At 64.2% G+C, this 109,730-nt stretch carries 111 protein-coding genes (2 of these 111 running past the window's edge); 57 read left to right on the forward strand and 54 right to left on the reverse strand.

The features are described from left to right. Both CAG11_RS08145 and CAG11_RS08150 read right to left on the reverse strand, forming a co-directional pair. On the reverse strand, nt 1–119 hold the start of the coding sequence (locus CAG11_RS08145; RefSeq protein ID WP_085595919.1) for a flagellar basal body rod protein FlgF. The gene continues 622 nt to the left of window position 1, outside the view; only the first 119 of its 741 coding nucleotides appear in the window; it begins with the start codon at nt 117–119; its stop codon lies beyond the left edge, outside the window. A 226-nt stretch (nt 120–345) separates the two neighbouring features. Beyond that, nucleotides 346–1,914, reverse strand: a complete 1,569-nt coding sequence (locus CAG11_RS08150) for a sigma-54-dependent transcriptional regulator (protein ID WP_085595921.1) — start codon at nt 1,912–1,914, stop codon at nt 346–348. Nucleotides 1,915–2,220: 306 nt separating this feature from the next. Between CAG11_RS08150 and phhA the strand changes: the two genes are divergently transcribed. The 6 genes from phhA (at nt 2,221) to CAG11_RS08175 (ending at nt 6,658) form a co-directional block, all read left to right on the forward strand. Next, nucleotides 2,221–3,012 carry a phenylalanine 4-monooxygenase gene (gene phhA / locus CAG11_RS08155; RefSeq protein WP_085595923.1) on the forward strand — a complete coding sequence of 264 codons (792 nt, stop codon included), beginning with the start codon at nt 2,221–2,223 and terminating at the stop codon, nt 3,010–3,012. A gap of 210 nt (nt 3,013–3,222) precedes the next feature. Next, entirely contained in the window at nt 3,223–3,579 is a 357-nt protein-coding gene (locus tag CAG11_RS08160; protein WP_007930096.1) for a 4a-hydroxytetrahydrobiopterin dehydratase, read from the forward strand. Next, on the forward strand, nt 3,579–4,769 hold the full coding sequence (locus CAG11_RS08165) for an amino acid aminotransferase (RefSeq protein WP_085595925.1): 1,191 nt from the start codon (nt 3,579–3,581) through the stop codon (nt 4,767–4,769). Before CAG11_RS08160 ends, CAG11_RS08165 begins: the two co-directional genes overlap by 1 nt. Before the next feature lie 190 nt (nt 4,770–4,959). Continuing rightward, nucleotides 4,960–5,091 carry a hypothetical protein gene (locus CAG11_RS34000; protein WP_022643005.1) on the forward strand — a complete coding sequence of 44 codons (132 nt, stop codon included), beginning with the start codon at nt 4,960–4,962 and terminating at the stop codon, nt 5,089–5,091. 77 nt (nt 5,092–5,168) lie between these two features. Continuing rightward, a complete protein-coding gene (locus tag CAG11_RS08170; protein WP_022643004.1) occupies nt 5,169–5,351 on the forward strand; it encodes a hypothetical protein in 183 nt (60 codons plus the stop codon). A 107-nt stretch (nt 5,352–5,458) separates the two neighbouring features. Next, on the forward strand, nt 5,459–6,658 hold the full coding sequence (locus CAG11_RS08175) for an MFS transporter (protein WP_085595927.1): 1,200 nt from the start codon (nt 5,459–5,461) through the stop codon (nt 6,656–6,658). Here CAG11_RS08175 and arfB read toward each other — a convergent pair. After that, complete coding sequence (gene arfB / locus CAG11_RS08180; RefSeq protein WP_085595929.1) at nt 6,655–7,068, reverse strand: alternative ribosome rescue aminoacyl-tRNA hydrolase ArfB; 414 nt, start codon at nt 7,066–7,068, stop codon at nt 6,655–6,657. The genes CAG11_RS08175 and arfB overlap by 4 nt on opposite strands. 114 nt (nt 7,069–7,182) lie before the next feature. After that, the gene (locus CAG11_RS08185; protein WP_085595931.1) at nt 7,183–8,604 is read right to left on the reverse strand and encodes an amino acid permease; all 1,422 of its coding nucleotides are present in this window, start codon (nt 8,602–8,604) and stop codon (nt 7,183–7,185) included. 1,024 nt (nt 8,605–9,628) lie between these two features. Here CAG11_RS08185 and CAG11_RS33775 point away from each other — a divergent pair. Both CAG11_RS33775 and CAG11_RS08195 read left to right on the forward strand, forming a co-directional pair. Next, on the forward strand, nt 9,629–9,766 hold the full coding sequence (locus tag CAG11_RS33775) for a hypothetical protein (protein WP_022643000.1): 138 nt from the start codon (nt 9,629–9,631) through the stop codon (nt 9,764–9,766). 63 nt (nt 9,767–9,829) lie between these two features. Beyond that, nucleotides 9,830–10,795, forward strand: a complete 966-nt coding sequence (locus CAG11_RS08195; protein WP_085595933.1) for a leucyl aminopeptidase — start codon at nt 9,830–9,832, stop codon at nt 10,793–10,795. 76 nt (nt 10,796–10,871) lie between these two features. On the opposite strand, the gene rluB is transcribed toward CAG11_RS08195, so the two are convergent. The 5 genes from rluB to CAG11_RS08220 form a co-directional block, all read right to left on the reverse strand. Then, entirely contained in the window at nt 10,872–12,053 is a 1,182-nt protein-coding gene (rluB, locus tag CAG11_RS08200; protein WP_022642998.1) for a 23S rRNA pseudouridine(2605) synthase RluB, read from the reverse strand. Nucleotides 12,054–12,230: 177 nt separating this feature from the next. Then, entirely contained in the window at nt 12,231–13,226 is a 996-nt protein-coding gene (scpB, locus tag CAG11_RS08205) for an SMC-Scp complex subunit ScpB (RefSeq protein ID WP_085595935.1), read from the reverse strand. 12 nt (nt 13,227–13,238) lie between these two features. Then, the gene (locus CAG11_RS08210) at nt 13,239–13,937 is read right to left on the reverse strand and encodes a ScpA family protein (RefSeq protein ID WP_174435383.1); all 699 of its coding nucleotides are present in this window, start codon (nt 13,935–13,937) and stop codon (nt 13,239–13,241) included. Nucleotides 13,938–14,057: 120 nt separating this feature from the next. Continuing rightward, the gene (locus CAG11_RS08215; RefSeq protein WP_031321142.1) at nt 14,058–14,687 is read right to left on the reverse strand and encodes an L-threonylcarbamoyladenylate synthase; all 630 of its coding nucleotides are present in this window, start codon (nt 14,685–14,687) and stop codon (nt 14,058–14,060) included. A gap of 13 nt (nt 14,688–14,700) precedes the next feature. After that, nucleotides 14,701–15,561 (reverse strand): PHP domain-containing protein, encoded by an 861-nt coding sequence (locus CAG11_RS08220; protein ID WP_031321141.1) that lies wholly within the window; start codon nt 15,559–15,561, stop codon nt 14,701–14,703. Between the two features lie 87 nt (nt 15,562–15,648). Here CAG11_RS08220 and CAG11_RS08225 point away from each other — a divergent pair, with 87 nt between their 5' ends. The 6 genes from CAG11_RS08225 to CAG11_RS08250 all read left to right on the forward strand — a co-directional run bounded on the left by CAG11_RS08225 (nt 15,649) and on the right by CAG11_RS08250 (nt 19,787). After that, nucleotides 15,649–16,245 (forward strand): septation protein A, encoded by a 597-nt coding sequence (locus tag CAG11_RS08225; RefSeq protein WP_022642993.1) that lies wholly within the window; start codon nt 15,649–15,651, stop codon nt 16,243–16,245. 1 nt (nt 16,246) lies between these two features. Continuing rightward, the gene (locus tag CAG11_RS08230) at nt 16,247–16,546 is read left to right on the forward strand and encodes a YciI family protein (protein ID WP_022642992.1); all 300 of its coding nucleotides are present in this window, start codon (nt 16,247–16,249) and stop codon (nt 16,544–16,546) included. A 109-nt stretch (nt 16,547–16,655) separates the two neighbouring features. Further along, complete coding sequence (locus CAG11_RS08235; protein ID WP_022642991.1) at nt 16,656–17,066, forward strand: translation initiation factor 2; 411 nt, start codon at nt 16,656–16,658, stop codon at nt 17,064–17,066. A 7-nt stretch (nt 17,067–17,073) separates the two neighbouring features. Continuing rightward, nucleotides 17,074–17,751: a response regulator transcription factor gene (locus CAG11_RS08240; RefSeq protein ID WP_085595937.1), complete on the forward strand. Its 678-nt coding sequence runs from the start codon at nt 17,074–17,076 to the stop codon at nt 17,749–17,751. Between the two features lie 193 nt (nt 17,752–17,944). Continuing rightward, the gene (locus tag CAG11_RS08245; RefSeq protein ID WP_053135142.1) at nt 17,945–18,382 is read left to right on the forward strand and encodes a Spy/CpxP family protein refolding chaperone; all 438 of its coding nucleotides are present in this window, start codon (nt 17,945–17,947) and stop codon (nt 18,380–18,382) included. A 64-nt stretch (nt 18,383–18,446) separates the two neighbouring features. Next, nucleotides 18,447–19,787, forward strand: a complete 1,341-nt coding sequence (locus CAG11_RS08250) for a HAMP domain-containing sensor histidine kinase (protein ID WP_085595939.1) — start codon at nt 18,447–18,449, stop codon at nt 19,785–19,787. An 80-nt stretch (nt 19,788–19,867) separates the two neighbouring features. Here CAG11_RS08250 and CAG11_RS08255 read toward each other — a convergent pair whose 3' ends face one another. After that, the gene (locus CAG11_RS08255) at nt 19,868–20,434 is read right to left on the reverse strand and encodes a nitroreductase family protein (protein WP_085595941.1); all 567 of its coding nucleotides are present in this window, start codon (nt 20,432–20,434) and stop codon (nt 19,868–19,870) included. 123 nt (nt 20,435–20,557) lie between these two features. Between CAG11_RS08255 and CAG11_RS08260 the strand changes: the two genes are divergently transcribed. After that, the gene (locus CAG11_RS08260; protein ID WP_053135149.1) at nt 20,558–22,012 is read left to right on the forward strand and encodes a TrkH family potassium uptake protein; all 1,455 of its coding nucleotides are present in this window, start codon (nt 20,558–20,560) and stop codon (nt 22,010–22,012) included. Here CAG11_RS08260 and CAG11_RS08265 read toward each other — a convergent pair. Beyond that, nucleotides 21,969–23,030, reverse strand: a complete 1,062-nt coding sequence (locus tag CAG11_RS08265; RefSeq protein ID WP_085595943.1) for an AraC family transcriptional regulator — start codon at nt 23,028–23,030, stop codon at nt 21,969–21,971. The two genes, CAG11_RS08260 and CAG11_RS08265, sit on opposite strands and share 44 nt — an antisense overlap. Before the next feature lie 159 nt (nt 23,031–23,189). Between CAG11_RS08265 and CAG11_RS08270 the strand changes: the two genes are divergently transcribed. Beyond that, nucleotides 23,190–23,501: a DUF962 domain-containing protein gene (locus CAG11_RS08270; RefSeq protein WP_022642985.1), complete on the forward strand. Its 312-nt coding sequence runs from the start codon at nt 23,190–23,192 to the stop codon at nt 23,499–23,501. 138 nt (nt 23,502–23,639) lie between these two features. Here the strand turns inward: CAG11_RS08270 and CAG11_RS08275 are convergent, their stop codons facing one another. After that, on the reverse strand, nt 23,640–24,461 hold the full coding sequence (locus tag CAG11_RS08275) for a UDP-2,3-diacylglucosamine diphosphatase (protein WP_022642984.1): 822 nt from the start codon (nt 24,459–24,461) through the stop codon (nt 23,640–23,642). Between the two features lie 132 nt (nt 24,462–24,593). Here CAG11_RS08275 and CAG11_RS08280 point away from each other — a divergent pair, with 132 nt between their 5' ends. After that, nucleotides 24,594–25,409, forward strand: coding sequence for an AraC family transcriptional regulator (locus CAG11_RS08280; RefSeq protein WP_085595945.1), 816 nt, complete (start codon nt 24,594–24,596; stop codon nt 25,407–25,409). A gap of 46 nt (nt 25,410–25,455) precedes the next feature. After that, nucleotides 25,456–26,349: a DMT family transporter gene (locus tag CAG11_RS08285; protein WP_085595947.1), complete on the forward strand. Its 894-nt coding sequence runs from the start codon at nt 25,456–25,458 to the stop codon at nt 26,347–26,349. Here the strand turns inward: CAG11_RS08285 and CAG11_RS08290 are convergent. Then, nucleotides 26,343–26,630, reverse strand: a complete 288-nt coding sequence (locus CAG11_RS08290) for a SelT/SelW/SelH family protein (RefSeq protein WP_022642980.1) — start codon at nt 26,628–26,630, stop codon at nt 26,343–26,345. The two genes, CAG11_RS08285 and CAG11_RS08290, sit on opposite strands and share 7 nt — an antisense overlap. A 71-nt stretch (nt 26,631–26,701) precedes the next feature. On the opposite strand from CAG11_RS08290, the gene CAG11_RS08295 reads away from it, so the two are divergent. Then, on the forward strand, nt 26,702–28,891 hold the full coding sequence (locus CAG11_RS08295) for a patatin-like phospholipase family protein (RefSeq protein WP_085595949.1): 2,190 nt from the start codon (nt 26,702–26,704) through the stop codon (nt 28,889–28,891). Between the two features lie 100 nt (nt 28,892–28,991). On the opposite strand, the gene CAG11_RS08300 is transcribed toward CAG11_RS08295, so the two are convergent. Together CAG11_RS08300 and recQ are read right to left on the reverse strand one after the other, a co-directional pair. After that, on the reverse strand, nt 28,992–29,426 hold the full coding sequence (locus CAG11_RS08300; RefSeq protein WP_085595951.1) for a MarR family transcriptional regulator: 435 nt from the start codon (nt 29,424–29,426) through the stop codon (nt 28,992–28,994). 121 nt (nt 29,427–29,547) lie between these two features. After that, entirely contained in the window at nt 29,548–31,671 is a 2,124-nt protein-coding gene (gene recQ / locus CAG11_RS08305; protein ID WP_085595953.1) for a DNA helicase RecQ, read from the reverse strand. 332 nt (nt 31,672–32,003) lie between these two features. On the opposite strand from recQ, the gene CAG11_RS08310 reads away from it, so the two are divergent. Together CAG11_RS08310 and CAG11_RS08315 are read left to right on the forward strand one after the other, a co-directional pair. Further along, nucleotides 32,004–32,591, forward strand: coding sequence for a YecA family protein (locus CAG11_RS08310; RefSeq protein WP_053135167.1), 588 nt, complete (start codon nt 32,004–32,006; stop codon nt 32,589–32,591). Between the two features lie 10 nt (nt 32,592–32,601). Continuing rightward, nucleotides 32,602–32,997, forward strand: a complete 396-nt coding sequence (locus CAG11_RS08315; RefSeq protein ID WP_022642976.1) for a YbaN family protein — start codon at nt 32,602–32,604, stop codon at nt 32,995–32,997. 15 nt (nt 32,998–33,012) lie between these two features. Here the strand turns inward: CAG11_RS08315 and CAG11_RS08320 are convergent, their stop codons facing one another. Both CAG11_RS08320 and CAG11_RS08325 read right to left on the reverse strand, forming a co-directional pair. After that, a complete protein-coding gene (locus tag CAG11_RS08320) occupies nt 33,013–33,609 on the reverse strand; it encodes a tRNA-uridine aminocarboxypropyltransferase (protein ID WP_085595956.1) in 597 nt (198 codons plus the stop codon). A gap of 172 nt (nt 33,610–33,781) precedes the next feature. Then, nucleotides 33,782–34,675: a LysR family transcriptional regulator gene (locus CAG11_RS08325; RefSeq protein WP_031321135.1), complete on the reverse strand. Its 894-nt coding sequence runs from the start codon at nt 34,673–34,675 to the stop codon at nt 33,782–33,784. A gap of 357 nt (nt 34,676–35,032) precedes the next feature. On the opposite strand from CAG11_RS08325, the gene speB reads away from it, so the two are divergent. The 5 genes from speB to CAG11_RS08350 all read left to right on the forward strand — a co-directional run bounded on the left by speB (nt 35,033) and on the right by CAG11_RS08350 (nt 38,997). Further along, on the forward strand, nt 35,033–35,983 hold the full coding sequence (gene speB, locus CAG11_RS08330) for an agmatinase (protein ID WP_022642973.1): 951 nt from the start codon (nt 35,033–35,035) through the stop codon (nt 35,981–35,983). A 10-nt stretch (nt 35,984–35,993) separates the two neighbouring features. Beyond that, a complete protein-coding gene (locus tag CAG11_RS08335) occupies nt 35,994–36,362 on the forward strand; it encodes a hypothetical protein (protein WP_085595958.1) in 369 nt (122 codons plus the stop codon). A gap of 423 nt (nt 36,363–36,785) precedes the next feature. Further along, on the forward strand, nt 36,786–38,165 hold the full coding sequence (locus CAG11_RS08340; protein ID WP_085595960.1) for a sodium:solute symporter: 1,380 nt from the start codon (nt 36,786–36,788) through the stop codon (nt 38,163–38,165). A 280-nt stretch (nt 38,166–38,445) separates the two neighbouring features. Next, the gene (locus CAG11_RS08345; protein WP_022642971.1) at nt 38,446–38,709 is read left to right on the forward strand and encodes a hypothetical protein; all 264 of its coding nucleotides are present in this window, start codon (nt 38,446–38,448) and stop codon (nt 38,707–38,709) included. Nucleotides 38,710–38,736: 27 nt separating this feature from the next. Further along, on the forward strand, nt 38,737–38,997 hold the full coding sequence (locus tag CAG11_RS08350) for a hypothetical protein (RefSeq protein ID WP_085595962.1): 261 nt from the start codon (nt 38,737–38,739) through the stop codon (nt 38,995–38,997). Nucleotides 38,998–39,075: 78 nt separating this feature from the next. On the opposite strand, the gene CAG11_RS34005 is transcribed toward CAG11_RS08350, so the two are convergent. After that, nucleotides 39,076–39,204: a PA1414 family protein gene (locus CAG11_RS34005; RefSeq protein WP_022642969.1), complete on the reverse strand. Its 129-nt coding sequence runs from the start codon at nt 39,202–39,204 to the stop codon at nt 39,076–39,078. Between the two features lie 134 nt (nt 39,205–39,338). Next, a complete protein-coding gene (locus tag CAG11_RS08355) occupies nt 39,339–40,232 on the reverse strand; it encodes a LysR family transcriptional regulator (protein ID WP_085595964.1) in 894 nt (297 codons plus the stop codon). A gap of 104 nt (nt 40,233–40,336) precedes the next feature. On the opposite strand from CAG11_RS08355, the gene CAG11_RS08360 reads away from it, so the two are divergent. Further along, entirely contained in the window at nt 40,337–41,497 is a 1,161-nt protein-coding gene (locus tag CAG11_RS08360; protein ID WP_085595966.1) for an MFS transporter, read from the forward strand. A gap of 6 nt (nt 41,498–41,503) precedes the next feature. On the opposite strand, the gene CAG11_RS08365 is transcribed toward CAG11_RS08360, so the two are convergent. Then, nucleotides 41,504–42,349, reverse strand: a complete 846-nt coding sequence (locus CAG11_RS08365; protein WP_085595968.1) for an SDR family NAD(P)-dependent oxidoreductase — start codon at nt 42,347–42,349, stop codon at nt 41,504–41,506. Between the two features lie 175 nt (nt 42,350–42,524). On the opposite strand from CAG11_RS08365, the gene CAG11_RS08370 reads away from it, so the two are divergent. Continuing rightward, nucleotides 42,525–43,445 carry a LysR family transcriptional regulator gene (locus CAG11_RS08370; protein ID WP_085595970.1) on the forward strand — a complete coding sequence of 307 codons (921 nt, stop codon included), beginning with the start codon at nt 42,525–42,527 and terminating at the stop codon, nt 43,443–43,445. A gap of 47 nt (nt 43,446–43,492) precedes the next feature. On the opposite strand, the gene CAG11_RS08375 is transcribed toward CAG11_RS08370, so the two are convergent. After that, nucleotides 43,493–44,329, reverse strand: a complete 837-nt coding sequence (locus CAG11_RS08375; RefSeq protein WP_085595972.1) for a S1 RNA-binding domain-containing protein — start codon at nt 44,327–44,329, stop codon at nt 43,493–43,495. A 349-nt stretch (nt 44,330–44,678) separates the two neighbouring features. On the opposite strand from CAG11_RS08375, the gene CAG11_RS08380 reads away from it, so the two are divergent. The 3 genes from CAG11_RS08380 to CAG11_RS08390 all read left to right on the forward strand — a co-directional run bounded on the left by CAG11_RS08380 (nt 44,679) and on the right by CAG11_RS08390 (nt 46,716). Next, entirely contained in the window at nt 44,679–44,867 is a 189-nt protein-coding gene (locus CAG11_RS08380) for a hypothetical protein (protein WP_022642963.1), read from the forward strand. Nucleotides 44,868–45,060: 193 nt separating this feature from the next. Further along, nucleotides 45,061–45,780 (forward strand): TorF family putative porin, encoded by a 720-nt coding sequence (locus CAG11_RS08385; protein WP_085595974.1) that lies wholly within the window; start codon nt 45,061–45,063, stop codon nt 45,778–45,780. A 66-nt stretch (nt 45,781–45,846) separates the two neighbouring features. After that, the gene (locus CAG11_RS08390; protein WP_085595976.1) at nt 45,847–46,716 is read left to right on the forward strand and encodes a DUF6279 family lipoprotein; all 870 of its coding nucleotides are present in this window, start codon (nt 45,847–45,849) and stop codon (nt 46,714–46,716) included. A 1-nt stretch (nt 46,717) separates the two neighbouring features. Here CAG11_RS08390 and CAG11_RS08395 read toward each other — a convergent pair whose 3' ends face one another. Beyond that, a complete protein-coding gene (locus tag CAG11_RS08395) occupies nt 46,718–47,110 on the reverse strand; it encodes a transcriptional regulator (protein ID WP_085595978.1) in 393 nt (130 codons plus the stop codon). 159 nt (nt 47,111–47,269) lie between these two features. Here CAG11_RS08395 and CAG11_RS08400 point away from each other — a divergent pair, with 159 nt between their 5' ends. Beyond that, nucleotides 47,270–48,016: a thioredoxin family protein gene (locus tag CAG11_RS08400; RefSeq protein WP_085595980.1), complete on the forward strand. Its 747-nt coding sequence runs from the start codon at nt 47,270–47,272 to the stop codon at nt 48,014–48,016. Nucleotides 48,017–48,083: 67 nt separating this feature from the next. Further along, nucleotides 48,084–49,028: a GyrI-like domain-containing protein gene (locus CAG11_RS08405; protein ID WP_085595982.1), complete on the forward strand. Its 945-nt coding sequence runs from the start codon at nt 48,084–48,086 to the stop codon at nt 49,026–49,028. A 210-nt stretch (nt 49,029–49,238) separates the two neighbouring features. Here the strand turns inward: CAG11_RS08405 and CAG11_RS08410 are convergent, their stop codons facing one another. Then, nucleotides 49,239–49,820, reverse strand: a complete 582-nt coding sequence (locus tag CAG11_RS08410) for a hypothetical protein (protein WP_085595984.1) — start codon at nt 49,818–49,820, stop codon at nt 49,239–49,241. 292 nt (nt 49,821–50,112) lie between these two features. Between CAG11_RS08410 and CAG11_RS08415 the strand changes: the two genes are divergently transcribed. Next, nucleotides 50,113–50,388 (forward strand): hypothetical protein, encoded by a 276-nt coding sequence (locus CAG11_RS08415; protein ID WP_085595986.1) that lies wholly within the window; start codon nt 50,113–50,115, stop codon nt 50,386–50,388. Nucleotides 50,389–50,452: 64 nt separating this feature from the next. Here the strand turns inward: CAG11_RS08415 and CAG11_RS08420 are convergent, their stop codons facing one another. Then, entirely contained in the window at nt 50,453–51,796 is a 1,344-nt protein-coding gene (locus CAG11_RS08420) for a DEAD/DEAH box helicase (RefSeq protein WP_031321130.1), read from the reverse strand. Between the two features lie 193 nt (nt 51,797–51,989). Here CAG11_RS08420 and CAG11_RS08425 point away from each other — a divergent pair, with 193 nt between their 5' ends. Further along, nucleotides 51,990–53,288 carry a mechanosensitive ion channel family protein gene (locus CAG11_RS08425; RefSeq protein WP_085595988.1) on the forward strand — a complete coding sequence of 433 codons (1,299 nt, stop codon included), beginning with the start codon at nt 51,990–51,992 and terminating at the stop codon, nt 53,286–53,288. Nucleotides 53,289–53,505: 217 nt separating this feature from the next. Here CAG11_RS08425 and CAG11_RS08430 read toward each other — a convergent pair whose 3' ends face one another. Together CAG11_RS08430 and CAG11_RS08435 are read right to left on the reverse strand one after the other, a co-directional pair. Then, nucleotides 53,506–54,750 carry an MFS transporter gene (locus tag CAG11_RS08430; RefSeq protein ID WP_085596129.1) on the reverse strand — a complete coding sequence of 415 codons (1,245 nt, stop codon included), beginning with the start codon at nt 54,748–54,750 and terminating at the stop codon, nt 53,506–53,508. 275 nt (nt 54,751–55,025) lie between these two features. Then, nucleotides 55,026–55,889 carry a carboxylate/amino acid/amine transporter gene (locus tag CAG11_RS08435; protein ID WP_085595990.1) on the reverse strand — a complete coding sequence of 288 codons (864 nt, stop codon included), beginning with the start codon at nt 55,887–55,889 and terminating at the stop codon, nt 55,026–55,028. Here CAG11_RS08435 and CAG11_RS33600 point away from each other — a divergent pair. Next, nucleotides 55,888–56,046 (forward strand): hypothetical protein, encoded by a 159-nt coding sequence (locus tag CAG11_RS33600; protein WP_158091410.1) that lies wholly within the window; start codon nt 55,888–55,890, stop codon nt 56,044–56,046. The genes CAG11_RS08435 and CAG11_RS33600 overlap by 2 nt on opposite strands. 54 nt (nt 56,047–56,100) lie before the next feature. Here the strand turns inward: CAG11_RS33600 and CAG11_RS08440 are convergent, their stop codons facing one another. Further along, the gene (locus tag CAG11_RS08440; RefSeq protein ID WP_022642949.1) at nt 56,101–56,700 is read right to left on the reverse strand and encodes an FMN-dependent NADH-azoreductase; all 600 of its coding nucleotides are present in this window, start codon (nt 56,698–56,700) and stop codon (nt 56,101–56,103) included. A 158-nt stretch (nt 56,701–56,858) separates the two neighbouring features. Then, nucleotides 56,859–57,173 carry a hypothetical protein gene (locus tag CAG11_RS08445; RefSeq protein ID WP_031321127.1) on the reverse strand — a complete coding sequence of 105 codons (315 nt, stop codon included), beginning with the start codon at nt 57,171–57,173 and terminating at the stop codon, nt 56,859–56,861. A gap of 50 nt (nt 57,174–57,223) precedes the next feature. Between CAG11_RS08445 and CAG11_RS08450 the strand changes: the two genes are divergently transcribed. The 5 genes from CAG11_RS08450 (at nt 57,224) to aqpZ (ending at nt 62,651) form a co-directional block, all read left to right on the forward strand. Further along, complete coding sequence (locus CAG11_RS08450; protein WP_022642947.1) at nt 57,224–58,147, forward strand: LysR family transcriptional regulator; 924 nt, start codon at nt 57,224–57,226, stop codon at nt 58,145–58,147. Nucleotides 58,148–58,178: 31 nt separating this feature from the next. Continuing rightward, nucleotides 58,179–58,982 (forward strand): alpha/beta fold hydrolase, encoded by an 804-nt coding sequence (locus CAG11_RS08455; protein WP_022642946.1) that lies wholly within the window; start codon nt 58,179–58,181, stop codon nt 58,980–58,982. A gap of 3 nt (nt 58,983–58,985) precedes the next feature. After that, nucleotides 58,986–59,549 (forward strand): peptidylprolyl isomerase, encoded by a 564-nt coding sequence (locus CAG11_RS08460; protein ID WP_022642945.1) that lies wholly within the window; start codon nt 58,986–58,988, stop codon nt 59,547–59,549. A 232-nt stretch (nt 59,550–59,781) separates the two neighbouring features. Next, nucleotides 59,782–61,614, forward strand: coding sequence for an ABC transporter ATP-binding protein (locus CAG11_RS08465; RefSeq protein ID WP_085595992.1), 1,833 nt, complete (start codon nt 59,782–59,784; stop codon nt 61,612–61,614). A 338-nt stretch (nt 61,615–61,952) separates the two neighbouring features. Further along, nucleotides 61,953–62,651 (forward strand): aquaporin Z, encoded by a 699-nt coding sequence (gene aqpZ / locus CAG11_RS08470; RefSeq protein ID WP_085595993.1) that lies wholly within the window; start codon nt 61,953–61,955, stop codon nt 62,649–62,651. Between the two features lie 3 nt (nt 62,652–62,654). Here the strand turns inward: aqpZ and CAG11_RS08475 are convergent, their stop codons facing one another. Together CAG11_RS08475 and CAG11_RS08480 are read right to left on the reverse strand one after the other, a co-directional pair. Further along, nucleotides 62,655–63,779, reverse strand: a complete 1,125-nt coding sequence (locus CAG11_RS08475; RefSeq protein ID WP_085595994.1) for a GNAT family N-acetyltransferase — start codon at nt 63,777–63,779, stop codon at nt 62,655–62,657. A gap of 70 nt (nt 63,780–63,849) precedes the next feature. Further along, on the reverse strand, nt 63,850–64,758 hold the full coding sequence (locus tag CAG11_RS08480; RefSeq protein ID WP_083456953.1) for a LysR family transcriptional regulator: 909 nt from the start codon (nt 64,756–64,758) through the stop codon (nt 63,850–63,852). A gap of 84 nt (nt 64,759–64,842) precedes the next feature. Between CAG11_RS08480 and CAG11_RS08485 the strand changes: the two genes are divergently transcribed. Together CAG11_RS08485 and CAG11_RS08490 are read left to right on the forward strand one after the other, a co-directional pair. Further along, a complete protein-coding gene (locus CAG11_RS08485) occupies nt 64,843–66,213 on the forward strand; it encodes an MFS transporter (protein ID WP_085595995.1) in 1,371 nt (456 codons plus the stop codon). Continuing rightward, nucleotides 66,194–66,595, forward strand: coding sequence for a nuclear transport factor 2 family protein (locus CAG11_RS08490; RefSeq protein WP_085595996.1), 402 nt, complete (start codon nt 66,194–66,196; stop codon nt 66,593–66,595). The genes CAG11_RS08485 and CAG11_RS08490 overlap by 20 nt, the downstream gene beginning before the upstream one ends. Before the next feature lie 95 nt (nt 66,596–66,690). Here the strand turns inward: CAG11_RS08490 and CAG11_RS08495 are convergent, their stop codons facing one another. The 6 genes from CAG11_RS08495 to aceK form a co-directional block, all read right to left on the reverse strand. Then, nucleotides 66,691–68,025, reverse strand: a complete 1,335-nt coding sequence (locus CAG11_RS08495; RefSeq protein WP_085595997.1) for an OprO/OprP family phosphate-selective porin — start codon at nt 68,023–68,025, stop codon at nt 66,691–66,693. 350 nt (nt 68,026–68,375) lie between these two features. Then, nucleotides 68,376–68,609 (reverse strand): anti-sigma factor, encoded by a 234-nt coding sequence (locus CAG11_RS08500; protein ID WP_022642937.1) that lies wholly within the window; start codon nt 68,607–68,609, stop codon nt 68,376–68,378. Further along, nucleotides 68,603–69,217 carry an RNA polymerase sigma factor gene (locus CAG11_RS08505; protein ID WP_085595998.1) on the reverse strand — a complete coding sequence of 205 codons (615 nt, stop codon included), beginning with the start codon at nt 69,215–69,217 and terminating at the stop codon, nt 68,603–68,605. The genes CAG11_RS08500 and CAG11_RS08505 overlap by 7 nt, the downstream gene beginning before the upstream one ends. A gap of 79 nt (nt 69,218–69,296) precedes the next feature. Further along, entirely contained in the window at nt 69,297–70,418 is a 1,122-nt protein-coding gene (locus CAG11_RS08510; protein ID WP_022642935.1) for a beta-ketoacyl-ACP synthase III, read from the reverse strand. A 252-nt stretch (nt 70,419–70,670) separates the two neighbouring features. Then, on the reverse strand, nt 70,671–74,582 hold the full coding sequence (gene hrpA / locus CAG11_RS08515; RefSeq protein ID WP_085595999.1) for an ATP-dependent RNA helicase HrpA: 3,912 nt from the start codon (nt 74,580–74,582) through the stop codon (nt 70,671–70,673). Between the two features lie 91 nt (nt 74,583–74,673). Beyond that, nucleotides 74,674–76,395, reverse strand: coding sequence for a bifunctional isocitrate dehydrogenase kinase/phosphatase (gene aceK / locus CAG11_RS08520; RefSeq protein WP_053135220.1), 1,722 nt, complete (start codon nt 76,393–76,395; stop codon nt 74,674–74,676). A 251-nt stretch (nt 76,396–76,646) separates the two neighbouring features. On the opposite strand from aceK, the gene CAG11_RS08525 reads away from it, so the two are divergent. Next, nucleotides 76,647–77,540 (forward strand): DMT family transporter, encoded by an 894-nt coding sequence (locus tag CAG11_RS08525; protein ID WP_085596000.1) that lies wholly within the window; start codon nt 76,647–76,649, stop codon nt 77,538–77,540. 19 nt (nt 77,541–77,559) lie between these two features. On the opposite strand, the gene CAG11_RS08530 is transcribed toward CAG11_RS08525, so the two are convergent. The 7 genes from CAG11_RS08530 to CAG11_RS08560 all read right to left on the reverse strand — a co-directional run bounded on the left by CAG11_RS08530 (nt 77,560) and on the right by CAG11_RS08560 (nt 86,511). Further along, nucleotides 77,560–79,140, reverse strand: coding sequence for an aldehyde dehydrogenase (NADP(+)) (locus CAG11_RS08530; protein WP_085596001.1), 1,581 nt, complete (start codon nt 79,138–79,140; stop codon nt 77,560–77,562). Between the two features lie 40 nt (nt 79,141–79,180). Next, nucleotides 79,181–80,176, reverse strand: a complete 996-nt coding sequence (araD1, locus tag CAG11_RS08535) for an AraD1 family protein (protein ID WP_085596002.1) — start codon at nt 80,174–80,176, stop codon at nt 79,181–79,183. 53 nt (nt 80,177–80,229) lie between these two features. Then, on the reverse strand, nt 80,230–81,405 hold the full coding sequence (locus CAG11_RS08540) for an L-rhamnonate dehydratase (protein WP_085596003.1): 1,176 nt from the start codon (nt 81,403–81,405) through the stop codon (nt 80,230–80,232). Nucleotides 81,406–81,436: 31 nt separating this feature from the next. Beyond that, entirely contained in the window at nt 81,437–82,762 is a 1,326-nt protein-coding gene (locus CAG11_RS08545) for an MFS transporter (protein WP_085596004.1), read from the reverse strand. A gap of 446 nt (nt 82,763–83,208) precedes the next feature. Then, nucleotides 83,209–84,213: a 4-hydroxythreonine-4-phosphate dehydrogenase PdxA gene (locus tag CAG11_RS08550; RefSeq protein ID WP_085596005.1), complete on the reverse strand. Its 1,005-nt coding sequence runs from the start codon at nt 84,211–84,213 to the stop codon at nt 83,209–83,211. After that, nucleotides 84,210–85,175 (reverse strand): amidohydrolase, encoded by a 966-nt coding sequence (locus tag CAG11_RS08555; RefSeq protein ID WP_085596006.1) that lies wholly within the window; start codon nt 85,173–85,175, stop codon nt 84,210–84,212. The genes CAG11_RS08550 and CAG11_RS08555 overlap by 4 nt, the downstream gene beginning before the upstream one ends. Continuing rightward, the gene (locus tag CAG11_RS08560; RefSeq protein WP_085596007.1) at nt 85,168–86,511 is read right to left on the reverse strand and encodes an MFS transporter; all 1,344 of its coding nucleotides are present in this window, start codon (nt 86,509–86,511) and stop codon (nt 85,168–85,170) included. Before CAG11_RS08560 ends, CAG11_RS08555 begins: the two co-directional genes overlap by 8 nt. Nucleotides 86,512–86,994: 483 nt before the next feature. Between CAG11_RS08560 and CAG11_RS08565 the strand changes: the two genes are divergently transcribed. The 4 genes from CAG11_RS08565 (at nt 86,995) to CAG11_RS08580 (ending at nt 91,145) form a co-directional block, all read left to right on the forward strand. Further along, complete coding sequence (locus tag CAG11_RS08565; protein WP_085596008.1) at nt 86,995–88,008, forward strand: tripartite tricarboxylate transporter substrate binding protein; 1,014 nt, start codon at nt 86,995–86,997, stop codon at nt 88,006–88,008. Nucleotides 88,009–88,072: 64 nt separating this feature from the next. Next, a complete protein-coding gene (locus CAG11_RS08570) occupies nt 88,073–88,606 on the forward strand; it encodes a tripartite tricarboxylate transporter TctB family protein (RefSeq protein ID WP_085596009.1) in 534 nt (177 codons plus the stop codon). Continuing rightward, on the forward strand, nt 88,603–90,132 hold the full coding sequence (locus CAG11_RS08575) for a tripartite tricarboxylate transporter permease (RefSeq protein WP_085596010.1): 1,530 nt from the start codon (nt 88,603–88,605) through the stop codon (nt 90,130–90,132). Before CAG11_RS08570 ends, CAG11_RS08575 begins: the two co-directional genes overlap by 4 nt. 68 nt (nt 90,133–90,200) lie before the next feature. Next, nucleotides 90,201–91,145: a LysR family transcriptional regulator gene (locus tag CAG11_RS08580; RefSeq protein WP_085596011.1), complete on the forward strand. Its 945-nt coding sequence runs from the start codon at nt 90,201–90,203 to the stop codon at nt 91,143–91,145. A 76-nt stretch (nt 91,146–91,221) separates the two neighbouring features. Here CAG11_RS08580 and CAG11_RS08585 read toward each other — a convergent pair whose 3' ends face one another. From CAG11_RS08585 to cysK, 3 genes are all read right to left on the reverse strand, one after another. After that, complete coding sequence (locus CAG11_RS08585) at nt 91,222–92,085, reverse strand: DMT family transporter (RefSeq protein ID WP_053135243.1); 864 nt, start codon at nt 92,083–92,085, stop codon at nt 91,222–91,224. A gap of 351 nt (nt 92,086–92,436) precedes the next feature. Further along, complete coding sequence (locus CAG11_RS08590) at nt 92,437–93,375, reverse strand: aspartyl/asparaginyl beta-hydroxylase domain-containing protein (protein ID WP_022642926.1); 939 nt, start codon at nt 93,373–93,375, stop codon at nt 92,437–92,439. 226 nt (nt 93,376–93,601) lie between these two features. Further along, entirely contained in the window at nt 93,602–94,576 is a 975-nt protein-coding gene (gene cysK, locus CAG11_RS08595) for a cysteine synthase A (protein WP_022642925.1), read from the reverse strand. Between the two features lie 125 nt (nt 94,577–94,701). Between cysK and CAG11_RS08600 the strand changes: the two genes are divergently transcribed. From CAG11_RS08600 to CAG11_RS08610, 3 genes are all read left to right on the forward strand, one after another. Continuing rightward, the gene (locus CAG11_RS08600) at nt 94,702–95,778 is read left to right on the forward strand and encodes a DUF748 domain-containing protein (protein WP_022642924.1); all 1,077 of its coding nucleotides are present in this window, start codon (nt 94,702–94,704) and stop codon (nt 95,776–95,778) included. A 143-nt stretch (nt 95,779–95,921) separates the two neighbouring features. Beyond that, complete coding sequence (locus CAG11_RS08605; RefSeq protein ID WP_085596012.1) at nt 95,922–96,767, forward strand: MoxR family ATPase; 846 nt, start codon at nt 95,922–95,924, stop codon at nt 96,765–96,767. 164 nt (nt 96,768–96,931) lie between these two features. Further along, on the forward strand, nt 96,932–98,110 hold the full coding sequence (locus CAG11_RS08610) for a VWA domain-containing protein (protein WP_085596013.1): 1,179 nt from the start codon (nt 96,932–96,934) through the stop codon (nt 98,108–98,110). 131 nt (nt 98,111–98,241) lie between these two features. Here the strand turns inward: CAG11_RS08610 and CAG11_RS08615 are convergent, their stop codons facing one another. From CAG11_RS08615 to CAG11_RS08630, 4 genes are all read right to left on the reverse strand, one after another. Continuing rightward, a complete protein-coding gene (locus CAG11_RS08615; protein WP_085596014.1) occupies nt 98,242–99,159 on the reverse strand; it encodes a biotin-dependent carboxyltransferase family protein in 918 nt (305 codons plus the stop codon). After that, nucleotides 99,156–99,860: an allophanate hydrolase subunit 1 gene (locus tag CAG11_RS08620; RefSeq protein ID WP_085596015.1), complete on the reverse strand. Its 705-nt coding sequence runs from the start codon at nt 99,858–99,860 to the stop codon at nt 99,156–99,158. The genes CAG11_RS08615 and CAG11_RS08620 overlap by 4 nt, the downstream gene beginning before the upstream one ends. Next, the gene (locus tag CAG11_RS08625; RefSeq protein ID WP_085596016.1) at nt 99,857–100,609 is read right to left on the reverse strand and encodes a 5-oxoprolinase subunit PxpA; all 753 of its coding nucleotides are present in this window, start codon (nt 100,607–100,609) and stop codon (nt 99,857–99,859) included. Before CAG11_RS08625 ends, CAG11_RS08620 begins: the two co-directional genes overlap by 4 nt. A 66-nt stretch (nt 100,610–100,675) precedes the next feature. Continuing rightward, a complete protein-coding gene (locus CAG11_RS08630) occupies nt 100,676–101,959 on the reverse strand; it encodes an MFS transporter (protein WP_022642918.1) in 1,284 nt (427 codons plus the stop codon). 133 nt (nt 101,960–102,092) lie between these two features. Between CAG11_RS08630 and CAG11_RS08635 the strand changes: the two genes are divergently transcribed. Continuing rightward, the gene (locus CAG11_RS08635) at nt 102,093–103,013 is read left to right on the forward strand and encodes a LysR family transcriptional regulator (protein ID WP_085596017.1); all 921 of its coding nucleotides are present in this window, start codon (nt 102,093–102,095) and stop codon (nt 103,011–103,013) included. A 16-nt stretch (nt 103,014–103,029) separates the two neighbouring features. On the opposite strand, the gene CAG11_RS08640 is transcribed toward CAG11_RS08635, so the two are convergent. The 3 genes from CAG11_RS08640 to CAG11_RS08650 are packed head-to-tail and all read right to left on the reverse strand — an operon-like array spanning nt 103,030 to nt 104,869. Beyond that, on the reverse strand, nt 103,030–103,572 hold the full coding sequence (locus CAG11_RS08640) for a DUF2937 family protein (RefSeq protein ID WP_053135249.1): 543 nt from the start codon (nt 103,570–103,572) through the stop codon (nt 103,030–103,032). 10 nt (nt 103,573–103,582) lie between these two features. Then, nucleotides 103,583–104,359 carry a class II glutamine amidotransferase gene (locus CAG11_RS08645; RefSeq protein WP_085596018.1) on the reverse strand — a complete coding sequence of 259 codons (777 nt, stop codon included), beginning with the start codon at nt 104,357–104,359 and terminating at the stop codon, nt 103,583–103,585. Between the two features lie 33 nt (nt 104,360–104,392). Beyond that, nucleotides 104,393–104,869: a hypothetical protein gene (locus tag CAG11_RS08650; protein ID WP_022642915.1), complete on the reverse strand. Its 477-nt coding sequence runs from the start codon at nt 104,867–104,869 to the stop codon at nt 104,393–104,395. A 109-nt stretch (nt 104,870–104,978) separates the two neighbouring features. Here CAG11_RS08650 and CAG11_RS08655 point away from each other — a divergent pair, with 109 nt between their 5' ends. Both CAG11_RS08655 and CAG11_RS08660 read left to right on the forward strand, forming a co-directional pair. Beyond that, nucleotides 104,979–107,033 carry a S9 family peptidase gene (locus tag CAG11_RS08655; RefSeq protein WP_085596019.1) on the forward strand — a complete coding sequence of 685 codons (2,055 nt, stop codon included), beginning with the start codon at nt 104,979–104,981 and terminating at the stop codon, nt 107,031–107,033. An 80-nt stretch (nt 107,034–107,113) separates the two neighbouring features. After that, nucleotides 107,114–107,587, forward strand: coding sequence for a cyclic nucleotide-binding domain-containing protein (locus tag CAG11_RS08660; RefSeq protein WP_085596020.1), 474 nt, complete (start codon nt 107,114–107,116; stop codon nt 107,585–107,587). An 18-nt stretch (nt 107,588–107,605) separates the two neighbouring features. Here CAG11_RS08660 and CAG11_RS08665 read toward each other — a convergent pair whose 3' ends face one another. Continuing rightward, complete coding sequence (locus CAG11_RS08665) at nt 107,606–107,911, reverse strand: hypothetical protein (protein ID WP_085596021.1); 306 nt, start codon at nt 107,909–107,911, stop codon at nt 107,606–107,608. A gap of 75 nt (nt 107,912–107,986) precedes the next feature. Between CAG11_RS08665 and CAG11_RS08670 the strand changes: the two genes are divergently transcribed. The 3 genes from CAG11_RS08670 to CAG11_RS08680 form a co-directional block, all read left to right on the forward strand. Continuing rightward, a complete protein-coding gene (locus CAG11_RS08670; protein WP_085596022.1) occupies nt 107,987–108,673 on the forward strand; it encodes a spermidine synthase in 687 nt (228 codons plus the stop codon). Between the two features lie 49 nt (nt 108,674–108,722). Continuing rightward, nucleotides 108,723–109,100 carry a YajD family HNH nuclease gene (locus tag CAG11_RS08675; RefSeq protein WP_085596023.1) on the forward strand — a complete coding sequence of 126 codons (378 nt, stop codon included), beginning with the start codon at nt 108,723–108,725 and terminating at the stop codon, nt 109,098–109,100. Between the two features lie 220 nt (nt 109,101–109,320). Continuing rightward, nucleotides 109,321–109,730, forward strand: partial view of an RNA methyltransferase gene (locus CAG11_RS08680; protein ID WP_031321120.1) — the 5' portion only. Its footprint extends 58 nt past the window's final position; 410 of the gene's 468 nt are visible here — the first part of the coding sequence; it begins with the start codon at nt 109,321–109,323; its stop codon lies beyond the right edge, outside the window.

Raw genomic sequence — 109,730 nt, forward strand, 5'->3', positions numbered from 1 at the left:
TGCTCCAGGTCACGCTGAAAACCGTTGGTGGAGATGTTCGCCAGGTTGTTGGCATGGGCCTTTTGCGCCAGCGCGTTCTGGCTGGCACCGGTCATCGCCACATAAAGGTACTTGTCCACTGTCGTTCCTCATCTGCCGGACGCTTGCCGTCCGCCACTGTACTGCGAACCCCTAAGCAATAAGCGCACCAACTTTTCCGAAAGAGGTTTAACCTCAGGCAGGACAGGGCTTTGCCTGGTAATGAAAGGAAAATGGCGGCTTGCCAGGAGACGGAAAAACGGCGCTCTTATGCCGCTACCGGCAAGCTACCGCCCCGATGCCCCCCGGCGCTGCCGCCAACGACAGCTAGAGCGGATTACCGGAAGCCTTGCCCACTTCATATTCGCGCAGCTTGTTGGCGATGGTGGTATGGGACACCCCCAGGCGCTTGCCCAACTGCCGGCTGCTGGGAAATTCGGCGTAGAGACTTTCGAGCACGGCTTTCTCGAAGCGCCCGACGATCTGCTCCAGCCCGCCGTCCAGGGAGAACTCGCCAAGAGGCTGGCGCGCGCCATAGTCCGGCAAGCGGATGTGCTCGGCCTTGACCATGCCGCCGTCGCACAACGACACCGCCTGGAACAGTACGTTTTCCAACTGCCGGACGTTGCCCGGCCAATGGTAGTGGCTGAGCCGCTCCATGGCCGCCGGCGCCAGTTGCGGCAAGGGACAGCCGATCTGCCGGCTGGCCTGGTCGAGAAAGTGCTCCACCAGGGGCCCGAGGCCATCCAGGCACTCGCGCAGCGGCGGAATGTGCAAGGACAGCACATTGAGCCGGTGGTAGAGATCCTGGCGGAACTCACCACGGGCACAAAGCTCGGAAAGATCCAGCTGGGTGGCGCAGATCACCCGCACATCCAGGTACACCTCTTCGTCGCTGCCGACCCGGCGGAAACAGCCGTCCTGCAAAAAGCGCAGCAACTTGACCTGCAACCGCGGGCTCATTTCCCCCACGCCATCGAGGAACAGGGTACCGCCCGCCGTCAACTCCAGCAGGCCCAGCTTGCCTTCCGCCCGCGCGCCTTCGAACGCCCCGGGGCCGTAACCGAACAGTTCGGTTTCGGCCATGGATTCAGGCAGCCCGGCGCAGTTCAGCGCCATCAACGGCGACTGGCCGCGCGGGCTGGCCAGGTGGCAGGCGCGGGCCAGCAGCTCCTTGCCGGTACCGGTTTCCCCTTCGATCAGCAGGGGCGCGTCCAGGGGCGCCATGCGCCGCGCCTCACGCACCACCGCGGCCATTACCTTGGAGCTCTGGAAGATACTGTCGAAGCCGCGCAGCTCCTGCTTGCGCACGTTGTAGATACGCTCGCCGACCCGGTCCGCGCGGTGCAGAGCCAGCACCGCGCCGGCCATGGCCTCGCTGTCGTCATGCTCGGACTGCAAGGGTGCGATATCCGCCAGGAATACGTCGCCCTTGACCTTGACCCGCAAACCGTTGATCCGCGACTTGTTGGCCCGCACCAGCTCCGGCAGGTCGAAATCCTCGGCATAGCGCGACAACGGGATGCCCGGCACCTCGTCCACCCGCACCCCCAGCAACTGGGCGGCGGCGCGGTTGGCAGCGACGATGGAACCGCCCATGTCGATGGACAGCACGGGAAAATCCAGGGCCCCCAGCAGCGCATTGAGCTCCATGTGCCGGCGCTCGCTGGGCATCAGCCCGACACGCTTGACCCCGAACACCCCGGCGATGGATTCGAACTTGGGCCGCAGGGCCTGGAACTGCAGGTTGATCAGGTTCGGGCAGTGCAGGTAGATGGCGTTACCATGCTCGCCGCCCACTTCGCCCCGAGCAACGTTGATGCCGTACTCCACCAGCAGATTGAGGATGTCCCGCAGGATGCCGATGCGGTTCTGGCAGTGAACTTTGATGCGCATGGAATAAAGGCCCGAAAGGAAATATGGAGGGCATAAACGCCGACGAGCGACGCTTTTGGCGCCATGGCCAGCAAAATTTCTGCTGGATGCCGCAGATAATCGTCAAGATTATGTGACAGCTTCCCCTATTTTCAAATGGTTCATCCCCAACAGTGCAGGGCCTTGGCCATATTCGTAAAGATAACTTTACGACAAAGCCATTCAAAGGCGCTCCTTCAACCACCGCCACCTGCTGCAAAGCGTCGCACCCTGGCGTATCACTGGGGTCATTCATAACAAGAACGCATCCCCTGGCAGGAGAGCAGCATGAAGCAGACGCAGTACGTGGCCCGCGAGCCCGACGCGCAAGGTTTTATCGACTATCCACCCGAAGAACACGCGGTGTGGAACACCCTGATCACTCGCCAGTTGAAAGTGATCGAGGGCCGTGCGTGCCAGGAATACCTGGACGGCATCGAGAAGCTGGGGCTGCCCCACGATCGCATTCCGCAGCTCGGCGAAATCAACAAGGTCCTAGGCGAAACCACCGGCTGGCAAGTGGCCCGGGTCCCGGCGCTGATTCCTTTCCAGACCTTTTTCGAACTGCTGGCCAGCAAGCGCTTCCCAGTCGCGACGTTCATCCGTACCCGCGAAGAACTGGACTACCTGCAGGAACCGGACATCTTCCACGAGATCTTCGGCCACTGCCCGCTGCTGACCAACCCCTGGTTCGCCGAATTCACCCACACCTATGGCAAGCTCGGCCTGCGAGCCACCAAGGAAGAGCGGGTATACCTGGCCCGCCTGTACTGGATGACCATCGAGTTCGGCCTGGTGGAGACCCCAGCCGGCCGGCGCATCTATGGCGGCGGCATCCTGTCTTCGCCCAAGGAGACCGTCTACAGCCTGTCCGGGGAACCGGAGCACCAGGCCTTCGACCCGCTGGAGGCCATGCGCACGCCGTATCGCATCGACATCCTGCAGCCGATCTACTTCGTCCTGCCGGAGCTCAAGCGCCTGTTCGACCTGGCCCATGAAGACATCATGGCCCTGGTCCACCAGGGCATGCAGCTGGGCCTGCACGCACCCAAGTTTCCGCCAAAACCCAAGGCGGCCTGAGCGGCCCGCCCTCGCGAGCCGCTGCGAAAGATAGTAACGTCCACGGGCTGCGCGAAATCTCACGAGCGCAGGCAATCCCGCCTGGGACAGGTGGCAAATGGCGGTCCGGCCAGTTCGGACCGACACTTTTCGCCGACACCCGGAAGAGATTGCCCAGCGCAGCAGTTTTCCCCAGCCCGCCCCAACAAGAATCGATTTCGGGAATACACCATGACCGCTCTGAACCAAGCCCACTGCGAAGCCTGCCGCGCCGATGCCCCTCAGGTCAGCGACGAAGAACTGCCGGTGCTGATCAAGCAGATCCCTGACTGGAACATCGAAGTTCGCGACGGCGTGATGCAGCTGGAAAAAGTCTTCCTGTTCAAGAACTTCAAGTTCGCCCTGGCCTTCACCAACGCCATGGGCGAGATCTCCGAGGCCGAAGGCCACCACCCGGGGCTGCTGACCGAATGGGGCAAGGTGACCGTGACCTGGTGGAGCCACTCCATCAAGGGCCTGCACCGCAACGACTTCATCATGGCCGCCCGCACCGACGAAGTGGCCAAGACCGCAGAAGGACGCAAGTAATGCATTTCGACGCAATCGGTCGTGTGCCTGGCGACCCGATTCTCGGCCTGATGGGGGCCTACGCCAGCGACCCCAACCCGCGCAAGTTCGACCTGGGCGTGGGGGTCTACAAGGATTCCCAGGGCCTGACGCCGATCCCGCGTTCGGTGAAACTGGCCGAACAGCGCCTGGTGGAGAGCCAGGACACCAAGATCTACATCGGCGGCCACGGCGACGCGGCCTTCGGCAAGGTGATCAATGAACTGGTGCTGGGCAGCGCTTCGCCGCTCATCGTCCAGCAACGCGCCGGGGCTACCCAGACCCCAGGCGGTACCGGCGCCCTGCGCCTGAGCGCCGACTTCATCGCCCACTGCCTGCCGGGCCGTGGCGTGTGGCTGAGCGATCCGACCTGGCCGATCCACGAGACCATCTTCGCCGCGGCCGGGGTCAAGGTCAGCCACTACCCCTACGTGGGCAGTGACAACCGCCTGGACGTGGAGGCCATGCTGGCGACCCTGAACCAGGTGCCGGAAGGCGACGTGGTGCTGTTGCACGCCTGCTGCCACAACCCCACCGGCTTCGACCTGAGCCAGGCCGACTGGCAACGGGTGCTGGAGGTGGTGCGCAGCCGCAAGCTGCTGCCGCTGATCGACTTCGCCTACCAGGGCTTCGGCGATGGCCTGGAGCAGGATGCCTGGGCCGTCCGGCTGTTCGCCGCCGAGCTGCCGGAAGTGCTGATCACCAGCTCCTGCTCGAAGAACTTCGGCCTGTATCGCGACCGCACCGGCGCCCTGATCGTCTGCACCCAGGATGCCGAGAAGCTGCTGGATGTGCGCAGCCAACTGGCGCACATCGCCCGCAACCTGTGGTCCACGCCGCCGGATCACGGGGCCGCCGTGGTAGCGACCATTCTCGGCGATGCGCAGCTCAAGAGCCTCTGGAGCGATGAAGTGGAAGCCATGCGCCTGCGCATCGCGCAACTGCGTGCCGGCCTGGTGCAAGCCCTGCAACCCTATGGCCTGGCCGAGCGCTTCGCCCATATCGGCGTGCAACGCGGGATGTTCTCCTATACCGGCCTGAGCCCCGCACAGGTCCAGGAACTGCGTGAACACCACAGCGTGTACATGGTCAGTTCGGGCCGCGCCAACGTGGCCGGGATCGACGCCAGTCGCCTGGATCAGCTGGCCGAAGCCATCGCCCGAGTCGTCTAGCCAAGGGCTTGCCGGCGAGGATGGCCCTGGCGCCTCCTCGCCGGCGATCGGCTCTCGATGAACATCCTTTCATCCTGAAAAGTGCGATAAAAATCTTTTTGTCATTTCCAGTGCTGTATCCTGCCCAGGCTTTTTAAAAGCGCGGAGCTACCCAGCGATTTAAAAAACAGACTTTGCGAGGAGCAACGATATGCACGAGATCCCGAATCTCCCCTTCCCGAGCCTGCACGAAACTGAGCAGACAACCCCGCCGCAAACCAGTGCCGAACAGCCTGCTGCGAAAGAAGCCGCCGACAGCCGCAAGGCCGACAGCGAAGACTGAAGAAGCTGTAGCCAGACAGTGTGGAAAGCGCTACTCAAGCGCTTTCCACACCGCCTGAACCCTCTCCCGAGCCCTCGATGACCGATACCTTCGACGAAACCCAGGCCAACGCACTGATTGGCACCACGCAGCAGATGATCGAGGTATGGAACCGCCTCACCCCGGAAAAACAAGCCGCCCTGCTGGCTCGTTTCGGTACCCGGGAAAACGCCCTCGCCGCCCTGGTCACCACCCGCCTGCTGGGCAGCCAGGACACCTGAGCTTGTACCCGAGCCCATGGGGCACATCGATTTCTTCCCCTGCACCCGCCCTTGCACCGGTATCATGAGCAGCCTATCTATCTAGCTGCAGTAGCGGACCCCTTCCCATGCCAGATACCCAGCGCCCCTTGGCGGTCACGCTGCAAGTCGTTTCCATCGTCCTGTTCACCTTCATCGGCTACCTGAATATCGGCATCCCCCTGGCGGTGCTTCCCGGCTACGTCCATAGCGACCTGGGCTTCGGCGCGGTGATCGCCGGCCTGGTGATCAGCGTGCAATACCTGGCCACCCTCCTCAGCCGCCCCTACGCGGGGCGCATCATCGACAACCAGGGCAGCAAGCGCGCGGTGATGTACGGCCTCGTGGGCTGCGGCCTGAGCGGCGTGTTCATGCTGGCTTCGGCCTGGCTGCAAGCATGGCCGGTCCTGAGCCTGGCGAGCCTGCTGCTGGGGCGCCTGGTACTGGGCAGCGCGGAAAGCCTGGTGGGTTCGGGCTCCATCGGCTGGGGCATCGGCCGGGTCGGCGCGCAGAATACCGCCAAGGTGATTTCCTGGAATGGCATCGCCAGCTACGGCGCACTGGCCATCGGCGCGCCCCTGGGCGTGATGCTGGTCGACCGCCTGGGGCTGTGGAGCATGGGCGTGAGCATTATCCTGCTGGCCGTGCTGGGCCTGCTGCTGGCCTGGCCCAAGGTCGCCGCGCCCATCGTCGCCGGCGAACGCCTGCCGTTCATCCACGTGCTGGGCAAGGTGTTCCCCCACGGCTGCGGGCTGGCCCTGGGCTCCATCGGCTTTGGCACCATCGCCACCTTCATCACCCTCTACTACGCCACCCGGGACTGGTCCAACGCAGTGCTGGCCCTGAGCCTGTTCGGCGCCAGCTTCATCGGTGCGCGGCTGCTGTTCGGCAACCTGATCAACCGTCTCGGCGGCTTTCGCGTGGCGATCGCCTGCCTGTCGGTGGAGACCCTGGGACTGTTGCTGCTGTGGCTGGCCAGCGACGCCCACTGGGCCCTGGCCGGCGCGGCGCTGAGCGGCTTCGGGTTCTCCCTGGTATTCCCGGCCCTGGGCGTCGAGGCGGTGAACCTGGTGCCCGCCTCCAGCCGAGGCGCGGCGGTCGGTGCCTATTCACTGTTCGTCGACCTGTCGCTGGGCATCACCGGGCCGCTGGCCGGGGCGATCGCTGCCAGCACAGGCTTTGCCTCGATCTTCCTGTTCGCCGCCCTGGCCTCTTGCAGCGGGCTGTTGCTGAGCCTGTACCTGTATCGCCAGGCACCACGACAGCGCCAGGACCGTAGCGCGACCTAGAAATCCACCTTGCCGCGCCCAGCCTTGATGTTGCCCCGCTTGGCCTTGCCTTCCAGGCGACGCTTCTGCGAACCCAGGGTCGGCTTGGTCGGGCGGCGCTTCTTCTGCACCTTGATGGCGCCCTGGATCAACTCCACCAGGCGCAACAGCGCATCGGCGCGGTTCTGCTCCTGGGTGCGGTATTGCTGGGCCTTGAGAATCATCACCCCGTCGCTGGTGATCCGGCTGTCACTCAGCGCCAACAGGCGCTCCTTGTAGAAGGGCGGCAGGGATGAGGCGGGAATGTCGAAGCGCAGGTGCACGGCGCTGGACACCTTGTTGACGTTCTGCCCACCGGCGCCCTGGGCGCGAATGGCAGTCAGCTCGATCTCGGCATCGGGCAGATGCACGTTGTTGGAAATCACCAGCATGGAACAGGAATCCTTTTTAGCGGCCCACAGGATACGCCCATTCCCCCGCCATTGCGCCGGAGCCAGAAATGACAAACCCGGCCGAGGCCGGGTCCGTCGAGGCAGCGAGGGCACTTATTTCAGCGCGGAACCGGCGGCCTGCAGCGGCTGCTGGGCAGCACGCTTGTTCTTGATGCTATAGCAGACCCACATGAAGACCAGCCACACCGGAATCGCGTACACCGAAACCTGGATGCCGGGGATCATCAGCATGATGCCCAGGATGAATACCACGAACGCCAGGCAGATGTAGTTGCCATAGGGATACCACAGGGCCTTGAACAGCGAGGTCTGGCCTGTGCGGTCCATGTGCTGGCGGAATTTGAAGTGCGAGTAGCTGATCATCGCCCAGTTGATCACCAGGGTCGCCACCACCAGTGACATCAGCAGCTCCAGGGCATGCTGCGGGATCAGGTAGTTGAGCACCACCGCGACGAAGGTCACCACCGCCGAGGCGAGGATCGAACGCACCGGCACGCCGCGCTTGTCGATCTTGGCCAGGCCCCGCGGGGCATCGCCCTGCTCGGCCATGCCCAGCAGCATGCGGCTGTTGCAATAGGTGCCGCTGTTGTACACCGACAGCGCCGCGGTCAGGACCACGAAGTTGAGGATGTGCGCCGCGGTGTTGCTGCCCAGCATCGAGAACACCTGGACGAACGGGCTGCCGCTATAGGCATCGCCGGAAGCATTGAGGGTAGTCAGCAGGGAATCCCAGGGAGTCAGCGACAGCAGCACCACCAGGGCACCGATGTAGAAGATCAGGATGCGGTAGATCACCTGGTTGATCGCCTTGGGGATCACGGTCTTCGGCTTGTCGGCCTCGGCCGCGGTGAAACCGAGCATCTCCAGGCCACCGAAGGAAAACATGATGATCGCCATGGCCATCACCAGGCCGCTGACACCATTGGGGAAGAAGCCGCCATGGGACCACAGGTTGCTCACCGACGCCTGCGGGCCGCCATGGCCGCTGACCAACAGGTAGCTGCCCAGGGCGATCATGCCGACGATCGCCGCTACCTTGATGATGGCGAACCAGAACTCGGCCTCGCCGAAGACCTTGACGTTGGCCAGGTTGATGGCGTTGATCAGGACGAAGAACGCGGCTGCCGAGGCCCAGGTCGGGACATCCGGCCACCAGTAGTGGATGTACTTGCCGACCGCGGTCAGCTCCGACATGCCCACCAGGATATAGAGGATCCAGCAGTTCCAGCCGGAGAGGAAACCGGCGAAGCCGCCCCAGTACTTGTGGGCGAAGTGGCTGAAGGAACCGGCTACCGGCTCCTCGACGATCATCTCGCCCAGTTGGCGCATGATCATGAAGGCGATGAAGCCGCAAATGGCGTAGCCGAGGATCATCGCCGGCCCGGCGGACTTGAGCACCCCGGCCGACCCCAGGAACAAGCCGGTACCGATTGCGCCACCCAGGGCGATCAATTGGATATGGCGATTTTTCAGGCCGCGTTTCAGCTCGCCTGACTGCGAGTTTTGTCCACTCATGAAAACTTTCTCACGCAAGGTTTGATGATATTTGCAGACGTTGCCGCCCGGTGAAGGCTTAAGCGGCGCGGATCAAACCCCAGCGCAGGCACCAGAAGTTCAGCGTTTCTTTAACGGTCATGCGTCACCTGTTTGTTTTTATCTGTGACGAAATCGAACCCATCACGCTCGTGACGCGACGGAATGAACAAGGTGGATAACCTTGAGTTATTGGTTCTGTGCAGGTGTTTCCAGGGCTATGCAGGCAGGCTGGAAAACGCTGTCCAGACGCAAAATGCGCGGGTACGCAGTGGGGTCACAGTTAAAACGCCGGGCATTGTACACCCCTGACCCCCTGCCGCCAGACATCGCTATATCAGCGTGCCGGTAACCGGGATCCTGCGTGGCCTGCTCGATGCTCGGCATCGGCGGCGAAAAATGAGACGGACCGAGTGGGGTCGTCGATGGAAAAGCGACGGTCGACGCTCTTCGAAGGGGATCGATGGAAGTCGGTTACGGCGTTCATTGCGCCTCCTTCTTGTTATGCACCTGTACGCAGGCAGGTGTACATCTCACCTGCCCGAGGGGCCTGGAACAAGCGGGCCAGAGCCCTTGGCGGACCATGACGGGCGGCCCTGCGGAAGATTTTCCTTACAGGCGCAGAGCGATCTCCTATCCACGGGGCAAAGCGCCGCATTTCGTAAACAATCCTTTACAAGCCGTAACGTAGATTTGCCATTCCGCTACCAGGCCTGGACCGACTGCAAATTGACGCTAGTGCGCCCGAGCCGAGAGAAGTTGCCTAGGATTCTGTTTTCCGGGGTGAATTTTTCCAGGCGAAATAGAAAATAAAGTTCATCAGAAAATAATCTAATTATTTTTTTGCACTTCAAAACACCCTGGTCTAGGTTTCCAGCCACTTGCCGGCTCAGTCACCCGGCAAGCACGAGGAACGAATGGGCGGCTTCGGCAACCATCCCGTTCACTGCTGTCGATCCGTTCCACCAATGGACTGCCAAGCGCAATGTCATTCAGGAGAAGCACCATGCAAGCACTGGAACAAGAGCTGGAAACCGAACTGCAACTGGACGACTGGTTCGAAGCTGCAACCCACGATGCGGCCGTGGAAATGATGCAAGCCGATGCCGTGGTGCCGTTCGGCACCGCCATGTGGCCGATGTAAGGCGTCCGCGGACCGGAGCAGGCCCTGCCTGCTCCGGTCATCTTTGTCCTACAGGGAGGTTTTATGGACCAGACTCGCGCCATCCGTCATTTCCTGTACTACCTGGAACGGCACCCGGCCCTCAACGGCCTGGCAACCGCCAAGGTACTGATCGGCCATACCGCCGAGTACCAGGCCATGACCCTGGCCATCATCGAACAAGCCCGCCAGGCCACGCCGCTGACCATCAGTGCCCTGCGCCTGGACCTGGAGCCGGCCGAGAACCTCGTCCGGGCCATCACCGAATGTGACCTGTACATTTTTTTCTACGACTCCTCGACCCTGCCCCAGCCGCGTCCCGACGGTCCGGAGTTCCTCCGTCCGCTCCATGGACTGATGGCCGAGCACTGGAAGAAATCCTTGCTATTCAAGGACTACGGCGAGTACTTCTACGACACCTTCAGCGTCGAACCCCAGCGAATCGCCGACCTCAACGCCACCCTGATCCGCCGCCTGTCCCAGGCCAGCATCCTGAGCTTCAGCGACCCCCTGGGGTCGTACTTCGAGGCGCCACTTCAGACGGTGAAGAAGTGGACGGATATCAATGGCGTGGGCAACTACGACCTGGCGCCGGGCGAGATCGCCACCCACAGCGACGAGATCAATGGCCATGTGAAGTTCCTCGGCACCTTCCTCAGCACCATCCCCTTCGCCCGTAAATACGGGGTCCTGCAGGTGCCGCTGGAGCTGTGGATCGAGAACTCGAGCATCCGCCAGGTGGCGAGCCAGGTGCCCGGCCTGGTCAACGACTTCAACAAGTACCTGGATGCCAACCCGTCGAACCGGCGCATCGAGGAACTGGGTATCGGCACCAACGAAGGCATCAAGTCGCTGTATGGGCGCAACTCCGGCTTCGAAGAGCGCCATTGCGGGCTGCACCTGGGCCTGGGCGGTGGCGCCAAGGGTAGTCACCACCTGGACCTGATCTTCAGCTCCGGGATACTGGCAGCGGACCGCAAGCCGGTATTCAACGGTCAGTTCGCCTTCTAGCTCGGCAAAAACCGGCCAGGATTGCAGGCAAAAAAACGCCAACCCTAAGGTTGGCGTTGTTTCATCCGGGATGGGCTTATTCCGGCTTGCGTCGACCGAAACCCGGACGCTGGCCGCCACCGGCCGGAGCACCACGGCGCTTGCCCGAGGGTGCATCCTGGTCCAGGCCCGGGCTTGGGCGCTTGGACTTCGGCGCAGGACGCTTGGTATCCGCCGGACGTTCGGCCACCGGAGTTCCACGGCCGGCTGCCGGGCGCGGGGCCCGTGGAGCGCGCTCGCCATCCTGGCGGCCAGCCGGTTTGCGGCCAGGGCGTTCGGCTTCCAGTTGCGGTTCGCGCGGGGCACGCGGGGCGACCGGGGCACCATTGGCCGGGCGCAGGGTACGCACACGCTCGCCCTTGGCCATCGGCCGCGAGGATTTGCGCTGCATGCGCTCCAGCCGGTCCTTGGACTTGGCATTGAGCTGCGGCATGGCTACCGGCGTCAGGCCGACTTCAGCGCTGAGCACATCGACTTCGTACTGGCTCATTTCGCGCCAGCGGCCCATGGGCAGGTCGGAGTTGAGGAACACCGGGCCGAAACGCACGCGCTTCAGGCGGCTGACCACCAGGCCCTGGGATTCCCACAGGCGGCGCACTTCACGGTTGCGACCTTCCATCACCACGCAGTGGTACCAGTGGTTGAAGCCTTCGCCGCCGGGAGCTTGCTGGATATCGGTGAACTTGGCCGGACCGTCTTCGAGCATGACGCCCGCCTTGAGGCGCTCGATCATCTCGTCATCCACCTCGCCACGCACCCGTACCGCGTATTCACGGTCCATCTCGAAAGAGGGGTGCATCAGGCGGTTGGCCAGTTCGCCGTCGGTGGTGAACATCAGCAGGCCGGTGGTGTTGATGTCGAGGCGGCCGATATTGATCCAGCGGCCTTCGCGCGGGCGCGGCAACTTGTCGAATACGGTCGGGCGGCCTTCCGGGTCGTCGCGGGTGCAGATCTCGCCGTCGGGCTTGTTGTACATGATCACGCGGCGCACCGACTCGGCGGCCTCTTCGCGCTTGACCACCTTGCCATCGATGGAAATGGCATCGTGCAGGTCGACGCGCAGGCCCAGGGTGGCCTCCACGCCGTTGACCTTGATCCGGCCCTGGCTGATCCAGGCCTCGACGTCGCGGCGCGAGCCGACGCCGATGCGGGCGAGGACTTTCTGCAGCTTCTCGCCGGCTGGACGGATTTCCTGGTCGTTCTGGTCTTTGTCGCTCATCTGGGCACCTCCCGGTGTGTCGCTTCAGGCCGAGCAGCCTGAAGGCATGGAAACAGGTTCTATGGCGATGGGCTCGCCAAAAGGTGGCGAATCATACGCTGATGGCGGCCGTTGCGCATCACAGACTAGTCGATCATCGGCCATCGTGGCGCTTTTCCGCTGGCCGGCGGCCGCGCGTCAATCCTCCAGCAGGCGCCGCTCTTGCTCGATCGCCTCGGCCAGGGCCCGGGCTTCGGCTTCTTCTTCGCTCAGCTGGGGTTCCAGGGCCGCCACGGCGGCCAGCAGCTTGGCCCGGGCCTCGGCGACACCCAGCACATCGCCCCCTTGCGCCTCGGGCGACTCGTCCGCCGGGAAGTCCGCCAGAGGCTCCAGCGGCTCACCGCTGGCAGGTTCAGGCGGTTCGCCAGCAACGGTTGCACTCGGCTCCTGCGCCTCGTGAAGCTCGTCCTGCTCGGGATCGTCACGGTGCAGATCGTCGAAATCGGTCTTGAGCCCTTCTTCCATGGAGTCCAGCTCCAGCAACAAGGTATGGAAGCTGGTTTCCTCCTGGGGCGGCTCGGGCTCGGCGCTGGCGTCGGCCAATTGCTGCAGATGCTCGGGCACCGGCGCATCGTCGAACTCCAGCACCGGCTCGGCTTCCATCTCGCGCAGCTCGGCCAGCGGCGGCAACTCGTCGAGGCTCTTGAGGTTGAAGTGATCGAGAAAGGCCTTGGTGGTGGCGAACATCGCCGGCTTGCCAGGCACGTCGCGATACCCCACCACTCGAATCCACTCGCGCTCGATCAGGGTCTTGACGATGTTGCTGTTGACCGCCACACCGCGCACATCCTCGATCTCGCCGCGGGTGATGGGCTGGCGGTAGGCGATCAGCGCCATGGTTTCCAGCAACGCCCGGGAATAGCGCTGGGGCCGCTCTTCCCAGAGACGACCGACCCAGGGAGCGAACTTCTCGCGGATCTGCAGGCGATAGCCGGAGGCCACCTCCTTGAGCTCGAAGGCCCGCCCTTCACAGGACTTGCCCAATAGCGCCAGGGCCTTCTTGAAGACCGCCGGGTCAGGCCGCTCGGCCTCCTCGAACAGCTCGTAGAGCCGCTCCAGGGACTGGGGCTTTCCCGAGGCCAACAGGAAGGCTTCGAGCAGGGAGGCCAGCTCGCGGGGTTCGTTCAGATTCATGATTTAAGCTCGTTATTCGGCTCGCGCCCGTACGTGGATGGCCGCAAAGGGCTCGTTCTGCACCAGCTCGACCAGGGACTCCTTCACCAGTTCGAGGATCGCCATGAAGGTCACCACCACCCCCAGGCGCCCTTCCTCGGCGCTGAACAGCTCGACGAAGGGCACGAAACCGCCGCCCTTGAGGCGTTCCAGCACATCGCTCATGCGCTCCCGGGTGGACAGGGCCTCGCGGCTGACCTGGTGGCTCTCGAACATGTCGCCCCGGCGCAAGACCTCGGCCATGGACATCAGCACCTCTTCCAGCGCCACGTCCGGCAACAGCTTGCGCACCTGGGCCTGGGGCGCATCGAGCTTGGGCACTAGCACCTCGCGACCGACCCGGCTCAACTCGTCGATGCCTTCGGCGGCGGCCTTGAAGCGCTCGTATTCCTGCAGGCGGCGGATCAGCTCGGCGCGGGGGTCCTGTTCTTCTTCCTCGATCTCGGCCGAACGCGGCAAGAGCATGCGCGACTTGATCTCGGCCAACATGGCCGCCATCACCAGGTACTCGGCCGCCAGCTCCAGGCGCACCGACTGCATCAGCTCCACGTAGCCCATGTACTGGCGGGTGATCTCCGCCACCGGGATATCGAGAATGTCGATGTTCTGCTTGCGAATCAGGTACAGCAGCAAGTCCAGCGGGCCCTCGAAGGCTTCGAGGAAGACCTCCAGGGCATCGGGCGGGATGTACAGGTCCAGGGGCATTTCCATGACCGCCTGGCCGTAGACCATGGCGAATGGCAGCTCCTGCTGGGCGCCGGCCTGCTCGTCGACGGTTTCCACTGCGGACATCTAGGCCTCGGCCATGAAGGGCGCTGGATCGCCGCAACCGACGCGGATCACTTGCGGCTCGCCGTCGGCGAGGCTGATCACCGTGGAGGATTCGGTGCTGCCGAAACCACCGTCGATGATCAGGTCCACCTGGTGCTCCAGCAACTGGCGCATCTCGTGCGGGTCGCTCAAGGCCTCGGTATCGCCGGGCATGATCAGGCTGACGCTCATCAGCGGCTCGCCCAGTTCGGCCAGCAACGCCAGGGCGATGGGATTGCTCGGCACCCGCAGGCCGATGGTGCGGCGCTTGGGATGCAACAGCAGGCGCGGCACTTCACGGGTGGCATTGAGGATGAAGGTATAGGGCCCGGGCACATGGGCCTTGAGCAGGCGGAAGGTGCCGGTATCGATCTTGGCGAACAGCCCCAGTTGCGAGAGATCGCTGCAGATCAATGCAAAGTTGTGCTTGTCGTCCAGTTGGCGCAGGCGCCGTACCCGCTCGATCGCGCCCTTGTCGCCCATCTGGCAGGCAACGGCGTAGGACGAATCCGTGGGATAGATCACCACACCGCCGCCACGAATGATCTCCACGGCCTGCTTGATCAGGCGTGGCTGGGGGTTTTCCGGGTGGATCTGGAAAAATTGACTCACTGTCTCTACCTGCTCAGGCGGCAATAATTGGCTCATGCTTGAACCGACACCAAAGTGGCGGCAGGTCCTCGGGGACCGGGCGGTACTCACCGATCTCGGACCAGCCCCCCGGGCCATGGAAGTCACTGCCGGCGCTGACCAGCAGTCCGAATTCACGGGCAAGGATGGACAGACTGCCCACTTGCTCCGCTGGTTGGTGACCATTGACCACCTCGATGGCGTGGCCACCGGCTTGAATATAGTCGGCAATCAGCCGGCGACGCTTGCTGCGGGTGAAATCGTAGTGCCAGGGATGGGCCAGGCTGACCCAGGCGCCGGCCTCGCGCAGGGTGGCGACGGTTTCCTCCAGGGTCGGCCAGTGCTGCTTGACGTCTCCCAGCTTGCCGGCACCGAGCCATTTGCGAAACGCCTCGGCACGATCCTTGACGAAACCCGCACGCACTAGATAGTCGGCGAAATGCGGGCGCGCCGGGGCATTACCGCTGTCGCCCAGCTCCTGCTGGATCGCCCGGGCGCCCTCCAGGGCCCCCGACATGCCCTTGAGGGCCAGCTTGCGGCTGATTTCCTCGGCACGCAGCCAACGCCCTTCATGCAGCTTGCCAATGGCCTCCACCAGCGCCGGGGCCTCGACGTCGAAGCCATACCCCAATACGTGAATGGTTGCACCGCCCCAAGTGCAGGACAGCTCGACACCGTTGACCAACTGCATGCCCAGCTCCCGGGCGGCGGCGCGCGCCTCGGCCAGGCCCTCGACGGTATCGTGGTCGGTCAGGGACAGGATTCGCACACCTTTCTCGTACGCCCGGGCCACCACCGCCGCGGGCGCCAGGGCGCCGTCGGAGGCCGTGCTATGGCAGTGCAAATCAATGTTCACGGGACGGTAAAACCTCGAATCAGCTGGCGCTTTCGCTACCTGGGATGTTTGTTATTATGCCGACACATCCTGCTTCTGGCTGCCACTGTGAAACAATTCATCGACTTCATCCCGCTGTTCCTGTTCTTCATCGTCTACAAAATCGACCCTCGCGTCGTCGACCTCGCCGGTCACGAAGTCACCCTGGGCGGCATCTACAGCGCCACGGCGGTGCTGATCATCAGTTCCCTGGTGGTCTACGGAGCGCTGTTCATCTCCCAGCGCAAGCTGGAGAAAAGCCAGTGGCTGACCCTGATCGCCTGCCTGGTGTTCGGCAGCCTGACCCTGGCCTTCCACAGCGAAACCTTCCTCAAGTGGAAAGCCCCGGTGGTCAACTGGCTGTTCGCCCTGGCCTTCATCGGCAGCCACTTCATCGGCGACAAACTGCTGATCAAGCGCATCATGGGCCATGCCCTGAGCCTGCCGGACGCAGTCTGGACCCGCTTGAACATCGCCTGGATCGCGTTCTTCCTGTTCTGTGGCGCGGCCAACCTGTTCGTCGCCTTCACCTTCCAGAGCATCTGGGTCGACTTCAAGGTATTCGGCAGCCTGGGCATGACCGTACTGTTCCTGGTGGGCCAGGGTATCTACCTGTCGCGCCATCTGCATGACACCGACTCCACCACTCCGAAAACCGAGGACTGACATGCTTTACGCAATTATTGCCACAGACGTCGCCAACTCCCTGGAAAAACGCCAGGCCGCGCGCCCGGCGCACCTGGAGCGCCTGAAGCAGCTCCAGGCCGAGGGTCGGGTGGTGCTGGCCGGCCCGCATCCAGCGGTGGACAGCGAAGATCCGGGCGCTGCGGGCTTCACCGGCAGCCTGATCGTCGCCCAGTTCGATTCCCTGGCCGCCGCCCAGGCCTGGGCCGAAGCCGATCCGTTCGTGACCGCTGGCGTCTATGGCAACGTTCTGGTCAAGCCCTTCAAGCAATCCATGCCGTAACCCCCTCCCACGCGGTGAACCTTCCCGGTTCATCGCGTTCTCAATCGCTCATTATTCTCGTTTGACGGCCGACAACCTGCCCAACATCCGATTGGAATCAGGAGTTTCGATGCGCCAAGGTCCGTTGTGCCTGTTGTTGGTCATGTTGTCGATCGGGGCCCCGGCCCTCGCCGAGGAAACCCAGGAAGGCGGGTACTCCACGCCGCTGTCCCTGAGCGCTGGTAGCCAGATCACCGAGCTGCAGCAACGCTTGAAGGAAAGCGAGCGCCAGCGCGAGGAATTGAGCAAACAGCTGCAAAGTGCCGATGCCGAACGGGAAAGCCCACAACTGGCCCGCTTGCGCCAGGAGAACCAGCGCCTCAAGCTGCAACTCAAGGAGGCCCAGGCCAACCCGACGCCGCGCCTCTTGACCGAACAGCAGCAATGGTTCATCACCGGCGGCGGCGTGGCCCTCATCGCCCTGCTCTGCGGTATCTTTGCCAGTGGCGGGCATCGCAGACGTCGACAATGGCTAAATTGAGTGATTCATGAGCGACCTGTTACTGATTGATGATGACCAGGAGCTGTGCGAGCTCCTGAGCAGCTGGCTGAGCCAGGAAGGCTTCCAGGTTCGCGCCTGCCATGACGGTCTCAGCGCCCGCCGGGCCCTGGCCGACAACACACCGGCGGCCGTGGTGCTGGATGTGATGCTGCCCGATGGCAGCGGCCTGGAGCTGCTCAAGCAACTGCGCAACGACCACCCCGAACTGCCGGTGCTGATGCTCTCGGCCCGTGGCGAACCCCTGGACCGTATCCTCGGCCTGGAGCTGGGTGCCGACGACTACCTGGCCAAGCCCTGCGACCCTCGCGAACTCACCGCCCGCCTGCGTGCCGTGCTGCGCCGTAGCCACCCGGTAGCGGCCTCCAGCCAGCTGGAACTGGGCGACCTGTGCTTCAGCCCGGTACGCGGAGTGGTCACCCTCGATGGCCAGGACATCGGCCTGACGGTTTCCGAAAGCCGCCTGCTCGAAGCATTGCTCAAGCAACCGGGCGAGCCCCTGGACAAGCAGGAACTGGCGCAGATCGCCCTGGGTCGCAAGCTGACCCTGTACGACCGCAGCCTGGACATGCACGTGAGCAACCTGCGCAAGAAGATCGGCCCCCATCCTGACGGACGCCCCCGGATCGTCGCCCTGCGCAGCCGCGGCTACTACTACAGCCTCTAGCCACTGGCCCGTAGCCGCCTGGCTACGGGGTCGCCGTCCCGGAACAAGCGACAACGTCACCTACGGCGGTTTTGTCAGGAGGCCGGTCTCGCGTCTTTACCCAAGCTTTACCCTCAGCTGACCGCCGCTGACCTTGATGTGCGTAACCTGAACTCATCCGGAACCGACCGGGAATGAGACAAGGAGACACACCATGCGCAAGACCCTGATCGCCCTGATGTTCGCCGCCGCCCTGCCGACCGTGGCCATGGCCATGCCCGAAGGCAACGGCCCCATGGGCCCGATGGATGGCCCACGGCATAGCGAGCACATGCGTGGCAAAGGCCCCTGGAGCCAGCTGGACCTGAGCCGCGAACAGCGCCAGCAGATCGGCAAGCTGATGGGCGAGCAAATGCACGAACGCAAGGCGCTCGTGGAGAAATACCTGGAGAAACTCTCCCCGGCCGACCAGAAGGCCATGAAGGACGAGCTGGCCGCCAAGCACCAGAAGACCCAGGCCGATATCCGCGCCCTGCTCAAGCCTGAACAACAGAAGCAGTTCGACGCCAACCTCAAGAAACAGGAAGAACGCCGCGCCGAATGGGCCCAGTTCAAGGCCTGGAAAGCGCAACAGCCGCAAAAAGCGCAATAATGCGCTAGCGTCCCCACCAGCCCAGTGGCCCCGCCACTGGGCTTCGTGCATTCAAGGAGTCTTTGTGCGTTCATTGTTCTGGCGTGTCCTGGCCAGCTTCTGGCTGGCCATTGCCCTGGTTGCCGGGCTGTCGATCCTGCTGGGCCACATGCTCAACCAGGACGCCTGGATCCTCAGCCGCCACCCGGGCCTGAACAACCTTTCCGAGCAATGGACGCAGACCTACGAGGAACAAGGCGAAGACGCTGCCCAGGAAGTCCTCCAGCAGCGCAAGCGCCAATATCACATCGACGTCCAGGTGCTCAACGAAAGCGGCGACCCGGTGGTACGCGGCACCTTCCCACGCCGCGCGGCCGCCTTCGAGGCACGACAGAACAACGATGACCGACGCCTGCCCTGGCGCCGCCTGACAGCCGAATACACCAGCCCGCGAACCGACGACACCTACCTGTTCATCTACCGCATTCCGCACCCTGAACTGAACGCCTGGCATCGCGACAGCCTCACCTGGCCCCTCAGCGCCCTGGCCATCGCCCTGGTGGTGCTGACCCTGTTCAGCCTGCTGGTGACGCTATCGATTACCCGCCCCCTGAGCCGCCTGCGAGGCGCGGTGCACGACCTGGGCCAGACTACCTACCAGCAGAACAGCCTGGCCCGCCTGGCCAACCGCCGTGACGAATTTGGCGTGCTGGCCCGAGACTTCAACCGCATGGGTTCGCGCCTGCAGGGGCTGATCGGCAGCCAGCGCCAACTGCTGCACGACGTATCCCATGAACTGCGCTCGCCCCTGGCACGCCTGCGCATCGCCCTGGCGCTGGCGGAACGGGCCGCGCCCCAGGAGCGCGAACAGCTCTGGCCGCGACTGACCCGTGAATGCGATCGCCTGGAAGCCTTGATCAGCGAGATCCTGGTCCTGGCCCGGGTCGATGCCGACAACGCCAGTGCCGAGCAGGTGGACCTCAATGCCCTGCTCCTGGCCTTGCAGAAAGACGCACAGCTGGCTTGCTCCGAGCAACTGGTACAGATCGAGGCCCAGCCCCAGCTGCAAATACGTGGCTGGCCCACCCTGCTCGAACGGGCCCTGGACAACCTGCTGCGCAATGCGCAGCGCTTCAACCCGGCCGGGCAACCGATCGAGGTCCAGGCCCGGCGCCAGGGCGAACGAATCCTGATCAGCGTGCGCGACCGTGGCCCCGGGGCGCCCGAGGAGTACCTGGCCCAGCTGGGCGAGCCGTTCTTCCGTGCCCCCGGGCAAAGCGCCGCCGGGCACGGCCTGGGCCTGGCCATCGCGCGCCGCGCGGCAGAGCGCCACGGCGGCAGCCTGGTCCTGGACAACCATGCCCAGGGCGGTTTCATCGCCACCCTGGAACTGCCGCTGGTGCCCGGCGCCGTGGTCCAGGCCTGAATGCACAACGGGCAAGTCGTTGCCACCAGAGCCGATGACGACGTACTTGCCCGCTGGTAACGCGAGATTGCTGGAGCCGGTCAGGCCTTGGCGGTCCAGGCGCTGACGAACTCGCTGGTATCGACTTTGGGCGCGATCCGCGGCTCGTTCAGTGGTGTCCCCAGATACAGGAAGGCGATGACTTCTTCCCCTTCAGCCAAGCCCAGGCCCTTGGCCACATGGGGCGAGTAGGACAGCTCGCCGGTACGCCACACGGCGCCGATGCCCTGGGCGTAGGCCGCCAGCAGGATGCCATGGGCCGCACAGCCTGCAGCCAGCAGTTGCTCGCTGCGGGGCACCTTGAAGTGCTCTTGCAAGCGGGCGACCACCACGACCACCAGGGGCGCGCGCAGCGGCATGGCGCGGGCCTTGTCCACTGCCGCCTGGGTCACTTCGCCGCCCTGCAGTTGCACCGCCTCGACCAGCAGCTCGCCCAGGCTGTCGCGCGCCTCGCCCTCCACCGTCAGGAACCGCCAGGGCCGCAGCTGGCCGTGATCGGGAGCACGCAGGGCCGCGGCGAACAGCGCCTCACGCTGCTGCGCGTTGGGAGCAGGCTCCACCAGGCGTGGCACGGAAACACGGTTGAGCAAAGCGTCGAGAGCCTCCATCGGCCACCTCCTTGGAAAAAATGTCCGGCTATTCTAGCGGTATCCGCTAACCGGATGCCTGGTTTACATGCCCTGCCTCGCAGGTAGAATGAGCGCCTTTCTCTTCCAGCCCGAGCTGAACACATGGCGTTGCCGACCCTCAGGATCATTGGTTTCATCATCGGCATCTTCCTGATCACCCTGGCCATCGCCATGGTCGTGCCCATGGCGACGCTGGTGATCTTCGAGCGCACCGGCGACTTGCCGTCGTTCCTCTGGGCCAGCCTGATCACCTTCATCGCCGGCCTGGCCCTGGTGCTCCCGGGGCGGCCCGAGCATGTGCACCTGCGCCCCAGGGACATGTACCTGCTGACCGTCTCCAGCTGGGTGGTGGTGTGCATCTTCGCCGCCTTGCCGTTCCTGCTGACCCAGCACATCAGCTACACCGACTCGTTCTTCGAGAGCATGTCCGGCATCACGGCCACCGGCTCCACGGTGCTCAGCGGGCTGGACGACATGTCCCCGGGGATCCTGATCTGGCGTTCGTTGCTGCACTGGCTGGGAGGCATCGGCTTCATCGGCATGGCGGTGGCGATCCTGCCGCTGCTGCGCATCGGTGGCATGCGCCTGTTCCAGACCGAATCCTCGGACCGCTCGGAGAAGGTCATGCCGCGCTCGCACATGGTGGCCCGGCTGATCGTCGCCACCTACGTGGGCATCACCATCATCGGCAGCCTGGCGTTCTGGTGGGCCGGGATGAACGTGTTCGATGCCATCAACCATGCCATGTCGGCAATTTCCACCGGCGGCTTCTCCACCTCGGACGAATCCCTGGCCCACTGGAAGCAACCAGCGGTGCACTGGGTGGCCGTGCTGGTGATGATCCTCGGCAGCCTGCCGTTCACCCTGTACGTGGCCACCCTGCGTGGCAACCGCCGGGCGCTGCTCAAGGACCAGCAAGTCCAGGGGCTGCTGGCCATGCTGCTGGTGACCTGGCTGGTACTGGGCACCTGGTACTGGTGGACCACCAACCTGCATTGGCTCGATGCCCTGCGCCACGTGGCGCTGAACGTGACCTCGGTAGTCACTACCACCGGATTCGCCCTGGGCGACTACAGCCTGTGGGGCAATTTCTCGCTGATGCTGTTCTTCTACCTGGGTTTCGTCGGTGGCTGCTCGGGTTCTACCGCCGGCGGGATCAAGATCTTCCGCTTCCAGGTGGCCTACATCCTGCTCAAGGCCAACCTCAACCAGCTGATCCACCCTCGGGCGGTGATCAAGCAGAAGTACAACGGTCATCGCCTGGACGAGGAAATCGTCCGCTCGATCCTGACTTTTTCGTTCTTCTTCGCCATCACCATCTGCGTGATCGCCCTGGCTTTGTCGCTGCTGGGCCTGGACTGGATGACCGCCCTGACCGGCGCCGCCAGCACCGTTTCCGGCGTAGGCCCGGGCCTCGGGGAAACCATCGGCCCGGCGGGCAACTTCTCTACCCTGCCGGATGCCGCCAAGTGGATCCTGTCCCTGGGCATGCTCCTGGGGCGCCTGGAGATCATCACGGTGTTCGTGTTGTGTATTCCGGCGTTCTGGCGTCATTGACCGAGGCCGGCAACTCCGCCAGCCGCGCCCGGTACTCGCCGGGCGTGGCATCGAACCAGCGGCGGAAGGCCCGGAAGAAGTTGCTCGGATCGGCGAACCCCAACAGATAGGCGATCTCCAGCAACGTCATGTTCGGCTGCGCCAGGTACTGCTCGGCCAGTTCCCGGCGCGTGTCGTCGAGCAGCGCCTGGAAGCTGGTGCCCTCTTCCTGCAGGCGACGCTGCAAGGTGCGCTGGGACAGGTGCAGGATCTGCGCCACCCGCTCGCGCTTGGGCTCGCCTTGGGGCAACAGGCGGCATAGCACCTGGCGCGCCTTGTGGGTCACCCGGCTTTCGGAGAAACGCGCCAGGTACTCGCCGGCAAACCGGTCGTGCAGCTGGGCCATGGCCTCGTTGGCAGTGGGCAACGTGCTCTCCATGTCGGCCCGCTCGAAGATCAGCGCATCGAAGGGCGCGGCGAACATCAGCGGCGCATGGAACATGTCCTTGTAGGGCTGGGTGTCCTCGGGTTGCGGTCCCTGCAGCATCACCTTGCGTGGCCGCAGGTCACGGCCGGTGAGCCAGCCGCACAGGGCCAGGGCGCAGGCCAGGGACGCCTCGGCGCTCTGCCGGGTCGGCGGCAGGTGGTCGCCATGCACCGTGAGGATCAACGCATAACCTTCGGGCAACAGGCGAAAGCTCAGGTCGGCGCTTTCGGCAATGATCCGCTGGTAGCGCACCAGGCGCTGGAAACCCTCGGCCAGGGTCCGGCTCGACATCAGGGCATAACCGGCCACATTGAAGGATGCCGGGCGCACCACCTTGCCCATGTTCAAACCGATCGCCGGGTTGCCGGACAGCTCCACCGCCCGCAGCCACAACCGGGTCATGGAGTCCTGGGTGAAACGCGCGTCCGGATCTTCTAGGGCGGCATAGTCGAGCCCCAGCTGCTCGAACAGGACACGACAATCCAGGCCATCCATTTCCAGGGCCTTGACGATTCCCAGGGTCCAGCTCGCCGACGTGGTTCGTTCGCTCATGGGGGCTTCTTATATGATGAGCCGCAGGTAACGGCCAATTTCGCAAGGATACTAAAGTGGCGCCTATTGTCACTGGCCGCTGCGGCCCGGGACTCTAGACTCAGGTAGGCTCCTTGCAGAACACCCGCTCACATAACAACAAGCACCGAGACCGCAGCCATGGAAAACGTCCGCCAGTTCCACAGCTTCGCCGAGTTCTACCCCTATTACCTGAGCGAGCACAGCGACAGCACCTGCCGCCGCCTGCACTTCATCGGCACCACCCTGGTGATCTTCCTCCTGGCCCTGGCCATCGGCAAAGGTGCCTGGCTGTTGCTGCTGGCCTTGCCGGTGGCGGGCTACGGCTTCGCCTGGGTCGGGCATTTCTTCTTCGAGAAGAACCGCCCCGCGACCTTCCAGCATCCGCTGTACAGCCTGCTGGGCGACTTCGTCATGTACCGCGACATGCTGCTGGGCAAGGTGCCCTTCTAGACCGGGCCGCTGCCCGAGGGGAAATGTTGCAGCAAAGGCAGCGCCAGGCTCATCGCCGCCAGGTTGCTGCGCTAAATAGCTTCAGGACGGGCTGCCCGAGCCGGGCTGCCCGGCTCACGCCCACCCAAACCACGGGATTCAGGCAGGTTCGGCCAGCTTCATGCGCTCGGCCTTGAGCTGGGCCTCGCGGGCCTGGGCCTCGGCCAGGCGATAGAGCTCGATGGTGCCATCCCAGTGCTCGATCAGCGCCGTGCAGGATTCCACCCAATCCCCGCAGTTGAGGTATTCCACCTCACCCACCTTGCGGATCTCGGCATGGTGGATATGGCCGCAGACCACACCGTGCAGCTCGCGCTTGACGCATTCATGGGCGATGGCTTCCTCGAAATCACTGATGAAGCTCACGGCGGTCTTGACCTTGTGCTTGAGATAGGCCGACAACGACCAGTAGCCATAGCCGTAGCGTGCCCGCCAGTGGTTGAGCCAGCGGTTGAGGGTCAGGGTGAACTCGTAGGCCGAATCGCCCAGGAACGCCAGCCAGCGGTGATAGCGGGTGATGACATCGAACTGGTCGCCGTGGATCACCAGCAAGTGGCGGCCATCCGCGGTGACGTGCACCGCCTCGTCCACCAACTGGATGTTGCCCAGGATCAGCTTGGAATAGCGCCGCAGGAATTCGTCGTGGTTGCCGGTGACGTAGATCACCTCGGTGCCGCGCTTGCTCATGGTCAGCAAGCGACGGATGACGTTGGTATGGGCTTGGGGCCAGTACATCCCGCCCCGCAGCTTCCAGCCATCGATGATGTCGCCCACCAGGTAGATGCGGTCGGCGTGATAGCTCTTGAGAAACTGCGCCAGGTGCTCGGCCTGGCAATCCCGGGTGCCCAGGTGCACATCCGAGATCCACAGGGTGCGTACCCGCTGCTTGCGGCTGGGTTTGGCGAGTTCGGCATGGGTCATGGACGCTCTCCGGGATTTTTTGCGAGCTTGCTCCCAAGCGGTGAATGGCCCATGACAGATATGCGGCAGAGCGATGACAGCGCGAAAGGCCCGACGGCCGGTGTAGACTGCGGGCCTGCCAAGGAGACCGCGATGGGATCTATCCTCACCCTGCGCCACTATAGCCACGACCTGATCGCCCACAGCCACGAGCATGCGCAACTGGTATTCGGCCTTTCGGGCCAACTCGACTTCGAGGTCGAGGGCCGGGGCAGCCAGGTGCGGCAGCAGAGCTTCGTGGTGGTGCCGGCCGGCGCGCGGCATATCTGCGGCAGCCCCGGCGGCAGCCAGTGCCTGGTGCTGGACATACCCGGCGAACATTGGCTCGGCCAGTCCCTGGGAGAACATGCCGAGGCCAGCCGGCGCTTGCTCGACAGCCCGCGGCGCCAGGTCCTGGCGCCGAACCAGAGCCGCCTGGTCAATTGGCTGGCGGACAGCCCGGTGGACGACCCGGTGATCGCCCAGCAAGGGGCGGTGCTGCTATTGGCCAGCCTCAACCAGCCGGCCGCTGGCCACCCTGGTGAACGACGCCTGCCCTTTGCCGCGCTGAACGCCCATATCGATCGCCACGCCGCCCATCCCTTGCAGGTGGCCGACCTGGCGCGAATCGCCGGTTTGTCCGGCACACGCCTGCACGCGCGCTTCATCGCCGAATGCGGGCGCACGCCCATGGACTACGTGCGCAGCCGGCGCCTGCACATGGCCGTGGAACTGTTGCGTGGCTCGTCGATGCCCATCGGCGAGGTGGCCGACCGCGTAGGCTATGGCTCCCAGAGCGCTTTCTCGGCGGCGATATTGCGCGAATTCGGCCGCTCGCCCCGCCAGTTGCGCCAAGAAGCGCACGCGAGTTGCGCGACAAAAGCCGGCAGCCTCGCGACAGACGACATCGGTGCCGGCCCCGTAGACTGAGCCCATCGTCCCGGCCATCACGGCCCGTCTTGCGTTAAGGAATGACATGACCCCGCGTACCGCCCTTGGCGCCCTGCATATCGGCGCACTGATGTTCGGCCTGACCGGTGTATTCGGCAAACTGGCCGCCGCTTCACCGGCGGTCATCGTGTTCGGCCGCGCGACCTTCGCCGTGCTCGCCCTGGGGTTCTTCGCCCGCCTGGCCAGCAATGCGCCCTGGCAGCGGCTGGCCACCGGCGACTGGTTGCGCTTGCTGCTCAGCGGCCTGTTGCTGGCGGGCCACTGGGTGAGCTTCTTCGTCTCGGTCAAGATCGCCGGCGTGGCCATCGCCACCCTGGGTTTTGCCAGCTTCCCGGCCTTCACGGTGATCCTCGAAGGCTTGATCTTCCGCGAGCGGATCCGCATCAACGAGATCGTGCTGGTAGCCCTGGTGAGCATCGGCCTGGTGCTGGTTACCCCGGACTTCGACCTCGCCAGCCAAGCCACCACCGGCCTGCTCTGGTCCGTGGCCTCGGGCTTGCTGTTCTCCCTGCTGTCGCTGAACAACCGCGCCGGCTCGGGACGGATTCCAGCGGTACAGGCGGCGCTGTGCCAGAACCTGGTGGTAGGCCTTTGCCTGCTGCCGGTGGCGGCGCCGGAACTGCCCGAGGTACGCGCCATGGACTGGTTGTGGATCAGCCTGCTGGGCATCTTCTGCACCGGCCTGGCCCACAGCCTGTTCGTCGCCAGCCTGGCGGTGATCAAGGCACGCACCGCGGCGGTGGTCTTCGCCCTGGAGCCGGTCTACGGGATCACCGTGGCCTGGGTGCTGTTCGGCGAGAACCCGACCCTGCGCATGCTGCTGGGCGGAGCCTTGATCATCACCGCGATCGTGGTCTCCAGCCGCCTGTCCGCGGGTTCAGGCAGCCAGGGCAAAACCGCCCAGGCCGGCTCTCACTGAGACCGGTCGTTGTGGCCCAGGTCACGCTCGGGATCGATGCAGTCGCGGACCCGTTGCTTGAGCACCTTGGCTTCGGGAAAACCGCCATCGGCCTTGCGCTCCCAGATCTGCACGCCATCGCACTGGATGCGGAAAGTACCGCCGGTGGCGGGCTCCAGGGAGACCTTGGCCAGGTCGTCGCTGAAGGTGCTCAACAGCTCCTGGGCCAGCCAGGCCGCTCGCAGCAGCCACTGGCACTGGGTGCAATAGGTGATGATCACTTCGGGTTTACGTTCAGTCATGGTACGGCCGGGTCCTGAGTTCGAGGGCGTCGCTATAATAGCCGGCTTTATCGCCAGCCCCGAGAAGCCTGATGCGCCGCTTGCTGTCTTGCCTGTTGCTCTGCCTGCTCCCCGTGATCGCCCAATGCGCCGAGCCGGCGCATCCGAAAATCGGCCTGGTGCTGTCCGGTGGCGCCGCCCGCGGCCTGGCCCATGTCGGGGTGCTCAAGGCCCTGGAAGAACAAGGCATCCGCATCGACGCCATCGCCGGCACCAGCATGGGTGCGGTGATCGGCGGGCTCTACGCCTCGGGCTACCAGATCGACGAGCTGGAGAAGCTGGCCCTGGAGATCGACTGGAAGCAGGCCCTGTCCGATGCGCCGCCCCGGGAAGACGTGCCCTTTCGGCGCAAGCAGGATGACCGCGATTTCCTGGTCAAGCAGAAGCTCAGTTTCCGCGACGACGGCAGCCTGGGCCTGCCGCTGGGCGTGATCCAGGGCCAGAACCTCGCCCTGTTGCTGGAAAGCAAGCTGGCCCACGCCAGCGACACCCGCGACTTCGACAAGCTGCCGATCCCGTTCCGGGCGGTAGCCACCGATATCGCCAGTGGTGAAAAAGTCGTGTTCCGCAAGGGCCACCTGCCCCAGGTGATTCGCGCCAGCATGTCGATCCCGGCGGTATTCGCCCCGGTGGAACTCGACGGCCGGTTGCTGGTAGACGGCGGCATGACCGACAACATCCCGCTGGATGTGGCCCGGGAAATGGGCGTGGATATCGCCATCGTGGTGGATATCGGCACGCCACTGCGCTCGCGCAAGCAGCTCAACACCGTGGTCGACGTGCTGACCCAGTCCATCACCCTGATGACCCGGCGCAACTCCGAGGAACAGCTGGCCGCGCTGCACAAGGGCGACGTGCTGGTCCAGCCGGCACTTTCGGCATTCGGCGTCACCGATTTCGGCCGCGCCCAGGAGATTATCGACGCTGGCTACCGCGCCACCCGGATCCTCGACGCCCGACTGGCCCACTTGCGCCGGGAAAATCCGCAGCCCGCGCAGCTCACCGCCGCCCGCCAGCCCAGCCAGCGCACGCCGATCATCAGCCAGATCAAGGTGGAAAACGATTCCAAGGTCAGTGACGACGTCATCCGCTACTACATCCGCCAGCACATCGGCGAGCCCCTGGACCTGGGCCGCCTGGAAACCGACATGGGCACCCTCTACGGCCTGGACTTCTTCGAGCAGGTGCAATACCGGGTGATCCACAAGGGCCAGGACAATACCCTGGTGATCAGCGCCCGGGGCAAGCGCAGCGGCACCGATTACCTGCGGCTGGGCCTGAGCCTGTCCGATGACTTGCGCGGCGACAGCGCCTTCAACATCGGCGCCAGCTACCGCATGAACGGCATCAACAGCCTCGGCGCGGAGTGGCTGACGCGACTGCAGATCGGCGACCGCCAGGAGCTGTACAGCGAGTTCTACCAACCGCTGGATGCCGGCTCGCGCTACTTCGTCGCCCCATTCATCTCCGCGCAGTCGCAAAACGTCGAGGCCACCCTGGACAATGACCCCATCGCCGAATACCGCGTCGAGCGCTACGGCTTCGGCCTCAACCTGGGTCGGCAGATCGGCAACAGCGGCGAGGTGCGCTTCGGTGTGGGCGAAGCCTGGGGCAATGCCGATGTGCGCATCGGCGACCAGGACCTGCCGAAGCTGCACTTCAACGAAGGCTACTACCAGCTGCAGTACTCCTTCGATTCCCTGGACAACGTCTACTTCCCCCACTCGGGTGAAGACATTCACCTGACCCTGCGCCAGTTCGAACCGGGCCTGGGTTCGGACAAGCACTACCGCCAATGGGAGTTCAAGCTGGACAAGGCCCTGAGCAGCGGCCCCAACACCTTCATCCTCGGCGGGCGCTATGGGCGGACCCTGGACGCCGCCGACGTGGTGACGTCCAGCTTCCTGCTGGGCGGTGCGCGACAGTTGTCGGGGTTTCGCCAAGACGCCCTGTCGGGACAGAACATCAGCCTGGCCCGGGCGGTGTATTTCCGCCGGCTCACACCACGCTCCTACCTGCCCCTGGATTTCCCGCTGTACCTGGGTGGCTCCCTGGAACGGGGCCGGGCGTGGAACAACGACAACGCCTTCGACAGTGGCTACATCAACGCGGCCAGTATCTTCCTGGGTTTCGATACGCCACTGGGGCCGCTGAATTTCAGCTACGGCTTCAACGACGAAAACCAGAAGGCCCTGTCGCTGAACCTGGGCCAGACCTTCTGACAAGCGTGCGCCAACGGCCCGCTGGCGTAGTGGCGACCAGCAGGATCAGCAGTGAAGGGAGATGATGAAGACCGGAGTCAGGCGACCCCAGTCGCAGGCTTCAGGACTTTTCCAGGTTGGCCAGGATACGTCCGTGGACGCGCATGCACACCCGCATGTCCTCTTCATCGACGCCAATGAACAATTCATGGCGCAAGGCAGTGGCGATGGTCTCGATCTGGTCGATCAGGGGGCGCGCCGAAGGGCAGAGGACGATCTTCTTCGCCCGGCGATCTTCCATCACCGATTGCCGCTGGACAAGGCCCTGGGTTTCCAGGCTATCGAGCAAACGGGCCAGGGTCGGCCCCTCCACGCCGACGCTTTGCGCCAACTCGCGCTGGGTCGGCGCTTCTTCGAAACGGGCCAGGTGCAGCAGCACCAGCCAGCGGGCTTGCGAGAGGCCCAGGCCAGCCAGGCGGCGGTCCAGTTCAGCACGCCAGCCGCGGGACATATGCGCCAGCTGCATGCCAAAACGGTGTTCATCGGTCAACGGCATAAAACACTCATGATCAGGCTGAAAATAAAGAAAAACTAATTATTAGTCAGCTAAGCATGCCCCTTGCCAGTAGGCAAGTTCTGTAAGGCACTGAATCGTTACAACATTGACGCACCCAAGTTTAAATCTCGAACTCCGATTGCAGCGCCGCACGCACGCAGTACAACACGCCCTCGGGCACCCGGCCGGCGAACAACTCGATCACCTCGGCCACGGGCGGCAACTCGCCTTCGCCATCGAGGAACGCGTCCTGGATTTCCCCCAACAAGTCCTCGGGCAAATCCAGCGCCTGCTCCAGGGATAATTGCTGCTTGCCGATCGCTTCGGCGAGCAGGGTGTAGACGTTCTTTTCGGTGCATTGCAACTGACCGGCGATCTGCACCGGAGTCATGCCGGCACGGGCCAGGGTGATCAGTTCATGACGAATATCGGCAACCACCTTCGGCGCCTCGGCAGTTCCGCCCAGCACCTCGAGGAACGCCGCGCCATAGCGCTCCAGCTTGCGGGCACCGACACCGCTGACCCGAGCCATCTCGGCCATGGACCCAGGCTGGCTGCGGAGCATTTCCAGCAAGGTCGAATCAGGGAAGATGACATAGGGCGGTACGCCGTGCTCTTCCGCCAGCTTGCGGCGCAACGCCCGCAGCGCTTCCCACTGCTCGCGCTCTTCGCCCCGGACCAGTTGGCTGGCCTGGCTGGTGCTCTTGGCCGCGGTTTGCGGCTTGAGATCGCGGCGCAGCTCCAGGGAGACTTCGCCCTTGAGCAGCGGCCGGCAACTGTCACTCAAGCGCAAGCCGCCGTAGCCTTCCAGGTCGATGTCGGCCAAGCCGCGAGCCACCAGTTGGCGGAACAGCGAGCGCCACTCGCCTTCGCTACGGGCCTTGCCGACACCGAACACCGACAAGTGCTGGTGACCGAAGCTGCGGACCTTTTCCGTGTCCTTGCCCAACAGCACGTCCACCAGGTGCCCGACGCCATAGCGCTGGCCGGTGCGGTAGATCGCCGACAGCGCCTGGCGCGCCGGCTCGGTGGCATCCCAGGTCTGCACTCCATCGACACAGTTGTCGCAATGACCGCAGGGCTGCGGCATGTCTTCATCGAAATAGGCCAGCAGCGCCTGGCGCCGGCAACGGGTTTCCTCGCACAGCGCCAGCATCGCGTCGAGCTTGTGCTGCTCGAGGCGCTTGTGGCGCTCGTCGCCCTCGGAGTTCTGCAGCATCTGCTTGAGCATCAGCACGTCCTGCAGCCCATAGGCCATCCAGGCATCGGCCGGCAGGCCGTCACGACCGGCGCGCCCGGTTTCCTGGTAGTAGGCCTCCAGGGACTTGGGCAGGTCCAGGTGGGCGACGAAACGTACGTTGGGTTTGTCGATGCCCATGCCGAAGGCGATGGTCGCCACCATGATCAGCCCCTCCTCGTTGAGGAAGCGCTTCTGGTTATAGGCGCGCAACTCGGCCGGCAACCCCGCGTGGTAGGGCAAGGCAGTGAAGCCCTGCTCGCAGAGGAACGCCGCCACCTCGTCGACTTTCTTGCGCGACAGGCAGTAGACGATCCCGGCATCGCTGCGCCGCTCGTTGAGAAACGCCTGCAACTGCTTGCGCGGCTGCTCCTTGGGCACGATCCGATAAAAGATGTTCGGCCGGTCGAAACTGGACAGGAAGCGCTCGGCGTTCTCCAGGTGCAGGCGATTGACGATCTCTTCGCGGGTTCGCTTGTCGGCGGTGGCCGTCAGGGCGATTCGCGGCACCTCGGGGAACATTTCCGCCAGTTGCCCCAGTTGCAGGTACTCGGGACGGAAGTCATGCCCCCATTGGGATACGCAGTGGGCTTCGTCGATGGCGAACAGGGCAATATCCAGGCTCTGCAAGAACGCCAGCATCCGCGGCTGGACCAACCGCTCGGGAGCGAGGTAGAGCATCTTCACTTCGCCACGCCGGATACGCACCGCCAGGTCACGCTGCTGCTCGGGGCTCAGGGTAGAGTTCAGCGCCGCGGCTGCGACCCCCAGCTCCTCCAGGGTGGCGACCTGGTCCTCCATCAGCGCGATCAATGGCGAAACCACCACCGCCAGGCCAGGGCGCAACAATGCGGGGACCTGGAAGCACAGGGACTTGCCGCCACCGGTGGGCATCAGCACCAGCGCGTCGCCACCGCTAGCCACGCGCTCGATGATCGCCCCCTGGCGACCACGGAAACTGTCGTAGCCAAAGATGTCCTTGAGGACGCGCTGAGCCTGTTCGAGCATGAAAAACTCCAAAAATTACGGAAATCACCAGGGGGACGCCGTTGCCCGGCCGCCTGTGCGATGGGGCTTGGCAAGGCGTCGCCGCCAGGTTGCAACGCCCACTTGCACCGGTGCTTGGAACCGCGGCACCTGCCTGGGCGGGCGGACCCGGCCTGGCCATCGGCCTGGCGGGTCACACGAAACGCGCGAGTATACCCGAGCCCTCCCCCGCAAAGGGCGCCGACAATGGACCGCTGGTAACCTTTGGAACCGCTCGCAGCTGCATCGTGGCTGGCCTGGGCGCTCAAGAAAGCCTAGAATTCAGCATCGTTTATTCCCCAAGGTAGCCGTCAATGTCCTTCGCTGAGCAACTAACCCGCCTGCAAGTCTTCCTCGATGCAGATGATCTGCACGACGAGGCGCTGGACTACGTGGCCGCTCACGGCTACCTGACCGCGCTGTCGATCTGCTCGGAAAGCGTCCCCGAGCGTGAATGGATCGACACCCTCTTCGCCGAGGAGCCGCACTACCGCGATGCCGCCGAGCGCGAAGCCATCGAATCGACCCTGCTGGCCCTGAAGGCGCACATCGCGCGCCAACTGGCCTCGGATGAAGAATTCGAACTGCCTTGCGATCTCGACCTGGGCGACGACCCGGACGACTCCGACCTGCGCGGCTGGTGCATCGGCTTCATGGAAGGCGTATTCCTGCGTGAAGCGGCCTGGTTCGAAACCGCCGAGGAAGAAGTCAGCGAGATGCTCCTGCCGATCATGGTGGGTTCCGGCCTGTTCGACGAACAGCCCGAGTTCTCCGACATCGCCAGCGATGCCAACCTGATGGACGACATGATCGTGCAGATTCCTGAAGCACTGACCGCGTTGTACTTGCTGTGCAACGCACCCGACGAAAAACCGGCGCTGCTCAAGCCTCGCCACCACTGAGCCCGAGCCTATGGCCAAGCCCATAGGCCAGCGTCCCCTGCTGTTGCGTTACGTTCTGCTGGCCATCGGCTGGTCGAGCGTAGCGCTAGGGGTACTCGGCATCTTCCTCCCGGTACTGCCCACCACACCTTTCCTGCTGCTGGCGGCCGCCTGCTTCGCTCGCAGTTCTCCGCGCTTCTACCGATGGCTGGTAGACCACCCGCGCCTGGGTCCATGGATCCGCGACTATCTGGAAGGCAACGGCATTCCGCTCAAGGGCAAGATCTATGCGATCGGCCTGATGTGGCTGAGCATCGGCTTGTCCTGCTACCTGGTGCCATTGCCCTGGGCCCGCGGTTTCATGCTCACCAGCGCGGTGCTGGTGAGCATCTACATCCTGCGCCAGAAGACCCTGCGCCGGCCCTGAAAAACCCGAGCGGGATCAGGGCTTGGCGTGGTTGCGCTGGTAGGTTTCGGCGCCCATGGCGGCGATCTGGCCTTCGATCAAGGCGTCGAAGGGACGCAGCAGCGGCTCGAACGAAGCCGGTGCCTCTAGGGCCTGCAATGCCTCGACTATGGCCTCCAGGGTCGACAGGGCACCGGGACCGGGGGCCTTGCGCAGGCGATAGCGCGAGGCCGGCGTAGCCTCCAGGGTGACCCGGGGCAATTGCGCCAACAGCGGGTTGAGATGCAACAGCTTGCGCGCCTTGCGCCAGGTACCATCGGGGACCACCAGCAACATCGGCTCCTGGCTTGGCGAGTAGGCCCGCAGCGGTTGGGCAGCGTCCGCCGGAAACAGCAGGTGCGGCTGGTATCCGGGACGCCCGAGCAGCTCCGGCAGGTCCTCGAACACTTCCCCGACCCTCAGCTCGGCATTGCTCAGCCCCAGTGCCGCCAGCCGCGCGGTATTCAGGGCGTGATTGACCTCGCTCGGATGCTGCAACACCAATACCCGGGTGCGACTGGATAACCGTGGAATCAGCGGACACAGGCAATGGCCAGCTGGACGCAGGCATCGCTCGCAACGTGCTCGAGACATGAAAACTCCTTGCAGGCTGTTGAAAAATGTAGGCGAGGCAGCCAGCGCAGGGCGAAAACAAGCGAAAAAGCGCAGTTTACGCGTGGTAAATGAGCATTTTGACCAGGCTGGCGCACCAGCCTGTTTTCAACGCAGCGATGGCAACGCAGGTAGTTTTTTAACGACCTGCTAGCTAGACCTGGTTCAACTGGGCCTTGAGCAGGTCCCGGAAAGTCTGGATCAATGGCTCCCGGCCACGGCCACGGCGCATGATCATGGAAAACGGCGCCTGGTAACCGAAGGTCGCAGGCAGCAACACCCGCAGATCGCCCCTGTCGGCCCAGGCTTGGGCATAGTGCTCCGGCAGGTAGCCGATATAGGCCCCGGAGAGCACCAGGATCAACTGCGCCTCCATGCTCTCCACCGTCGCCGCGCTGTGCTTGAAGCCATGCCGGGCCAACTCGGCCTGGCTCCAGTAACCACGCCCCACCATGCGCTGCTGGGTGATCACCTGCTCGGGGATCCGCCGCTCGCTGTACAGCGGATGGCGGTTGCTGCAATACAGCCAGTGCTGCTCGCGGTACAGCGGCATGTACACCAGGCCGCTCATGCGCGTGGAAAAAGCCCCGATGGCCAGGTCCAGGCGATTGTCCTGCACCCCCAATTGCAGCTCGTGGGGGCTCATCACCGACAAGTGCAGGTGTACCGCCGGGTGTTCCTGGCTATAGGCGCCAATCGCTTCGGCGAACGGCAGGGCCTTGTCGCTCACGGTGGAGTCGATCACCCCCAGGTTCAGGGTGCCGCGCAACTCGCCCTTGAGCGCGGCGGCATACTGTTCGAAGCCCTCCAGCTCACCCAGCAGGCGCAGGGTTTCCTGGTGGAACAACTCGCCCTTGCTGGTCAGGCTGAACCCGCCCCGTCCCCGGTGGCACAACACCAACCCCAGGGACGCTTCCAGCTGGCTCATGTAGGTGCTGATGGCCGACGTCGACAGATTGAGCTCATGCTGGGCATTGGCGAACCCCTGATGCCTCACCACGCTGACGAAGATGCGCAATAGTTTCAGATCAGGTAAAGCGTTGGCCATGACAGGCTCCGCTAGCAGGTGAAAAAGACACCTTCCCTGTGGCGCACAGGCTCGCGACGCTGGGCGGTCGAGCAACTGCGATGACGTCCATGTGCACTTCAAATCAGCCCCGGCAACCCGGATGACGGCGACTGCATTACCAGCCGGGAGCGAGCGCCTGCGCCATGCAGGGCCTTGGAAAACGCGCCAGAGTCTAGCCTGCCCGCTGCAATTAGTTTAGAAAAATCTGAACTAAGTATTTGCTCGTAGCGATTCTTTCCCCGCACTACATTTCGCAGAATCGGCCTCACTCGGTCGAATGGGCAGGACCTGCTGCGCCCTCGACCCCATAAATAGAACAACGATGAGGCCTATCCCGTGGACAAGACTCTCCACCAACCACTGGGCGGCAACGAAATGCCGCGTTTCGGCGGCATCGCCACCATGATGCGTCTTCCCCATGTCACCACCCCTGCCGGCCTGGATGCCGCATTCGTCGGTGTCCCCCTGGACATCGGCACCTCGCTGCGCTCCGGCACCCGCTTCGGCCCGCGGGAGATCCGCGCCGAATCGGTGATGATCCGTCCCTACAACATGGCCACCGGCGCCGCGCCGTTCGACTCGCTGAACGTGGCCGATATCGGCGACGTGGCGATCAACACCTTCAACTTGCTGGACGCCGTGCGCATCATCGAGGAAGCCTACGACGCCATCCTCGAACACAACGTCATTCCCATGACCCTGGGCGGCGACCACACCATCACCCTGCCGATCCTGCGGGCCATCCACAAGAAACACGGCAAGGTCGGCCTGGTGCACATCGACGCCCACGCGGACGTCAACGACCACATGTTCGGCGAGAAGATCGCCCATGGCACGACCTTCCGCCGCGCCGTGGAAGAAGGCCTGCTGGATTGCGACCGCGTGGTGCAGATCGGCCTGCGGGCCCAGGGCTACACCGCCGAGGACTTCAACTGGAGCCGCAAGCAGGGCTTCCGTGTGGTGCAGGCCGAAGAGTGCTGGCACAAGTCCCTGGCCCCGCTGATGGCCGAAGTCCGCGAGAAGGTCGGCAACGGTCCGGTGTACCTGAGCTTCGACATCGACGGCATCGACCCGGCCTGGGCACCAGGCACCGGCACCCCCGAAATCGGCGGCCTGACCACCATCCAGGCCATGGAAATCGTCCGTGGCTGCCAGGGCCTGGACCTGGTGGGCTGCGACCTGGTGGAGGTCTCGCCGCCCTACGACACCACCGGCAACACCTCGCTGCTGGGGGCCAACCTGCTCTACGAAATGCTCTGCGTGTTGCCCGGCGTGACTCATCGCTGAGAACCAAGGCATGAGCCACTGGCATTACGTGCTCGACGCCGCAGCCGGATGGCTCGCGGCGCCAACGGCCGATGCCGGCTTGCGTCACCACCGTCCCCAACCGTCGCTGTCCCGTGATGCCGAACCGGCATCGCAGTGTCGGCGGCGGACCAGGGATGATTTCGCGGTACGGACACGTAGCGCGAACAACGTTGGCGCCGGCCTGCAAGCCGATGCCGGCGGGTTAATTCATGACGTGGCTACGATGTCGCGCATGCAAGGGGAGCAACACTTTAGCCAGGAGCGCGCCACCTTCGGGTTGCGCCAACAACAAGAAGGCCTATGGCTGGCCTGCCACGAATTTTTGTCCGCGATGCCGGAAGGGCTGCCACCCCCTTAGCCAATGTGATCGGAGCAGATCATGAATAACAAAAACAAAGAAACACGCCTTAGCGGTACTGAATTCAACAGGGTCGAACAGATCCCCGGTGGCGCACACAACGCGGGAGCCCGCGACCGCCTGCGCCCTATCTCCGCCGACATCCGACTTACTGTGCCCGAACGCCTCAGTGGCTCGCTGCGCGGCCTGTCGCCCTCCCTCACCCCCTCTTCGCTAGGTAGCTGCGGCAACGCTCTGTCGGGCCCCTGCCCGAAACCTGCCCAGACCTCCCGCCCCGAGGATTCGTGCGACCACCAGCATGCCCCTCGTTGCCGGCGTAGCTCCCTGCACCAAGTCGCCTGACCTGCGCGCGGTGGCGCGCCAGCCACCGCGGCACATGACCTGTTTGTTTCACATAAAAAAGATAATCGGAGACACGCCATCATGGCTCTAGATCTATTCGTCGTACTCATCTACGCCGCCGGCATGCTGGTGCTCGGCTACTACGGCATGCGCAAGGCCAAGACCCACGAAGACTACCTGGTGGCCGGACGCAACCTGGGACCGACCCTGTACATGGGCACCATGGCCGCCACCGTGCTGGGCGGCGCGTCCACCGTCGGCACCGTGCGCCTGGGCTACGTCCATGGCATCTCCGGCTTCTGGCTGTGCGCCGCCCTCGGCGCCGGGATCATCGCCCTGAACCTGCTGCTGGCCAAGCCGCTGCTCAAGCTGCGGATCTTCACCGTGACCCAGGTCCTGGAAAAGCGCTACAACCCCATGGCCCGCCAGGCTAGCGCGGTGATCATGCTGGCCTACGCGCTGATGATCGGCGTGACCTCGATCCTCGCCATCGGCACCGTGCTGCAAGTGCTGTTCAACCTGCCGTTCTGGCTCTCGGTGCTGCTGGGCGGCGGCGTTGTGGTGATCTACTCGGCGATCGGCGGCATGTGGTCGCTGACCCTGACCGACATCGTCCAGTTCGTGATCAAGACCGTCGGCCTGATGTTCCTGCTGCTGCCCATCTGCCTCTACCGCGTCGGTGGCTGGGATGAGCTGGTGGCCAAGCTGCCGGCGGCGAGCTTCAGCTTCACCACCATCGGCTGGGACACCATCATCACCTACTTCATGATCTACTTCTTCGGCATCCTGATCGGCCAGGACATCTGGCAGCGGGTATTCACCGCCAAGACCGAGAAAGTCGCCCAGTACGCCGGCACCCTGGCGGGCTTCTACTGCGTGCTCTACGGCCTGGCCTGCGCCCTGATCGGCATGGCCGCCCACGTGCTGCTGCCGGATCTGGATAACGCGAACAACGCCTTCGCCGCCATCGTCAAGGCTTCGTTGCCGGACGGCATCCGTGGCCTGGTGATCGCTGCCGCCCTGGCCGCCATGATGTCCACCGCCAGCGCCGGCCTGCTGGCCGCTGCCACCACCCTGACCGAGGACCTGCTGCCACGGCTGCGTGGTGGCAAGCAATCGAGCCTGGGGATCAACCGCCTGTTCACCCTGCTCACCGGCATCGTGGTGCTGGGTATCGCGCTGGTGGTCAACGACGTGATCAGTGCCCTGACCCTGGCCTACAACCTGCTGGTAGGCGGCATGCTGATCCCGCTGATCGGGGCGATCTTCTGGAAGCGCGCCACCACCGCCGGAGCCATCGCCAGCATGAGCCTGGGGTTCATCACCGCCCTGGTGTTCATGTTCAAGGACGGCCTGGATGCCAACACTCCGATCTACTACAGCCTGATGGCGGGCCTGGTGAGCTTCGTGGTGGTCAGCCTGGCTTCGCGACGCACGGCCCCGCTGGCCAGCGCGATCTGAGCTGAAGAGCGGTAGCTGAAGTTTTTCTTCGACGGGTGCGGCGTCGGTGGCCGCACCCGTTTTTTTTACACCCAGGCAACGCAGCACAAGGCTCGTGGCATTTCCCAGGGGACGAATGGTCACCCCTGCGGCAAAATTCCTGTGCTGTACTCTGACTCAGCGACGATCGTTCCTGCAGGAGAACGGTACAAGGATCGCTGGCAGCAACTGTGCGCGCTATCGCATCACCCTTGGACGGGGTCATAACAATAAAAACCTCTCCCCCTGCCCCGAGGTGTTTATGGACCGTTTCGACATCCAGCAAAGCATCCGCCAGGCCATCGAAGCCCAAATGGCGCAGAAATGGCGGACCCCTCCCAGCCAGGCGCAAACCAGCGACACCTACTCCCTGGACCTCAAGGCCCTGTTGCACAGCCTGGAAAACGAGTTCGACATCCGACTCGACGCCGAACACGACCTGTACTGGATCCACTCCATCAGCGAGCTGAGCCTGTTCATCCTGGAAAAGACCCGGCGCCGGGACCTTCGCCCCATGCATCCGTGACCCGCGATCATCGCCCAAGGCGGTCCGATGAACCGCAGCGAAGCCCGTCGGGCCGTGCATGCACTCATTCGCTGCTGGCTGGGCGAACGCACCTGCCTGGACGATGGCAGCGAGCTCAGGGACCTAGGGCTGGAGCGGGATGATCTGGAAGAGTTGCTGTGGCGCCTGGAGGATCGCTTCGGCCTGTGCGTTCCCACCGGCGAGGAACAGCGCGCGCTCCAGGAACTGCGCTGCGTTCAGGAACTGATCGAGTGGTTACTGGAGATGTCTCGGCGACAAGAGGATTGATTCGCAGGGCCGGCTTGCGGCCCGGCGTCAGGGAGCTGCGGGCGAGAGCCGGGGCCTGTCCCCGCTCTCGCAGCGAGATCAGCGACGACGTTGCCGACGGCGCCGCAGTTCTTCCTCGGTAGGAATCGGCACCGGTTGCAGCGGTGGCTCGATCAGGCCCAGTGCAACGCCAAGGTCGTGCAGCCAGCTTTGCAGTTTGTCTTTCATAGTGCCCCCTCAAGGGTCATGCCAAGCGGCTGTCATACGCCGCCTCAAGCAGATAATAGTCCTAAGTTTTCCCGCGCGCTGCCCTGTAATGGCAATGAACTGTTACTGGATTATGGCCAATCGCCCAGGACCGCTCATGCCAAGGCACGCACCGACTGCTCTATCGGACCAGCGGAGCCTTGTTGCAGTTCGATCCAGGCATTGAGGTTGGCCCCCACCATGCCCTTGCGCCACATCAGCCAGGTGGTGGAGTGGGCGAACGGCTCGGCCAGGGGATGCACCGCCACGCTTTCGCGCCCGGGCAGGCTATCGAGCATCGACCGAGTCATCAGGGCAATCCCGGAACCGGCGATCACGCAGGCCAGCATGCTCTGATAGGACTCGATCTCCATGGCCCGGCCCATTGCCGCATGGTAATGGGCGAACCACGACTCCAGGCGCATGCGATAGGAACAGCCCTGGCGAAAGGTGAATACCGCCCGCCCCTCGACATCCAGGGCCGTGTGCACCGGCGGATGATCGACCTCGCTGATCAACACCAGGTTCTCCCTGCACAAAGGCACGCCGTCCAGCCCCGCCAGTTCCATCGGCCCGTCCACCAGCGCGGCATCCAGGCGTCCGGCGAGCAGCCCTTCGAGCAGCCCGCCCGTGGGGCCGGATTGCACATGCAGGTTCACCGCCGGATAGGTACGGTGGTACCGCGCCAGGAGCCCCGGCAGGTGAATGGCCGCCGTGCTGTACATGGTACCCAGGACAAAATCGCCGGCCGGCTGCCCCCCCAGCACCGCCGCCTGGGCCTCGTCGTGCAGGGCGAACAGGCGCGCGGCATAGTCCAGCAACACCTTGCCCGCCGGCGACAGTTGCAGGCGCTGGCGCTCGCGCAGAAACAGCTCGACGCCCAGTTGATCCTCCAACTGCTTGAGCCGGGTGGACAGGTTCGACGGCACCCGGTGCAAGCGCTCGGCGGCCCGGGTGATAGAGCCTTCTTCGGCTACGGCCTGGAAGATACGCAGTTGGCTGAACTCCATGACCTTCTCCAAAACTGAACAAGTTGCTCAATATTATTCATTTTTAACGAAAGTCAATCGACTCTAGCCTGACGGTCATCCTCCCTGTCACTGGAACAACGACCATGTCTCCCCTGATCCGTCTGCTCGCCAGTTTCGTTGCCCTGATGCTGGCCATGGGCATTGGCCGCTTCGCCCTGACCCCGCAGTTGCCGCACCTGATCAGCGAAGGCCAGATCGATCTGACTGCCGGCGGACTGATCGCCGCCGCCAACTACCTGGGTTATCTCATCGGCGCCCTGGATGCGATGCTGGCACGACGCCCGTCCCAGGTGCGCGGGCGCCTGCTGGGAGGGTTGTGGCTGTGCGTGCTGCTGACCCTGGCGTCGTTCTGGGCCCAGGGCTTCTGGCCGCATTTGCTCCTGCGCTTCGGCACCGGGGTGGCCAGCGCCTGGGCTCTGGTGATGATCACCGCCTTGAGCCAGCCCCTGGCCCAGGCTGCCGGGCGCCCGCGGCTGGGAGCACTGGTGTTCGCCGGCCCTGGGCTGGGCATCATGCTCACCGGCCTGCTGGCCCTGGGCTCCAATCTGCTGGGGCACGACTCGGCCGACCTGTGGCTGCTGTACGCCGCAGTGGCCTTGTTGATGCTGCTGGTCATCCTGCCGATCCTGCCCCAGGCCGGCACCGGCCCGCAGGCTACCGTCCAGGCCAACCCCGTGAGCGAGCCTGGCTTGGGCCGCCTGGGACTGGTCTACGGTTTGTACGGCATGGGCTACATCATCCCCGCGACCTTTCTCGCGCAGATGGCCAGCGCCCAATTCCATGGCCAATGGCAGGCCGACCTGTTCTGGCCCGGGTTCGGCATGGCCGCCGCCCTGGGGGTATTGCTGGTCAGCCTGCGCCGGCACTATCCGGACAGCACCCACCACTGGCTGGTCGCGACTTTGTGGCTACAGGCCATCGGCGTCTTTGTCTGCCTGCTGGACAGCGGCTGGGGGCTGTTGCTGGGGGTGCTGCTGTGCGGCACGCCGTTCCTGGCCTGCATGCAACTGGTTATGCAACGTTCCCGGGAGTTGGCGCCCCACGCCGTCCAGCGCAACACCGGCTTGCTCACCGCCTGTTTCGCCGTGGGCCAGTTGAGCGGCCCACTCCTGGCGGCGCTGAGCAGCCACTTCAGTGGCAGCCTGCAACTGGCCCTGCTGGTTGCGGGTGGCGGCCTGCTGCTTGGCGGGGGCCTGCTGCTGAGCCGACAACGGCTGCAGCCCTCGTGCGCGGCGCTGTCCTGAGACTGCTCAGCCTTCCTTGATTTGCTCCCACAGGCGGGCGACATCCTCGACACTGCTCGCCGCGACCCGAGCCAGGCTCCGGGGATAGTCGACCCCGGGGTTCTCACTGAAGCGGGTCGCGGTGAACTGGCCATTGCTGGCCCGCAGTACGTAGCCACTATCACGGCAAGCGGCGCTGGCCAGGTAGAGCACTCCCGGGGTCACCCATTCCGGCTTGAGCTCGACCGGGGCCTCGGTCACGCCCCACATCCGGGTCTTGGCCACCGGCGAGACGGCGTTCACCAGGATCCCGTGCTCCCGCCCCTCCATGCCCAGGGCATTCATGATGCCCAACTGGGCCATCTTGCCGGCCGCATAGGCCAACAGCCCGGGTTGGGCATACTGCTGATACATGGCCCGGTCCGAGGTGGTCAGGACCACCCGCGCCGCGTCAGAACGCTTGAGATAGGGCCAGGCGTGCTTGCACAACCAGGTCGGCGCCTGCACGTTGACGTCCAGCGCCCGCGAAAGAAACTCGCGGTCGGTGTCCTCGATGCCCTGGTAACCGACCCAGCCGGCGTTATGGATGATGATGTCCACCCCGGCGAAAGTATCGACGGCCAGGGCCACCAACTGCCGGGCCGTGGCTTCATCGGCCAGGTCGCCGGCATGGGCGACCACCTGCCCGCCTTCGGCCTGCAGCATACGCGCCGCGGTGACGGCCACCTGCTCATCGGCGCCCGCGCCCAGGCGATCGGTGCCCAGGTCGCTGATCACCACCTGGGCGCCCAGCCCGGCCAACGCGCGGGCATAGTCCAGGCCCAGGCCGCGCCCGCCCCCGGTGACGATGGCAGTCCTACCCTTGAAATCCATGTTGGCCTCTCCTGTTGTGTCGCCCGCACCTTAACAACAAACAACGGGAGGACTTGATACTTTATCGATGCGCCACTGATACCCCGCAGCTATCAGCCCGGGCCCGGTTGGAGCCTGCCGGCGGCGCCTCTATGATGACGGCCTGTCGCTCAATGCCAACGAGGGAATGCGAGAAATGGTCGAGACCCGCCTGCTCAGGCAGTTCATCGCGGTCGCCGAGGAACTGAACTTCCACAAGGCCGCCAACCGCCTGTTCATGGCGCAACCGGCCCTGAGCCAGGCTATCCATCGCCTCGAGCAGAAGCTCGGCTTCGGCCTCTTCATCCGCAACCGGCGCGAGGTCAGGCTGACCCCGGCCGGCTCGACATTCCTCGATGTCGCCTACCGTACCCTGAAGGACCTGGAGCAGGGTATCGAGCAAGCGCGCCAGGTCGGTGCAGGTATCGCCGGCCAGCTCACCATCTGTACCCTGTCCCTGACCTACTACGATGGCCTGCTCCACGGCCTGCGGCGTTTTCGCGAAAGCTATTCCAAGGTCCGGCTGGTCATCCGCGAGATGCCCTCCGCCAGCCAGGCCAAGGCCCTGTTGGCGGGCGAGGCGGATATCGCCTTCATGCGCCTGTTGCCCTTGCCTGCCGACTCCATCGAATCACGCTTGATCCTCGACGAGCGGATCGTCATGGCCCTGCCTGCCGGGCATCCACTGGCCAACAGCCAGGAGGTGCGCTTGCAGGAGTTTGCCGACGAGCCTTTCGTGTTCACCCCCCAGCCCCTGGGCAGCGGATACCACAGCCAGTTGATGGGCCTGTGTGCAGCCGCCGGTTTCCAGCCCCGGGTGGTCCAGGAAGCGGCGCGGGTCCATACCCAGATCGGCTTGGTAGCCTGTGGTTTCGGAGTGGCGCTGGTACCGGAATCGGTGGCCGATACCACCCTGCGGAACAAGGTGGTGTTCCGCCCGTTGACAGCGCTGGGGCGCAAGCCGAATCCCGGCATCGGCCTGTACATGAGCCACAACCGGCTCAATGCTTCGCCACTGCTGGAGAACTTCATCGACTTGCTGGATTTTGCGCCACCGGCGTCCGCCGAAGTGGCCTGAGAGCCGCCCCGGGGACGCCAAGCCCCCGGAGTGGAAGGGAACGAGCCTTAGCTGAGCTCGATACGATCGGCGTGGATGACGATCTCGCCCTGCTTGTAGAGGGCGCCGATGGCCTTCTTGAAATTGCCCTTGCTGACCCCGAACAGGCGGCTGATCAGGGCCGGGTCGCTCTTGTCGCTGACCTCCAGGGTGCCGTTGTTTTCCCGCAGCCTGGCCAGGATCTTGGCGTTCAGGCTGCTGGCGGCCTGGGCCCCCACAGGTTGCAGGCTGAGGCTGATCTTGCCATCGGCACGCAGCTCCTTGATGAAGCCCTTTTCCTGCATGCCGGAACGCAGGAACTTGAACACCTCGTTCTTGTGGATCAGGCCCCAGTGCTTGTTGTTGATGATCGCCTTGAAACCCATGTCGGTGGACTCCACCACCAGCAGGTCGACTTCCTGGCCGGCCTGGTAGTTGGCCGGGGTCTTGTCCAGGTAACGGTCCAGGCGAGCGGTGGCGGTGATGCGGCGGGTGTGGCGGTCCAGGTAGACATGCACCACGCAGTAATCACCGGCATTGAGCTGGCGCTTTTCCTCGGAATACGGCAACAGCAGGTCCTTGGACAGTCCCCAGTCCAGGAAAACGCCGATGCTGTTGACTTCGACGACCTTGAGGCTGGCGAACTCACCGACCTGGACTTTCGGCTTCTCGGTTGTTGCAATCAACTTGTCTGCACTATCCAGGTAAACAAAAACGTTCAGCCAGTCTTCATCTTCACTGGGAATATCCTTGGGGATATAACGATTGGGCAGCAATATCTCGCCATCCGCACCGCCATCCAGATACAAACCGAAGTTGGTGTGTTTAACCACTTGCAAACTGTTGTAACGCCCGACTAAAGCCATTTCCAATACCCTCATTGCGTGGGCGGCATTCTACCTGTTTTCCATGGCCAGGTTGGCGCCGCTGTGGCACCGCGGCGGAAAATCCGCGCCAGGCAGCGGTTTTCCTGGCTTTGGCGACAGACTGCAGTCCATTCGTCAGGCCAGGGGGCGCCGTCTTGGCCATTTTCCCTCGCGCCGCAGCCGCCACTGGCCGGGCAGGTCTTATTTAAAACAGCGACTTAGCGACATATTCGAGATACCGCTTCAGGAACAAGGATAAACTCCGACCTGCACTAACACCCGGGGAAACAAACAATTATCGGGCGACTCTGTTAGGATGGCTGGCCAAATTAATTTTCCCAAAGGTTAAATGGCAATCATGCGAGTAAAAAACTCCAGCAGCAAAGTCAAACCTGTCCCCGTGGTGGAAACCAGCGAATCGATCAATGAACAGGTCGCGGCCTTCCTGAAATCCGGTGGCCAGATCCAGCAGATCGCCAAGGGCGTCAGCGGCCAGACCTTCAGCCCGTCCAAGCAGATCAGCCTCGGCAAGAAGTAATACTCCCCCGCTTTTCCTGGTCCCCTGGCGCTTGCTCCAAGCGTCGGGGCCGGCGCTACCTTCTCCCCCCCGCTCCAGCAAAAATCGACGAACGGCCCGAACCTGCAGGCCACGACCGGTATCCTTGCAGCCCTCTGGATAAATCGTTTCAGCCATCCCAGGCTGTCACTCCCCGCAGTCCAAGGAGTGCTGCATGCGCAAACTCACTTTCCTGGCCATCTGCCTGGCCCTGGCGTGCCCGCTGGCCCAGGCGCAGATCTTCCAGCGCGAGCTGGGCGACTTCGACCTCAAGCTGGGCACCAGCCCCAGTCGCAGCATGGCCCAGGGCCTGGTCAAACCATCTTCCAGCGGCTCCTTCCATGGCGGCCTCGACCTGGACCACGACAGCGGCTGGTACTTCGGCCAGTGGTCGCCAAGCCTGGGCCTGAGCCCCGCGAGCCGCCTGGAGGTCGATTCCTACCTGGGCTTCAAGCAGTCCCTCGACCAGAACCTGGGCTATGAACTGGGAGTGATCCACTACAACTATCCGCAATTGCGCACCCAGGACAGCCAGCAGCTCTACGGCGGCCTGAGCCTGCTGGGCAGCCGTTTCGGCGCGGCCTTCAGCAACGACCCGGACCGACGCAACAGCACCCTGTTCGCCGACTTGGGCGGCAACCCACCATTCGGGATCGGGGTCAGCGTCAAGTACAGCACCTACCGCCTGAACAATGCCGTGTCGGTGGCCAAGGGCGGCTACATCTCCAGCTTCAACGACTGGTCGATCAAGTTCTCCCGCCCATGGCTGGGGATCGATCTCAACCTGATCTACAGCGACTCCAGCCTCAACGGCAGCGATTGCCCGGCCTATTCTGGACACAATAGCCGCTGCGACGGCCTGCTGACCTTCAAGGCCGAGCGGAGCTTCTACTAGAAGCGCTGAACTGCCGGGGGCCTTCGGGGTTCAGATGCAGCAACCCGCACACCCAAGGACCTGGATATGTCGCGCCGGTGCTACCTCTTCATCGCCTTGCTGATCGCCAGCCTGCTGCTGGGTGCCTGTAGCCGGGTGGGCCTGGCCTACCGCAACCTGGACGTGATCATTCCCTGGACCCTTGACGATTACCTGGATATGAACAGCGAGCAGAAGAGCTGGCTCAACCAGCGCCTGCAGCAGCACCTGAGCTGGCATTGCAGCACCCAGCTACCAGGCTACCTGGACTGGCTCGACCGCCTGCAGTCGATGGTCCGCGACAACCAGGTCAATGATGCGGCGCTGCAGGCACGCACCCGTGAAGCCAAGCAAGCCATCGCCGAGATCGCCCGCCAGATCACCCCATCGGCCGTGGAGTTGCTGCAAGGCCTGGATGAGCGGCAAGTGGCGCAGATGAACAGCTCCCTGGCCAAGGACCTGCAGGAACACCGCGAGCAGTACCTCCAGCCGCCCCTGGCACGGCAGATCGAACAGCGTAGCCAGCGCATGGAAAAACGCCTCAGGGCCTGGCTCGGTACCTTGAACCCGCAACAACGCCTGCGTGTCGAGCGATGGTCCGTCTCTCTGGGCGAGCAGAACCGCCAGTGGCTCGCCAACCGCGCCCACTGGCAGGCGCTGTTCAGCACTGCAGTACAGCAGCGGCGGGCCAGCGACTTCCCGCAGCGCATCGAACAATTGCTGGTGGACCGCGAAAGCCTGTGGACCGCCAGCTACCGCCAGGCCTACGAGCACACCGAACAGGCCGCACGCAGCCTCGTGGTGGACCTGATGGCCAGCAGCAGTCCCGAGCAACGCCAGCGCCTGCTGAAAAAGATCGACGGCGTGCGCCAGGACTTCACCAACCTGAAATGCCTGCAGGACGCTCGCCGTCCCTGACTCAGGCGATCTGGGCCTTGGACGCCAGCTCGTCGAAGGTCAGTGGGTCCAGGGCATCGGCCTGTTCGTCCAGTACCTGGCGTGGATGCTCGTTGCCCGGAATGCTGCTGTCGAGCAAGCACAACAGGCTCGAGCCCCGGGGCGTGAGCATGAAGTTCTCGCCGTTACCGCCCTCCTGCTCCGGCCTGCTCTGGATGAACTCCCGGTCCAGCAGCAGTTTTTCGTATTCGGTGGCGGTGCTCTTCAGTTCATCCAGGTTACCCGTGGACTCGCCTTCGGCGGCCATGGCCGCCGCATGCTGCTCGGCATAAGGCCGTGGGGTGAAGCTGTGGCCAGCACCGTTCTGCACTTCGTGCAGCAAGCGTTCGATCAGATCCCAGTTGTAAGTCGCCATTTCGATTCAACCTCCAGAATGCAGTGCCTTGCCTGGGTTGTGACCGGTGGCTACGCCAGCCGTTCAGGAATTTCGCACCACCTGGCAGCTTGTCGATCTGCTTGCCCACCAAACGACTAGCGTGTGTAGAACCCATCCCCCGCCCTGAGGAACGACATCATGGATATCAGCGATCATCCCGTGGTCAGCCGGGAACAATGGCTGGAAGCACGCAAGCAGCACCTGCTCAACGAAAAGGCATTCACGCGCCAACGTGACCGGCTCAGCGCCGAACGCCGGGCACTGCCCTGGGTGAGGATCGACAAGCCCTACCGCTTCCACGGGCCCCATGGCGCACTGACGCTGGCCGAGTTGTTCGGCGGTCGCAGCCAGTTGGTGGTCTATCACTTCATGTTCGCAGACGGCTGGGAAGAAGGCTGCAAGGGTTGCTCATTCCTGGCCGATCATTTCGATGGGGCCAACCTGCACCTGGCCCACCATGACGTGGCGTTGGTGGCGGTGTCCCATGCGCCCTACGAGCAGTTCCAAGCCTTTGGCCAGCGCATGGGCTGGCGCTTCGACTGGCTCTCCAGCGCCGGCGACGACTTCAACCAGGACTTTGGCGTCAGCTTCGACAGCGAACAGCTGGCCAGCGCCACAGCCAGCTACAACTATGCGCCAGTGAGCGGCAACGAGCTGGAGCTGCCCGGCTTGAGCGTGTTCTATCGCAACGAGCAGGGACAGATATTCCACACCTACTCCACTTATGCCCGGGGCCTGGACCTGCTGCTGGGGGCGTACAACTTCCTGGACCTCACGCCCAAAGGGCGCAACGAGGGGCCGATCATGAACTGGGTTCGCCACCATGACCGCTATGCGCCAACCCCAGGTGCAAAACAGGGGGCGGGATGTTGCTGCAACGACTGAACTCTCGGCACGATCGACGGCGGGACCGCGCTAGCGGTTCCACCACAGCGCCAGCTAAGCTGTAGGCATGACCCCCGCCTACCACAGTCTCCACGAATACACCCTGCGCATGAACCGGGTGCTGGAGCATATCGACCAACACCTGGACCAACCCCTGGAGCTGGGCGACTTGGCGCAGGTGGCGCATTTCTCGCCTTATCATTTTCATCGCCTGTTCAGCGCCTGGGTCGGCGAACCCCTGGGCGTCTACCTGAGGCGTCGGCGCCTGGCCCGCGGCGCACACCTGCTGGCCAGCCGGCCTGAGGCCTCGATCCTGGAGATCGCACTGGAAGTGGGTTTTGGCTCCGGCGAGGCCTTTTCCCGGGCGTTCAAGCAGCACTTCTCGGTCTCGCCCAGCACCTGGCGCGATACCGAGCCCAAGCGTTGGCACCGCCGCCTGGACGACATTCGCGAACGCCGCCTGCGGCAATTGCGCAATCCTGATCAGACCCACATCCCGGCTTTCGACGATCCTGATGCCTTCATTCACCTGAAGGAGCTCACAATGAAGGTCACCATCAAGGAACTGCCCCCCGTACGCGTCGCCTACCTGCGCTATACCGGCGCCTACGGGCCGGGGATCGGCCTGTTCTGGCAGCAGGCCGTCATCCCCTGGATGGCCGAGAACGGGCTCATGGGCCGCGCACGCTACGGCATCGGCCATGACGACCCTTACGTCACCCCACCCGAGAAGTGCCGCTACGACGCCTGCGTCGAAGTCCCCCTCGACTTCAAGGGACGGGCTCCCGCGGTCGTCACCACCCTGCCCGGTGGCCTCTATGCGATCACGCACTACCAGGGCAAAGGCCCCGATATCGCCGATACCTGGAGCGAGTTGTGCCGCGATTGGCTGCCCAAGAGTGGTATGCAGCCCGACGCACGGCCGGCCTTCGAGCTGTATCCGATGGACGCCTGGAGCGATCGAACCGGTGATCTGGAGTTCGATATCTGCTTTCCGGTCAAGGCGCTGTAAGCCATAGAGAATCTGAATGCGCAGGAGGTAGCAGGCCGCCCGGATTCGAAGCTTATCCGGTGGATGCCCACCACGCTCCCTGCGTCGGTGGGCCGGAATGCCAGCCCGGCATGCGCTCACGGTCCTGCAGCCGCCAGTGCCGGAATGCAAACGGGGGAGCCTGTGCTCCCCCGTCATTTTTTTGCCAGGCCCATGACCAGCGGGCTTGCCTCAGCGGGACGGAATGGCCCTGATATCGCGCACGATGAAGCGCGGCAGAACCCGGACATAGAAGGTCTCCACATCGGAGTTACCGCTGTTGGTAATCACCCCAAGCATGGTTTTCATATTGCGTAACTGGCCCATTGCGCCGGCAGGCTGGAGCCCATCGCGTTGCTGGGCGAAGTGCAACACTTCGACACCGGCACGCTTGACCTGGACCTTGTAGCCGAAGTCGACACTGGCCAGGATCGTATTATCGTCGACGATCTTGGACACCAGCCCACCTTGGGAGTCACTGAGCCGGCGCTTGTACACCGCCTCTACATCCAGCAGGTAATCGGCACTGTCCTTGCTCGCCGCGTAGCGATTGGCATTGCCCAGTTGCTGGATCAACTCCGTGCCCAATTGCTGGCGCAGTTTGTCCTCAGGCAAGAAGCGCGGGCTCTCGCCGATCAGTTGCAGATCGAAATGGTCGATCCAGTAGGTGGCGTCGGCAGGAATCTGCACGGGTTTGGACGAGATGTAGTAATCCGGCCGGGAGGCACACCCGACGAGCAAGACACAGGTGAACAACAGCGACAGCAGGCGCATTAAGGATCTTCCTTGAAAGCGATTTCGTTGGGTGCACTGGCGCGGATCAAGGAAACGCATCCAGGCGCTTGGCGCTCGCCCAAGACCCGGAACGCTTGAGGGGAGCGTGAAGATTCGCCCCTTCGGGACAGCAGCGATACCGGGAAAGGCGCGCGATATTAGTTCGCCACTATCCAGGCGTCAATTGAACCCAGCTTGCAGAACTGGCGTGCCGGGGCCGATCCAACTGAACTTTGCCCGTTCCAGGCGCCTCAACCGGATGTCCCCCTGTCCACCACATGAGGCGCAGCCCATGAAAACCCTGAACCTGCTCATCCTCGCCGGCAGCCTGCTGCTGGCCCTGCCCGCCTGGGCCTGTACCCCGGACGAAGCCACCGCCAAGCGCGAGCAACTGGCCCGGGAGGTCAGCAAGATCACCGAGCAAAACCCGGCCAAGGCCAAGGAAATCAACGATGAGTTGCAGAAGATGAACCTGGGCAGCGCCAGCAAGGATCTGCCCGACGATTGCCAGCTGATCGACCAACGCCTCAAGGAACTGGCCGACGCCGAGAATAAAGCCGACCACTGAAAGTCCGGAAAACAAAAAGCCCGGACCAGGTCCGGGCTTTCTAACTGGCACTCAGGCCTGCACTTTACTCAGCAGCTGGTGCTGGCTTGCGGCGCTTGAGAGGCGCCAGGCCGTCCTGGCTGACCAGGGCCGGGCCGTCGCTCTTGGGCCGGTTGGCGCTCTTGCGCTTGGTCGGCGACTTGGCCAGGGACTTTTTCTTGTCGCCCTTGGCATCGGTCTTTTTCTTCTTGGTACCAGCGGCCTTGCCCGAGGCCTTGACCTTCTTCGGACCGCCGTAGGTGCCCTTGACCTCCTTGATGGTGCGACGCTCGAAGCTCTGCTTGAGGTAGCGCTCGATGCTCGACATCAGGTTCCAGTCGCCATGGCAGATCAGCGAGATAGCCAGGCCTTCGTTGCCGGCACGACCGGTACGGCCGATGCGGTGCACGTACTCGTCGCCACTGCGAGGCATGTCGAAGTTGATCACCAGGTCCAGGCCCTCGACGTCCAGGCCGCGGGCAGCGACATCGGTGGCCACCAGGATCTTCACCCCGCCCTGCTTCAGGCGGTCGATGGCCAGCTTGCGATCCTTCTGGTCCTTGTCGCCGTGGAGGACGAACGCCTTGTAGTCCTGGGCCACCAGGCGGCCGTAGATGCGGTCGGCCATGGCCCGGGTGTTGGTGAAGATAATGGCCTTCTGGTAGGTCTCGTTGGCCAGCAGCCAGTTGACGATCTGCTCTTTGTGCTGGTTGTGGTCGGCCGTGATGATCTGCTGGCGCGTGGTCTCGTTGAGCTGGCTGACGCTGTTGAGTTGCAGGTGCTCGGGGTTGTCGAGGACCTTGGCGACCATTTCCCGCAGGCCGGAACCACCGGTGGTGGCGGAGAACAGCATGGTCTGCTGGCGGCTCGGGCACTCATCCACCAGGCGTTGCACGTCCTCGGCAAAGCCCATGTCGAGCATGCGGTCGGCTTCGTCGAGCACCAGCACTTCGACTTCCTTGAGGTCCAGGTTCCCGGCGTTGAGGTGTTCCAGCAGGCGACCCGGGGTACCGATGAGGATATCCGGCACCTTGCGCAGCATGGCGGCCTGGACCTTGAAATCCTCGCCACCGGTGATCAGGCCGGACTTGATGAAGGTGAACTGGGAGAAACGCTCGGCTTCCTTCAGGGTCTGCTGGGCCAGCTCCCGGGTCGGCAGCAGGATCAGGGTCTTGATGCTGACGCGGATCTTCGCCGGGCCGATCAGGCGATTGAGGATCGGCAGGATGAAGGCCGCGGTCTTGCCGCTACCGGTTTGTGCCGTCACCCGCAGGTCACGCCCTTGCAGCGCGAGCGGAATAGCCGCGGCCTGTACCGGAGTCGGCTCGACAAATTTAAGCTCGGCCACGGCTTTGAGCAGGCGTTCGTGCAGGGCGAATTGGGAAAACACGGGTGCTACCTCGAAGATGTGCAAAAAAACAGCTGTATAGGGTAACGGTTTCGGAGGCCCAGGCCGAGTTTCTTTGTGCAAACGGTGGCAAAGAGTTGGTTTTTTGTTAGCCGATTTTTCTCAAGCCGTAACTTTGCCGGGGTTAGATGCTCTAATCCCCCCCTTGTGCCACACAGAAGAATCGTTTTAGCCCATGGACTTCAAACAGCTCTGGCTCGATACCCAGGACCTCTGGGGAGCCCTCGACCAACACCCGCTCCTCCACGCCGGCCTGGGCCTGGCTCTGTTGCTGGTAGTCGCCCTGGTACTCGGACGGGTGGCCCGCTACCTGGTGCTGCATGGCGTGCGGCTGCTGGGGCGGCAGCCGGCCCTGCACTGGCTCAACGACCTGCGCCAGAACAAGGTGTTCCACCGCCTGGCGCAGATGACCCCGTCCGTGGTGATCCAGTTCGGCCTGCACCTGGTGCCGGAGTTGAGCCAGGCCAGCCAGCTGTTCCTCGGCAACCTGGCCATGGCCTTCACCATCCTGTTCCAGCTCCTGGCCCTGAGCGCCCTGCTCAATGCCCTGCTGGACATCTACGCCCGCACCGAGCACGCCCGCACCCGCTCGATCAAGGGTTATGTGCAACTGGCGAAGATGGTGCTGTACGTGTTCGGCGCCATCATCATCGTCGCCACCCTCATCGACCGCTCGCCGGTGTTGCTGCTCTCGGGCCTGGGCGCCATGTCGGCGGTGATCCTGTTGGTGTACAAGGACACCCTCTTGTCCTTCGTCGCCAGCGTGCAACTGACCAGCAACGACATGCTGCGGGTCGGCGACTGGATCGAGATGCCCCAGGTGGGCGCCGATGGCGACGTGGTGGACATCACCCTGCACACGGTCAAGGTGCAGAACTTCGACAAGACCATCGTTTCCATCCCCACCTGGCGACTGATGTCCGAATCGTTCCGCAACTGGCGCGGCATGCAGCAGTCCGGCGGTCGGCGGATCAAGCGCAGCCTGTTCATCGACGCCAGCGGCGTGCGTTTCCTGCATGACGACGAAGAGGCGCGGCTGAGCGGGGTACGCCTGCTCACCGACTACATCGGGCGCAAGCAGGCCGAGCTAAAAAGCTGGAACGAGGCCCAGGGCAACGTTGCCGCACTGTCGGCCAACCGCCGGCGCATGACCAACCTCGGCACCTTCCGCGCCTATGCCCTGGCCTACCTGAAGAGCCACCCCGAGATCCAACCGAACATGACCTGCATGGTGCGCCAGATGCAGACCACGGCCCAGGGCATTCCCCTGGAGATCTACTGCTTCACCCGCACCACGGTATGGGCCGACTACGAACGGATCCAGGGGGATATCTTCGACTACCTGCTGGCGGTGATGCCGGAGTTCGGCCTGAGCCTGTACCAGCAACCCAGCGGCAACGACCTGCGCGCCGGCCTGCTACCGGCGGTTCTGGGTGCCAGCCATATCGGCCCGAGCCAGAAGCAGGCGCTCTGACTAATGCCGATCAGTTAAGGCAACGGTAGGAGCGAGGCTTGCCCGCGATGGGCTTCAGAGCGCTGCGTTTACCCCGTAAGCAGGCCCTAACTTTGACGAGCATCGCGAGCAACCGAGCGTCGACCGGCTGCTCCTGCAGGGGATCACCTCGCCTAACTGAGCGGCATTGGGCGCTCTGCGCCCAACGCAAACCCCAGCCCCCCGATTCCTGGCGTTTTCAGGCTGCCGTCGGTGCTGCCTGCGACAGCGGGTCAGGCAGCGAACGGCAAGCCAGCAGGATGAACAGCACGGACAGCAACGCGCAGGCAGCCCCCAGACAAATCGCCGCGCCGTAGCCCTGGTACAGGTCGAACAGCCAGCCGGCGAGACTGCCGCCCAGCAATGCCGCGATACCTACCGACATGTACAGGGCGCCGAGTATTGCCCCCAGGTTGGCGGTGCCGAACCAATAGGCCGCCACCGCCGGGTAGAGCGAAATGCAACCGCCGTTGGCCACGCCAAAGCACAGGGCGAACAACGCCAGGGCCATGAAGCCGTCGGCCACCAGCCACAGCAGGTTCAACAGCACCAGGACCAAGGTCAGCGCGATCAGCAGGCGCCGGCTGCCGATCCGGTCGCCCAGGCTGCCGAGGAACAGGCGACCGCCGACGTTGCCAACGCCGATCAGGCCAATCAGCAAGTTGGCTGCGGACACCCCCAGCCCTGCCTGCCGGGCATAGGGATTGATGTGCACCAACGCCACGAACAACCCCACCGAACCGCACAGGATCGCCGCGAAATACCACCAGAAGCGCGCCATGCCCAGGGCCTCGCTCAGGCACAAGCCGGCCGTGGCCGCCTGGGGCCGCTCGGCCATGGCGGGCAGGCCGTCCGCGAACAGCCCCAGCTCCTGGGGGCCGCTGCGCATCAGGGCCGTGGCACCCAGGCCAAGCAGCAAGATCGCGCCAGCGAAGATCTGCAAGGTCGCCTCCCAGGAAAAATGCTCCATCAGCCAGCCGGCCAGCAGCGGCCCGGCAAAGGTCCCGACCCCGGTTCCCGCCAGGGCAAGGCCCGAGGCCTGGCTACGCCGCCTGACGAACCAGCGCTGGACCACCGCCACCGCCGGCACATACACCAGGCCGACACCCAGTCCCACCAGCACGCAGAAGCACAGCAGGAACCACCACAACGACCCGGACGCCAGGCTCGCGCAGAAAAAACCCAGGGCCAGGGACAAGATGCCGGCCCCCACCACCCGCCGGGTGGAAGTGCGATCGGCCAGCATGCCGGCGACAACCCCCATGGCGTAGTAGATCAACGCAGTCAGGGAAAACACCGAGGCCACGGAAAAGCTCCCCACCGCGAAATTGGCCTGGATCTGCGAGAAGAACGCACCGAAGGAATAGGCACCGCCAAAAATCAGCGCCAACAGCACATGGGTGGCCAACACCACATACCAGCCGTGGAATACCTGGAACTTCATGGCGCAACGCCCTCCCTTGCCTGGAGCCGGTTTCAGCAAAGCCAGCTCCATCTTGTAATGTCTTGTATATACATATGAATGCAATTTCATGGCCAGCCGCATCACCTTGCGCTCGGCCCTTTGCTTCAACTAGCTAACTATTTGTTTTAAATGGCAAAAACAGTGACAAAAAAAGAACCCGCCGATGTGGCGGGTCCTGGGCAGAGCATCGCTCCTGGGGATGGGGGTAACAGCTGCGTAGAACCGCTACCCAATCTGGCTGGCGCCCGTAACCTTCACGCCACGGCCACCCTGCGCTGGCCATGGCGGCTGACCCACACCGCCAGCAGGATCACCAGCCCGCCAAGGGCCAGGCGTCCCAGGTCTTCATGGCGGTTCCAGATCAGCAAATTGAGCAACAGGCCCACCGGCACATGCAGGTTGTTCATCACCGCCAGGGTCGCGCCGGTGACCAGGCAGGCGCCCTTGTTCCACCAGTACAGCCCCAGGGCCGTGGCCACCAGCCCGAGGAACAGCAGCACCGCCCAGGTCACCGGGGCATCCGGCAAGAAGTGCGCCTTGCCGAACAGCAGGAACGCCGGCAACACCACCAGCAAGGCTCCCAGGTAGAAGTAGCCGAAACGCCGGTAATGCGGCAGGTCGCTGGGGTAGCGGGCCACCAGGTGCTTGTACAGCACCTGCCCGGCGGCATAGGTGAAGTTGGCCAATTGCAGCAACAAGAAACCCATGAAGAAGTCCGGGTTGATCCGGTCATAACGGATCACTGCGGCGCCCGCCACCGCCACCAGGGCCGCCAGCAGGCCCCAGGGATTGAAGCGCCGGTTCAGGGCGTCCTCGATCAGGGTCACGTGCAACGGCGTGAGGATGGTGAACAACAGCACCTCCGGCACGCTCAGCACCCGGAAGCTCAGGTACAGGCACACATAGGTGATGCCGAACTGCAGCGCGCCGATCAGCAGCATGCCGCGCATGAAGGCCGGCTCCACCCGGCGCCAGCGGGTCAGCGGGATGAAGACCAACCCGGCCAGCAGCACCCGCACCAGCACCGCGAAGTAGCTATCGACATGCCCGGCCAGGTACTCGCCGATCAGATTGAAGGAAAACGCCTGGATCAGGGTGACAACAAGTAGATAGCCCATGCTCGCCTCATCTTTGGATGGCGGCGACGATAACGGTTTTGCCGGCGCGGGTGAAATCGCCGGCAAAAAAAGCCCGATCTCGCAAGGCGTTCGATCGGGCATTGGCACTGAAGGAGCACGCAGTGCAAAGGGAGGTTCGATGCGCGAACCGGCTTGAAGGGGGTACGCAGGAACTACTTGAACATCCTGCGATTATCTGGGGATTAACCCGTCAGGCCACCTGGGCCAGCCTGGCGTTGGCCTGGTTCAGTCCCTTCTCGTGGAAATCGCCACCCAGGTTCAGGCCCTCGGCATGGATGAACTGCACGTCGTGGATCCCGATGAAGGCCATGACCTGGCGCAGGTAGGGTTCCTGATGGTCAGTGCTGCTGCCGGCGTAGATCCCGCCACGGGCCGTCAGCACGAAGGCACGCTTGCCAGTGAGCAGGCCCTGGGGACCGGTCTGGGTGTACTTGAAGGTGACCCCGGCGCGCAGCACATGGTCGAGCCAGGCCTTGAGGGTGCTGGGGATGGCGAAGTTGTACATGGGCGCCGCCATCACCAGGACGTCGGCCGCCAACAGCTCCTCGGTCAGCTCATTGGAGCGTTGCAGCGAATCCTGCTCGGCGGCGTTGCGTTGCTCGGCAGGCTTCATCCAGCCGCCCAGCAGGTTGGCGTCCAGGTGCGGCACCGGGTTGCGAGCCAGGTCGCGCACGGTGATCGAGTCCGCCGGATAGGCCGCTTGCCACTGCTGGATAAAGGTCTGGGTCAGTTGGCGGGATACGGAATCCTGCTGGCGGGCACTGCTTTCGATGATCAGGACGCGGGACATGGGTGAAGCCTCCATCGGGGTATGCGTAAGTCGATGGGGCGCAGATTAAACAGAGATATATCGATGAAAAAGCGCAAATAACTGCTACAACCAATCAATAATTTCGTTTATAAGCGAAGCCAGTCCCAACGTTGTCGTCGACCCTGGCTTCACTGGAGTCACTTGGCCTGGCAGCTCAGGTCCAGGCGCAGCTTGATGATCTTGCGGTTGAACTTGGCGGTGACGTTCCGGCTCTGCCCCGCCGCGACCTCCACCCGGCGAGTGCGAGGCGATTCGGGACCGTTGCGAAACACCACGGTGCAGGTAGCGTCGGTCTTGCCATAGTTGTTCAACTGGATGGAACCGATGTCCTCATCGGTGTCGTAGGCGGTGTAGTCGATGCCCAGGCCGTTGAGTTGCTTGTCGACATCGATGGGATAGGCCCAGGCCCCCAGGGGCAACAGGGCCAGCAGCACACAACAGAATTTTCTCATTCGGCGCTCTCCAATGCGGGAGCGCCAGCTTAGGACAAGAGGAGCCCCTCATGAAAGCGCCCCGCGTGACCCTGGATCAATGGCGCACCCTGCAGGCCGTGGTCGATCACGGCGGCTTCGCCCAAGCCGCCGAAGCCCTGCATCGTTCGCAATCCTCGGTCAGCTATACCGTGGCACGCATGCAGGACCAGCTCGGCGTGCCGCTACTGCGTATCGATGGGCGCAAGGCGGTGCTCACCGAAGCTGGCGGCGTGCTGCTGCGCCGCTCCCGGCAGTTGGTCAAGCAGGCCAGCCAGCTCGAAGACCTGGCCCATCACATGGAGCAGGGCTGGGAAGCCGAGGTCCGCCTGGTGGTGGATGCCGCCTACCCCAATGCGCGCCTGGTCCGCGCCCTTACCGCATTCATGCCGCAGAGCCGCGGCTGCCGCGTGCGCCTGCGCGAGGAAGTGCTGTCCGGGGTCGAGGAAGTGCTGCTCGAGGGCGTTGCCGACCTGGCCATCAGCGGTTTCAACATCCCCGGCTACCTGGGGACCGAGATGAGTTCGGTGGAATTCGTCGCCGTGGCCCATCCCGAACACGCCCTGCACCGCCTGCAACGACAACTGGCCTTCCAGGACCTGGAAAGCCAGTTGCAGGTAGTGATCCGCGACTCCGGCCGCCAGCAACCGCGGGACGTGGGCTGGCTGGGTGCCGAGCAGCGCTGGACCGTGGGCAGCCTGGCCACCGCCGCGAAGTTCGTCAGCAGCGGCCTGGGTTTCGCCTGGCTGCCACGGCACATGATCGAGCGCGAGCTGAACGAAGGGCTGCTCAAGGTGCTGCCCCTGGACCAGGGCGGCAGCCGCCATCCGACCTTCTTCCTCTACTCCAACAAGGACAAACCCCTGGGCCCGGCGACGCAGATCCTGGTGGAACTGCTGCGCACCTTCGACACCGCGCCGCTGGACGCGCCGTTCGCCGCCCCCGAGCAAGCCTGAAGTCCCAACCACCAGAACAAGGAGTTCTGCCATGGCGTATTTCGAGCATGAAGGTTGCACCCTGCACTACGAAGAATACGGCCGGGGCGAGCCCCTGCTGCTGGTCCACGGCCTGGGTTCCAGCGCCCAGGACTGGGAAAAGCAGGTCCCGGAACTGGCGACCCGCTATCGCCTGATCATCCCGGACGTACGCGGCCATGGCCGCTCCGACAAGCCCCGGGAACGCTACAGCATCCCCGGATTTGCCGCCGACCTCATGGCCCTGGTCGAACACCTGGGCCTGGGGCCGGTGCACTATGTCGGGCTGTCCATGGGCGGCATGATCGGCTTCCAGCTGGCAGTGGACCAGCCGCACCTGTTCAAGAGCCTGTGCATCGTCAACAGCGCGCCCGAGGTCAAGCTGCGCTCGGCCGACGACTATTGGCAGTGGTTCAAGCGCTGGAGCATGTCCCGGCTGCTGAGCATGGCGGCCATCGGCAAGGCCCTGGGCCAGCGACTGTTTCCCAAGCCCGAGCAAGCCGAGTTGCGGCAGAAGATGGCCGAACGCTGGGCAAGAAACGACAAACGTGCTTATCTCGCCAGCTTCGACGCCATCGTCGGCTGGGGAGTCCAGGAACGCCTGGGCCGTATCACCTGTCCAACCCTGGTCGTCAGCGCCGACCACGACTACACCCCGGTGGCGCTCAAGGAGGCTTACGTCAAACTGCTGCCGCACGCGCAGTTGGTGGTGATCGAGGACTCCCGGCACGCCACACCGCTTGACCAACCGCAGCGCTTCAACCAGACCCTGCTGCACTTCATCAATACAGTCGACACCACCACCCAGGATCACTGACCCATGCTGAAAAAAATCGCCCTCGTCGCCGGTTCCGTACTCTTCGCCGCCAACCTGATGGCAGCGCAACCGGCCAAGGCACCCCACGTCATGCTGGACACGAGCTTCGGCAAGATCGAGATCGAACTGGATCCGGTCAAGGCGCCGGTCTCCAGCAAGAACTTCCTCGACTACGTCGACAGCGGCTTCTACTCCAACACCATCTTCCACCGGGTGATCCCCGGCTTCATGGTCCAGGGCGGTGGCTTCACCGCGCAGATGGTGCAGAAGGACACCCGTGACCCGATCAAGAACGAAGCCTCCAACGGCCTGCACAACGTGCGCGGCACCCTGGCCATGGCCCGGACTTCGAACCCCAACTCGGCCACCAGCCAGTTCTTCATCAACGTCGCCGACAACGCCTTCCTCGATCCGGGCCGCGATGCCGGCTACGCGGTATTCGGCAAGGTGGTGAACGGCATGGAAGTCGTGGACCAGATCGTCAACTCCCAGACCACCACCAAGCAAGGCATGCAGAACGTCCCGGTCGACCCGGTACTGATCAAGTCGGCCAAGCGCATCGACTGATCACGCAGCCTGTCCCCGACGGCGGCGCCCTACCCGGCCGTTTAAAAACCTAGGCGAGGCAGCCAGCGCAAGGCGAAAACAGGCGAAAAAGCGCAGTTTACGAGCGCTAAATGAGCATTTTGAGCCTGTTTTCAACGCAGCGATGGCAACGCAGATAGTTTTTCAGCGGCCTGCTACCCGGCGCCCCGTCCGCTATAGCACAGGAGAGCCCGTACAACGGGCTGCAGACCCCATGCTCTATCGTCGTTTCGAACAACTGATCGATATCTTCCGCGACACCCCCGCGACCACCCCGCCCAACCGGGTCCTGCCCTTCTATTTCCACTACATCAAGCAAGTCTGGCCGAGCTTCGTCGCCCTGCTGGTGGTCGGGCTGTTCGTGGCGCTGATCGAGGTGTCGCTGTTCAGCTACCTGAGCACCATCATCGACCTGGCCCAGGGCACGCCCAGCGTCCAGGTCTTCAGCGACCATGGCCTGGAGCTGGCCTGGATGGCGGTGGTGGCGCTGTTGCTGCGTCCGCTGATGGTGGGCCTGCACGACCTGCTGATGCACCAGACCATCACCCCGGGGATGACCAGCCTGATCCGCTGGCAGAACCACAGCTACGTGCTGCGCCAGAGCCTGAACTTCTTCCAGAACGACTTCGCCGGGCGCATCGCCCAGCGCATCATGCAGACCGGCTACTCGCTGCAGGACTCCTCGGTGCAGGTGATCGACGCCCTGTGGCACGTGACCATCTACGCGGTCGGCGCCCTGGTGCTGTTCGCCGATGCCGACTGGCGCCTGATGATCCCGCTGCTGTTGTGGATCGTCGGTTTCATCGGCGCCATGCGGTTCTTCGTGCCGCGTATCCAGAAACGCTCGGTGGATGCCTCCGACGCCCGGTCCAAGCTCATGGGGCGAATCGTCGACGGCTACACCAACATCGCCACCCTGAAGCTGTTCGCCCATACCCATTTCGAGCAGAGCTACGCCCGCGAGGCCATCGCCGAACAGACCGAGAAGAGCCAGTTGGCCGGTCGCGTGGTGACCTCCATGGACGTCACCATCACCACCCTCAACGGCCTGTTGATCGCCGGCACCACGGGCCTGGCCCTGTGGTTGTGGAGCCAGTCGCTGATCAGCGCCGGGGCCATCGCCCTGGCCACCGGCCTGGTGATCCGTATCGTCAACATGTCCGGCTGGATCATGTGGGTGATCAACGGCATCTTCGAGAACATCGGCATGGTCCAGGACGGCCTGCAGACCATCGCCCAGCCGCTGCAACTGACCGACCGCGACCAGGCACCCAAGCTCGAAGTGACCCGAGGCGCGGTGAACTTCGAGCATGTCGAGTTCCACTACGGCAAGGCCAACAAGGTCATCAGCGATCTCAACCTGCACATCCGTCCCGGGGAAAAGATCGGCCTGATCGGCCCCTCCGGGGCGGGCAAGTCGACCCTGGTCAACCTGCTGCTGCGCCTCTACGACCTGCAGGGCGGGCAGATCCTGATCGACGGCCAGGACATCGCCGGGGTGACCCAGGAAAGCCTGCGCGAGCGTATCGGCATGATCACCCAGGACACCTCGCTGCTGCACCGCTCGATCCGTGACAACCTGCTCTACGGACGTCCCGACGCCACTGACGAGGAACTCTGGGAAGCCGTGCACAAGGCCCGCGCCGACGAGTTCATCCCGCTGTTGTCCGACGCCCAGGGCCGTACCGGCTTCGACGCCCACGTGGGCGAGCGCGGGGTCAAGCTGTCCGGCGGCCAGCGCCAGCGCATCGCCATCGCCCGGGTACTGCTCAAGGACGCGCCGATCCTGATCATGGACGAAGCCACCTCGGCCCTGGACTCGGAAGTCGAGGCGGCGATCCAGGAAAGCCTGGAGACCCTGATGCAGGGCAAGACCGTGATCGCCATTGCCCACCGGCTCTCCACCATCGCCCGCATGGACCGCCTGGTAGTGCTGGAACAGGGCCGCATCGCCGAAACCGGCACCCATGCCGAACTGCTGGCCCACGGCGGCCTGTATGCGCGGCTGTGGCAACACCAGACCGGCGGCTTCGTCGGCATCGACTGAGCGCTCAGCAGCGGCTACAGGTGGTTGGTGTAGCCGCTGCCGCAGGCTACGTACGGGCGCATAGCGGCCGCAGGATCGGGTAGCCACCACCACCGCAGGAAGGCCCTTCGGGCCTTGGCGCAGCTTCGCAGGCCCAGCAGCGGCTACAGACTCAGCACAACATCCTGAAAAGACGCCAGAGCCCCAGCCCACGGGGCCTGGCGTTTTTCATGGGTGGGTGGAATTGCCGCCAAAGCCTGCTGTACTGAGCCTAGGTTGCGGAGCGAAACCTGTAGTTAATCTGCTGGATGCATAACAGCTGTAGCGCGTTGATAGGTCGACCTATCAAGGACTCTCCCATGTCGTTGTTCAAGCGTTCCATGACTGAAATGCTCGGTACCTTCTGGCTGGTGTTGGGCGGTTGCGGCAGCGCCGTACTCGCGGCGGCCTTTCCCAATGTCGGCATCGGCCTGCTGGGGGTCGCCCTGGCCTTCGGCCTGACCGTCCTGACCATGGCCTTCGCCATCGGCCATATCTCCGGTTGCCACCTCAACCCCGCGGTATCCGTGGGCCTGGTGGTGGGTGGACGCTTCCCGGCCAGGGAACTGCCGGCGTACGTGGTGGCCCAGGTGATCGGCGCAGTGATCGCCGCGGCGTTGCTGTACTTCATCGCCATTGGCAAGCCCGGCTTCGAGCTGGCCTCGGGGCTGGCCGCCAATGGTTATGGCGAGCACTCGCCCGGCGGCTACTCGCTGACTGCGGGTTTGGTCTGCGAACTGGTGATGACCGCCATGTTCGTGGTGATCATCCTCGGCGCCACCGACAAACGTGCCCCGGCGGGGCTTGCGCCCATCGCCATCGGCCTGGCGCTGACCCTGATCCACCTGATCTCGATCCCGGTGACCAACACCTCGGTCAACCCGGCCCGTAGCACCGGCCCGGCCTTGATCGTCGGCGGCTGGGCGCTGCAGCAATTGTGGTTGTTCTGGCTGGCGCCGATCCTCGGCGCGGTGGTCGGTGGCCTGGTCTACCGCTGGCTGGGCCAGGAAGACCGCTGAGGCTCAGGCCTGGCGGTAGGGCAAGGCGTCCCTGGCCTGTTCGGCATAGGCCTGGACGCCGGCCCGCTCACGCTGGAGGAAATCCTGCACCGCAGTCTTCAACCCGGGATGGCGCAGGTAATGCCAGGAGCGGGTGAGCACCGGCTCGAAACCGCGAATCAGCTTGTGCTCGCCCTGGGCTCCGGCGTCGAAGCGCTGCAGCCCATGGGCGATCGCATAGTCCATGCCCTGGTAGAAGCACGTCTCGAAATGCAGGCGGTCGAACTCCGCCAGGCAGCCCCAATAGCGCCCATAGAAACTGCCGCCCCCGACCAGGCTGAAAGCCATGGCCACCGGCCGGCCGCCCTGGCAGGCCAGGACCACGCGGATCGCCTCGGGCATGCGTTCGGCCAGCAGGCTGAAGAAGTCGCGGGTCAGGTAGGGTGACTGGCGGCGCACCGCATAGGTGTTGGCGTAGCAGGCATAGACGAAGTCCCACTGCGCCTCACTGAGCTCGGCCCCCTCCAGCCACTGGAAATCCATGCCCTGCCCCGCCACCTGCTCGCGCTCCTTGCGCATTTGCTTGCGCTTGCGCGAACTCAGGGTATCGAGGAAGTCCTGGAAATCCCGATAGCCGCGATTGTGCCAATGGAACTGGCAGCCCAGGCGCAGCATCCAGTCCGCCTGGCGCTCCAGGGCCTGGTCGCTGAAGTCGTCGGTGAAATTGACATGGGCACTGGATAGCCCCTCGATCTCCAGGTAGCCGGGCAAGCTCTTGAGCAGCTCCAGCGCGTCGGCCTGGGTCGCCGCCAGCACCCGCGCACCGCTCACCGGGCTGAACGGCACCGCGCTGAGCAACTTGGGGTAGTAGTCGATACCCGCTCGCTCGCAGGCCTCGGCCCAACCATGGTCGAACACGTATTCACCGTAGGAGTGCCACTTGCGATAGCTGGGAAGCGCCGCCAGCAGCCGGCCATCTTCCACATGCAGCAGGTGTTCGGCTTGCCAGCCGGAACGTGGCCCGAGGCTGCCGCTGTCTTCCAGGGCACTGAGAAAGGCGTGGCGGACGAAGGGTTGCCCATCCTTGAGCAGTCCATCCCATTGCACGGGATCGACGGCGGAAAGGCTGTTCAAGGATTGCAGCGGCATCAGGTTCCCCGGGAGTCAGCTCGAACGACCCGCCGAGTATATCCCCCCATCGACGGCCGCGCCGAGACACTCAGGCAGGGCCCAGGTGCTCGGCCAGGAAGTCGATGAACACCCGGGACTTGCGCGGCAAGTGCGGGCTGTTGGGAAACAGCACATGGACCGGCTGCCGGGCCAGGCTGTAGTCGGGCAGCACCCGTACCAGCCGTCCCTCGCCCAGGTCGCCCAGGACCAGCCACTCCGGCAACACCGCCAGGCCCATCCCGCCCAGGGCCATGGCGCGGATCGCCGACGCCGAGTTCGACTCGTGCCCGGGCGTGACCCGCACCTGCACCTCGCCCCGGCGCGGGTGGCTGAAGGTCCAGCCCGGCGGCCCGCCCAGGTTGCTGTTGCCGATCCAGGGGCAGTTCGCCAACTCCTCGGGGCGGCTCACGGCGAGGCTCTCCTGCAACCCCGGGCTGGCCACCAGAACAATGCCGTAGTCCGCCAATTGGCGGCCCTTGAACCCCGAGTCGACCAGGTGCCCAAGGCGGATCACCAGGTCGAGCTTCTCCGCCACCAGGTCGTTCAACGACGAGTTGAAGTGATAACTCAGGCGCACCTCGGGATAACGCGCGGTGAACAGCGGCAGCAGCGGCAGGATGAAGGCCTGGGCGTATTCGGCGGTGGAGCTGATGCGCAACTTGCCCGACACCCGGTTGCGCCCATGCAGCACGTTGTCGAAGGCCGTATCGATATTGGCGACAATTCCCTTGAATTCATCGTAGAGATCCTGGCCGGTCTCCGTGAGGGCGATATGCCGCGTGGTCCGGGTCAGCAAGGGCGTCGCCAGCACTTGCTCCAGGGTCTTGATATGCAGGCTGGCCATGGCCTTGCTGATCCCCAGGTAATCCGCGGCACGGGTATAGGAGGCAAAGTCCACCACCGCGAGAAAGGTCTGGATCCGGTGCAACTGGCCGTGAAGGTTCTCGTTCACTGTCAAATTTCCTAGAACAATGAATCAAGTATAGGCGCCTCGACAGGCTCGGCCCAGGCTCCCTAAGCTGCGGGCAAAACGGGAGGCGGCATGACCTACAGATATAAAGTGGCGGTGGTATTCCTCCTCGGCTTCTTCATCGATTGCGTGAACATCTTCATGTCGGCGGTGGCGCTGCCCAGCATCGCCACCCAGTTGCAGGTTTCCAGCGCCAGCGTGGCCTGGGTGGCCAACGCCTACATCCTCGGCCTGACCCTGGTGATCCCCATCAGCCCCTGGCTGGCAGCACGCCTGGGCAACCGCCAGGTCATCGCCGCCTCGATGCTGCTGTTCAGTCTCGCCGGGCTGTTCTGCGGGCTGGCCGAAGGCTTCCTGCCGCTGGTGGCCTGGCGCTTGCTCCAGGGCATGGCCGGCGGCCTGTTGATCCCCCTCGGGCAGGCCCTGACCTTCAACCTGTTCCAGGGCTCGCAGCGGGCGCGGATCTCGACCCTGGTGATGGCGGTGGCGCTGCTGGCGCCGGCGCTGTCGCCGACCCTGGGCGGGACCATCGTCGACCTGGGTTCCTGGCGCTGGGTGTTCTTCGCCAGCCTGCCCCTGTCGCTACTGACCGCGCTGCTGGCCTGGTGCTGGATCGCCAATGAAGACCGCCGAGTGGCCAGGCGCCCGGATCTGCGCGGCCTGTTGCTGGTCAGCGGCGCCCTGGCCGGACTGCTCCTGGGCATGTCGCTGTACGGCAGCGGATATCCAACCCAGCAGGCCCTGGCCTGCCTGGCCGGCGGCCTGGCGTTCGCCCTGGCATACCGCTGGCATTGCCGGCGCAATCCACAGCCCATCGTCGACCTGCGCCTGCTGGGCAATGTCCGCCTCGGCCTGTCGGTGGCGATCTACCACGCCATTCCCGGGATCTTCACCGGGGTCAACCTGCTGAGCCTGTTCTTTCTCCAGGACAACCTGCACCTGAGCGCCCGGCACAGCGGGATGTTCATGCTGCTGTACGCCGCCGGCGCGCTGTTGGCGATGCTGGCCTGCGGGCGCTTCTACAACAAGCTCGGCGCCGCCCGGCTGTTCGCCATCGCCCTGGTGCTACACAGCGCCGGTATCGCCACCTTGTGCTGGGTCGACTCGAGCCGCGACCTGCCATTGCTCATCGCTGCCTACCTGCTCATGGGCCTGGGCGGCGGCGCCGGCGCCAATACCGCGCAGACCACCGCCCTGCTGGACTTCAGCGGCAGCGACACACACCAGGCCAGCGTGATCTGGAACATCAACCGGCAGGTGGCCTTCAGCCTCGGCGCCGCCTGGCTGCTGATGCTCTACAACCTGTTGCTCGGGCATGTCCCGGCCACCAGCGCCTTTCACCTGAGCCTGCTGCTGGCCGCCCTGGCCGGCCTGCTCATCCTGCCGCTGCTCGGCAAGCTCACCCCACCGAAGAAGGTCCTTCATGCACCAGTCGATCGTTAAACAGGCATTGCACAGCGTTCACCAGATCCACCAGTTGATCCATGGCGTCTTCACTCACTCCCAGGGCGACGGCGCGGCACTGATCGAACAGGTCATGGCACTGCTGGCCGAGGACTTCCAGATGGTCACCACCGCCGGAACCATGGCCGATCGCGAGCAGGTCGAGCAGCTGTTTCGCGGCGCCCTGGGCGCCCGCCAAGGCTTGCAGATCGAGGTCAGCGACCTGCGCTGCGTATGGCAGGAAGGCCAGTGCGCGGCGATTCGCTACAAGGAGACCCATCGCCTGGATCAAGTGGCGACAGCGCGCCTGTCCCTGGCGTTGATCCGCATCCAGGGCGACTCGGCGCAGTGGCTCTACCTGCATGAAACCAACTGTCCCTGAGCCTGGCCGACAGGCAAAAAAAACCCCGCCAGGGCGGGGTCAAAACGAGAGGAGCTATAACGGATGAGAAAGAGCTCGACTTTGTTGCGACAGCCTTAGAACACGTACTGCACGCGGGCTACCAGGGCATCGCCGCTGTCGTCGCCAACGCTGTTGGTGATCTTGTCGGTGTTGACCTTGATGTAGTTCGCGGAAACCTTGATCGCCTCGTTGGCATACCAGTTGACGCCGATGGTGTTCATGTTGGCCTTGGCATCGCCCACTTCGCGGGTCGCGGTGGAGGTCACGATGTTCTTGTCATCGACCTTGATGTTGTCGTAGCGGTAGAACACTTCCCAGGCACCGTACTGCTTGTTCTCGGGCTTGATGGTGTCGAACTTGGCGCCATCGAGCTTGTACACGCGGGACTCGCCGGTCAGGGTGTAGGCCAGTTGGCCGTAGAAGCCGGTGGCCTTGACGTCCTTGTAGGAGGCGCTGTCGGCCTTCATCTTGCGGGTCAGGTATTCGGCCTGGGCCGAGAACGGACCGCTGGCGAAAGCGAATTCACCGCCGAACACCCGGTCGTTGTCGTAGGCGCCAGCAGCGGTCAGGTTCGAAGCGTTGAGGCCGGCACCGCCGCCGAAGGTAGCGCGGTTGCCGTTGGCACCGGCATCGTTGCCGCCATTGGTGGCGATACCACGCACGCCGAGGCGTGGGCGAATCCGCGAGTCGAAGGCGGTATCGCCAAGATCGCGGCTGGCGAAGTCCAGGCCGAAGTGCAGGACGTTGCCGGTTTCGTGCATCGGGGCGAACACCGCACGGGCGTTGAACTGCTTGACGCTGTCGCCGTCGCTGTCGTTGATGTCCTTGGCGGACACGCTACCGGACAGGTAGGCCATGTCGGCCACCACGGAACTGACCTGCAGGCCCATGCCGTTCTCGTGGGAGTTGACCCAGTCGGCCAGCTCGTAGGCGGCGTTACGCTCCATGGCGGTGATCCACTTGGAACTGGTGGCTTTCTCCAGGCCGAAGTCCTGGTCGAAACGCCCGGCGCGGATGGTCACCGGCTTGAAGCCCACATAGGAAATGGTCGCTTCGTCGAAGTAACCATCATCGGAAGAACCCGAGTTGTGGGAGAAGTCGTAGTTGATCTGGTATTTCCAGTCCTTGTAGGCGGTACCGCCCAATTCCAGATAGGCGCGGCGGAAGTACGCGCCGTCACCGGTATTCCCATTCTTGGTATAGAACCCGTCGAAACGGCCATAGTCGGCTTGCAGGCGACCGCCCAGCTTGAAGCTGAAGGCGGAATCGGTGGTAGCAACCTCAAGGCCGCCCTTGGTCTTGACTACGATATCGGCGCCGTCGGTGGTGACGGTGCCAGCGAAAGCCTGGGCGGTCACTGCCAGGGCCAGGGCGCTGGCGGCAAAACCGGCGAAGTGCTTACGGATCATCGAAGAGTTCCCCTAATTGGTGGTCTGTAGCGTTGGAAAACACGCGGACTGGGCCGCTGGTGTCGGGGGGAATCTTGGGGTTCGAGGATTTCAGCCAGGTTGCTGGAAAATAAAGATTTGATTACAGAGGAACTTTTTTACTTCGAAAAGAAATAAGGCGAAAAGCCCGTCCTAGAGCGGTTTGCGGCTGTTTTCAGGGACAATGCCGAAGATGACGAAATGGTTATTTTTGTGCGGACCGCCGCGCAGCGAGCACGACGGGAGGGGGAATCACGAACGTGATTCCCTGGCAGGAACAGGCAGAAAAACATCGCGGCGGATGCCTGGCGACATCCGCGGCTTCATGGCGCTCAGCGCTCGCGTTTACTCTCGGCGGCCAGGCGTTCGGCCAGTTCGTCGAGACCTTCCAGCGGTGGTTCCGGCAACACGCGCAAGGTGGCCTGCAGCAGGCGCATCTGGCGAATGAAACGCCGGCAATTGGGGCAGAACAGCAGGTGATGGCGAACCATCAAGCGTTCGCGAAAGCTCAATTGGCCATCGAGATAATCGCTGGAGCGCGCCACTTGTTCCTTACAGGTCAGCATTGGCCGGTTTCCTCAAAATGCTCCACCGTGGCGAACACCTTCAACCGCGCCCGGTGCAGCAGTACCCGGACATTGGACAGGGTGATCCCCAGAAGATTACAGATTTCCTCGAGCTCCAATCCCTCGCGCTCACGCAGGTTCAGCACGCTGCCTTGTAGCTCGGAGAGACTGAGCAAGGTGTGCTCCAGGCAATCACGCAGCTCGGCTTCGGTCAGCAGCGCTTCGGGGGTGTCCTCGTGCCAGGCGAAGGGCGCCACCAGCCAGTGGCCGTCACTGGAGGAGAACCGCTCGTCGCCCACCGTGCCATGGGGCGCGGGCAGGTCATCGAGCAGGACCTCGCGGCGATTCTGCTTGTAGCGGCCCTTGGCCGCGTTGGCGGTGATGGTCAGCAGCCAGGTCTTGAGGCTGGAACGCCCCTGGAAGCCCGACAGGTTGCGTACCACCGAAAGCCAGGCATCCTGCACCACCTCGTCGGCGTGCCGGTTGCCGACGATGGCGTAGGCTACCGCGCGCATGGCGCTCTGGTAGGTACCGACCAGTTCCTTGAAAGCCTTCTGTTCGCCCGCCAGAAGGCGCTTGAGCAGTTGCGTGTCATCAACAGCAGCCATTCGTGCCTCGTTCAATCATGCGGGGTTGCCCGGGTGTGACGCCTCGCAGGCGCCTCGCGCCACACCCGGCCCGCGCCGATCAACGCTTGCGCAGGAGCACGCTGCCGATGGAGTAGCCCGCGCCGAAGGAGCTGAGCACCGCCAGGGCACCACTGGCCAGGTCGTCCTGGTACTTGTGGAAAGCGATCACCGACCCCGCCGAACTGGTGTTGGCATAGGTATCGAGGATCACCGGAGCCTCTTCCAGCGTAGCCTCGCGGCCCAGCAGTTTCTTGACGATCAGGTGGTTCATGCTGAGGTTGGCCTGGTGCAGCCAGAAACGCTTCACGTCGCTGACGTTGAGCTGGTTTTCTTCCAGGTGGGCGGCGATCAGCTCGGCCACCATCGGGCAGACGTCACGGAATACCTTGCGGCCTTCCTGCACGAACAGCTTGTCCCGGGCACCGATGCCTTCTTCCGCCGTGCGGTTGAGGAAGCCGAAGTTGTTGCGGATGTTGTTGGAGAACTGGGTCAGCAGCTTGGTGCTGACGATCTCGAACTGGTGGGCCGAGGTGGCCTGGTCGGCACGCTCGATGACCACCGCGGTGGCGGCATCGCCGAAGATGAAATGGCTGTCGCGATCGCGGAAGTTCAGGTGCCCGGTGCAGACTTCCGGGTTGACCATCAGGATCGCCCGGGCCTGGCCCAGCTGCACGCTGTTGCAGGCGGCCTGGATGCCGAAGGTGGCCGAGGAACAGGCGACGTTCATGTCGAAACCAAAGCCCTGGATACCCAGCGCGGCCTGGACCTCGATGGCGATGGCCGGATAGGCGCGCTGCAGGTTGGAGCAGGCGACGATCACCCCGTCGATGTCGGCGGCAGTGCGGCCGGCCCGTTGCAGGGCTTGCTCGGCGGCGGCCACGGCCATCTGGCAGAGCACCGACCACTCGTCGTTGGAGCGTTCCGGCAGGCGTGGAGTCATGCGTTGCGGATCGAGGATGCCGTCCTTGTCCATGACGAAGCGGCTCTTGATGCCCGAGGCTTTTTCGATGAAGGCGGCGTTGGATTCGGTCAGGGCCTGCACCTCGCCACGCTCGATGGCGGCGGCGTTGTCGCTGTTGAACTGGTGGACGTAGGTGTTGAAGGACTCCACCAGCTCTTCGTTGGAAATGCTGTTGGCCGGGGTAAACAGGCCGGTGCCGCTGATGACGACGTTATGCACGGTCGTTCCTCTAATGTGTATGAGGCAGAAGGTATTGGCACCCTCGTGCCAAACCGTAAAGGGAGCGCCCCGCTGCTCAGCCTGTGCTGGGGCGCGTTCCTGGCATCGCTTTATTCCGCTTCGCCCCGGTCGCCTGGAGTACAGGCTGCCGGGGCCGGCATTTATGACGGCGAAGTTTGCCATAACCTCTGGCGTTTCGCCGCAATTGCAAGATCGACGGAGCCCGGCTCCCGGGAGCCGGGCCGGCATGGATCAAGCCTCCACCTGGCTCCACTGCTTGTTCAGGCGCTTGTCGGAGATCGGCACCTTGGTCCCCAATTGCTGGGCGAACAGCGACACCCGGTACTCTTCCAGCCACCAGCGATACAGCTCCAGCTGCGGGTCACGCTTGCCTTCCTGGGCGTGCTTCTGGGCCCGGGCCTGGTACTGGGCCCAGAGCCCGGCGAGCTCGGTGCTCCACACCCGATCCTTCTGCACCTGGCTACCCAGCTTGTCGAACCGCAGTTCCACCGCCTTGAGGTAGCGCGGCAGCTCCTTGAACCACAGGGCCGGAGTCTCGCGGACGAAGCCCGGGTACACCAGGCTGCCGAGCTGGGCCTTGATATCGTTGAGGGCCACCGCCTGGGCCAGGTCGATCTTGCCCTTGAAGCGCTTCTGCAGGCCGTGCCAGAGCTTGAGGATCTCCAGCGTCAGGCGGGCCAGGCGCTCGGCATGTTCGGTCCAGGCACCACGCTTGCGTTCGGCCAGGGAGGCCAGGCCAGCGCCATCCCGGGGCAGGCTGGCCTCGCCGTCGAGAATGCAGCTGTCGAGGCTGGCCAGGAGGATGTCTTCCACCAGGGCCTCGATCCGTCCCAGCTCGCGGTACAACAGGCCCAGTTCGGTGAGCCCCGGCAGCTTGCCGCGCAGGAACTTGGCCGGCTCGGCCAACTGTTGCAACAGCAAGCGCTGCAAGGCCCGGCGATGCTGGAACTCGGCCTCGGCAGCGGTGGAGAAGCGCCCTTCCTTGACCGTCCCGGCTTCTTCCACCAGGGCCGGATAGACCGTCATCGACAACCCGGCGATCTTCTGCTGGGTCTTCTGCGCCACCGCGGCGAACACCTTGGCCTCCACCGGCTGCTGGCTCTTGGCGGTCTGCGGCACCGCCAGGGCAGCCTGGCTGGCCTCGGCGAAGCGCGCGGTGAGTTCGGCCAGGTCCCGGCCTTCGCCGAGGAACTTGCCCTGGGCATCGACGATTTCCAGGTTCATCCGCAAGTGGCTTTCCACCTGCTGCGCGGATTCGCTCCAGGCTTCGTCGCTGACCCGCGCGCCGGTCATGCGCAGCAACTCGCGCCCCAGGGCCTGGGGCAGCGAGCCGTCGGCAAAGTCCATGCGCTGCAAGGCCGCCTTGACGAAGTCCGGCACCGGCACGAAGTTCTTGCGCAGGGCCTTGGGCAGGTTGCGTACCAGGGCGATGCACTTGGCCTCGATCAGGCCCGGCACCAGCCATTCCAGGCGCTCGGCAGGCAACGCCGGCAGCAGCGGCGCCGGCACCCGCAGGGTCACGCCATCGCGGGGATGGTTGGGCTCGAAGTGATAACTCAGGGCCAGCTCCAGGTCGCCGATATGCAGGGTGTCCGGGTACTGCCTGGCGGTGACTTCGCTGGCCTCGCGGGCCAGCACGTCTTCCTCGCGCATGATCAGCAGTTGCGGGTCTTTCTGGCTGTTGACTCGGTACCAGCTGTCGAAGGTGGCGGTCTGGTGGATCTGTTCCGGCAAGCGTGCGTCGTAGAAAGCGAACAGGGTTTCCTCATCCGCCAGGATGTCCCGGCGCCGGGCCTTGGCCTCCAGGGCATCGAGCTGCTCCAGCAACTGGGTATTGGCCGTCAGGCACTTGGCCTTGGACTGGATCTCGCCCCGCACCAGGGCCTCGCGGATGAACAGCTCGCGGGATACCACCGGGTCCACCGGGCCGTAGTGCACTGGCCGGCGGCCGACCACGATCAGGCCGAACAGGGTGATCTGTTCGTAGGCCACCACTTGGCCGCGCTTCTTTTCCCAATGGGGTTCGAAGTGGTTCTTCTTCACCAGGTGCCCGGCCAGGGGTTCGATCCAGTCCGGCTCGATCTTGGCCACCATGCGCGCATAGAGCTTGGTGGTCTCCACCAGCTCGGCGGTCATCAGCCACTGCGGGCGTTTCTTGCTCAGGCCCGAGGACGGGTGGATCCAGAAGCGCCGCTGGCGGGCGCCCAGGTAGTCGCCATCCTCGGTCTTCTGGCCGATCTGGCTCAGCAGGCCCACCAGCACCGCCTTGTGCAGTTTCTGGTAGTCCGCCGGTTCCTTGTTCAGGCTCAACTGCAAGTCACGGCAGATCAGGCTCAACTGGCGATGGGCGTCGCGCCACTCGCGCAGGCGCAGGTAGTTGAGGAAATTCTTGCGGCACCAGTTACGCAGCGGGCTGGCCGTCAGGGCCTGGCGCTGTTCTTCGAAACCACGCCACAGGTTGACCAGTGCGGCGAAGTCCGAGTCGGCGTCCTTCCACTGGGCATGGGCCTGGTCCGCCGCCTGCTGGCGCTCCGGTGGGCGCTCGCGCGGATCCTGGATCGACATCGCACTGGCGACGATCAGCACTTCCTGGAGACTGCCCAGGCGCGCCGCCTCCAGCAGCATGCGGCCCATGCGCGGGTCCACCGGCAAACGCGCCAGTTGCCGGCCCAGGGGGGTCAGCTGGCCGTTGCGATCCACCGCCGAGAGTTCTTGCAGCAGGTTGAAGCCGTCGCTGATGGCCTTGCCGTCCGGCGGCTCGATGAAGGGGAATGCGGTGATTTCACCCAGGCGCAGGTGGAGCATCTGCAGGATCACCGCTGCCAGGTTGGTCCGCAGGATCTCCGGATCGGTGAATTCCGGCCGGCCGAGGAAATCCTCTTCGCTGTACAGGCGCACGCAGATCCCCGGCTCGACCCGGCCGCAACGGCCCTTGCGCTGGTTGGCGCTGGCCTGGGAAACGGCCTCGATGGGCAGGCGCTGGACCTTGGCCCGGTAGCTGTAGCGACTGATGCGCGCGGTACCGCTGTCGATCACGTAGCGAATGCCAGGCACCGTCAGCGAGGTCTCGGCGACGTTGGTCGCCAGCACCACCCGCCGTCCCGGGTGGGACTGGAAGATGCGCTGCTGTTCGGCCGGCGACAGCCGCGCGTACAAGGGCAGGATCTCGGTGTGCTTGAGCTGGGCCTTGCGCAGCATTTCCGCGGCATCGCGGATTTCCCGCTCGCCCGGCAGGAATACCAGCACATCGCCGGGGCTGCGGCGCTCGCTGCGCTCATGGGCGGCGATCTCGTCCAGGGTGGCGAGGATCGCCTGGTCCACCGTCAGGTCGTCCTCGACGCGGTTGCCATCCTCGTCCTGCTCCAGGGTCAAGGGCCGGTACCAGGTTTCCACCGGGAAGGTACGACCGGAGACCTCGACGATCGGCGCATCGTCGAAGTGCTTGGAGAAGCGCGCAAGGTCGATGGTGGCCGAGGTGATGATCACCTTGAGGTCAGGGCGCCGTGGCAGCAGGGTCTTGAGGTAGCCCAGGAGGAAGTCGATGTTCAGGCTGCGCTCGTGGGCCTCGTCGACGATGATGGTGTCGTAGCGCTCGAGGAAGCGGTCGTTCTGGGTTTCCGCCAGCAGGATGCCGTCGGTCATCAGCTTGACCAGGGTGTTGGCATCGCTCTGGTCTTCGAAGCGCACCTGGTAACCCACCAGCGCCCCCAGGGGCGTGGCCAGTTCTTCGGCGACCCGGCTGGCAACGCTGCGGGCGGCGATCCGCCGGGGCTGGGTATGACCGATCAGGCCATGCTGGCCGCGGCCGATCTCCAGGCAGATCTTGGGCAACTGGGTGGTTTTGCCCGAACCGGTCTCGCCGGCGATGATCAGCACCTGGTGCTTTTGCAGCGCGTCCTTGATCTCGTCGCGCTTGGCGGCGATCGGCAGGCTGTCGTCGTAGCGGATAGTGGGCACGCTGTCGCGCCGCGCCGTCACCAGGTTGCACGAAGCCTGCATCCGCTCCAGCCACTGGGCGAGCTTGGCCTCGTCGGGCTTCTTGCGCAGTTCGAGCAGCTGCCGACGCAACCGGTGGCGGTCGGCGAGCATGGCTTGATCGAGGTTTTTCAGTAGTTGGTCGATAGCAGGCGATTGGTCGGTCATGGGAAAGCAGCGACTGGCTTCAAGCGAAAAGCCGCAAGGTTAACGCAGCTTGGCGCTTTTAGCTTGCAGCTTGTGAGGGCCTTTCGCCGCGTTATTCCTCGTCGCGCCCCTTGCGCCGGTACGGGAAGACATCGATCACCTTGCCGGCGAGGATCGCGTCCTGCAGTCCCTTCCAGTAATCGGCGTTGTACAGCTCGCCGTGCAACTGGTCGAACAGGCGGCGCTGGCCGATATCGGCGAACAGGAACGGCGGGAACTCCTCGGGGAACACATCGTGGGGGCCGATGGAGTACCAGGGCTCGGACGCCATCTCGTCCTCTGGCGTGCGCGGCGCCGGGATATGGCGGAAATTGACTTCGGTGAGGTAGCTGATTTCATCGTAGTCGTAGAACACCACCCGGCCGTGGCGAGTAACCCCGAAATTCTTCAGCAGCATGTCGCCTGGGAAGATATTGGCCGCCGCCAGTTGCTTGATGGCCAGGCCGTAGTCTTCCAGGGCCTCGCGCACCTGGGCTTCGTTGGCGTGCTCCAGGTAGAGGTTGAGCGGGGTCATGCGCCGCTCGGTCCAGCAGTGGCGGATCAGCACCGTATCCCCCTCCACCACCACGGTGGACGGCGCCACCTCCAGCAGCTCCTCGAGGCAGGCCGGATCGAACTTGGACAGGGGGAAGCGGAAGTCGGCGAACTCCTGGGTATCGGCCATGCGCCCTACCCGGTCGACACTCTTCACCAACCGGTACTTCTCGATCACCGTGGCCCGGTCGACGTTCTTGGACGGCGAGAAGCGGTCCTTGATGATCTTGAACACGGTATTGAAGCCCGGCAGGGTGAACACGCTCATGACCATCCCGCGGACCCCGGGCGCCATGATGAAACGATCGTCGGTATTGGCCAGGTGGTTGATCAGCGCCCGGTAGAACTCCGACTTGCCGTGCTTGTAGAAACCGATGGAGGTGTACAGCTCGGCGACGTGCTTGCCCGGCAGGATGCGCTTGAGGAACCCGATGAACTCCACCGGCACCGATACATCCACCATGAAGTAGGAACGGGTGAAGGAAAAGATGATCGAGACCTCGGCCTCATCGGTGATCAGCGCATCGACCTGGATGCCCCGGCCTTCGCGGTGCAGCAGCGGGATCACCAGCGGCCACTGCTCCTCGTGGGTATAGATGCGCCCCACCAGGTAGGCGCCCTTGTTGCGGTAGAGCACCGAGGAAAACAGCTCCACGGTCAGCTCCGGGTCCTTGCAGACCCAATCCGGCAGGTTCTCGCGCAGTTGCGCCTCCAGGCGCCGCATATCCCCGGACAGGTCGGCGTAGTCCACGCTGAAGCGGTAGTCGGTGAATATCTGCCTGAGCATGCTCGACAGCTCGCCCCGAGGCGTATAGCTGCGGGTCTGGGCAGCCCGGGCGCGGCGCAGGCTGGGCCGGGTGGTATGGATGAACATGCAGCCGTCGCTGATCAGGTCATGGCTGAACAGCCCGCAGAAGATCGAGTTGTACCAGGTCTCGGAGAGTTCATCGTCCAGGCGCAGGTCGATCATGCCGATGCAGGCGCTCTTGGCCAGCGGCCATTGGCTGACGTCCATCAGCACCTCGTCGCTGAAGGCCTGGTGCAGTCGGGCCACGGTTTCCCCGACCTTCTCCTCGTAGAGGTTGATCCGCGCGGTGGAGGCCCTCTGCGCTTCCTGCCATTGCGCTTGTTCGAAGCGATGCCGGGCGCCATCGGCGATCCGGCGGAAGTTGTCGCGGTAGTCGTCGAAGCCACTCAGGATGATTCGAGCGATGTCGGCGGCGGGCCATGACTGCGGCATAGGAAGACCTCTACGGGAATTTGGATTGCCTGAGCTTAGCCACTGCAATGGCCCGAGGAGAAGCGCATTTTTGTGACCCGACGGTCGCCTCGCCCTGTATCGGTCGCCAGAGATCGGCCCCGGGAAAATCCGCCACGACAATCGAACGCAACAATCGGAGTGCAGGCTTGGCCCGGCCCGTGCACCAATAAGGTTTGCCATGCCCACCCGCGCTGGGCAAGATTCCCGCCCTGCCACCCAAGGAACCTCCCGTGAGACCTGTCGATCTGTTGCGCCTGTTGTCGCTAGCCGCCATCTGGGGCGCGAGCTTTCTGTTCATGCGCATCATCGCCCCGGTCCTGGGCAGCGTGCCCACGGCCTTCTTTCGTGTGTCGATCGCCGCCGTCGGCTTGCTGGCCATGCTGGCGCTGATGCGCGTCAGCTGGAATTTCCACGGCAAGTTCAAGACCGTCCTGCTGCTGGGCGTGATCAACTCGGGGCTGCCCGCCACCCTGTACTCGGTGGCGGCCCTGGTGCTGCCTGCCGGTTACTCGGCGATCTTCAACGCCACCACGCCGCTGATGGGGGTGCTGATCGGCGGCCTGTTCTTCCATGAGCGCCTGACCCCGGCCAAGCTCGCCGGCGTGTTCCTGGGGCTGCTCGGGGTCGGCATCCTGAGCCGCGCCGGGCCGGTGGCCTTCGACCATGAACTGGCGCTCGGCGCCCTGTCCTGCCTGCTGGCCACCACCTGCTATGGCTTCGCCGGCTTCCTCGCACGGCGCTGGCTGGACCAGGCCGGGGGCCTGGACAGCCGCCTCTCGGCCCTGGGCAGCATGCTCGGCGCCACGCTGTTCCTGTTGCCGCTGTTCGCCTACAGCGCCCTGAGCCAGCCACCGGCCAGCTGGGGCGGCGTGAGTGTCTGGCTGTCGTTGCTGGGCCTGGGCCTGGGTTGCACTGCCTTCGCCTATGTCCTGTACTTCCGCCTGCTGAGCTCCATCGGCCCGGTGCGCTCCATGACCGTGACCTTCATGATCCCGCCGTTCGGCGTGCTCTGGGGTGCCCTGTTGCTGGACGAGCCGCTGTCCATGGGCCATCTGTATGGCGGGGTGCTGATCGCCGCGGCCTTGTGGCTGGTCCTCAGGCCAGCGGCGAAGGCCGCGGCCTGAGATCGCCGGGCATCCGCCTTCAAAGAGCGGCGCTGCTGGGCTCTCCGTCCACCAAACGGCGGATACCCAATGGGTTGGCATCCTGCAAAGCCCCGGGCAACAGCGCATCGGGGTAGTTCTGGAAGCACACCGGGCGCAGGAAGCGCTCGATGGCCAGGGTACCCACCGAAGTTCCCCGTGGGTCCGAGGTTGCCGGATAGGGTCCGCCGTGGACCATGGCCTCGCAAACCTCGACACCGGTGGGATATCCGTTGATCAGCAGACGACCGACCTTCTCCTGCAGGCTGTCGCTCAGCCAACGCTGCGCCAGCAGCTCCTGCTCCTGGCCGATCAGGGTCGCGGTCAACTGTCCACGCAAGCCCTGCAGGGCCATGGCCAGCTCGGCCATATCGGCCACTTCGATGATGATGCTGGCCGGCCCGAAGACCTCTTCCTGCAACAAGCCATCGCCCTCCAGCAGCAGGCTCGCATCGGCCTGGAACAACTGCGGGCACGCCTGGTCGCCCTGCTGTGCCTGGCCCGCCAGCCGCCGTACCTGCGGGTGCTGCGACAGGGCCTGCACGCCCCGGCAATAGCTGGCCAGGGTGCCGCTATTGAGCATGGTCTGTGGCAGCTGCCGGTTCATCTGCGCGACCAACTGCTCAAGGAACGAGCTGAAGGCCGTGGAGCGCAGGCCAATGATCAGTCCCGGATTGGTACAGAACTGGCCACAGCCTTGGGTCACCGAACCTGCCAGCTCAGCGGCGATCTGCGAGCCACGCGCCTGCAATGCCTCGGGCAGCAGGATCACCGGGTTGATGCTCGACATCTCGGCGAACACCGGGATCGGCTGTGGTCGGTTCACCGCCATCTGGCACAGGGCATTGCCGCCCTTGAGGGAACCGGTGAAGCCCACGGCCTGGATGGCCGGGTGCTTGACCAGCCACTCTCCGACCCCGGCGCCATAGACCATGTTGAACACTCCGTCGGGCATCCGGCAGCGCTGTGCCGCACGGATGATCGCATCGGCCACCCATTCGGCGGTCGCCATGTGTCCGCTATGGGCCTTGAATACCACCGGGCAACCGGCGGCCAGGGCTGCCGCGGTATCGCCACCGGCGGTGGAGAACGCCAGGGGAAAGTTGCTGGCGCCGAACACCGCTACCGGTCCCAGGCCAATGCGGTACTGGCGCAGGTCGGGCCGTGGCAGGGGTTGGCGCTGGGGCTGGCCGCGATCGATCCGCGCCCCGAGATAATCACCACGGCGCAGGACCTTGGCGAATAACCGCAACTGGCCGCAAGTACGCCCCAGTTCGCCCTGTATACGCGCCGTGGGCAAGGCGGTTTCCCGGCATACCGTGGCGATGAAGTCGGCACCCAGGCCTTCCAGCTCTGCGGCGATGGCGTCGAGGAACAAGGCCCGTTGTTCAGGGCCAAGATCGCGATATTCGGTGCAAGCGCCGGCTGCCGCCCGGGCCGCGGCATCCACCTCCGCCTCGGTGGCCTGGTAGAAGACGCCTGGCAGGGCTTGCCCGGTCTGGGCGTCGAGGCTTTGCAACTGGACATGGCCCCGGGCACTGCGAGTGCCACCGATGTAGTTGTATCCGGACGATGAAGTCATTGGGTCTCCCTGGCCGGCCGCCACGGCCGGCAATTGAAAGTCACAAGCCACGAACCTGGCCCGCCGCCACCGGACGCGGGCCTTCGCCGATGCCGTTCTCCAGCGGGGCGCCGAATGCCTCGAGGCTGATCTGGAAGCGGTCGCCGGGCCGGGTCCGGATGCCGTCGGCAAAGGACAAGGTGGCAGTGCCGAAGTAATGCACATGGACATCGCCAGGACGCAGGAACTGGGCGTACTTGAAATGGTGAAACTCGAGGTTGGCCAGGCTGTGGCACATGTTGTCCTCGCCACTGAGGAATTCCTGTTCCCAGAGCACCTTGCCGTCACGCAGCACCCGGCTGGTTCCGGCCAAGTGGCCCGGCAATGCACCCACCCGCAACTCAGGACCATAGGCGCAATAGCGCAGCTTGGAATGGGCCAGGTACAGGTAGTTGCGCCGCTCCATCACATGGTCGGAGAACTCGTTGCCCAGGGCATAACCCAGGCGATAGGGCCGGCCATCGGCACCTATCACGTAGAGGCCGGTCAACTCCGGTTCCTCGCCCGCATCCTCGGCGAAGGGCGGCACCGGAAAGTCGCCGCCGGGCCGCACGACGATGCTGCCATCACCCTTGTAGAACCATTCCGGCTGCGCTCCCACCTCCGTGGCCAGCGGCTTGCCACCTTCCAGGCCCCATTTGAAGATGCGCATGGTGTCGGTGACACCGGCATCGCCCTGGGTCTGCTGGTGGTGCATCTTGTCCCGGGCGGCTGCACTGCCCAGGTGGGTCAGGCCAGTACCACTGACCAGGCAGTGGGCCGGATCTGGATGGTCCAGCGGCGGCAGCAGGCGCCCCTGCTCCAGCAACCGGGGATAGTCGAGGCTGCTGTCGCTGCCACGGGCTTGGGCTTCTTGCAGCAGGCCGCGCTCGTTGTCGATCGCCGCCAGGGCCAGCTCGCGAGTGCTGGCGGTATTGCGCAAAACGTGGACCCGGTCGCCTTCGACCCTACCGACCTGGCGCTGGCCGGCATCGTTCTCAAACTGAATCAGGCGCATGCCCGTCCTCCTGGATGTCATGGCGGCAGCCGTCCACGGACGGCTGCCGAGGCTTATTCGATGATGTTGAATTCGCCGAGATGGTCTTCGGATATCTCCAGGCCCAGGCCCGGCTTGTGGTCGTCGAGCTGGATATAGCCTTCCACCGGCTGCGGCTCGCCCTTGAACACGTAATAGAACAGCTCGTTGCCGACCTCGACATCGAACACCGGGAAGAACTCGGCCATGGGCGAGGCGGTGCTGGACATGGTCAGGTGGTAGTTGTGCATCTGGCCGGCATGGGGGATGACCGGCACCGACCAGGCCTCGGCCAGGGCGTTGATCTTGCGCGCCGCGGTGATGCCACCGACGCGGTTGGTGTCGTACTGGATCACGTCGACGGCACGCCGCTCCAGCAACTCCTTGAAGCCGTAGGAGGTGAACTCGTGCTCGCCGCCGGAGATCGGCATGATGCCCATCTTCTTCAGCTCGACGTAGCCTTCCAGGTCATCGGCGATCACCGGCTCCTCCAGCCAGCGCGGCTCGAATTCGGCCAGCTTGGGCAACATGCGCCGGGCGTACTCCAGGGTCCAGCCCATATAGCACTCGAGCATGATGTCGACATCCGGCCCCGCCAGTTCCCGCAAGGCGCGCACTTGTTCGATGTTGCGGCGCATGCCTGCCGGCCCATCCTTCGGGCCGTAGCCGAAGCGCATCTTCAAGGCATTGAAGCCCTGGTTGAGGTAGCCCTGGGCCTCTTCCAGGAACAGGTCGAGGTCATCGTTGGCGTAGAGCTTGGACGCATAGGTCCAGATCCGCTCCTTGGTGCGTCCGCCCAGCAGCTTGAACACCGGCTTGCCCACGGCCTTGCCCATGATGTCCCAGATGGCGATATCAATCGCCGAGATCGCCGCCATGCCGATGCCCTTGCGTCCCCAGGCATGGCTCTGGCGATACATTTTCTGCCAGATGTATTCGTTGTCGAAAGGGTCCTCGCCGATGGCCAGCGGTGCCAGGTAGGTATCGATGACCTGCTTGGCCACACGCGGCGCCAGGGCACAGTTGCCGATACCCACCAGGCCGTTGTCGGTTTCCACTTCCACCACCAGCCAGCCGTGGAAACGGAACGAGCCCATGGCGTCGCCGCGCTCGAACAGGATGTCCGAGGCGTTGGTGCAGAAGTGCGCCTTGGGGGGCACGACCTTGCCTTTCCATTCGAAGACACGGGTACGGATCGCTTTGATTTTCATGCGGGGGTCCTTGTCAGGGCTTGGGTAATGATCAGTCGAGCCGGGCCGGAGCCAATTGCTCGGTGGAGCCTTCGACGGGCCGGGCACTGAGGCGCGAGAGCAGGATGGCGCCGAGAATGCCCACCAGGGCCAGGGCGAACATTCCGGCACGGGGGTCGGCGAACTGGGCTTCGGTCAGGGTCTTGAGATTGGGAGCGACGAAACCGCCGAGGTTGCCGATCGAGTTGACCAGGGCAATCCCTCCCGCCGCCGCGGCACCGCTTAGATAACCGGTGGGAATGGTCCAGAACAGCGGCTGCACGGCGACGAAGCCGGATGCGGCAAAGCAGAACGCCAGGACCACCGCGACCATGCTGCAGCCCAGGGCCGAAGCGGCGATCCCGATGGCGGCCATGCTCAGCATCAGCACCGCCAGGCGCCGATGCTGGCCACTGCGGTCGGCATGCCGGGTCACCAGGCGGGTGACCAGCAGCGCACAGATCCAGGGAATCGCCGTGATCAGACCGACGCTCAAGCCCACGTGACCGTCCAGCAATCCGGCAATACGGGTCGGCAGGTAGAACACCACCCCATAGACGCTCATCTGGATGGTGAAGTAGGCCAGGCAGAACTGCAGCACGCGCGGATTGCGCAAGGCGCTGAAGAAACCATGGGGACTGCTGTGCTGCTTGCGCGCGTCTTCTTCGGCCAGGGCAGCTTGCAGCGCCTGCTTCTGCGCCGCGTCCAGCCAGCGAGCATCGGCCGGGCGATCGACCAGGTAGAAATAGGCAGCGCCTCCCACTACCGATGCCATCAAGCCTTCGACCACGAACAACCACTGCCAGTTGGTCAAGCCGAATATGCCGTGGAACTCCAGCAACCAGCCCGACAGCGGGCTACCCAGCACCAGGGCCAGGGGCAGGCCGAAATAGAACAACCCCAGGGCCTGGCCACGGCTCTGGGCCGGAAACCAGTAAGTGAGGTAGAGGATGATGCCCGGGAAGAATCCGGCCTCGGCCACCCCTAGCAGGAAACGCAGCACATAGAAGGTCTGGGCGTCGTGGGCGAACATCATCGCCGCCGACACCAGGCCCCAGGTGACCATGATCCGACATAGCCAGACCCGGGCGCCGAGACGGTGCAGCATGAAATTGCTGGGCACCTCGAAGAACGCGTAACCGATGAAGAATATGCTCGCGCCGAACGCGAAGGCAGCATCACCCAAGCCGGTATCCGCCTGCAGCGCGACCTTGGCGAAACCGACATTGGAACGGTCGATGAAGGCCAGGATGTACATCAGGATCAGGAAGGGCAGCAAGCGCAGCCGACTTTTGGAGATGGCGCTGGCAAGTACCAGGGCAGGGTCTGGACGAGTCATGTCGATGTTCCTTGAATGCCGGTCAGTGCCTTGCGCAAGGGACAAGGCGGCTTTTTGTAGTTGTGCGCCCCTTGAAGACAGCGGCTTGGCAACAGCTCAAGGGGTGAACCGACTGTAGCCAGCCGGTCGAGCGCCGGCTAATCACTTATGGGCATCCAGCGATAACCCCAGGTGATCACTTGGCTTTATTTATGGCTATGTAGGGTTATCGACAACAACTGCCTGGCCCAAGCGCTCGGCAAGGCTGCTGAAGCCGGGATAAGCGCTTGCAGCACAAGCAGAGGACGGCTCGGGCGAAGCCCGGCTTCCGAGATGACGATTGCCGCGCAATCGATTGCAACCTGACCGGCCACTACCGAAAACGTGATGCATCTGGGAAAGGTGCAAGGCGAAACGCAAGGGTTCCCACGCCAGGCGTGGGGAGGCAGGAAGGCAAAGAACGCTGGTCAGCGACGATGGGCGCCCATGCGGCAGGCGATCTCGAACGCCTGGCGGATCGCTCCGACGTTGGCCCGGCCCTGCCCGGCGATGTCGAAGGCCGTGCCGTGGGCCGGAGTGGTAATGGGAATCGGCAGGCCACCCTGGACCGTGACGCCACGGGAGAAGCCCATGAGCTTGATCGCGATCTGCCCTTGGTCGTGGTACATGGTCACCACCGCATCGAAGGCAGTGGCGTCGCCCTGGACCTTGAGGAAAATGGTATCGCCCGGGTACGGCCCCTCGGCGGCGATCCCCCGGTCTTGGGCGCTCTTCACCGCCGGACCAATGATGTCCAGCTCCTCGCGACCGAACGAGCCATTGTCGCCATTGTGCGGGTTGAGCCCACACACGCCGATTCGCGGTTGCACCAAGCCGCTGCGCTTGAGCGCGGTGTCGATCAGCTGGATGGCTTCCACCACTCGCGCCTGGCTGAGCAGGCCCGGCACATCCGCGAGTGCCACATGGGAGGTCACCCGCGAGGTCCAGAGGTCGTCGAGCACGTTGAACTCGCAGAACGGCCCGTGGAAATCCAGCAGCTCGGCGAACCAGTGCAGCTCATCGTTATGGCCCATGCCGGCCATGTGTAGCGAGGTCTTGTTCAAGGGACCGAACAACAGCGCGTCGGTGGTGCCGCTTTCGGTCAGGCGCAGCGCCAGTTCCAGGGTGTCGAGGCTGTAGCGCCCACCGATCGCGCTGGCCTCGCCGCGAGGGAACGCGCCCACGGCCAGGCCGCGAAAATCGTAGAACAGCGGCATGTCGTCGACAAACTCCAAGTGCTCCAGGGAAGTCACCTGGCGATAGGGGAACATCTGGCCGGCGATGTCCATGCCCCGACACATCTCGGCCTCGTCGGCGATCAGGATCACCTGGGCCTGCTGGCGCACCCTGGCATCGCTCAACAGCCGGGCGATCAGCTCCGGGCCAATGCCCGCCGGGTCACCCAGGACCATGGCGATTTTGCTTTTGTTCATGTTTCACTCCTCACAGGTTCGGGCCGTATCCGGTCGCTGGCGCAAGGCTCGCAGCGGTAGGTGCGCTGGGCATTGCCGTAGAACAGACGCTGCTGATCGGCCCACGGCAGATCAGCGACGATGTTTTTGAAACCGCTGTAGATGGTGTCGAACGAACCACAGAGACTGTCCACCGGGAAGTTGCTGGCGAACATCGCCCGGGCGCTGCCGAACAGGGCGATTGTTTCGCGCACGATCCACGCGTTGTCCAGCGCACGCCAGGGCTTGCCGTCCTGCCCCAGACCGGAGATCTTCACCTGCACGTTGGGCCATTCGGCCAGCCGCGCCATGGCCGCGTGCCAGGCGCGCAGACCCGGTTCGCTGCGGTCGCAGGGCAGGCCGGTGTGGTTGAGGATCAGGGTGATCCCAGGAAAGTCCCGAGCCAGACGCTCGGCCTCCGGCAGATTCCACCAGGGTGTCTGCAAGTCGAAGTGCAGCCCCAGGTCTTGCAGCTGGGCGTAGCCGCGCCGCCAGCGCTCGTCGCTCATCAGCGTACGCAGTTGCCCCACCTGCCCGGGGGAAACCGGCCCACCAGGCTTGTGCCGCACGCTGCGCACACAGGCGAACGACGCCTGCTCGGCAAGTACTGAGGACGCATCCGGATGGTCGAGCCAGGCCTGCGCCACCACCGCGTTGGGTACGCCATAACGGGCAGCCAGCTGTTCGATGAAGCGGGTTTCTCCGATGGGATCGCCGGGCTCCCATTCGGTTTCCACGTACACCGTGCCCACCACCCGATGCGGGCCGGCGTCGGCGAAATAGTCCTCGGGGAAATAGCGGCGCTTGAGCGCGCTGTAGTCGCCGTAGCGAAAGGCGATGTTGGCCTCGGGAAGCAACCAGGGATGCGGATTGTTCAGCGGATCCCAGAAGTGATGGTGGGCATCGACGATGGGACCGTCCCACAATGCCTGTGCATCAGCCATGCGCCATCTCCGCGGGGCCGTCGAGGCTGATCAGCAGGGTGGCCAGGACAAACAGTGCCGAGCACGCCGCGAAGAACCCCAGCACCGGAGCGAAACCGCCGGCGAACTGTAGGATCACCCCGACCAGGATCGGTACCGCAATGCCGCCAATGCTGCCGGCCATATTCATCACCCCGCCGATCAGGCCGACCCGCGCCGGGGCAGCAAGCAACGCCGGGAAACTCCAGTAGAGGCTGCCCCACATCAGGAAAAACGCAGTCATGGCCAGCAGGGCCACCGCCGCGAACGGGTTGCTCAGGGTCGGCAGCAGCAGGAACGCCAGCAGCGTGATCATCCCGGAAAACGCCAGCAACCCCTTGACCGCCAGGCCGCGGCTGACACCCTTGCGGATCAGTCCGTCGCACAGGAAACCACCAATGAGCGAGCCCAGCGTGCCGCAGATGAAAATCACGAAGGTGGCGGTGCCGATGCCCTTGATGTCGAAACCCCGCGCCTGGGCCAGGTAGCTCGGGCCCCAGGTCAGCAGCCCGAAATAGACCATGGCCCAACTGGCGCGCCCCATCAGCAGGCCGCTCAGGGAACGAGCGGCGATGCCGAGGCTCTTGGCTGGCGCCCGCGCCGCTTCGGCAGCTGGCGTCGCGCGCCCGGCGTTGATCTTCGCCAGCTCGCTGGCATTGACCTGCGGGTGGCTGGCCGGATCGTCCCGCAGGTAACGGCAGACGACCCAGGCCAGTACCAGGGTCGCCACCCCGGCAATCACGAACGCCAGCCGCCAGGAGTCGAGCAGCGCGATCAGGCAGGCGATCAGCAACCCGCCAATGGCCACGCCCAACGGGCTGCCGCTGTCCATCAACACCGCGCCGCGGCTGCGTTCGCCGGGCGCCAGCCACAGGGAAATCAGTTTGCCGCCGGAGGGGAACAGCGGCGCTTCGGCCGCCCCCAGGGCGACCCGAGCAAATAGCAAGGACAGCCCGCCGGTGGCAAACGCCGCCAACACCTGGAAGGTGCCCCACAAGCTGGTCGACCAGCCGATGACCCGGTGCGGGCCGAAACGGTCGATCAGCCAGCCTCCGGGAATCTGCAACAGCGCGTAGGCCCAGAAGAAGCTGCTGAGAATCAGCCCCTGCAAGCTCGGCGACAGGGCGAACTCATGGGCGATGGTAGGCATGGCGATGGACAGCGAGACCCGGTCGATCAGGTTGACCATGGTCAGGGCGAAGATGATCGCGAAGATCCGCCAGCGCACGGAGCTGGCCCGGGAAGTGGCGCCCCGGGCCGCGGACGCCGTTTCGACAGTGCTGTCGGGCAGGTGCAGGGAAGCACTGGAGCGAGCCATGGCGCATACCTCTTTTCTTATTGTTGTGGTGGCGCGCCCCGGAAGGCGCCGCAGAGCTGCACTATCGAAGGCCCTGTGATAACCGTCTAATCAAAACTTGGCATACGGCGATAGCCTCGGGATATGACAGCCTTTACATCCTGTCTCGTCCTGCTCCCAGACTCATGGCCCCGCCCTGGAGTCTCTGCCGAGGCTGCGATCGAGGTAGGCGGCATTCCGGCGGCGTCCTCGCAAAGCCGACCGGTGCGGTTTGCCTGGTGGAATGTATCGCCAGGCTTCATGGTCGCTGCGCGACCGATCGCAACCTCGCAAGCTCGGCAGCGGCTATAGGTATGGGTTGGGCGGCTTGCGATAACCCCAGGCTATCGATGTATGTTTTGTTTTGAGTAGACGCCAAGTCCACAGCTTCCCACACTCGGCCCAGGCTTGCGGCTGTGACCATTGAACAAGCCACTCATAACAACTACAAGAAAGAGGCTCTCCATGCGGACAAGATCTGTTCGTCGCACCTCGCTCCTGCTCCTGGGATGCGCCCTGCTCGGCGCCGGCATCCTCCCCCCCCTCGCCCAGGCCTGGCAACCCGATAGAAATGTCGAGATAGTCGTCGCCGGCGGCCCAGGTGGCGGCACCGACCAGCTCAGCCGGCTGATCCAGTCGATCATCACCACCCACAAGCTGCTGGACGTCAGCACCATCGTCCTCAACAAGGGCGGCGGCAACGGCGCCGAAGCCTTTCTCGACCTGAAGATGGCCAAGGGCGATGCCGAGAAACTGGTGATCGGCACCAACAACATCTACCTGCTGCCGCTGGTATCGAAGCTCGGCTACCAATGGCAGGAACTGACCCCGGTCGCCGCCCTGGCCGAGGACGACTTCATCCTCTGGAGCTACAAGGGCGCTCCCTGGAAAGACGCCAAGGAATTCTATGACGCGGTCAAGGCCGCCCCCTCGAAACTGCGCATGGGCGGCAGCCAATCCAAGGACGTCGACCAGACCCTGACCCTGCTGCTGAACCGCAGCACCGGCGCCAAGCTCACCTACATTCCGTTCAAGAGCGGCAGTGAAGCGGCCACCCAGCTGGCCGGCAAGCACATCGCCGCCAACGTCAACAACCCGGCCGAAAGCATCAGCCAATGGCGGGGCGACCAGATCGAGCCGCTGTGCGTGTTCAGCCGGCAACGCATGCAATACACCAGCAAGGTCGCCGGCGACAAAGCCTGGTCGGATATCCCCACCTGCCACGAGCAGGGCCTGGGCATCGATCAGTACCGCTTCCCGCGCACAGTGTTCATGCCCGGCGAGGTCAGTACCGAGCAGCGGGCGTTTTACGTCGAACTGATGCGCAAGGTCACCCAGACTCCGGAATTCAAGGCCTACGTGGCACAGAACGCGCTGGTACCGACCTTCCTCGAGGGCGAGCCGCTGACCGCCTACATCGAGCAAGACACCGCCCGCGTCACCCCGGTGTTCAAGGACGCCGGCTGGCTGCGCAACTGATCCACACGTTGCCGCGCGTCTTGTATCGCAGGGGGCCCGGCGGCCACCTTCTGGAGGTGCTTGCATGTTCCGTTCCACGGATTCTTCAACGCTGGTCGGCACCCGTTGGGTCGAGCTGGGCCTGGCCTGGTTCACCGCGTCGATCGGCGCGGTGGTAATGTTCGCCAGCGCCGAACAAGGTAGCGGCTGGGGTGACACAGGCCCCGAGCCAGGGTACTTCCCGTTCTATATCGGCCTGCTGCTGAGTGTCGCCAGCCTGGCCAACGGCCTGCTGACCCTGCTGCGCTGGCACGCGCTGAGCGTGGCGTTCATCAGCCGCGCAGCCTTTGCCCAGGTGCTGTCGGTGTTCATCCCGATCGCCCTGTTCGTCGCCGCCATGCCCTTTACCGGGATCTACCTGGCCTCGGCGCTGTTCATCGCCTGGTTCATGTGGAGCGACCGGGTGCGCGCCAAACCCTATGGCAAATGGATGATCGGCGGCGTGTCTCTCGGCTCGGTCACCGGCAGCTACCTGATCTTCGCCCTGTGGTTCAAGGTGCCGCTGGATGCCGGCCCGCCCGGCGACTGGCTGAGCCTGATCGGGAGCCGCCTGAAATGAGCGAATTCGATTCCCTGCTGCAAGGCATGAACCTGATACTCACCCCCGGGCATATCGGCCTGATGGTAATCGGCGTACTGCTGGGCATCCTGGTCGGCGTATTGCCCGGTCTTGGGGCGCCCAACGGCGTGGCGCTGCTGCTACCCCTGACTTTCACCATGGCCCCGGTGTCGGCAATCATCCTGCTCTCGTGCATGTACTGGGGGGCATTGTTCGGCGGTTCGATCACCTCGATCCTGTTCAACATCCCCGGCGAGCCGTCATCCGTGGCCACCACCTTCGACGGCTACCCCATGGCCCGCGAAGGCCATGCCGCCCAAGCCCTGACTGCAGCGTTCAGCTCGGCACTGATCGGCGCCCTGTGCGGGGTGTTGCTGCTGACTTTCCTGTCCACGCGCATCGCCGCATTCGCCATGTCCTTCAGCTCACCGGAGTTCTTCGCGGTATATCTGCTGGCCTTCTGCACCTTTATCGGCATGAGCAAGAACCCACCGCTGAAAACCGTGGTGGCGATGATGATCGGCTTCGCCATGGCCGCGGTCGGCATGGACACTGTATCCGGCAACCTGCGCCTGACCTTCGACCAGCCGCTGCTGATGACCGGGATCAGCTTCGAGGTGGCGGTGATCGGCTTGTTCGGCATCGGCGAAATCCTCTGTACCGTCGAGGAAGGCCTGGTGTTTCGCGGCGAGCGCGGGCGCATCACGCCGATGGTGGTCCTGCGCACCTGGGCGCGGCTGCCGCGCTACTGGCTGACCATCGTGCGCAGCACACTGGTGGGCTGCTGGATGGGCATCACCCCGGGCGGGCCGACAGCCGCGTCGTTCATGAGCTACAGCCTGGCGCGGCGTTTCTCCAAGCGCCACGACAATTTCGGCAAGGGTGAAATCGAAGGGGTAATTGCTCCGGAAATCGCCGACCACGCCGCTGGCACCAGCGCCCTGCTACCGATGCTGACCCTGGGCATTCCCGGCTCGGCCACCGCGGCGGTGATGCTGGGCGGCCTGATGATCTGGGGGCTGCACCCCGGGCCGACGCTGTTCGTCGAACAGCACGACTTCGTCTGGGGCCTGATCGCCAGCATGTACCTGGGCAACGTGGTCAGCCTTATCGTGGTCCTGGCCACTGTGCCGCTGTTCGCCTCGATCCTGCGGATCCCGTTCTCGATCATCGCGCCGATCATCATCATGATCTGCGCCATCGGCGCCTACTCGGTGCATAACGCCTTCTTCGACGTGGTGCTGATGCTCGGCTTCGGCGCTCTGGGTTATGTGTTCAAGAAACTCGGCTATCCGATCGCCCCGCTGGTGCTGGCCGCGGTGCTGGGAGACAAAGCCGAGGACGCCTTCCGCCAGTCGATGCTGTTCTCCGACGGGCAACTGGGCATCTTCTGGTCCAACCCGCTGGCAGGCAGCCTGACCACCGCCGCCCTGGCGATGCTGTTCTGGCCCTTGCTCTCTCGCGGGCTGCGAGGTCTGCTCGGCTGGCGTGGCCGGCGGTCGACGAAGGCCAAGTCGGCTTCCTGAATGCGCAGCACTGGCAACGCCTGACATTTATTGTCAGGCTTTCCGCTCCTTCTTCGCGAGCACGGCTCATGACCAGGATTCCCGACGCCCATCTGATTCACAGCCGCCTGCGCCTGCGGCAACTGCGGCTGGTGCTCGCCTTGCAGGAATTCGGCTCGCTGCGCCGTGCCGCCGAGCACATCGGCATGACCCAGCCCGCGGCGACCAAGATGCTCCACGAGGCCGAAACCCTGCTGGGCGTCGAGCTGTTCGAGCGGCTGCCACGGGGAATGCGCGCCACACCGTTCGGCGAAACGGTGATCTATTACGCGCGAATGGTCTTCGCCGAGCTCAGCGGCATGCGTGAGGAACTGGTGTCCCTGGAATCGGGCAACCTGGGTCGGGTCACGGTCGGGGCCATTCCGGCCCTGGCCTCGGGACTGCTGACCCGGACCATCGCCACCCTCAAGCAAAGCCATCCACGGCTGTCCATGAGCATCCAGGTGGATACCAGCGACGTCCTGGTGCAAGCCTTGCTGCAGGAGCAACTGGATGTCGTCCTGGGGCGGATTCCAGCTGGAGCGCGGGCCGAGGAACTGTCGTTCGACAGCCTTGGTGAAGAAGCACTGTGCGTGATCGCCGGAGCCCGCAACCCCTTGGCCCAAGCCACGCAACTGGACTGGGCGCAATTGCAGGAGCAGACCTGGGTATTGCAGCAGCATCCCAGCCCCATGCGCTCGATCGTCAACCAGGTGTTCCACAACGCCCGAGTCGATATTCCCAGCAGCATCGTCGAGACCACCTCGATCATGACCCTGCTGTCCCTGGTCCAGCAGACAGACATGATCGGCGTCACCCCGGTCTCGGTGGTCGAGGACTATCCCGGCCGGCACCTGCTGGCTGTCCTGCCGATCCAGTTCCAAGCGCGCCTGCCGCCCTTTGGCTTGATCACCCGGCGCCAGCGGATCCAGTCATCGGCGATGCAGGCCTTCATGGATGCCGTACGCCAGGAGCAGGCCCCCATGCGCAGCTGAAGGGTGGCGTGGCGAAGGAGCAAGCTCCCTCGCCACCGCCTGCGACCGGGCATTGCACCCGGCCGGCGCGCCTCGATCAGGCGCTCTTGCGGAACACGAACACCAGCCCGACGATGATCAGGCCCATGCCGAACAGGCTCAGCAGCGCCAGGCGATTACCGAAGATCAGGTAGTCCATCAGCGCCGTCACCGCCGGCACCAGGTAGAACAGGCTGGTGACATTCACCAGGTTGCCCTGGGCGATCAGGCGGTACAGCAGCAAGGTGGCCAGCACCGAAACCACCAGCCCCATCCACAGCACCGGGATCAGAAAACCTGCGTCGTATTCGAAGTGGAACGGCTGGAACGGCACGAACAACGCACACAACAACAGCCCGGCCAGGTATTGCACCGGCAGGGTACCCAGGGGGTTGTCGGTGATGCGTTTCTGCATGATCGAGCCGGCGGTCATGCTCACCAGGGCCAGCAGGCCGCAGAGCATGCCGGAGATCGAGATGCCTGCCAGGCCGATGCCCTGGTACACCACCATGATCAGGCCGGCGAGCCCCAGGCCCAGGCCGAACAGACGGCTCCAGGAGCGCTGGCGCTCCATCAGCACCACGGTGAGGATCGGCTGCACCCCCATGATGGTGGCCATCACCCCGGGGGTGACCTTCAGGTCCAGGGCCAGGATGTAGAAGATCTGGTAGGCGCCCAGCAGCACCAGGCCCGTGGCCACGGCAAACCCCATGGCCCGGCGGCCCCTGGGCCAGCGCAGCTTGAGCAGCGGCACCAGCAGCACCAGGCCGGCCAGGGCAATGGCGAAGCGCACCAGCAAGAAGGCGAAGGGCGAGGCATGGGCCAGCCCCCATTTGGAGAAGATCGCGCCGCTGCTCCAGAGCAGGACGAACAGACTCGTGGAGGCCGCCGCAAAAGCGGACTTTTTCGAAATGAGCAACATGAAACCACCTGTAGTCAGGCAAGAAGCCAATTCAGCCGGAGCTGAAGTTCAGTAGTGTTTTTTCAGGCGGGCGGAGGAAACAGCAGCGGTTGCTGAGTCAGCCCGAGAAGCCAACGCCCGACGGCGATACGACTGCGTATACCGGCGTGCTACTGACAGGTGGGGGGTTCTGACCGATCTGCACAGGCTGCTGATTCCCGCACGGCACGACGCCAGCGTTGACCGCTGAAACCACTACCGCGTTGATGAGGGATAAGGCCATGTGCCAAGGGTTCTCGAAGGAGGAAAAGAATGAGTCGCTTGACTCATCGAGCGCCGAATATAACCAGCGCCCGATATTCATTGCAAGATTTATCCGAACAGCCATTTCCACAGGATAACCAGCACCACCACCGCCAGGACCGGGCGCAGGATGCGGTACAGCTTGGGATTGCGGCGTTTCCACTGCTTGACCACACCACTGAAGCTGTCGCTGAAACGCTTGCTCCAGGCGTAGGCCTGGTTGATGCCGCCAACCCGCTCGTCGTCCAGGTTCTGCGGTGCGGTGGCACGCCCCAGCTGGGCGCTGACCCAACGGTTGATGCGGGTCATCAGGCCACTGCTCAACGGACGCTCGATGTCGCAGAACAGGATCACCCGGGTGATCTCGGTTTCGTTCTTCACCCAGTGCACGTAGGTCTCGTCGAACATCACGTCCTCACCGTCGCGCCAGGCGTATTCCTCGCCGTCGACGAAGATCCGGCAAGCGTCGGAGTTGGGCGTCGACAGGCCCAGGTGATAACGCAGCGAGCCGGCGAAGGGGTCGCGGTGCGGGTTCAGGTGGCTGCCGCCGGGCAACAGCGCGAACATCGCGCCCTTGACGTTGGGGATGGCGCTCACCAGCTCGACGGTCTTGGGGCACAGGGCCGCGGCCGAGGGCAGCGGCTTGTCGTACCACTTGAGGTAGAAGCGCTTCCAGCCCTTCTTGAAGAAGGAACCGAAACCGGCATCGTTGTTCTTCTCGGCGGCGCGGATGTAACCCTCGTCGAACAGGTGCATGGCCTCGTCGCGAATGGTTTCCCAGTTGTCGCGCAGTACATCCAGCTCGGGGAACTTGCTGCGGTCCAGGTACGGCTTGGAGGGCACGCCGGAGAACAGGTACATCAGGGTGTTGTAGGGAGCGAACAGCGCCGAATGGTTGACGAACTGGCGCAGTACCGGCAGGCGCGCCTTGCCGCGCAAATGCACGAAAAGGATGCTGCCGATGAACAGCGACAACACCGCGAACTTGGCGGCAAAGGAAAAGCTCATGCAACAACTCCTTGGAAATAGGCACCGGTGGGGGGAGCGATCACCCGACCTGGCAGCCGGTCATGATAAACACTCCTGAACCCCGGAAAAACCCGCACGACCGAACATTCAGCATTAACGGTCGTGCAACAAAGGCGTTAAGTAGCATAAGCCGCACAAGCAGCGACTGATATGGATCAGCCATCGGCCCATGGGGGCAGCGCCATGGACCGACGGCCAGCCGACGTTACTGCTGGGTCTCCTGCTCGGTGAACAGATCGCTGAACAGCATGCTGGACAGGTAGCGCTCGCCGGAGTCCGGCAGGATCACCACGATGGTCTTGCCTTGCATTTCCGGGGTTTCTGCCAGGCGTACCGCCACGGCCATCGCTGCCCCGCAGGAAATCCCGCAGAGGATGCCCTCCTCCTGCATCAGGCGCAGGGCCATGGCCTTGGACTCCTCGTCGGTCACCAGCTCCACCCGGTCGACCATTTCCAGGTCCAGGTTCTTGGGTACGAAACCGGCGCCGATGCCCTGGATCTTGTGCGGGCTGGGCTTGATCTCCTGCCCGGCGAGCTTCTGGCTGATCACCGGCGAGGTGGCCGGCTCTACCGCCACCGCGAGGATCGGCTTGCCCTGGGTCTTCTTGATGTAGCGCGACACGCCGCTGATGGTGCCACCGGTGCCGACACCCGCCACCAGCACGTCCACCGCGCCGTCGGTGTCGTTCCAGATCTCCGGGCCAGTGGTCTTTTCGTGGATCGCCGGGTTGGCCGGGTTATCGAACTGCTGCGGCATGAAGTACTTGCCCGGGTCGCTGGCGACGATTTCCGCCGCCTTGTCGATCGCTCCCTTCATGCCCTTGGCCGGCTCGGTCAGCACCAGTTCTGCCCCCAGGGCCTTGAGCACCTTGCGTCGCTCGATGCTCATGGAGGCCGGCATGGTCAGCATCAGCTTGTAGCCACGGGCAGCCGCCACGAACGCCAGGCCGATCCCGGTGTTGCCCGAGGTGGGTTCGACGATGGTCATGCCCGGCTTGAGCCGGCCCGTGCTTTCGGCGTCCCAGATCATGTTGGCGCCGATCCGGCATTTCACCGAGTAGCCCGGGTTACGCCCTTCGATCTTGGCCAGGATGGTCACCCCACGCGGGGCGATGCGGTTGATCTGCACCAAGGGCGTATTACCGATGGAATGGGCATTGTCAGCAAAAATTCGGCTCATGGCTGGGTCCTTATGCAGCAGTGAAGAAGTCCCCAAGGGTATGCCTGGCATCCTTGAGCGTCCAGTCGCGCCGAACGACCTGGAGCCTGGGCAGTCAATGCCTTTATAGGACTGGAGGCTGCCCCATGAAACGTCGCTATCGTTGGCCCCTGTGGACCCTGGCGGGCCTGGTCGTACTGCTGGTCGGCCTGCACATCGCCCTGCCCTACCTGGTGCGTGACTACCTGAACGACAAGCTCGCGGACATGGGCGACTACCGCGGCCGGGTCAGCGATGTCGACCTGGCCCTGTGGCGCGGCGCCTACCGCATCAACGGCCTGGAGATCGTCAAGGTCAGCGGCAAGGTGCCGGTGCCTTTCGTCAAGGCGCCGTTGATCGACCTGGCGGTGAGCTGGCATGCGCTGTGGTACGACCATGCGGTGGTGGCGCGGGTGCAATTCGTCCAGCCCCAGGTGAACTTCGTCGATGGCGGCAGCGACCGCCAGGCCTCGCAGACCGGTGCCGGCACCGACTGGCGGGCGCAACTGGGCAAGCTGTTGCCCATCACCCTGGATGAAGTGCGGATCGACGACGGCACCCTCCACTTTCGCAACTTCGGCTCCAATCCACCGGTGAACCTGGGCGCGACCCAGGTCAATGCCAGCTTCTACAACCTGACCAATGTGGTCGACACCCAGGGCAAGCGCGACGCCCGCTTCGAGGGCAAGGCCCTGCTGCTGGGCCAGGCGCCCCTGGAAGCCAGCGCCACCTTCGATCCCCTGAGCAACTTCGAGGAGTTCGAGTTCCGCCTGCGGGCCCGGGATATCGAGCTCAGGCGTTTCAACGACTTCGCCTCGGCCTACGGCAAGTTCGACTTCAAGGCCGGACACGGCGACCTGGTGATCGAGGCCCAGGCCGAGAAGGGCCAACTGCGCGGCTACATCAAGCCGCTGCTGCGGGACGTGGAAGTCTTCGACTGGCAACAGGACGTGGAGAACCGCGACAAGAATGTGTTCCGCTCGGTCTGGGAAGCCCTGGTGGGCGCCGGGGAAACCCTGCTGAAGAACCAGCGCAAGAACCAGTTCGCCACCCGGGTCGAGCTCAGTGGCAACGTACACCAGCAGGATGTCAGCGCATTCCAGGCGTTTTTGCAGATTTTGCGCAACGGTTTCATCCAGGCCTTCAATGCCCGCTATGAACAACCCAAGCCGTCGACTGACTGAGTCACCCCGTGACGCTCCATTCAGAGACTGAATGGGGCGTCTGCGTTCACAGTCAAGCGAGCGCCGCGTTATAGTCGCGCCATTCGTGTCCATTCAAGCGACCTGCCCCGGGCAGCTCGTCGTCACCGTTCGAGGAATTGCAGATGAAGTTCGAAGGCACCAGCGCATACGTTGCCACCGATGACCTGAAGCTGGCGGTCAACGCCGCCATCACCCTGGAGCGTCCGCTGCTGGTCAAGGGCGAACCCGGCACCGGCAAGACCATGCTCGCCGAGCAACTGGCCGAATCCTTCGGTGCCAAGCTGATCACCTGGCACATCAAGTCCACCACCAAGGCCCACCAAGGGCTCTACGAGTACGACGCGGTGAGCCGCCTGCGCGATTCGCAACTGGGCGTGGACAAGGTCCACGACATCCGCAACTACCTGAAGAAGGGCAAGCTCTGGGAAGCCTTCGAGTCCGAGGAGCGGGTGATCCTGCTGATCGACGAGATCGACAAGGCCGACATCGAGTTTCCCAACGACCTGCTGCAAGAGCTCGACAAGATGGAGTTCTACGTCTACGAGATCGACCAGACCATCAAGGCCAAGCAACGGCCGATCATCATCATTACCTCCAACAACGAGAAGGAACTGCCGGACGCCTTCCTGCGCCGCTGCTTCTTCCACTACATCGCCTTCCCTGACCGCACGACCCTGCAGAAGATCGTCGACGTGCACTATCCGGACATCAAGAAGGACCTGGTCAGCGAGGCGCTGGATGTGTTCTTCGACGTGCGCAAGGTGCCGGGCCTGAAGAAGAAGCCCTCGACCTCCGAACTGGTGGATTGGCTCAAGCTGCTGATGGCCGACAACATCGGCGAGGCGGTGCTGCGCGAGCGCGATCCGACCAAGGCCATCCCACCGCTGGCCGGCGCCCTGGTGAAGAACGAGCAGGATGTACAGCTCCTCGAACGCCTGGCCTTCATGAGCCGGCGCGGCAGTCGTTAGGCTCTACCCAGAAGCTGCCTGCGCGTCGATCATGCTGCGTTAGAAACCGGTTCGGAATGCTCATTTAGCTCGCTAAACTCCGCCTCCTCACCTGTTTCTGCCTTGCCTGATCGCCGCTCGACGAGCTTTTGAACAGATCCCTAGATCATTAGAGAGCGATAACCATGCTGCTCAACCTGTTCAATGAAATGCGCGCCGCCAAGGTACCGGTGTCGGTGCGCGAGCTGCTGGACCTGATCAACGCGCTCAAGCAGCGCGTGACCTTCGCCGACATGGACGAGTTCTACTACCTGGCCCGGGCGGTGCTGGTGAAGGACGAGCGCCACTTCGACAAGTTCGACCGGGCCTTCAGCGCCTATTTCAACGGTCTGGAGAAACTCGACGACCACCTGCAGGCGCTGATCCCCGAGGACTGGCTGCGCAAGGAGTTCGAGCGTTCGCTCAGCGATGAGGAACGGGCGCAGATCCAGTCCCTGGGCGGCCTGGACAAACTGATCGAAGAGTTCAAGAAGCGCCTGGAAGAACAGAAGGAACGCCACGCCGGCGGCAACAAGTGGATCGGCACCGGCGGCACCAGCCCCTTCGGCTCCGGCGGTTTCAACCCCGAGGGCATCCGCATCGGCGATGCCGGCAAGCGCCAGGGCAAGGCGGTCAAGGTCTGGGACCAGCGCGAATACAAGAACCTCGACGACTCGGTGGAACTGGGCACCCGTAACATCAAGGTGGCCCTGCGCCGGCTGCGCAAGTTCGCCCGCCAGGGCGCGGCCGAGGAGCTGGATATCGACGGCACCATCGACCACACCGCCCGGGATGCCGGCTTGTTGAACATCCAGATGCGTCCGGAGCGGCGCAACAGCGTCAAGCTGTTGTTGCTGTTCGACATCGGTGGCTCCATGGATGCCCACGTGAAGATCTGCGAGGAACTGTTCTCGGCCTGCAAGACCGAGTTCAAGCACCTGGAGTACTACTACTTCCACAACTTCATCTATGAGTCGGTGTGGAAGAACAACCTGCGGCGCGGTTCGGAACGGACTTCGACCCAGGACCTGCTGCACAAGTACGGCGCCGACTACAAGGTGATCTTCGTCGGCGACGCCGCCATGGCGCCCTATGAAATCACCCAGGCCGGCGGCAGCGTCGAGCACTGGAACGAAGAAGCCGGCTACGTGTGGATGCAGCGCTTCATGGAGAAGTACAAGAAGCTCATCTGGATCAACCCCTACCCGAAGGACACCTGGGGCTACACCGCGTCCACCAACATCGTGCGCGAGCTGATCGAGGACCAGATGTATCCGCTGACCCTGCGTGGCCTGGAGGAAGGCATGCGGTTTCTGTCCAAGTAGGCCGTCAAGCAGGGCCCTGCGGGCCTTTTCGCAGTTTCGCCATGGCCTCGACAGCGGCTACAGAGCAATACCCTGGAGCCGCTGCCACAGGCTGCGTACGGGCGCGCAGCGGCCGCCACGGCCGTCAGCCACTACACAAAGCGGCGCAAGAACGCCAACTGCTGCCGATGCGCGGTCTCCTGCACCACCGGCGCCAGGCGCACCTTGCTGCCGGGCAGGCATTGCGCCAGCCGGGCCAGGGACAAGGGCGTCAATGCGCCCAGGCGCGGATAACCGCCGATGGTCTGCCGGTCGTTGAGCAGGATGATCGGCTGGCCATCCGGCGGCACCTGGACCGCCCCCAGGGCGATGCCTTCGGAAATCATCGGCTGGCCCTGGTACTCCAGCACCGGCCCCAACAACCTGGCGCCCATGCGGTCGGCCCGGCTGTCCAGGGTCCAGTCGCGGTTGAAGGCATCGAACAGGCTCAGGCCACTGAACTGGCCGACCTGGGCCCCGAGGATCAGTTCCAGCGGTGCAGCGCATTGCCAATCCGCCAGCTGTGCGGCCGACAAGCACTTGAGCGCACCACCGGTTCCGGAATACCCCAGCACCCCGCCCTCGCCCAACGCCCGCCCCTGCCCGTCAAGGCCACCCAGGGCCTCGCGCTGCACACTGGAACAACTGCCCAATACCTGCGGCGCGTCGAAACCGCCAGGGGCCGCAAGATAGGCCCGGGCCCCGGAATGCGGCTGGGTAAAGCGCAAGCGCTGGCCCTTCTGCAGGACGAAACTGCGCCCCGGGGTCAGCGGGCTCTCATCCACATAGGCCCCCAGGTCGGCCCCGGCCAACGCCAGCAGGCAGTAGTCCTCGGCCAGCAAGGTCAGGCCGCCGAGGGTGATCTCCAGCACCGGTGCGTCCAGGGCATTGTCCAGCAGCCAGTTGGCCCAGGACATCGACACCCAGTCCAGCGCCCCGCCCTGGGTCACGCCCAGGTGGCGCACACCGAACCGCCCGGCGTCCTGCAGCAGGCACAAGGGCGTGCTGGCCTCGATCGACAAACGGCTCATGCCGGCACCTCCAGCGGACTGTCGTCACCACCCAGGCGCAGGAACTCGGCCCGCTCCACTGCCGCGAAGCGCACCCGGTCTCCCGGCTGCAACAGGCTGTAGCCCTCGCGCTCGCGGTCGAACAAGCGGCTCGGGGTTCGCCCGATCAGGTTCCAGCCCCCCGGCGACACCGCCGGATAGGCCGCGGTCTGGCGTTCGGCGATGCCGACGCTGCCCGCCGCCACGCGCTTGCGCGGGGTATCGAGCCGGGGCGCCGCCAGTTCAGGCGTCACCAGGCCCATGAAGGCGAAACCGGGAGCGAAACCCAGGGCGAACACCCGATATTCGTGCTGGCTGTGCCGGCGGATCACCTCGGCCACCGGCAAGCCGCTGCGCCGCGCCAGCAGCGCCAGTTCCGGCCCGACGCTGGGGTCGTACCACACCGGCAACACATGCTCGCGCCCGCCTCCGGCATCCAGCGGAACCAGGCCCGCCAGGGCCGCATCGATCAGCTCGCGGGCCTGGGCCGGGTCCAGGCTGCGCAGGTCGTAGTGCACCATCAGCGTGGTATACGACGGCACCAGGTCGATCAAATCCACGCCGAAGCCCTGGCGCAGGCGCTCGGCGGCGGCCAGCATCCAGGGCATGTGGTCTTCGGCGATCCCATCGAACAGGCGCACCATCAGGCAATCGATGGCCGCCACCTCCACCCGGTAGTTCATGAGTCGGACTGCTGGTTCAGGGCCTCGCGGATACGCTGCACCGCCGCCACCGAGCTGGCGTTGTCACCGTGCACGCACAGGGTATTGGCCTGCAGGAGCAAGGCACTGCCATCGCTGGCCACCAGCGGTTCGCCACGGGCGATGGCCAGGGCTTGGCGGACTATGGTGTCCGAGTCGTGGTGCACCGAGCCCGGCACTTGGCGCGAGACCAGGTGCCCGGCGCTGTCGTAGGCGCGGTCGGCGAAGGCCTCGAACCACAGGGTCACGCCGTGCTCATCGCCCAGGGCCTGGGCCGCGCGGTTGTCGCGGGTGGCCATGAGCATCAGCGGCAATTGCCGGTCGTAGGCGGCCACGGCCTGGATTACCGCGCGCAGCTGCGCTGGGTTGGCCATCATGTCGTTGTACATGGCGCCGTGGGGCTTGATGTAGCTGACACGGGTGCCTTGCGCCCGGCAGATGCCATCGAGGGCACCGACCTGGTAATGCAGCAGATCCTGGATCTCCGTGGCGGAATAGCTCATGGACCGGCGCCCGAAACCCGCCAGGTCCTGGTAGGCCGGGTGGGCGCCGATACGCACGCCATTGGCCAGGGCCAGGGTCACGGTCTTGCGCATGATGCCCGGATCGCCGGCGTGGAAACCGCAGGCGATGTTGGCGCAATCGATGAAGGGCATGACCTCGGCATCCAGGCCCATGGTCCAGTTGCCGAAGCTTTCGCCGATGTCGCAGTTCAATAACAGGCGGCTCATGGTCGGTGCTCCTGTGTTCTTATAAGTGCCGGCACGGGGCCGGGTGCAGTATCCGCAGGTTATCAGCTAGCGCGCCTCGAGTTCCTTGCCACGGGTCTCCGGCAGGCTCAGGGCGGCCAGCACCACCACGCCATAGGACACCGCGGCGAAGGTACCGATGGCCACGCCCAGGGGCACATGCTGGCTGAGCAGGCCGATCAACAGCGGGAACAGGGCCGCCACCGCGCGCCCGCTGTTGTAGCAGAAGCCTTGCCCGGAACCACGGATACGGGTGGGGAACAACTCGGTGAGGAAGGCCCCCATGCCGCTGAAGATGCCCGAAGCGAAGAACCCCAGGGGAAAGCCCAGCCAGAGCATGGCCTCGTTGCTCACCGACATCTGGGTATAGAGCAGGACGATGGCGAAGGAGCCGGCGGCGAACAGCACGAAGTTCTTCTTGCGCCCCAGGATATCGGTCAGGTAGGCGCTGATCACATAACCCACATAGGATCCGAAGATCACCATGGCCAGGTAGCCGCCGGTGCTGAGCACACTCAGGCCGCGCTCGGTCTTGAGGAAGGTGGGCAGCCAGAAGGTAATGGCGTAGTAGCCGCCCTGGGCTCCGGCCGCCAGCAACGAGGCACGCAGCGTGGTGCTGAGAATCCCCGGGGCGAAGATCTCGTAGAAGCGCGGCGGATTGCTCGGTGCTTCCTTGGCCCGGGTTTCCCGGTAGACCTCAGGGTCCTTGACCAGGCGCCGGACGAAGATCACGAAGATCGCCGGCAGGATGCCGAGGATGAACAGGCCACGCCAGGCATCTTCCGGCGGTAGCAGGGAAAACAACAGTGCATAGAGCAATGCCGTCAGGCCCCAGCCCAATGCCCAGCCGGACTGCACCATGCCCACGGCCTTGCCACGGTTCTTGGCGCGGATCACTTCGCCGATCAGCACCGCGCCGGCGGTCCATTCACCACCGAAACCGAAGCCCATCAGCGTCCGGGCCACCAGAAGCTGTTCATAGTTCTGGGCCAGGCCACAAATGAAGGTGAAGAAGGCGAACCACAAGACGGTGAGCTGCAGGGTCCGGACCCGGCCGATGCGATCGGACAGGATCCCGGCGATCCAGCCGCCCAGGGCCGATGCCAACAGGGTGCTGGTGTGGATCAGGCCGGCTTCGGCCGAAGTGATGCCCCACAGGGCGATCAGGGTCGGGATCACGAAGCTGAGCATCTGGGTGTCCATGCCATCCAGGCCGTAGCCGATCTTGCAGCTCCAGAACGCCCGGCGTTCCTGCTGGTTGATGTCGCGATACCAGTCGAACGGGCCGACGCGATGCGGGGCCTTGGCGGCCTGTGGTTCGGGCGCACTCATGGCGATCTCCAGGATTATTGGTGTTGTTCTGGACCACGACGACGCATATCGTGGGTCGGCGCATTTTTCGACTCGGGCAGCGCCCACGTCCAACTAATAAAAGCCGCTCCAAGGCATAAGAAAAGTTGATCCCATGAATCTCAAGTTCCTCGAAACCTTCGTCTGGGTCGCACGACTAAAGAACTTCAGCCTGACCGCGGAAAAGCTCTGCACCACCCAGGCCGCGGTGTCCAGCCGCATCGCCGTGCTCGAGGACGAGCTGGGGGTCAAGCTGTTCCGGCGCGATTCGCGGGGCGTCAGCCTGACCCCCGAAGGCCTCAAGGTGCTGGAACATGCCGAGCAGATGCTCGATACCCTGCAGGTGCTGAAGCAGTCGATCGAAGCGCCCTCAAGCAAGGTCGGACGGCTGCGCATCGGAGTCATGGATACGGTGATCCACACCTGGCTCAGCCCCCTGGTGGCACAGCTGATGGATCACTATCCCCAGGTGGAAATCGAGCTGGTGGCCGACACCTCGCTGAACCTGTGCGAGCAGTTGCAAAGAGGCTTTCTCGACCTGGTGCTGCAAACCGACCTGCTGCGCCAGGAAAGCATCCGCAGCCTGGAACTGGCCAGCTATCCGGTGTGCTGGGTCGCCGCCAGCAACTCGATCTACAACCGCCACTACGGCTCGCTGGTGGAGCTGGCCCGGGAGCGGATCGTCACCTACTCGAAGAACTCCCTGCCCCACCAACAGATCCTGAGCCTGATGCAGGCCAGCGGCGTACTGGCACCGCGCCTGAACTGCGTCAATTCGGTATCGGCCATCACTCGGCTGCTGCGTGACGGCTTCGGCATCGGCGCCTTGCCGCCGGTCCTGGTGCGCGAGGAACTGGCCCGTGGCGAGCTGACGCTGCTGGACATCGAGCAGCGCCCGCCGAACCTGCAGGTGGTGGTGTCGTGGCGAGTGGGGGTGGAACTGGTGGAAGACATCGTGCAGTTGTGCCAGCGCGTGGTACAGCGCTACGCCCAGCAGGTCGGCCAGGAGCACCTGCTCCTGGCGCCGTCCCCGTAGGCGCAGCGACGCGGACTCAGAGGCCCTTGAGGTCGCGCTCTTCGATAGGCCGGCTCTGGCGCTGGCGGCGACCGCCGAGCACGACCCAGTCGATCAGCCGATACAGGCATTCCAGGCCGAAGGACAGCAACATGGCGCCGCCCATGGCCCAGGACATCGCCTCCGGGGTCAACAGGATCTGGTAGCTGTAGCCATCCCAGGTTTCCTGGCGGATCGCGGGGTCGGCCGCCAGTACCACTTGCAGCAAGCGGATGTACCAGGGGCCTTGCATCGCCTGGTACTGCTTGTCCAGGGCCTGCTGGCGGCCGAGCAAGGCGCTCAGGCTCTGGGCATCGCTACGAAACACCGGGTCGTCGCTGGCCCGGTAATGGGCCACCAGGGCGTTCAGGTCGCCCTTGAAGAACTGCTGCGCCGTGGCCTGGAAGCCCTGCAGGCTGTTCTGCGACTCGATCAGGTGGGCTTCGACACGCTTGGCGTAATCGTTGATGAAACCCGGCACCTGCACACCGATCAACAGACCGGCGGCGAACAGCACCAGACGCAGATAACTGAGCAACATAGGGATGTCCTTATTCGGTCTGGCCCTGGCTGACGCATTCGCCGCGCCGCCACAGGCTCCACTGTCCCGGCTGGTAGCGGGTCCAGGTTTCGTTTTCGGTCAAGGGTTCGGTGGCGATCACCGTGACCACGTCGTCGGGGGTGGTCTCGGCCTGGAAGTCGACGATCACATCGACATCCTTCAAGCGAGCCGGGCCGAACGGTGCGCGCCGGGTGATCTGCGCCAGCTTGGTGGAGCAGAAGCAGAACAGCCAGTCACCATCGCTGAGCAGGGCATTGAACACGCCCTTGCCGCGGTACTCGCCGCACGCCTGGATCAGTATCGGCAACAATCGCTCGATCTCCACCGGCTCGGGAAAAGCCGTGCGGACCCGGTTGAGCAGGTCGCAGAACGCCGCCTCGCTGTCAGTGTCGCCCACGGCCCGGTAGAAACCGGCCTCGGGGTGGAAATCCGCCAGCTGGCCGTTGTGCGCGAAGCACCAGTTGCGGCCCCACAGCTCGCGAACGAAAGGATGGGTATTGGCCAGGCAGACCTTGCCGACGTTGGCCTGGCGGATGTGGCCGATTACCACTTCGCTCTTGATCGGGTAGCGCTGCACCAGGTTGGCCACTTCCGATTCGCTGCTTGCGGCCGGATCCTGGAACAGGCGCAGGCCGCGGCCTTCGTAGAAGGCGATGCCCCAGCCGTCGCGGTGGGGGCCGGTCCGGCCGCCACGCTGCATCAGCCCGGTGAAGCTGAAGACGATATCGGTCGGTACATTGGCGCTCATGCCCAACAATTCACACATGCTCGGACTCTCGCTGCAGTGCCGGAAACGGGGTTACAGGCGTGGCTCGACCCGCGCGCCACCCACGGACGGGCGGCCGTAGCGGTCGTTGCCGGCGCTGCCAAAGGGCTGGTCATCTTCGACCTCGGCGGCCTTGGCCGCGGCTTTCGCCGCTTCGTTGCGTTGCCGGCGCTCCCGGGCGGCGCGTTCGATGGGCCAGCGGATCAGCACGAACAGCAGGTACACGCCGAAGGCGATCATGCCGTACATGAACAGGTCGGATACCGCGCGCCAGGCGTTGTTACCCACCTTGAAGGCAACGTCCAGGGCGGTGATGGCCACGGCTGGAGCGAGCTTGTCCTTGACCGGGTCGATGATGGTCGGGCTGAACAGCAGCACCGCCACCAGCACGCGCAGCGGCTCGCGCAACCAGCGCCACATCCAGCGGGTCAGGCGCATCCACACCAGCAGGCAGCCCAAGGCGGCGAAGGCGTAGCACCCCCAGGCGATCAGATAGTCGTTCTCGGTCATGGTGTCCGTGGCAAGGCAGGCAAAGAGGCGCTTATGATAACGACTTTTCCCGTGTCAGGCTGCACCGCCGTCTGCCAAGCCCTCATTTGTCATCGTCCGAGAGCCTCCCATGCCCCTACCCGCCCATGACACCAACGCCCCGATCGCCCACAAGGCCGATGGCGCTGACCCGTATGCCTGGCTGCAGGAGCGCGACACCGACGCGGTGCTCGACTACCTGAAGGCGGAGAACAGCTACCAGGAACAGCAACTGGCTCGCCAGGCGCCCCTGCGCGAAGCGCTGTTCCAGGAGATCAAGGGCCGGATCCTCGAGACCGACCTGTCCCTGCCCTCGCCCTGGGGACCGTACCTGTACTACACCCGAACCACCGCCGGCGACGAGTATCCACGCCACTACCGCTGCCCACGCCCGGCGGACGACAGCCTGGCGGTGGACGAAAGCCGTGAGCAGCTGCTGCTGGACCCGAACGTCCTGGCCAACGGCGGGTTCTTCGCCCTGGGTGCGTTCAGCATCAGCCCCGACCACCAACGCCTGGCCTACAGCCTCGACACCAGCGGCGAGGAAATCTACAGCCTGTTCGTCAAGGAACTGGCCAACGACCAGGTCAGCGAACTGCCATTCGAGCAATGCGACGGCAGCATGACCTGGGCCAACGACAGCCAGACCCTGTTCTTCGGCGAGCTGGACGAGACCCATCGCCCGCACAAGCTGTTGCGCTACCGCCTGGGCGACAGCGCCGCTGAGCAGGTATTCCACGAACCCGACGGGCGCTTTTTCCTGCATTGCTACCGCGCCAGTTCCGAACGCCAGTTGCTGCTATCCATGGGTAGCAAGACCACCAGCGAAACCTGGGTCCTGGACGCCGATCAGCCGCACCTGCCGTTCACCTGCGTCGCGCCGCGCACCGAAGACCATGAATACGATGTCGACCACGGCCTGCTCGATGGCCAGTGGACCTGGTTCATCCGCAGCAACCGCGATGGCATCAACTTCGCCCTCTACCAGGCGCAGGACACCGGCGGCGTCCCCACCCAGGACACCTGGCAACTGCTGGTGCCGCACGATCCCGAAGTGATGCTCGACGGCGTGACCCTCAATGCCGGGGCCATGACCCTGAGCCTGCGTGAAGGCGGCCTGCCGATCATCGAAGTGCGCCCCCAAGGCCTGCCCGGCTACCGCGTGCAATTGCCGGATGCAGCCTACAGCCTGCATGTGCAGAACAGCCTGGAGTTCGGCAGCGAGCGTATCCGCCTGCGCTACGAGGCCCTCAACCGCCCGGCCCAGATACGCCAGCTGCAACTGGCCGACGGCCAGCAGCAAGTCCTCAAGCAGACTCCGGTGCTGGGCGAGTTCGATGCCGACGCCTACATCAGCCAGCGCTTGTGGGCCACCGCCGCCGATGGCACCCAGGTGCCCATCAGCCTGGTGATCAAGCGCGAGTACCTGGGCCAGCCCACGCCCCTCTACCTGTACGGCTACGGTGCCTATGGCGCGAGCCTCGACCCCTGGTTCTCCCATGCCCGCCTGAGCCTGCTCGATCGCGGCGTGGCCTTCGCCATCGCCCACGTGCGCGGTGGCGGCGAACTGGGCGAGGCCTGGTACCGCGCCGGCAAGCAGGAGCACAAGCAGAACACCTTCGACGACTTCATCGCCTGTGCCGAGCATCTGGTCGCCCAGGGCCTGACCACCTCCGGCCAACTGGCCATCAGCGGCGGCAGTGCCGGCGGCCTGTTGATCGGCGCGGTGCTCAACCAGCGCCCCGAGCTGTTCCAGGTGGCCATTGCCGAAGTGCCGTTCGTCGACGTGCTCAACACCATGCTCGACCCGGAACTGCCGCTGACCGTCACCGAGTACGACGAATGGGGCAACCCCGAGGAGCCGCAGGTGCATGCCCGGCTCAAGGCCTACGCCCCCTACGAGAACGTCCGGGCCCAGGCGTACCCGGCCACCCTGGTGATCGCCGGCTACAACGACAGCCGCGTGCAGTACTGGGAAGCGGCCAAGTGGGTGGCCAGGCTGCGCGCCACCAAGACCGACGACAACCTGCTGTTGCTCAAGACCGAACTGGGCGCCGGCCATGGCGGCATGAGCGGGCGCTACCAGGGATTGCGTGACGTAGCCCTCGAATATGCCTTTGTCCTGAACATTCTGGGCCTGGGCTGAGGAACTCCCGGCGGCGCTCCTGTCTTAACCCAGGACCGCCGCCGATCCGGGCCCGAGCCACAGACACAAGAAAAAGACCCATGTCCGAACCCACTCTCCTGAACAATGAAATCCGCGACTGGCTGATGGACTGCGGCCTGTTCGACCAGTTGCTGCCCGCCGACTTCAACGCCGCCGCCGGCTACTTCAGCATCAACAGCATCGCCCAGGGCGATGTGATCTTTCATGAGGGCGATGCCGGCAGCTTCATGTGCATCATCCACAGTGGCCAGGTAGGGGTGCAGAAGCGCGGCCATGATGGCCAGCTCGTCAGCGTCGCCACCCTGCGCAGCGGGCGCGCCTTTGGCGAAATGGCGGTGCTCGATGGCGAGCGGCGCTCGGCCACTTGCGTGGCCGCCAGTGATTGCCAACTGCTCAACCTGGGCAAGGACTCCCTGGAGAAGATGCTCAACGACGCGCCGAAGATCGCCGCCAAGATCATCCGCGCCCTGGCCGTGTCGCTGTCCAGGCGCCTGCGCATGGCCGACGGCCAGTTGCTCGCGCAGCAGATCTGAACCACGAAACCCGGGGACCTAGTGCCCGCTCTTGCTGTCGTTCTGTTCCAGCCCTGGCAGGGTCTGGTCCTTGGGCGGCTTGGGCATGTCGATGGGTGGCAGCAACGGCGCGCTGCCATTGCTGCCGGCTTTCGGCGTGCTGGGCGGAGTCACTTGCGGATAGGGGGTCGGTGTGGCGGTTCCCGGCGAGCCCAGGGTCGGCGTCGGCGTGACCACCGGGGCGCTTTGCGGCTCGTCGGCCAAAGCCGGGCCAGCACTGAGCGCCAGGGTAGCGGTGAGGGCGAGCGCCGCTTGGGCGATCACCGTTAGAATAGTGCGCTTCATCAATGGCTCCATTGCTATTGTCTGGCGTCAGGCTACTCCCAACCGGGGCGTTTTGCCTTCCTCAATGAGATCTCCATGAAACGTTTCGTACTGCTGGACACTACTGCGATTCCTGAAAACGGCGGTGCCTTGTGCCTGTTCGAATACGGTGAGGATTTCGTCATCAAGATCCAGGGCGGCGACGGCGGCCAATTGATGAACACGCGCATGCACGGCTCCGAAGATGCCCTGGCACAGATCCCTTGCAGCAAGGTCGCCGGACGCCCTGATTCGCGAGTGCTGATCGGCGGCCTGGGCATGGGCTTCACCCTGGCCGCGGCTCTCAAGCACCTGGGCAAGAGCGCCGAGGTGGTGGTCGCCGAACTGGTACCCGGGGTGGTGGAGTGGAACCGTGGCCCGCTCGGCGAAAAGTCCGGCCGGCCGCTGCTGGACCCACGCACGGTGATCCGCCTGGAGGACGTGGCCAAGGTCCTGCAGGCCGAGCCCCAGGGTTTCGACGCGATCATGCTAGACGTCGACAACGGCCCCGAAGGCTTGACCCAGAAAGCCAACAGCTGGCTCTACTCCAGCGCCGGCCTGGCTGCCTGCGCCCGAGCCCTGCGGCCCAAGGGCATTCTTGCGGTGTGGTCGGCCAGCGCCGACCGGCAGTTCTCCGAGCGCCTGCGCAAGGCCGGCTTCAAGGCCGAGGAAGTACAGGTCTTCGCCCATGGCAATCGCGGTACCCGGCACACCATCTGGATTGCCGAGAAGCTCAAGGCCTGAGCTAAACTTTGTCCATTACCGTCATTAGTCCTTCTACAAAGGTGAACCCATGAGTTCGTCCACTCCTTCGTCCAGCACGTCCAAGCTGGATCGTATCCTTGCCGATGCCCAGCGCGATCGGGAAATGGGCTATCGCGACAAGGCGTTGAAAATGTACCCGCACGTCTGTGGTCGCTGCGCCCGGGAATTCTCCGGCAAGCGCCTGAGCGAGCTGACCGTGCACCACCGCGACCACAACCACGACAACAACCCCCAGGACGGTTCCAACTGGGAGCTATTGTGCCTGTACTGCCATGACAACGAGCACTCGCGCTACACCGACCAGCAGTACTTCGGCGAAGGCTCCCTGAGCACGCCGAAGGTCGCCAAGGCGACCCACAACCCCTTCGCTGCCCTGGCCGGACTGATGAACAAAGACCCGGAGTAAGCGCCGGCGGCCGGGCACCTTGTGGCGAGGGAGCTTGCTCCCGTTCGACTGCAAGGCAGCCATAAAGCCTATGTCCCCGGCCGGCCTGCTACACCGCATCGACCGCTGCCTGGCGTGCTGCGCACGCCAGCGCGAGCAAGCTCCCTCGCCACAACAAGCCCCCCCGGCCCTGGGACAATCCCCGTATAATCGCGCTTTTTTTCTCCAAGGCTTCCCGCTCGTGGCAAACAAAAGGTACAGCTGCATCGGTTTGTATAACCCCAAGTCGCCGGAGAACGTCGGTTCGGTGATGCGCGCCGCCGGCTGCTATGGCGTCGCCTCGGTGTTCTACACCGGCAAGCGCTATGAGCGTGCCCGCGACTTCGTCACCGATACCAAGAAGGTCCACCAGGACATTCCGCTGATCGGCATCGACGACCTGAAGAAGATCCTTCCCCTGGGCTGCATCCCGGTCGCGGTAGAACTTGTTGAGGGCGCTCGCCCGTTGCCCGAGTACACTCACCCGGACCGCGCCCTGTACATCTTCGGCCCGGAAGACGGCTCCCTGGACAAGGAGATCCGCGACTGGTGCGAAGACGTGATCTACATCCCCACCAACGGCTGCATGAACCTCGCGGCGACGGTCAACGT

This window comes from Pseudomonas sp. B6(2017), from assembly GCF_002112765.1.
Taxonomy (GTDB): Bacteria; Pseudomonadota; Gammaproteobacteria; order Pseudomonadales; family Pseudomonadaceae; genus Aquipseudomonas; species Aquipseudomonas piscis.

What these genes read in the sequence shown, in the direction of transcription:
- CAG11_RS08185 (WP_085595931.1), bottom strand. Translation starts at nt 8,604, where the DNA reads ATGAGTGGACAAAACTCGCAGTCAGGCGAGCTGAAACGCGGCCTGAAA.
- CAG11_RS08175 (WP_085595927.1), top strand. Translation starts at nt 5,459, where the DNA reads ATGCCAGATACCCAGCGCCCCTTGGCGGTCACGCTGCAAGTCGTTTCC.
- CAG11_RS08410 (WP_085595984.1), bottom strand. Translation starts at nt 49,820, where the DNA reads ATGCGCCTGCTGTCGCTGTTGTTCACCTGTGTCTTGCTCGTCGGGTGT.
- araD1 (WP_085596002.1), bottom strand. Translation starts at nt 80,176, where the DNA reads ATGCGCCTGATTCAGTTTGAGAACGATGCCGGCCAGCGCCAGGTCGGT.
- CAG11_RS08445 (WP_031321127.1), bottom strand. Translation starts at nt 57,173, where the DNA reads ATGAGAAAATTCTGTTGTGTGCTGCTGGCCCTGTTGCCCCTGGGGGCC.
- CAG11_RS08345 (WP_022642971.1), top strand. Translation starts at nt 38,446, where the DNA reads ATGGACCGTTTCGACATCCAGCAAAGCATCCGCCAGGCCATCGAAGCC.
- CAG11_RS08600 (WP_022642924.1), top strand. Translation starts at nt 94,702, where the DNA reads ATGAAACGTCGCTATCGTTGGCCCCTGTGGACCCTGGCGGGCCTGGTC.
- CAG11_RS08255 (WP_085595941.1), bottom strand. Translation starts at nt 20,434, where the DNA reads ATGGAGGCTCTCGACGCTTTGCTCAACCGTGTTTCCGTGCCACGCCTG.
- CAG11_RS08655 (WP_085596019.1), top strand. Translation starts at nt 104,979, where the DNA reads ATGCCCCTACCCGCCCATGACACCAACGCCCCGATCGCCCACAAGGCC.
- CAG11_RS08340 (WP_085595960.1), top strand. Translation starts at nt 36,786, where the DNA reads ATGGCTCTAGATCTATTCGTCGTACTCATCTACGCCGCCGGCATGCTG.
- CAG11_RS08665 (WP_085596021.1), bottom strand. Translation starts at nt 107,911, where the DNA reads ATGAAGCGCACTATTCTAACGGTGATCGCCCAAGCGGCGCTCGCCCTC.
- CAG11_RS08160 (WP_007930096.1), top strand. Translation starts at nt 3,223, where the DNA reads ATGACCGCTCTGAACCAAGCCCACTGCGAAGCCTGCCGCGCCGATGCC.
- CAG11_RS08310 (WP_053135167.1), top strand. Translation starts at nt 32,004, where the DNA reads ATGTCCTTCGCTGAGCAACTAACCCGCCTGCAAGTCTTCCTCGATGCA.
- CAG11_RS08670 (WP_085596022.1), top strand. Translation starts at nt 107,987, where the DNA reads ATGAAACGTTTCGTACTGCTGGACACTACTGCGATTCCTGAAAACGGC.
- CAG11_RS08435 (WP_085595990.1), bottom strand. Translation starts at nt 55,889, where the DNA reads ATGGGCTATCTACTTGTTGTCACCCTGATCCAGGCGTTTTCCTTCAAT.
- CAG11_RS34000 (WP_022643005.1), top strand. Translation starts at nt 4,960, where the DNA reads ATGCACGAGATCCCGAATCTCCCCTTCCCGAGCCTGCACGAAACTGAG.
- CAG11_RS08280 (WP_085595945.1), top strand. Translation starts at nt 24,594, where the DNA reads ATGGGATCTATCCTCACCCTGCGCCACTATAGCCACGACCTGATCGCC.
- CAG11_RS08615 (WP_085596014.1), bottom strand. Translation starts at nt 99,159, where the DNA reads ATGAGCCGTTTGTCGATCGAGGCCAGCACGCCCTTGTGCCTGCTGCAG.
- CAG11_RS08380 (WP_022642963.1), top strand. Translation starts at nt 44,679, where the DNA reads ATGGCAATCATGCGAGTAAAAAACTCCAGCAGCAAAGTCAAACCTGTC.
- CAG11_RS08625 (WP_085596016.1), bottom strand. Translation starts at nt 100,609, where the DNA reads ATGAGCCGCCTGTTATTGAACTGCGACATCGGCGAAAGCTTCGGCAAC.
- CAG11_RS08260 (WP_053135149.1), top strand. Translation starts at nt 20,558, where the DNA reads ATGGCGTTGCCGACCCTCAGGATCATTGGTTTCATCATCGGCATCTTC.
- CAG11_RS08620 (WP_085596015.1), bottom strand. Translation starts at nt 99,860, where the DNA reads ATGAACTACCGGGTGGAGGTGGCGGCCATCGATTGCCTGATGGTGCGC.
- CAG11_RS08605 (WP_085596012.1), top strand. Translation starts at nt 95,922, where the DNA reads ATGAAGTTCGAAGGCACCAGCGCATACGTTGCCACCGATGACCTGAAG.
- CAG11_RS08335 (WP_085595958.1), top strand. Translation starts at nt 35,994, where the DNA reads ATGAGCCACTGGCATTACGTGCTCGACGCCGCAGCCGGATGGCTCGCG.
- CAG11_RS08315 (WP_022642976.1), top strand. Translation starts at nt 32,602, where the DNA reads ATGGCCAAGCCCATAGGCCAGCGTCCCCTGCTGTTGCGTTACGTTCTG.
- CAG11_RS08370 (WP_085595970.1), top strand. Translation starts at nt 42,525, where the DNA reads ATGGTCGAGACCCGCCTGCTCAGGCAGTTCATCGCGGTCGCCGAGGAA.
- CAG11_RS08455 (WP_022642946.1), top strand. Translation starts at nt 58,179, where the DNA reads ATGGCGTATTTCGAGCATGAAGGTTGCACCCTGCACTACGAAGAATAC.
- CAG11_RS08375 (WP_085595972.1), bottom strand. Translation starts at nt 44,329, where the DNA reads ATGGCTTTAGTCGGGCGTTACAACAGTTTGCAAGTGGTTAAACACACC.
- CAG11_RS08555 (WP_085596006.1), bottom strand. Translation starts at nt 85,175, where the DNA reads ATGGCTGATGCACAGGCATTGTGGGACGGTCCCATCGTCGATGCCCAC.
- CAG11_RS08645 (WP_085596018.1), bottom strand. Translation starts at nt 104,359, where the DNA reads ATGTGTGAATTGTTGGGCATGAGCGCCAATGTACCGACCGATATCGTC.
- CAG11_RS34005 (WP_022642969.1), bottom strand. Translation starts at nt 39,204, where the DNA reads ATGAAAGACAAACTGCAAAGCTGGCTGCACGACCTTGGCGTTGCACTG.
- CAG11_RS08270 (WP_022642985.1), top strand. Translation starts at nt 23,190, where the DNA reads ATGGAAAACGTCCGCCAGTTCCACAGCTTCGCCGAGTTCTACCCCTAT.
- phhA (WP_085595923.1), top strand. Translation starts at nt 2,221, where the DNA reads ATGAAGCAGACGCAGTACGTGGCCCGCGAGCCCGACGCGCAAGGTTTT.
- CAG11_RS08195 (WP_085595933.1), top strand. Translation starts at nt 9,830, where the DNA reads ATGGACCAGACTCGCGCCATCCGTCATTTCCTGTACTACCTGGAACGG.
- CAG11_RS08450 (WP_022642947.1), top strand. Translation starts at nt 57,224, where the DNA reads ATGAAAGCGCCCCGCGTGACCCTGGATCAATGGCGCACCCTGCAGGCC.
- CAG11_RS08565 (WP_085596008.1), top strand. Translation starts at nt 86,995, where the DNA reads ATGCGGACAAGATCTGTTCGTCGCACCTCGCTCCTGCTCCTGGGATGC.
- CAG11_RS08395 (WP_085595978.1), bottom strand. Translation starts at nt 47,110, where the DNA reads ATGGCGACTTACAACTGGGATCTGATCGAACGCTTGCTGCACGAAGTG.
- cysK (WP_022642925.1), bottom strand. Translation starts at nt 94,576, where the DNA reads ATGAGCCGAATTTTTGCTGACAATGCCCATTCCATCGGTAATACGCCC.
- CAG11_RS08545 (WP_085596004.1), bottom strand. Translation starts at nt 82,762, where the DNA reads ATGACTCGTCCAGACCCTGCCCTGGTACTTGCCAGCGCCATCTCCAAA.
- CAG11_RS08245 (WP_053135142.1), top strand. Translation starts at nt 17,945, where the DNA reads ATGCGCAAGACCCTGATCGCCCTGATGTTCGCCGCCGCCCTGCCGACC.
- CAG11_RS08295 (WP_085595949.1), top strand. Translation starts at nt 26,702, where the DNA reads ATGCGCCGCTTGCTGTCTTGCCTGTTGCTCTGCCTGCTCCCCGTGATC.
- CAG11_RS08540 (WP_085596003.1), bottom strand. Translation starts at nt 81,405, where the DNA reads ATGAAAATCAAAGCGATCCGTACCCGTGTCTTCGAATGGAAAGGCAAG.
- CAG11_RS08390 (WP_085595976.1), top strand. Translation starts at nt 45,847, where the DNA reads ATGTCGCGCCGGTGCTACCTCTTCATCGCCTTGCTGATCGCCAGCCTG.
- CAG11_RS08365 (WP_085595968.1), bottom strand. Translation starts at nt 42,349, where the DNA reads ATGGATTTCAAGGGTAGGACTGCCATCGTCACCGGGGGCGGGCGCGGC.
- recQ (WP_085595953.1), bottom strand. Translation starts at nt 31,671, where the DNA reads ATGCTCGAACAGGCTCAGCGCGTCCTCAAGGACATCTTTGGCTACGAC.
- CAG11_RS08500 (WP_022642937.1), bottom strand. Translation starts at nt 68,609, where the DNA reads ATGCTGACCTGTAAGGAACAAGTGGCGCGCTCCAGCGATTATCTCGAT.
- CAG11_RS08650 (WP_022642915.1), bottom strand. Translation starts at nt 104,869, where the DNA reads ATGACCGAGAACGACTATCTGATCGCCTGGGGGTGCTACGCCTTCGCC.
- CAG11_RS08290 (WP_022642980.1), bottom strand. Translation starts at nt 26,630, where the DNA reads ATGACTGAACGTAAACCCGAAGTGATCATCACCTATTGCACCCAGTGC.
- CAG11_RS08585 (WP_053135243.1), bottom strand. Translation starts at nt 92,085, where the DNA reads ATGTTGCTCATTTCGAAAAAGTCCGCTTTTGCGGCGGCCTCCACGAGT.
- CAG11_RS08275 (WP_022642984.1), bottom strand. Translation starts at nt 24,461, where the DNA reads ATGACCCATGCCGAACTCGCCAAACCCAGCCGCAAGCAGCGGGTACGC.
- CAG11_RS08590 (WP_022642926.1), bottom strand. Translation starts at nt 93,375, where the DNA reads ATGAGCTTTTCCTTTGCCGCCAAGTTCGCGGTGTTGTCGCTGTTCATC.
- CAG11_RS08400 (WP_085595980.1), top strand. Translation starts at nt 47,270, where the DNA reads ATGGATATCAGCGATCATCCCGTGGTCAGCCGGGAACAATGGCTGGAA.
- CAG11_RS08320 (WP_085595956.1), bottom strand. Translation starts at nt 33,609, where the DNA reads ATGTCTCGAGCACGTTGCGAGCGATGCCTGCGTCCAGCTGGCCATTGC.
- CAG11_RS08460 (WP_022642945.1), top strand. Translation starts at nt 58,986, where the DNA reads ATGCTGAAAAAAATCGCCCTCGTCGCCGGTTCCGTACTCTTCGCCGCC.
- CAG11_RS08235 (WP_022642991.1), top strand. Translation starts at nt 16,656, where the DNA reads ATGCGCCAAGGTCCGTTGTGCCTGTTGTTGGTCATGTTGTCGATCGGG.
- CAG11_RS08580 (WP_085596011.1), top strand. Translation starts at nt 90,201, where the DNA reads ATGACCAGGATTCCCGACGCCCATCTGATTCACAGCCGCCTGCGCCTG.
- CAG11_RS08490 (WP_085595996.1), top strand. Translation starts at nt 66,194, where the DNA reads ATGCACCAGTCGATCGTTAAACAGGCATTGCACAGCGTTCACCAGATC.
- CAG11_RS08485 (WP_085595995.1), top strand. Translation starts at nt 64,843, where the DNA reads ATGACCTACAGATATAAAGTGGCGGTGGTATTCCTCCTCGGCTTCTTC.
- CAG11_RS08405 (WP_085595982.1), top strand. Translation starts at nt 48,084, where the DNA reads ATGACCCCCGCCTACCACAGTCTCCACGAATACACCCTGCGCATGAAC.
- scpB (WP_085595935.1), bottom strand. Translation starts at nt 13,226, where the DNA reads ATGAATCTGAACGAACCCCGCGAGCTGGCCTCCCTGCTCGAAGCCTTC.
- CAG11_RS08475 (WP_085595994.1), bottom strand. Translation starts at nt 63,779, where the DNA reads ATGCCGCTGCAATCCTTGAACAGCCTTTCCGCCGTCGATCCCGTGCAA.
- CAG11_RS08360 (WP_085595966.1), top strand. Translation starts at nt 40,337, where the DNA reads ATGTCTCCCCTGATCCGTCTGCTCGCCAGTTTCGTTGCCCTGATGCTG.
- CAG11_RS08505 (WP_085595998.1), bottom strand. Translation starts at nt 69,217, where the DNA reads ATGGCTGCTGTTGATGACACGCAACTGCTCAAGCGCCTTCTGGCGGGC.
- aceK (WP_053135220.1), bottom strand. Translation starts at nt 76,395, where the DNA reads ATGCCGCAGTCATGGCCCGCCGCCGACATCGCTCGAATCATCCTGAGT.
- aqpZ (WP_085595993.1), top strand. Translation starts at nt 61,953, where the DNA reads ATGTCGTTGTTCAAGCGTTCCATGACTGAAATGCTCGGTACCTTCTGG.
- CAG11_RS08350 (WP_085595962.1), top strand. Translation starts at nt 38,737, where the DNA reads ATGAACCGCAGCGAAGCCCGTCGGGCCGTGCATGCACTCATTCGCTGC.
- CAG11_RS08385 (WP_085595974.1), top strand. Translation starts at nt 45,061, where the DNA reads ATGCGCAAACTCACTTTCCTGGCCATCTGCCTGGCCCTGGCGTGCCCG.
- CAG11_RS08440 (WP_022642949.1), bottom strand. Translation starts at nt 56,700, where the DNA reads ATGTCCCGCGTCCTGATCATCGAAAGCAGTGCCCGCCAGCAGGATTCC.
- CAG11_RS08265 (WP_085595943.1), bottom strand. Translation starts at nt 23,030, where the DNA reads ATGAGCGAACGAACCACGTCGGCGAGCTGGACCCTGGGAATCGTCAAG.
- CAG11_RS08630 (WP_022642918.1), bottom strand. Translation starts at nt 101,959, where the DNA reads ATGAGTGCGCCCGAACCACAGGCCGCCAAGGCCCCGCATCGCGTCGGC.
- CAG11_RS08430 (WP_085596129.1), bottom strand. Translation starts at nt 54,750, where the DNA reads ATGAAGTTCCAGGTATTCCACGGCTGGTATGTGGTGTTGGCCACCCAT.
- CAG11_RS08240 (WP_085595937.1), top strand. Translation starts at nt 17,074, where the DNA reads ATGAGCGACCTGTTACTGATTGATGATGACCAGGAGCTGTGCGAGCTC.
- CAG11_RS33775 (WP_022643000.1), top strand. Translation starts at nt 9,629, where the DNA reads ATGCAAGCACTGGAACAAGAGCTGGAAACCGAACTGCAACTGGACGAC.
- CAG11_RS08425 (WP_085595988.1), top strand. Translation starts at nt 51,990, where the DNA reads ATGGACTTCAAACAGCTCTGGCTCGATACCCAGGACCTCTGGGGAGCC.
- CAG11_RS08230 (WP_022642992.1), top strand. Translation starts at nt 16,247, where the DNA reads ATGCTTTACGCAATTATTGCCACAGACGTCGCCAACTCCCTGGAAAAA.
- CAG11_RS08300 (WP_085595951.1), bottom strand. Translation starts at nt 29,426, where the DNA reads ATGCCGTTGACCGATGAACACCGTTTTGGCATGCAGCTGGCGCATATG.
- CAG11_RS08355 (WP_085595964.1), bottom strand. Translation starts at nt 40,232, where the DNA reads ATGGAGTTCAGCCAACTGCGTATCTTCCAGGCCGTAGCCGAAGAAGGC.
- CAG11_RS08610 (WP_085596013.1), top strand. Translation starts at nt 96,932, where the DNA reads ATGCTGCTCAACCTGTTCAATGAAATGCGCGCCGCCAAGGTACCGGTG.
- CAG11_RS08495 (WP_085595997.1), bottom strand. Translation starts at nt 68,025, where the DNA reads ATGATCCGTAAGCACTTCGCCGGTTTTGCCGCCAGCGCCCTGGCCCTG.
- rluB (WP_022642998.1), bottom strand. Translation starts at nt 12,053, where the DNA reads ATGAGCGACAAAGACCAGAACGACCAGGAAATCCGTCCAGCCGGCGAG.
- arfB (WP_085595929.1), bottom strand. Translation starts at nt 7,068, where the DNA reads ATGCTGGTGATTTCCAACAACGTGCATCTGCCCGATGCCGAGATCGAG.
- hrpA (WP_085595999.1), bottom strand. Translation starts at nt 74,582, where the DNA reads ATGACCGACCAATCGCCTGCTATCGACCAACTACTGAAAAACCTCGAT.
- CAG11_RS08530 (WP_085596001.1), bottom strand. Translation starts at nt 79,140, where the DNA reads ATGACTTCATCGTCCGGATACAACTACATCGGTGGCACTCGCAGTGCC.
- CAG11_RS08285 (WP_085595947.1), top strand. Translation starts at nt 25,456, where the DNA reads ATGACCCCGCGTACCGCCCTTGGCGCCCTGCATATCGGCGCACTGATG.
- CAG11_RS08640 (WP_053135249.1), bottom strand. Translation starts at nt 103,572, where the DNA reads ATGTTGCTCAGTTATCTGCGTCTGGTGCTGTTCGCCGCCGGTCTGTTG.
- CAG11_RS08550 (WP_085596005.1), bottom strand. Translation starts at nt 84,213, where the DNA reads ATGAACAAAAGCAAAATCGCCATGGTCCTGGGTGACCCGGCGGGCATT.
- CAG11_RS08150 (WP_085595921.1), bottom strand. Translation starts at nt 1,914, where the DNA reads ATGCGCATCAAAGTTCACTGCCAGAACCGCATCGGCATCCTGCGGGAC.
- CAG11_RS08675 (WP_085596023.1), top strand. Translation starts at nt 108,723, where the DNA reads ATGAGTTCGTCCACTCCTTCGTCCAGCACGTCCAAGCTGGATCGTATC.
- CAG11_RS08575 (WP_085596010.1), top strand. Translation starts at nt 88,603, where the DNA reads ATGAGCGAATTCGATTCCCTGCTGCAAGGCATGAACCTGATACTCACC.
- CAG11_RS08660 (WP_085596020.1), top strand. Translation starts at nt 107,114, where the DNA reads ATGTCCGAACCCACTCTCCTGAACAATGAAATCCGCGACTGGCTGATG.
- CAG11_RS08170 (WP_022643004.1), top strand. Translation starts at nt 5,169, where the DNA reads ATGACCGATACCTTCGACGAAACCCAGGCCAACGCACTGATTGGCACC.
- CAG11_RS08415 (WP_085595986.1), top strand. Translation starts at nt 50,113, where the DNA reads ATGAAAACCCTGAACCTGCTCATCCTCGCCGGCAGCCTGCTGCTGGCC.
- CAG11_RS08165 (WP_085595925.1), top strand. Translation starts at nt 3,579, where the DNA reads ATGCATTTCGACGCAATCGGTCGTGTGCCTGGCGACCCGATTCTCGGC.
- CAG11_RS08635 (WP_085596017.1), top strand. Translation starts at nt 102,093, where the DNA reads ATGAATCTCAAGTTCCTCGAAACCTTCGTCTGGGTCGCACGACTAAAG.
- CAG11_RS08325 (WP_031321135.1), bottom strand. Translation starts at nt 34,675, where the DNA reads ATGGCCAACGCTTTACCTGATCTGAAACTATTGCGCATCTTCGTCAGC.
- CAG11_RS08570 (WP_085596009.1), top strand. Translation starts at nt 88,073, where the DNA reads ATGTTCCGTTCCACGGATTCTTCAACGCTGGTCGGCACCCGTTGGGTC.
- CAG11_RS08560 (WP_085596007.1), bottom strand. Translation starts at nt 86,511, where the DNA reads ATGGCTCGCTCCAGTGCTTCCCTGCACCTGCCCGACAGCACTGTCGAA.
- CAG11_RS08465 (WP_085595992.1), top strand. Translation starts at nt 59,782, where the DNA reads ATGCTCTATCGTCGTTTCGAACAACTGATCGATATCTTCCGCGACACC.
- CAG11_RS33600 (WP_158091410.1), top strand. Translation starts at nt 55,888, where the DNA reads ATGCTCGCCTCATCTTTGGATGGCGGCGACGATAACGGTTTTGCCGGC.